Annotated in this window: 107 protein-coding genes, 1 tRNA gene and 2 riboswitches (2 of these 110 running past the window's edge); of the genes, 64 read left to right on the top strand and 44 right to left on the bottom strand. The window is 31.6% G+C overall.

The window, feature by feature from the left end:
* The 3 genes from queA to BTO06_RS13510 all read left to right on the top strand — a co-directional run.
* Positions 1–36, top strand: the end of a protein-coding gene (gene queA, locus BTO06_RS13520; protein ID WP_100925816.1) for a tRNA preQ1(34) S-adenosylmethionine ribosyltransferase-isomerase QueA. Its footprint begins 1,014 nt before the window's first position; only the last 36 of its 1,050 coding nucleotides appear in the window; its start codon lies beyond the left edge, outside the window; its stop codon occupies positions 34–36.
* Positions 37–120: 84 nt separating this feature from the next.
* Complete coding sequence (locus BTO06_RS13515) at positions 121–687, top strand: Crp/Fnr family transcriptional regulator (RefSeq protein ID WP_100925815.1); 567 nt, start codon at positions 121–123, stop codon at positions 685–687.
* Positions 688–746: 59 nt separating this feature from the next.
* Positions 747–1,322 carry an NAD(P)H-dependent oxidoreductase gene (locus BTO06_RS13510; RefSeq protein WP_100925814.1) on the top strand — a complete coding sequence of 192 codons (576 nt, stop codon included), beginning with the start codon at positions 747–749 and terminating at the stop codon, positions 1,320–1,322.
* 8 nt (positions 1,323–1,330) lie between these two features.
* Here the strand turns inward: BTO06_RS13510 and BTO06_RS13505 are convergent, their stop codons facing one another.
* On the bottom strand, positions 1,331–1,855 hold the full coding sequence (locus BTO06_RS13505; protein ID WP_100925813.1) for a glutathione peroxidase: 525 nt from the start codon (positions 1,853–1,855) through the stop codon (positions 1,331–1,333).
* 167 nt (positions 1,856–2,022) lie between these two features.
* Between BTO06_RS13505 and rlmN the strand changes: the two genes are divergently transcribed.
* Positions 2,023–3,063: a 23S rRNA (adenine(2503)-C(2))-methyltransferase RlmN gene (gene rlmN, locus BTO06_RS13500; RefSeq protein WP_100925812.1), complete on the top strand. Its 1,041-nt coding sequence runs from the start codon at positions 2,023–2,025 to the stop codon at positions 3,061–3,063.
* A complete protein-coding gene (locus BTO06_RS13495) occupies positions 3,064–3,819 on the top strand; it encodes a hypothetical protein (RefSeq protein ID WP_100925811.1) in 756 nt (251 codons plus the stop codon).
* Here BTO06_RS13495 and BTO06_RS13490 read toward each other — a convergent pair.
* Positions 3,800–4,315: a hypothetical protein gene (locus BTO06_RS13490; RefSeq protein WP_100925810.1), complete on the bottom strand. Its 516-nt coding sequence runs from the start codon at positions 4,313–4,315 to the stop codon at positions 3,800–3,802. The two genes, BTO06_RS13495 and BTO06_RS13490, sit on opposite strands and share 20 nt — an antisense overlap.
* An 82-nt stretch (positions 4,316–4,397) precedes the next feature.
* Between BTO06_RS13490 and BTO06_RS13485 the strand changes: the two genes are divergently transcribed.
* The 4 genes from BTO06_RS13485 (at position 4,398) to BTO06_RS13470 (ending at position 8,577) form a co-directional block, all read left to right on the top strand.
* A complete protein-coding gene (locus tag BTO06_RS13485) occupies positions 4,398–5,375 on the top strand; it encodes a polyprenyl synthetase family protein (RefSeq protein ID WP_100925809.1) in 978 nt (325 codons plus the stop codon).
* A gap of 43 nt (positions 5,376–5,418) precedes the next feature.
* Positions 5,419–5,892: an HYC_CC_PP family protein gene (locus tag BTO06_RS13480; RefSeq protein ID WP_100925808.1), complete on the top strand. Its 474-nt coding sequence runs from the start codon at positions 5,419–5,421 to the stop codon at positions 5,890–5,892.
* 63 nt (positions 5,893–5,955) lie between these two features.
* The gene (locus BTO06_RS13475; RefSeq protein ID WP_232731464.1) at positions 5,956–8,199 is read left to right on the top strand and encodes a TonB-dependent receptor; all 2,244 of its coding nucleotides are present in this window, start codon (positions 5,956–5,958) and stop codon (positions 8,197–8,199) included.
* A gap of 18 nt (positions 8,200–8,217) precedes the next feature.
* Complete coding sequence (locus tag BTO06_RS13470; protein ID WP_100925807.1) at positions 8,218–8,577, top strand: heavy-metal-associated domain-containing protein; 360 nt, start codon at positions 8,218–8,220, stop codon at positions 8,575–8,577.
* A 40-nt stretch (positions 8,578–8,617) separates the two neighbouring features.
* Here BTO06_RS13470 and BTO06_RS13465 read toward each other — a convergent pair whose 3' ends face one another.
* The 10 genes from BTO06_RS13465 to miaB all read right to left on the bottom strand — a co-directional run bounded on the left by BTO06_RS13465 (position 8,618) and on the right by miaB (position 20,703).
* Positions 8,618–10,894, bottom strand: coding sequence for a hypothetical protein (locus tag BTO06_RS13465; RefSeq protein WP_157811865.1), 2,277 nt, complete (start codon positions 10,892–10,894; stop codon positions 8,618–8,620).
* A 30-nt stretch (positions 10,895–10,924) separates the two neighbouring features.
* Positions 10,925–13,354 (bottom strand): hypothetical protein, encoded by a 2,430-nt coding sequence (locus BTO06_RS13460; RefSeq protein WP_100925805.1) that lies wholly within the window; start codon positions 13,352–13,354, stop codon positions 10,925–10,927.
* A gap of 62 nt (positions 13,355–13,416) precedes the next feature.
* The gene (locus BTO06_RS13455; protein ID WP_100925804.1) at positions 13,417–14,145 is read right to left on the bottom strand and encodes a hypothetical protein; all 729 of its coding nucleotides are present in this window, start codon (positions 14,143–14,145) and stop codon (positions 13,417–13,419) included.
* A 156-nt stretch (positions 14,146–14,301) separates the two neighbouring features.
* On the bottom strand, positions 14,302–15,936 hold the full coding sequence (gene groL, locus BTO06_RS13450; RefSeq protein WP_100925803.1) for a chaperonin GroEL: 1,635 nt from the start codon (positions 15,934–15,936) through the stop codon (positions 14,302–14,304).
* Between the two features lie 29 nt (positions 15,937–15,965).
* On the bottom strand, positions 15,966–16,241 hold the full coding sequence (locus BTO06_RS13445; protein ID WP_100925802.1) for a co-chaperone GroES: 276 nt from the start codon (positions 16,239–16,241) through the stop codon (positions 15,966–15,968).
* 183 nt (positions 16,242–16,424) lie between these two features.
* The gene (gene secG / locus BTO06_RS13440) at positions 16,425–16,760 is read right to left on the bottom strand and encodes a preprotein translocase subunit SecG (protein ID WP_100925801.1); all 336 of its coding nucleotides are present in this window, start codon (positions 16,758–16,760) and stop codon (positions 16,425–16,427) included.
* A gap of 7 nt (positions 16,761–16,767) precedes the next feature.
* Complete coding sequence (locus BTO06_RS13435; RefSeq protein WP_100925800.1) at positions 16,768–17,466, bottom strand: hypothetical protein; 699 nt, start codon at positions 17,464–17,466, stop codon at positions 16,768–16,770.
* Positions 17,460–17,963 carry an LptE family protein gene (locus BTO06_RS13430; protein WP_100925799.1) on the bottom strand — a complete coding sequence of 168 codons (504 nt, stop codon included), beginning with the start codon at positions 17,961–17,963 and terminating at the stop codon, positions 17,460–17,462. Before BTO06_RS13430 ends, BTO06_RS13435 begins: the two co-directional genes overlap by 7 nt.
* A 34-nt stretch (positions 17,964–17,997) precedes the next feature.
* On the bottom strand, positions 17,998–19,227 hold the full coding sequence (locus BTO06_RS13425) for a sigma-54 interaction domain-containing protein (protein WP_100926792.1): 1,230 nt from the start codon (positions 19,225–19,227) through the stop codon (positions 17,998–18,000).
* A gap of 21 nt (positions 19,228–19,248) precedes the next feature.
* Positions 19,249–20,703 carry a tRNA (N6-isopentenyl adenosine(37)-C2)-methylthiotransferase MiaB gene (miaB, locus tag BTO06_RS13420; RefSeq protein WP_100925798.1) on the bottom strand — a complete coding sequence of 485 codons (1,455 nt, stop codon included), beginning with the start codon at positions 20,701–20,703 and terminating at the stop codon, positions 19,249–19,251.
* A 198-nt stretch (positions 20,704–20,901) separates the two neighbouring features.
* Here miaB and topA point away from each other — a divergent pair, with 198 nt between their 5' ends.
* The 7 genes from topA to BTO06_RS13385 all read left to right on the top strand — a co-directional run bounded on the left by topA (position 20,902) and on the right by BTO06_RS13385 (position 30,321).
* A complete protein-coding gene (gene topA, locus BTO06_RS13415) occupies positions 20,902–23,385 on the top strand; it encodes a type I DNA topoisomerase (protein WP_100925797.1) in 2,484 nt (827 codons plus the stop codon).
* A gap of 38 nt (positions 23,386–23,423) precedes the next feature.
* Positions 23,424–24,584 carry a formimidoylglutamase gene (locus BTO06_RS13410; protein ID WP_100925796.1) on the top strand — a complete coding sequence of 387 codons (1,161 nt, stop codon included), beginning with the start codon at positions 23,424–23,426 and terminating at the stop codon, positions 24,582–24,584.
* Between the two features lie 92 nt (positions 24,585–24,676).
* Entirely contained in the window at positions 24,677–26,047 is a 1,371-nt protein-coding gene (gene gldK, locus BTO06_RS13405) for a type IX secretion system lipoprotein PorK/GldK (protein ID WP_100925795.1), read from the top strand.
* 37 nt (positions 26,048–26,084) lie between these two features.
* The gene (gldL, locus tag BTO06_RS13400; protein ID WP_100925794.1) at positions 26,085–26,738 is read left to right on the top strand and encodes a type IX secretion system motor protein PorL/GldL; all 654 of its coding nucleotides are present in this window, start codon (positions 26,085–26,087) and stop codon (positions 26,736–26,738) included.
* A 33-nt stretch (positions 26,739–26,771) separates the two neighbouring features.
* Positions 26,772–28,304, top strand: coding sequence for a type IX secretion system motor protein PorM/GldM (gldM, locus tag BTO06_RS13395; protein ID WP_100925793.1), 1,533 nt, complete (start codon positions 26,772–26,774; stop codon positions 28,302–28,304).
* Positions 28,305–28,330: 26 nt separating this feature from the next.
* Positions 28,331–29,206, top strand: coding sequence for a type IX secretion system ring protein PorN/GldN (gene gldN / locus BTO06_RS13390; RefSeq protein ID WP_100925792.1), 876 nt, complete (start codon positions 28,331–28,333; stop codon positions 29,204–29,206).
* Positions 29,207–29,277: 71 nt separating this feature from the next.
* Complete coding sequence (locus BTO06_RS13385) at positions 29,278–30,321, top strand: NAD(P)/FAD-dependent oxidoreductase (RefSeq protein WP_100925791.1); 1,044 nt, start codon at positions 29,278–29,280, stop codon at positions 30,319–30,321.
* Here the strand turns inward: BTO06_RS13385 and BTO06_RS19015 are convergent.
* A complete protein-coding gene (locus BTO06_RS19015) occupies positions 30,318–30,572 on the bottom strand; it encodes a hypothetical protein (protein ID WP_232731463.1) in 255 nt (84 codons plus the stop codon). The genes BTO06_RS13385 and BTO06_RS19015 overlap by 4 nt on opposite strands.
* Positions 30,573–30,853: 281 nt before the next feature.
* Between BTO06_RS19015 and BTO06_RS13375 the strand changes: the two genes are divergently transcribed.
* A complete protein-coding gene (locus BTO06_RS13375) occupies positions 30,854–32,770 on the top strand; it encodes an ABC-F family ATP-binding cassette domain-containing protein (RefSeq protein ID WP_100925789.1) in 1,917 nt (638 codons plus the stop codon).
* 48 nt (positions 32,771–32,818) lie between these two features.
* Here the strand turns inward: BTO06_RS13375 and BTO06_RS13370 are convergent, their stop codons facing one another.
* Entirely contained in the window at positions 32,819–33,349 is a 531-nt protein-coding gene (locus BTO06_RS13370; protein ID WP_100925788.1) for a hypothetical protein, read from the bottom strand.
* 130 nt (positions 33,350–33,479) lie between these two features.
* On the opposite strand from BTO06_RS13370, the gene BTO06_RS13365 reads away from it, so the two are divergent.
* From BTO06_RS13365 to BTO06_RS13335, 7 genes are all read left to right on the top strand, one after another.
* Positions 33,480–34,319: a winged helix-turn-helix domain-containing protein gene (locus tag BTO06_RS13365; protein ID WP_100925787.1), complete on the top strand. Its 840-nt coding sequence runs from the start codon at positions 33,480–33,482 to the stop codon at positions 34,317–34,319.
* Positions 34,320–34,336: 17 nt separating this feature from the next.
* Positions 34,337–35,275 carry a 1-aminocyclopropane-1-carboxylate deaminase/D-cysteine desulfhydrase gene (locus tag BTO06_RS13360; RefSeq protein WP_443081493.1) on the top strand — a complete coding sequence of 313 codons (939 nt, stop codon included), beginning with the start codon at positions 34,337–34,339 and terminating at the stop codon, positions 35,273–35,275.
* A complete protein-coding gene (locus tag BTO06_RS13355; RefSeq protein WP_100925786.1) occupies positions 35,276–36,106 on the top strand; it encodes a glucosaminidase domain-containing protein in 831 nt (276 codons plus the stop codon).
* Between the two features lie 389 nt (positions 36,107–36,495).
* Positions 36,496–38,634: a tetratricopeptide repeat-containing sensor histidine kinase gene (locus tag BTO06_RS13350; RefSeq protein ID WP_157811864.1), complete on the top strand. Its 2,139-nt coding sequence runs from the start codon at positions 36,496–36,498 to the stop codon at positions 38,632–38,634.
* A gap of 3 nt (positions 38,635–38,637) precedes the next feature.
* Positions 38,638–39,369, top strand: a complete 732-nt coding sequence (locus BTO06_RS13345; protein ID WP_100925784.1) for a LytR/AlgR family response regulator transcription factor — start codon at positions 38,638–38,640, stop codon at positions 39,367–39,369.
* 6 nt (positions 39,370–39,375) lie between these two features.
* The gene (locus BTO06_RS13340; RefSeq protein WP_100925783.1) at positions 39,376–39,888 is read left to right on the top strand and encodes a gamma carbonic anhydrase family protein; all 513 of its coding nucleotides are present in this window, start codon (positions 39,376–39,378) and stop codon (positions 39,886–39,888) included.
* Between the two features lie 164 nt (positions 39,889–40,052).
* Positions 40,053–40,619 (top strand): hypothetical protein, encoded by a 567-nt coding sequence (locus tag BTO06_RS13335; protein WP_100925782.1) that lies wholly within the window; start codon positions 40,053–40,055, stop codon positions 40,617–40,619.
* Between the two features lie 472 nt (positions 40,620–41,091).
* On the opposite strand, the gene BTO06_RS13330 is transcribed toward BTO06_RS13335, so the two are convergent.
* On the bottom strand, positions 41,092–41,544 hold the full coding sequence (locus BTO06_RS13330) for a hypothetical protein (RefSeq protein ID WP_100925781.1): 453 nt from the start codon (positions 41,542–41,544) through the stop codon (positions 41,092–41,094).
* Between the two features lie 124 nt (positions 41,545–41,668).
* Here BTO06_RS13330 and BTO06_RS13325 point away from each other — a divergent pair, with 124 nt between their 5' ends.
* The 22 genes from BTO06_RS13325 (at position 41,669) to BTO06_RS13220 (ending at position 67,544) form a co-directional block, all read left to right on the top strand.
* On the top strand, positions 41,669–42,649 hold the full coding sequence (locus tag BTO06_RS13325) for an endonuclease/exonuclease/phosphatase family protein (protein WP_100925780.1): 981 nt from the start codon (positions 41,669–41,671) through the stop codon (positions 42,647–42,649).
* A gap of 90 nt (positions 42,650–42,739) precedes the next feature.
* A riboswitch (SAM riboswitch) is annotated at positions 42,740–42,867 on the top strand.
* A 130-nt stretch (positions 42,868–42,997) separates the two neighbouring features.
* A complete protein-coding gene (locus BTO06_RS13320) occupies positions 42,998–44,290 on the top strand; it encodes an O-acetylhomoserine aminocarboxypropyltransferase/cysteine synthase family protein (protein ID WP_100925779.1) in 1,293 nt (430 codons plus the stop codon).
* A 4-nt stretch (positions 44,291–44,294) separates the two neighbouring features.
* Positions 44,295–47,684 (top strand): bifunctional aspartate kinase/homoserine dehydrogenase I, encoded by a 3,390-nt coding sequence (gene thrA / locus BTO06_RS13315; RefSeq protein ID WP_100925778.1) that lies wholly within the window; start codon positions 44,295–44,297, stop codon positions 47,682–47,684.
* Between the two features lie 4 nt (positions 47,685–47,688).
* A complete protein-coding gene (locus BTO06_RS13310) occupies positions 47,689–48,111 on the top strand; it encodes an OsmC family protein (protein ID WP_100925777.1) in 423 nt (140 codons plus the stop codon).
* Positions 48,108–49,274 carry a trans-sulfuration enzyme family protein gene (locus BTO06_RS13305; protein ID WP_100925776.1) on the top strand — a complete coding sequence of 389 codons (1,167 nt, stop codon included), beginning with the start codon at positions 48,108–48,110 and terminating at the stop codon, positions 49,272–49,274. The genes BTO06_RS13310 and BTO06_RS13305 overlap by 4 nt, the downstream gene beginning before the upstream one ends.
* 28 nt (positions 49,275–49,302) lie before the next feature.
* On the top strand, positions 49,303–49,710 hold the full coding sequence (locus BTO06_RS13300) for an RrF2 family transcriptional regulator (RefSeq protein WP_100925775.1): 408 nt from the start codon (positions 49,303–49,305) through the stop codon (positions 49,708–49,710).
* Positions 49,711–49,831: 121 nt separating this feature from the next.
* Positions 49,832–50,086 (top strand): DUF2061 domain-containing protein, encoded by a 255-nt coding sequence (locus BTO06_RS13295; RefSeq protein WP_100926790.1) that lies wholly within the window; start codon positions 49,832–49,834, stop codon positions 50,084–50,086.
* Positions 50,083–50,706 carry a phosphoadenosine phosphosulfate reductase domain-containing protein gene (locus BTO06_RS13290; RefSeq protein WP_100925774.1) on the top strand — a complete coding sequence of 208 codons (624 nt, stop codon included), beginning with the start codon at positions 50,083–50,085 and terminating at the stop codon, positions 50,704–50,706. The genes BTO06_RS13295 and BTO06_RS13290 overlap by 4 nt, the downstream gene beginning before the upstream one ends.
* Positions 50,707–50,717: 11 nt before the next feature.
* Positions 50,718–51,623 (top strand): sulfate adenylyltransferase subunit CysD, encoded by a 906-nt coding sequence (gene cysD / locus BTO06_RS13285; RefSeq protein ID WP_232731462.1) that lies wholly within the window; start codon positions 50,718–50,720, stop codon positions 51,621–51,623.
* 100 nt (positions 51,624–51,723) lie between these two features.
* Positions 51,724–52,971: a sulfate adenylyltransferase subunit 1 gene (locus BTO06_RS13280; RefSeq protein ID WP_100925772.1), complete on the top strand. Its 1,248-nt coding sequence runs from the start codon at positions 51,724–51,726 to the stop codon at positions 52,969–52,971.
* A 7-nt stretch (positions 52,972–52,978) separates the two neighbouring features.
* Positions 52,979–53,326, top strand: coding sequence for a 4Fe-4S dicluster domain-containing protein (locus BTO06_RS13275; RefSeq protein ID WP_100925771.1), 348 nt, complete (start codon positions 52,979–52,981; stop codon positions 53,324–53,326).
* Between the two features lie 11 nt (positions 53,327–53,337).
* A complete protein-coding gene (locus BTO06_RS13270; protein WP_100925770.1) occupies positions 53,338–55,440 on the top strand; it encodes a HEPN domain-containing protein in 2,103 nt (700 codons plus the stop codon).
* Between the two features lie 6 nt (positions 55,441–55,446).
* Complete coding sequence (cobA, locus tag BTO06_RS13265) at positions 55,447–56,214, top strand: uroporphyrinogen-III C-methyltransferase (protein WP_100925769.1); 768 nt, start codon at positions 55,447–55,449, stop codon at positions 56,212–56,214.
* 1 nt (position 56,215) lies between these two features.
* Complete coding sequence (locus BTO06_RS13260) at positions 56,216–56,803, top strand: precorrin-2 dehydrogenase/sirohydrochlorin ferrochelatase family protein (protein WP_100925768.1); 588 nt, start codon at positions 56,216–56,218, stop codon at positions 56,801–56,803.
* Entirely contained in the window at positions 56,803–57,858 is a 1,056-nt protein-coding gene (locus BTO06_RS13255; RefSeq protein WP_100925767.1) for an NAD(P)/FAD-dependent oxidoreductase, read from the top strand. Before BTO06_RS13260 ends, BTO06_RS13255 begins: the two co-directional genes overlap by 1 nt.
* Positions 57,858–58,190: a 2Fe-2S iron-sulfur cluster-binding protein gene (locus BTO06_RS13250; protein ID WP_100925766.1), complete on the top strand. Its 333-nt coding sequence runs from the start codon at positions 57,858–57,860 to the stop codon at positions 58,188–58,190. Before BTO06_RS13255 ends, BTO06_RS13250 begins: the two co-directional genes overlap by 1 nt.
* A 62-nt stretch (positions 58,191–58,252) precedes the next feature.
* Positions 58,253–58,975 carry a serine O-acetyltransferase EpsC gene (gene epsC / locus BTO06_RS13245; RefSeq protein ID WP_100925765.1) on the top strand — a complete coding sequence of 241 codons (723 nt, stop codon included), beginning with the start codon at positions 58,253–58,255 and terminating at the stop codon, positions 58,973–58,975.
* Between the two features lie 10 nt (positions 58,976–58,985).
* The gene (gene cysM / locus BTO06_RS13240; protein ID WP_100925764.1) at positions 58,986–59,873 is read left to right on the top strand and encodes a cysteine synthase CysM; all 888 of its coding nucleotides are present in this window, start codon (positions 58,986–58,988) and stop codon (positions 59,871–59,873) included.
* A 170-nt stretch (positions 59,874–60,043) separates the two neighbouring features.
* A riboswitch (SAM riboswitch) is annotated at positions 60,044–60,190 on the top strand.
* A 54-nt stretch (positions 60,191–60,244) separates the two neighbouring features.
* Entirely contained in the window at positions 60,245–61,249 is a 1,005-nt protein-coding gene (locus tag BTO06_RS13235) for a homocysteine S-methyltransferase family protein (RefSeq protein ID WP_100925763.1), read from the top strand.
* 30 nt (positions 61,250–61,279) lie between these two features.
* Positions 61,280–63,937, top strand: a complete 2,658-nt coding sequence (metH, locus tag BTO06_RS13230; protein ID WP_100925762.1) for a methionine synthase — start codon at positions 61,280–61,282, stop codon at positions 63,935–63,937.
* A gap of 259 nt (positions 63,938–64,196) precedes the next feature.
* The gene (metF, locus tag BTO06_RS13225; protein WP_100925761.1) at positions 64,197–65,153 is read left to right on the top strand and encodes a methylenetetrahydrofolate reductase [NAD(P)H]; all 957 of its coding nucleotides are present in this window, start codon (positions 64,197–64,199) and stop codon (positions 65,151–65,153) included.
* 84 nt (positions 65,154–65,237) lie between these two features.
* Positions 65,238–67,544 (top strand): S9 family peptidase, encoded by a 2,307-nt coding sequence (locus tag BTO06_RS13220; RefSeq protein WP_100925760.1) that lies wholly within the window; start codon positions 65,238–65,240, stop codon positions 67,542–67,544.
* Between the two features lie 141 nt (positions 67,545–67,685).
* Here BTO06_RS13220 and BTO06_RS13215 read toward each other — a convergent pair.
* Positions 67,686–67,758: transfer RNA gene (locus BTO06_RS13215), tRNA-Phe, on the bottom strand.
* Positions 67,759–67,858: 100 nt separating this feature from the next.
* On the opposite strand from BTO06_RS13215, the gene BTO06_RS13210 reads away from it, so the two are divergent.
* The 7 genes from BTO06_RS13210 to BTO06_RS13180 all read left to right on the top strand — a co-directional run bounded on the left by BTO06_RS13210 (position 67,859) and on the right by BTO06_RS13180 (position 75,513).
* Positions 67,859–68,587 (top strand): type III pantothenate kinase, encoded by a 729-nt coding sequence (locus BTO06_RS13210; protein ID WP_100925759.1) that lies wholly within the window; start codon positions 67,859–67,861, stop codon positions 68,585–68,587.
* A complete protein-coding gene (locus BTO06_RS13205) occupies positions 68,580–69,872 on the top strand; it encodes a hypothetical protein (RefSeq protein WP_100925758.1) in 1,293 nt (430 codons plus the stop codon). Before BTO06_RS13210 ends, BTO06_RS13205 begins: the two co-directional genes overlap by 8 nt.
* Before the next feature lie 14 nt (positions 69,873–69,886).
* The gene (locus tag BTO06_RS13200; RefSeq protein ID WP_100925757.1) at positions 69,887–71,206 is read left to right on the top strand and encodes a hypothetical protein; all 1,320 of its coding nucleotides are present in this window, start codon (positions 69,887–69,889) and stop codon (positions 71,204–71,206) included.
* A complete protein-coding gene (gene lptC, locus BTO06_RS13195) occupies positions 71,206–71,778 on the top strand; it encodes an LPS export ABC transporter periplasmic protein LptC (protein ID WP_232731461.1) in 573 nt (190 codons plus the stop codon). The genes BTO06_RS13200 and lptC overlap by 1 nt, the downstream gene beginning before the upstream one ends.
* On the top strand, positions 71,778–71,972 hold the full coding sequence (locus tag BTO06_RS13190) for a hypothetical protein (protein ID WP_100925756.1): 195 nt from the start codon (positions 71,778–71,780) through the stop codon (positions 71,970–71,972). The genes lptC and BTO06_RS13190 overlap by 1 nt, the downstream gene beginning before the upstream one ends.
* Entirely contained in the window at positions 71,972–73,264 is a 1,293-nt protein-coding gene (locus BTO06_RS13185; protein WP_100925755.1) for a hemolysin family protein, read from the top strand. The genes BTO06_RS13190 and BTO06_RS13185 overlap by 1 nt, the downstream gene beginning before the upstream one ends.
* 113 nt (positions 73,265–73,377) lie before the next feature.
* Positions 73,378–75,513 (top strand): peptidylprolyl isomerase, encoded by a 2,136-nt coding sequence (locus BTO06_RS13180; RefSeq protein ID WP_100925754.1) that lies wholly within the window; start codon positions 73,378–73,380, stop codon positions 75,511–75,513.
* Between the two features lie 140 nt (positions 75,514–75,653).
* Here BTO06_RS13180 and lpdA read toward each other — a convergent pair whose 3' ends face one another.
* Positions 75,654–77,054, bottom strand: coding sequence for a dihydrolipoyl dehydrogenase (gene lpdA / locus BTO06_RS13175; protein ID WP_100925753.1), 1,401 nt, complete (start codon positions 77,052–77,054; stop codon positions 75,654–75,656).
* A gap of 99 nt (positions 77,055–77,153) precedes the next feature.
* Here lpdA and BTO06_RS18720 point away from each other — a divergent pair, with 99 nt between their 5' ends.
* Both BTO06_RS18720 and BTO06_RS13170 read left to right on the top strand, forming a co-directional pair.
* Positions 77,154–77,624, top strand: coding sequence for a heme-binding domain-containing protein (locus BTO06_RS18720; RefSeq protein ID WP_198517084.1), 471 nt, complete (start codon positions 77,154–77,156; stop codon positions 77,622–77,624).
* Positions 77,625–77,693: 69 nt separating this feature from the next.
* Complete coding sequence (locus BTO06_RS13170; protein WP_198517171.1) at positions 77,694–78,869, top strand: glycosyltransferase; 1,176 nt, start codon at positions 77,694–77,696, stop codon at positions 78,867–78,869.
* On the opposite strand, the gene BTO06_RS13165 is transcribed toward BTO06_RS13170, so the two are convergent.
* The 9 genes from BTO06_RS13165 to BTO06_RS13125 all read right to left on the bottom strand — a co-directional run bounded on the left by BTO06_RS13165 (position 78,866) and on the right by BTO06_RS13125 (position 87,735).
* The gene (locus BTO06_RS13165; protein ID WP_100925752.1) at positions 78,866–79,627 is read right to left on the bottom strand and encodes a cyclase family protein; all 762 of its coding nucleotides are present in this window, start codon (positions 79,625–79,627) and stop codon (positions 78,866–78,868) included. The genes BTO06_RS13170 and BTO06_RS13165 overlap by 4 nt on opposite strands.
* Positions 79,628–79,668: 41 nt before the next feature.
* A complete protein-coding gene (locus tag BTO06_RS13160) occupies positions 79,669–80,733 on the bottom strand; it encodes a carboxypeptidase-like regulatory domain-containing protein (RefSeq protein WP_157811863.1) in 1,065 nt (354 codons plus the stop codon).
* Positions 80,734–80,796: 63 nt separating this feature from the next.
* Positions 80,797–82,014: a carboxypeptidase-like regulatory domain-containing protein gene (locus tag BTO06_RS13155; protein ID WP_100925750.1), complete on the bottom strand. Its 1,218-nt coding sequence runs from the start codon at positions 82,012–82,014 to the stop codon at positions 80,797–80,799.
* A gap of 47 nt (positions 82,015–82,061) precedes the next feature.
* Positions 82,062–82,685, bottom strand: a complete 624-nt coding sequence (locus BTO06_RS13150) for an MBL fold metallo-hydrolase (RefSeq protein ID WP_335755673.1) — start codon at positions 82,683–82,685, stop codon at positions 82,062–82,064.
* Between the two features lie 199 nt (positions 82,686–82,884).
* Entirely contained in the window at positions 82,885–83,454 is a 570-nt protein-coding gene (locus BTO06_RS13145; protein ID WP_100925749.1) for a Crp/Fnr family transcriptional regulator, read from the bottom strand.
* A 57-nt stretch (positions 83,455–83,511) separates the two neighbouring features.
* Complete coding sequence (locus BTO06_RS13140) at positions 83,512–85,539, bottom strand: M3 family metallopeptidase (protein WP_100925748.1); 2,028 nt, start codon at positions 85,537–85,539, stop codon at positions 83,512–83,514.
* Between the two features lie 81 nt (positions 85,540–85,620).
* Positions 85,621–86,100, bottom strand: coding sequence for a 5-(carboxyamino)imidazole ribonucleotide mutase (gene purE / locus BTO06_RS13135; protein ID WP_100925747.1), 480 nt, complete (start codon positions 86,098–86,100; stop codon positions 85,621–85,623).
* Between the two features lie 6 nt (positions 86,101–86,106).
* On the bottom strand, positions 86,107–87,264 hold the full coding sequence (locus BTO06_RS13130) for a 5-(carboxyamino)imidazole ribonucleotide synthase (protein ID WP_100925746.1): 1,158 nt from the start codon (positions 87,262–87,264) through the stop codon (positions 86,107–86,109).
* A 63-nt stretch (positions 87,265–87,327) separates the two neighbouring features.
* Positions 87,328–87,735 carry a hypothetical protein gene (locus BTO06_RS13125; RefSeq protein ID WP_100925745.1) on the bottom strand — a complete coding sequence of 136 codons (408 nt, stop codon included), beginning with the start codon at positions 87,733–87,735 and terminating at the stop codon, positions 87,328–87,330.
* A gap of 195 nt (positions 87,736–87,930) precedes the next feature.
* Between BTO06_RS13125 and greA the strand changes: the two genes are divergently transcribed.
* The 3 genes from greA (at position 87,931) to BTO06_RS13110 (ending at position 89,047) form a co-directional block, all read left to right on the top strand.
* Complete coding sequence (gene greA / locus BTO06_RS13120) at positions 87,931–88,404, top strand: transcription elongation factor GreA (RefSeq protein ID WP_100925744.1); 474 nt, start codon at positions 87,931–87,933, stop codon at positions 88,402–88,404.
* Between the two features lie 67 nt (positions 88,405–88,471).
* Positions 88,472–88,864: an HIT family protein gene (locus tag BTO06_RS13115; protein ID WP_100925743.1), complete on the top strand. Its 393-nt coding sequence runs from the start codon at positions 88,472–88,474 to the stop codon at positions 88,862–88,864.
* Entirely contained in the window at positions 88,865–89,047 is a 183-nt protein-coding gene (locus BTO06_RS13110) for a hypothetical protein (RefSeq protein ID WP_100925742.1), read from the top strand.
* Position 89,048: 1 nt separating this feature from the next.
* Here BTO06_RS13110 and BTO06_RS13105 read toward each other — a convergent pair whose 3' ends face one another.
* Positions 89,049–90,197, bottom strand: coding sequence for a sensor histidine kinase (locus BTO06_RS13105; RefSeq protein WP_100925741.1), 1,149 nt, complete (start codon positions 90,195–90,197; stop codon positions 89,049–89,051).
* Between the two features lie 86 nt (positions 90,198–90,283).
* Between BTO06_RS13105 and BTO06_RS13100 the strand changes: the two genes are divergently transcribed.
* Both BTO06_RS13100 and BTO06_RS13095 read left to right on the top strand, forming a co-directional pair.
* Positions 90,284–91,144, top strand: coding sequence for a flavin reductase family protein (locus tag BTO06_RS13100; protein WP_100925740.1), 861 nt, complete (start codon positions 90,284–90,286; stop codon positions 91,142–91,144).
* Positions 91,145–91,151: 7 nt separating this feature from the next.
* Positions 91,152–91,520: a DUF3127 domain-containing protein gene (locus BTO06_RS13095; protein WP_100925739.1), complete on the top strand. Its 369-nt coding sequence runs from the start codon at positions 91,152–91,154 to the stop codon at positions 91,518–91,520.
* Positions 91,521–91,577: 57 nt separating this feature from the next.
* Here BTO06_RS13095 and BTO06_RS13090 read toward each other — a convergent pair whose 3' ends face one another.
* Complete coding sequence (locus BTO06_RS13090) at positions 91,578–91,811, bottom strand: DUF1456 family protein (protein ID WP_100925738.1); 234 nt, start codon at positions 91,809–91,811, stop codon at positions 91,578–91,580.
* Between the two features lie 25 nt (positions 91,812–91,836).
* Entirely contained in the window at positions 91,837–92,460 is a 624-nt protein-coding gene (locus BTO06_RS13085) for a YqaA family protein (RefSeq protein ID WP_100925737.1), read from the bottom strand.
* Between the two features lie 96 nt (positions 92,461–92,556).
* Between BTO06_RS13085 and BTO06_RS13080 the strand changes: the two genes are divergently transcribed.
* The gene (locus BTO06_RS13080) at positions 92,557–93,939 is read left to right on the top strand and encodes a short-chain fatty acid transporter (RefSeq protein WP_100925736.1); all 1,383 of its coding nucleotides are present in this window, start codon (positions 92,557–92,559) and stop codon (positions 93,937–93,939) included.
* Positions 93,939–94,574 carry a leucyl/phenylalanyl-tRNA--protein transferase gene (gene aat, locus BTO06_RS13075; protein ID WP_100925735.1) on the top strand — a complete coding sequence of 212 codons (636 nt, stop codon included), beginning with the start codon at positions 93,939–93,941 and terminating at the stop codon, positions 94,572–94,574. Before BTO06_RS13080 ends, aat begins: the two co-directional genes overlap by 1 nt.
* 66 nt (positions 94,575–94,640) lie before the next feature.
* Here the strand turns inward: aat and BTO06_RS13070 are convergent, their stop codons facing one another.
* Positions 94,641–97,154, bottom strand: a complete 2,514-nt coding sequence (locus BTO06_RS13070) for a zinc-dependent metalloprotease (RefSeq protein ID WP_100925734.1) — start codon at positions 97,152–97,154, stop codon at positions 94,641–94,643.
* A gap of 140 nt (positions 97,155–97,294) precedes the next feature.
* On the opposite strand from BTO06_RS13070, the gene BTO06_RS13065 reads away from it, so the two are divergent.
* Entirely contained in the window at positions 97,295–98,053 is a 759-nt protein-coding gene (locus BTO06_RS13065; protein WP_100925733.1) for a DJ-1/PfpI family protein, read from the top strand.
* A 37-nt stretch (positions 98,054–98,090) separates the two neighbouring features.
* On the top strand, positions 98,091–100,040 hold the full coding sequence (locus BTO06_RS13060; RefSeq protein WP_100925732.1) for a YgiQ family radical SAM protein: 1,950 nt from the start codon (positions 98,091–98,093) through the stop codon (positions 100,038–100,040).
* A 70-nt stretch (positions 100,041–100,110) separates the two neighbouring features.
* On the opposite strand, the gene BTO06_RS13055 is transcribed toward BTO06_RS13060, so the two are convergent.
* From BTO06_RS13055 to BTO06_RS12990, 14 genes are all read right to left on the bottom strand, one after another.
* On the bottom strand, positions 100,111–100,692 hold the full coding sequence (locus BTO06_RS13055; protein ID WP_100925731.1) for a YceI family protein: 582 nt from the start codon (positions 100,690–100,692) through the stop codon (positions 100,111–100,113).
* A gap of 94 nt (positions 100,693–100,786) precedes the next feature.
* Entirely contained in the window at positions 100,787–101,377 is a 591-nt protein-coding gene (locus tag BTO06_RS13050; RefSeq protein ID WP_100925730.1) for a Crp/Fnr family transcriptional regulator, read from the bottom strand.
* A 25-nt stretch (positions 101,378–101,402) separates the two neighbouring features.
* Positions 101,403–101,852, bottom strand: a complete 450-nt coding sequence (locus BTO06_RS13045) for a DUF4231 domain-containing protein (RefSeq protein WP_100925729.1) — start codon at positions 101,850–101,852, stop codon at positions 101,403–101,405.
* A gap of 156 nt (positions 101,853–102,008) precedes the next feature.
* Positions 102,009–102,686, bottom strand: a complete 678-nt coding sequence (locus tag BTO06_RS13040; RefSeq protein WP_100925728.1) for a type 1 glutamine amidotransferase domain-containing protein — start codon at positions 102,684–102,686, stop codon at positions 102,009–102,011.
* Between the two features lie 66 nt (positions 102,687–102,752).
* On the bottom strand, positions 102,753–103,349 hold the full coding sequence (locus BTO06_RS13035) for a Crp/Fnr family transcriptional regulator (protein ID WP_232731459.1): 597 nt from the start codon (positions 103,347–103,349) through the stop codon (positions 102,753–102,755).
* A 6-nt stretch (positions 103,350–103,355) separates the two neighbouring features.
* Positions 103,356–103,895, bottom strand: a complete 540-nt coding sequence (locus BTO06_RS13030; protein ID WP_100925727.1) for a sigma-70 family RNA polymerase sigma factor — start codon at positions 103,893–103,895, stop codon at positions 103,356–103,358.
* A gap of 235 nt (positions 103,896–104,130) precedes the next feature.
* Positions 104,131–104,610, bottom strand: coding sequence for a hypothetical protein (locus tag BTO06_RS13025; RefSeq protein ID WP_100925726.1), 480 nt, complete (start codon positions 104,608–104,610; stop codon positions 104,131–104,133).
* A gap of 2 nt (positions 104,611–104,612) precedes the next feature.
* Positions 104,613–106,226, bottom strand: a complete 1,614-nt coding sequence (locus BTO06_RS13020; RefSeq protein ID WP_100925725.1) for an amidohydrolase — start codon at positions 106,224–106,226, stop codon at positions 104,613–104,615.
* Positions 106,227–106,595 carry a DoxX family protein gene (locus tag BTO06_RS13015; RefSeq protein WP_100925724.1) on the bottom strand — a complete coding sequence of 123 codons (369 nt, stop codon included), beginning with the start codon at positions 106,593–106,595 and terminating at the stop codon, positions 106,227–106,229.
* Positions 106,596–106,604: 9 nt separating this feature from the next.
* On the bottom strand, positions 106,605–108,056 hold the full coding sequence (locus BTO06_RS13010) for a M20/M25/M40 family metallo-hydrolase (RefSeq protein WP_100925723.1): 1,452 nt from the start codon (positions 108,054–108,056) through the stop codon (positions 106,605–106,607).
* A gap of 85 nt (positions 108,057–108,141) precedes the next feature.
* Positions 108,142–109,656, bottom strand: coding sequence for an alanine/glycine:cation symporter family protein (locus tag BTO06_RS13005; protein ID WP_100925722.1), 1,515 nt, complete (start codon positions 109,654–109,656; stop codon positions 108,142–108,144).
* A gap of 102 nt (positions 109,657–109,758) precedes the next feature.
* Positions 109,759–110,904: a helix-turn-helix transcriptional regulator gene (locus BTO06_RS13000; protein ID WP_100925721.1), complete on the bottom strand. Its 1,146-nt coding sequence runs from the start codon at positions 110,902–110,904 to the stop codon at positions 109,759–109,761.
* A gap of 21 nt (positions 110,905–110,925) precedes the next feature.
* Positions 110,926–112,701 (bottom strand): hypothetical protein, encoded by a 1,776-nt coding sequence (locus tag BTO06_RS12995; RefSeq protein ID WP_100925720.1) that lies wholly within the window; start codon positions 112,699–112,701, stop codon positions 110,926–110,928.
* 5 nt (positions 112,702–112,706) lie between these two features.
* Positions 112,707–115,343 carry the 3' portion of a tetratricopeptide repeat protein gene (locus tag BTO06_RS12990; protein ID WP_100925719.1) on the bottom strand. Its footprint extends 363 nt past the window's final position, so only the last 2,637 of its 3,000 coding nucleotides appear in the window; its start codon lies beyond the right edge, outside the window — the gene reads right to left on this strand; it ends in the stop codon at positions 112,707–112,709.

Raw genomic sequence — 115,343 nt, 5'->3', positions numbered from 1 at the left:
TTTTACTCTTATGGAGACGCAATGTTAATAATCTAAGAGCTACTAATATAAATTTAATGAGAACTGGAAAGTAATTGCTTTCCAGTTTTTTTATTTTTAGGGATAACAAACAGAAACCAAATGACAGTTGAGAACTATTTACGAAGCTTTCAAGTATTAACTGAAGAAGAAATTCTTAAATTCAGAAGTTTAGCTTCAACTCAAAATTTAAATAAAGGAGATTTTTTTGCAGAAAGTGGAAAGGTAAATCGATTGGTTGGGTTTCTCAATTCTGGGATATTAAGATCTTTTTATATGTCTTCTACAGATGAAGACATCACTTATTGTTTTCGATTCACAGGTGGTTTTTGTTCGGCGTATTCCTCTTTTATAACTGGAAACCCTTCAGTTGAAACTTTACAAGCGATAACTGATGTTGAATTGTTGTGTTGGACTAAAGATCAGTTGGTTCAGTTGGAACAAGAAAGCCCAAATTGGACAATGATTTTAAAATTATTAACTGAATATGAGTATCTTGAGTTGGAAAAAAGAGTTTTTATGCTTCAAAAAGAACCTGCGGAGAAAAAGTATTTAGATTTAATGAAATATCAACCAGAACTCATTAAACAAATTCCTTTAAATTATTTAGCTTCTTATTTAGGAATTACGCAAAGACATTTAAGTAGAATTAGAAAAACTGTTTATTAGACAAATGTCCTTTTGTAAGATTATCATTTGCTGTTACTTTGACATAAAAATAAACAGCGATGAATGTATTAATAATAAATGGACATCCAGATGAAGAAAGTTTTAATAGTGCACTTTCTGAATCCTATTATCAAGGCGCGAAATTATCCAATACTCAAGTTGAAGTAATAAACCTAAGAGATCTTAAATTTAATCCTAGTTTACAATTTGGGTATAGAAAACGAACTGAATTAGAACCTGATTTAAAAGTAGCTGTAGAGCAAATAAAAAATACTGATCATTTAGTGTGGGTTTTCCCAATTTGGTGGGGAGGAATGCCAGCAATTTTAAAAGGCTTTATTGATAGAACTTTTTTACCAGGAATTACATTTGAAATTAAAGAAGGAAAATTTCAACCTAAAAAGTTACTTAAGAGGAAAACAGCAAGATTAATCATTACTTCGGATAGCCCAAGGTGGTATTATAGAGTATTCATCAACAGACCTGTAATTAATCAATTTAAAAAAGCGATTTTGGGTTTTTGCGGGGTTAAACCAACCAAAGTAACCTATATATCAGTAATTAAACATTCAAATATAAAACAAAGAGAAGCTTGGCTTCAAAAGGTGTTTTTACTTGGTAAAAAATTGTTATAGTTAGTAAATTATAGTTTAGATGTTATTTTTGAACTAAGAGGTTTAGTTGATGAGTAAAAATAATCAATAAGGTTTCCATGCTCATCAATTAAATATTTTTGAAAGTTCCATTTAACTTTAGAATCTTTTACGCCATTTAACTTTTTAGAGGTTAACCAAGTGTAAAGAGGATGTTGTTTGTAACCTTTTACCTTTATTTTTTCTGTCAGTAAAAATGTTACTCCAAAATTAATTGAGCAAAACTCTTGTATTTCATCTTCATTTCCAGGTTCTTGACTACCAAATTGATTACAAGGTAATCCGATAACAACTAAGCGATCATTGTAAGTTTCACTTAACTTTTGTAATTCTTCGTACTGTTTTGTAAATCCACATTTCGATGCGACATTAACAAATAGTATTTTTTTGTTTTTAAAATCTGAGAGTGAAATAGGATCGTTTCCAATGTCATTTATTGAAATATCGTAGATTGATGTTTGACTTTTTTTCTTAGCGACTGATGAAAATAGTTTTGCTTTCGGTATAAGTTTCATATTTAAAAAATTTAACAATAAGAGATGAAGTTTACCAATTCTAAATTAACCATTCATTATTGGTTTAAGGCAGTTTAGTTAGTTTTTCTATTTATTTTGAATTATTCTAATTTTTAGTTTTTGTAAAAAGATTTTCGCTTTTGAATCAATACCTTATTTTTGCAGTAATGAAACCCCAGAAGAAAGACATCCGTGCACTAACTAAAGATCAACTGAGAGATTTCTTTGTTGAGAATGGAGATAAGGCATTTCGAGGAAATCAAGTTTATGAATGGTTATGGAGCAAGGCAGCACATTCTTTTGACGATATGACGAACATATCAATATCTACAAGGGAAATGTTAGATGCGAACTTCGTGATTAATCACATTGAAGTTGACGCTATGCAACGTAGTAATGATGGAACAATTAAAAATGCCATTAAATTACACGATGGTAAAATTGTAGAATCGGTTTTAATTCCAACTGAAAAAAGAACAACAGCTTGTGTTTCAAGTCAAGTTGGTTGCAGTTTAGATTGTAAATTTTGTGCTACGGCTCGTTTAAAAAGAATGAGAAACTTAAATGCAGACGAAATTTATGATCAAGTGGTGGCAATTGATAAACAAAGTAGATTATACCATAATCATAAACTAACAAATATCGTTTTTATGGGAATGGGTGAACCTTTAATGAATTATAACAATGTTATCAAAGCAATTGATAAAATTACTTCACCCGAAGGGTTAGGAATGTCTGCAAAAAGAATAACTTTATCTACTTCTGGAGTTCCTAAAATGATTAAGAAAATGGCAGATGATGAAGTTAAATTTAATTTGGCCGTTTCTTTACATTCTGCTATAGACGAAGTAAGAACTTCAATAATGCCATTTAATAAAAATTTTCCTCTAAAAGATTTAAAGGAATCTCTTGAATATTGGTACGAAAAAACGAAAAGAAAAATTACATACGAATATGTAGTTTGGCAGGGAATTAATGATCGCAAAGAAGATATTGATGCATTAGTTCGTTTTTGTAAATATGTTCCTTCTAAGGTGAATTTAATTGAATATAATCCAATTGATGATGGAGAGTTTCAACAAGCTTCTGACAGAGCTTTGAATAGCTATATTTCACATTTAGAAATGAATGATATTGTTGTTAATGTTAGAAGATCTAGGGGAAAAGATATTGATGCCGCTTGTGGTCAACTTGCTAATAAATCATAAATGAATTTATCGAAAACACTTTTCGGACAAACTATTCAATCTATTGGATGGTTAATTTTTATTATTTTTTTAGGTCTGTTTTTAGATAGTAAGTTTTTTGCCGAAAATTATTTTGAGGATGGGCAATGGTTAAATAATACATTGGTAATATTCGTTTACTTTTACTTTTTCATTAAAGGAACTAAACGAGTAAGAGAACAATTAATATATGCCTTAATTATAGGTGTTATAGGTGAATATTTATTTTCATTGGTTTTAGGAATGTATGCTTATAGATTAGGAAATATACCACATTATGTTCCATTTGGTCATGCCGTTATCTTTATAGGTATTTATTTCTTTTCAAGGAAACAAAAAGTGAAGTTTTATAGAAAGCAAATAGAGCTTTTCATTTCGATTTGTATTATCATTTATTCCATTTTATTCTTACTATTTAGAAATGATATCTTCGGTTTTATTTTAACTCTATTGGTGTTTTATTCACTTCGAAAATATCCGAAAGAGCGTCTTTTTTATTTAAGTATGTACTTTATAGTGGCAGTTGTAGAAATTGTTGGAACTTCCTTAGACTGCTGGGTTTGGCCGAGTATCGCTTATGGGAAGTTTGAGTTTCTTCCAAGCGCCAATCCGCCATCTGGAATTTGCTTCTTTTATTATGGATTAGATAGAGGGACTCTTTCTATTTACAAAAGAAGAAATAAAGTAGTTTGGAACAGATTTAAAAAAGTAAGAACAGCTATTGCTTCCGTAAAATAGCTTTCTGAAATACAGTAATTGGATAGCCAAAAACTTCGGGAATCTCTTTTGAAATACCACCAGTTTTAGTTTTGTTTTGAAGTCTTGAAAATAAAATTTCAAAAGCTAAAGTGTTTTCAGAAGTAAAATCCAATCGAGTACTTAAAAAGTTCTCTTGGACTTCAAAAAAACTATGTAATACATTTTCATTGAAGAAAGTAGGCAGAACAATTCCATTATTTTCATCAATTTCAAACAGTCCTTTTTCCTTGTTTTTAACTACAAGAGTGTAATTTCTTACAGCTTTGTTGTAGACTAATTTATAATCAAATTTATTAATAGAATCAGTCGCAAACAAATGAAACTCCATCGGGATTTTTTGTTGCCCATTTTCAGTGGTAATATCTAATTCACCTTTATAAATTCCTAAAAAATCATCAGGGAAAATCTTTTCAATATGTTGGGAATAAGAAAAAGAAACGGATAGTAAAAAAAAGCCAATAATAATACTTTTCATTAGAGTTAAAGATTGCCAACGAAGATAACCAATTTAATTAATTTCTGTACTTTTGAACACTCATCGAGAAAGGAGGCCTTGAATGAAACCTGTTGAAGAAATAAAACTTCCGATAGCAAAAGAAATGGAACTATTTGAATCTAAATTTAAAGATTCAATGCTTTCCAAAGTTCCTTTATTAAATAGAATTACTTATTATATCGTAAGAAGAAAGGGAAAGCAAATGCGACCTATGTTTGTGTTTTTGGTTGCAAAAATGGTTTCTAATGGTGGTTTTGACGAAAGAACTTACAGAGGGGCTTCTGTGGTAGAATTAATTCACACGGCAACTTTAGTTCATGATGATGTTGTAGATGATAGTAATCGTCGTAGAGGTTTTTTTTCAATTAATGCACTTTGGAAAAACAAGATAGCAGTTTTAGTTGGTGATTTTCTTCTATCAAAGGGGTTGTTACTTTCAATTGATAATGAAGATTTCGATTTATTGAAACTGATTTCGATTGCAGTAAGAGAAATGAGCGAGGGAGAGTTATTACAGATTGAGAAAGCAAGAAAATTAGATATAACAGAGGATGTTTATTTTGAAATTATTCGTCAAAAAACAGCCACTTTAATTGCTGCTTGTTGCGCTATAGGTGCTGCATCTGTTGGTGGAAGCAACGATACGGTACAAAAAATGCGAAAGTTTGGAGAGTACATTGGTATTGCTTTTCAAATTAAAGATGACTTGTTTGATTATACCGAGGAAAAAATTGGAAAGCCCACTGGGATTGATATTAAGGAGCAAAAAATGACTTTGCCTTTAATTTATGCTTTAAATAACTGTTCTTATGAAAAAAAGAAATGGTTGATTAATTCGGTAAAAAATCACAACAAAAACAAGAAGCGAGTAAAAGAAGTAATCACTTTTGTAAAAGAAACAGGAGGCTTAGAATATACTATTGAGAAAATGCATAAGTATAAAAATAGAGCGCTTGCAATTTTAGAAAACTACCCAGATTCAGAATACAAAAGATCGCTTCATCAGATGATCGAGTATGTTGTGGAGAGAAAAATTTAATTCTATTCGTCGATTCATATGACCCATTTATCTAATTTTCGTTATGAAAAAGTTAAAAAGAAGAGTAATTGATTATTCGTTTTTTATCTTTGTTTCGATAATGAAAGTTATTTTGGTTAAAATATCATCGATTCTTTTAGCAGTATTATTGCTTTTTTCTACATTTTCTTTTACTGTAGAGAAGCATTATTGTGGTGACTTTTTAGTTGATGTATCATTTTTTGGAGATGCACAAGATTGCGCTGAAGAATTAGGTGAGGAAGATTGTGATAGTCCTCAAGTAATTCAAAAGAAAAAATGTTGTAAAGATGAAGTTGAAAAAATTGAAGGTCAGGATGACTTAAAAAATTCAATTGAAAAATTTGATCTTGAGAAGCAACAGTTTTTAGTTGCTTTTATTCAATCTTACAAGAATTTATTTCTTGCTGAGTCACAACAGAAAAAGGAGAATATACATCATATTCCTCCCAAACTTATTAAAGATTTACAAGTACTTCACGAAGTTTACATCATATGATTTAGAACGTTTTTTAGGCTATTAAGCAAACAAAAAATTTAAAACATAAATCATATTAAATACATGAAATTTAAATTTATCTTTTGTGCCTTATTTTTAGTAGGCGCACAATTGATAGCTCAAGAAACACTCAAAGGAATGATTATGGATAGAACAAATCCAAAAGATAATCTAGGAGTTTTCGGAGCTAACGTTTACTGGTTAAATACCACCATTGGAACCACTACAAATGAAAAAGGTTGGTTCGAAATACCGTATAAGAAAGAGTATAAGAAGTTAGTAATTAGTTTTGTAGGTTATAAAACAGATACCATAGATGTATATAATTTAAAGCCAATATATCATTTTCTTACAGAAGAAAATACACTGGACGAAATCGCAATTAACACGAAGAAACAAGCAACTTCAAGATCTTTCTTACAAACACAAAATGTGTTTACGGTAAATAGTGAAGAATTATTAAAAGCTGCTTGTTGTAATCTTGCTGAAAGTTTCGAAACAAACCCGTCAATTGATGTGAATTTTTCAGATGCTTTAACAGGAACTCGACAAATTCAAATGTTAGGATTAAATAGTCCTTACTTATTAATTGCACAAGAAAATATTCCTATGGTTCGTGGTGCTTCACAGGTTTATGGACTTACTTTTACACCAGGAACTTGGGTAGAAAGCATTCAAATAGGTAAAGGAGCAGGAAGCGTTGTTAATGGTTATGAAAGTATTTCTGGACAAATTAATGCCGAGTTAGTAAAACCGCTGACGGATAAGAAGTTTTTTGTTAATGGTTATGGAAACTTAAATGGTAGATTAGAATTAAATACTCATTATAATCAAAAAATTAGTGATAAATGGTACACAGGTTTATATGTACACGGAGATTTAAGGAGTCAGAAATTTGATAGTAATGGAGATAACTTCCTTGACGCGCCATTGGCTGAGCAAATAAATGTAATGAATCGTTGGCAATATGTAAACAACCAAACGGGCTGGGTTAGTTTTTTAAACTTTCGCTTTTTAGATGATCGTAAACAAACAGGAGAATTAGAATTTAATCCCGATGTAAATATAGGATCCAATACTATTTGGGGAAGTGAAATAAAAACGCAACGAATAGATTTTTCCGGAAAACTTGGTTATGTTTTTCCTGAATTACCTTTCCAAAGCATGGGATTACAGTTGGCATATAGTAATCACGATCAGGAATCGTATTTTGGTTTGAGAGATTACAATATAAAGCATGAAAGTATTTATGCGAATTATATTTTCAATTCTATTATTGGAGATACAAGAAACAAATTTAAAACTGGAATCAGCTTTACATACGACGATTATCAAGAATTAGTAGAATCAACTAATTTTTCAAGAGACGAAAACTCGGTAGGAGTGTTCTTTGAATATGGATATGATAATAGCGATAATTTCAGTTTAACTGCTGGACTTCGTTTGGATCATCATAATTTAATAGGTACGTTTTTAACACCAAGATTACACCTGCGTTATGTGCCTTGGGAAAAAGGAGTATTCAGAACTTCATTTGGAAGAGGAGTAAGAAGCGCCAATATTTTTGCTGAAAATCAGCAATTATTCGCTTCATCTCGTCAGATAAATATTCTTAACAATGGAGGAAATATTTATGGTTTAAATCCAGAAAAAGCATGGAATTATGGAGTGTCTTTTTTACAAGGATTCAGATTATTTGAAAGAAAAGGAGATATAACTTTCGATTTCTATCAAACAAATTTTGAAAACCAAGTTGTTGTAGACTGGGAAAATCCGCAACAAATATCTTTTTATAACTTAGATGGAAGTAGTGTAGCGAACAGTTTTCAGGTAGAAACTAATTATTCTCCATTTGATAATTTTAACGTTAGAACAGCCTACAAGTTTTTTGATGTTAGTACAGACTATAATTCAGGAAATTTAACCAAGCCAATTCAACCACAGCATCGTTTCTTTATGAATGCATCATATGAAACTAATAAGAATGAGAATGGTGGTTTATGGAAGTTTGATAGTACTTATAATTTTATTGGAGAACAGAGACTGCCAAATACATCAACAAATCCAGTGACATTGCAATTGCCAGAATATTCAAATGGATATAATTTATTAAATGCTCAAATTACAAAAGTGTTTTCTGATAAGTTTGAAGTATATATTGGAGGAGAAAACATAACAAATGTAAAACAAGATAATCCTATTTTAGGAAGTGACGATCCATTTGGAGCAAATTTTGATAGTACAATTGTATATGCTCCTATTTTTGGAAGTGCTTATTATGCAGGATTTAGATTTAAAATAGATTAACCCTTAATTTAAAATATTATGAAGAAAATTATCACAATTATTTGTTTAGTGTTGGTAGCATTTGCTGGACAAGCACAAAAAAAGAAGAAAAATGCAAAATACACTTTAGAAGTGGACGGAGTTTGTATGATGTGTAAAAAGCGAATAGAAAAAGCCGCTTTAAATACAAAAGGAGTGAAGTTTGCAAGTTGGAATTTAGAAAATCATCAATTAACAGTTATTATTGATGAGCGTAAAACAAATAAGAAGGCCGTTTGTCAAAGTATGGCTAAAGCAGGTCATGATACTAAAGAAATAAAAGCGACTGACGAAGATTATGGGAAGTTAGATCCGTGTTGTAAATATCGTGATGAAGAAGTAGTGAAAAATCATCACTAAGAATCAAAAACTCCCAACATTTTTTGTTGGGAGTTTTTGTTTAATCAGTTTTTAAAATAACTTTCTGTGATATTAATTTCCCAGAAGAAGTAATACCTTCTATGTAAGTTGTAACATTTCTTTGAATTGAAATTGGAATGGTTATACTAGAAATTGTTTCCGAGCCCAATTCAATTTTAGGTTTCCAAAATATTGCTCCATATTGTTTGAATGTATCATTTGATAGTGAAGGATATTTAGGTGAATAATATTCTTTTTCAGTTGCAAAACCAACCGGCATTTTAATTTTACTAGTAGAAGAATTTTTGCGAACCATCTCTATATTGGAGTAGGTGAAAATAAAAAAAGCATAAGCAGGTTGACCTAGAACAACTTGTATATCGGTTCCATAATGAACACTTTTAACTTGATCTAAATATACTCCCTTTAAGAGCCAAGGTTCACGTATCACATTTCTGCCGTTTAATTCTACTCTTGATATTGGCTTAAATGGTGGCGTTTTTGAAATTATAAATTCTATTAAATCCATTCCAGAGTTAGTTATAGCTTTTTCCATGTCTATTTTTCTGTATACACCAATTTCTGGATCTTCTTTAACGTTTTTATCTTTTATTCCTCGAACTTCAACTTCATTTAAAGTTTCATATTCACCTTTCAAAGGTTTGAAATTAGAGGTTTCAAATTCGTTTACAAAAACTTCGTTTGATACTTGTTCTTTGTTTAACCTGTCTAATAAAGTGCCTCCTGAAAATGATAGAGCAGGAGCAATTCTAGTGATTCTATCGTCTTTGTTCACACCAAACTCAATAGTTGATTTTTTCTTTATAAAGCTATTTTTAAAAGTCCAAGGATTTTCATTGGGTTGAATTGTATGTAATAAGTTATTTTCTTTTGAAAATAAAAGTATAGATTGTTTACTCGAAATTGAGGAATTAAATTTAGCCGTTAAATCGATTCCATTTTCGAAAGGAAAAATTGTTTTAGATGGATTATTAAAAATATTATTCCATTTGTATTTACTCCAACCTTGAGTAAGAAGTAGGAGATCTAGTCTTCTTAGTTTGGAATCCTTTTTTTGATCAAATAATGAGTGTACATCTTCTATTTCACCCTTTATGTAAGGCTTTAGAATAAAAGCGCTCATAATATTATTTTGAGGATTGTATGCTTTTGTTGTTGAAGGAAGAAAGGAAGCGCTTGAGTAGATTACATCTTTGGTAGGATTAGTAAATGTTATCTTTAGTGAATCTGGAGAAGCCTTTTTTACTATAGGTTTGAGTTCATGAAACAATTCCTCAGAATGTAAGTAAGTTAATCTTTCCGTAATAGGTTGGTCTTCTTCATTAAAAACGGTCACAATATTAATTCCAGGAAAAAGCTCTTCTTTTGGAATTGGTAAGAAATAATTTTGTTTTGTGTGATTAAAAGAAAAGTAAAAGTTTCTAAATTTTCTTGTGTTATGAATCATGATACGATAACGCTTTCCATGCAATTCGCGAACAGTGTTTTTATTGCTTATAACATGAAGTGCTACTTTATCTGAATTTTTATTTACAACATTTAATGTGATTCCTTTCGAATCTGGTTTAGGTGTGTAAGCGTTCAATTCTTTCCCGTTGGATAGAAGGATAGAAAAACGATAGATTTCATTTTCTTTTACAAAAAGCCGAACGCTGTTCATGCCTAATTCATTTGTAGTGAATTGTCTTATAACGTTGTCTTGTTGATCTCTAATAATTCCTTTCTCTATTTTGAGTCCTTTGTTATTCTTGTCTTTTATTAGAATTCCAATAGAGTTAATGGCATTTGCAATTAGATGTCCACCTTCAGGAAATAGTTTGTATTCAAAAGCATCTTTTTCATTTTGTACAACTGAATACTTTTTATCGTTTTTAGATATGATCTTTATTTTTTGATAAAAAGCATTGTCTTCATTAAAGTTCTTCATCCATCGCGTAGATGCTTTGATGTGATAATATTGTTCTGTGTAAGTTGAATCCAGTAATACACTTCCATGTCCAAGTCCGTTTTTAATATGGATTAATTGCTGATCTTTTAAGGTGCCGTTTTTATTAAATATTGACACATACAAATTTGAAGTTGTTGGGTGCAACTTTTGAGTGTTTTGCTCTTGTATATAAGCTTTGAACCAAATTTCTTCACCTCGCAAGAAACTAGTTTTATTAAAATGTAAAAATGGAACTTCTCGAGTATTTTCGAAATACTTAACATAGCTACTGTCAATTTTTATCTGTGCAAAAATCGAATAAGGAATTATGAGTGTTCCGAACAGAATAATTAAAATATTTTTTGTCATGTGCATATTTAGTTGTTAGTAGGTGAATAATTATTTTGATAAATTCACTTTCTTCGAAATTAGTTTTCCAGATTCTGTGATTCCTTCTATATAAACGTTTAATTCTTTTTGTGAGTTTAAAGGAACTTTTATGGTTTTATCTGAATTGGCTTTAATAGTTAGAGTTGGTTCCCAAAAAACACAACCATATTTTTGGTAGGTTTCATTGGTAAAAGATGGATAAATAGGATTATAATATTCTTTTTCAGTAGCGAATCCAACAGGTATTTGAATGTTTGAGAAATTTGCCCGTTTATCTAGGTATTCTGTAGGATTTAATCTGTAAATATGAATTTGTTCACCTAGCCTTGACGGATCTCTACCGTAAAATATCTCTTTAACAGTATTTAAATAAATGATTTCTAGCATCCATAGAGATTGCGATATTTCTTGTCCGTCTAAAAATACCCGAACAGCTGGTCGTCCAAATCTTTCACTGAAGTTATCAAAACTTTCACTTTCTACTGGTTGACTTTCTTCATCTCCTCCTTCAGGTGTTGGATTTAATCCTGTAATCTGCATTCCAGTTAAAGAGTTTAATCCACGAGGAACAATAGTCAAGTCTCCTATTTCATTATCTACTACTGCGTAATTTTTAGATCTTAAAAAGTCAACTACTGTTTCACCGGAAGCAACGATAATATTATCCATTTTTACGCTTGTTAGCATTGTTACCCCACCATAAATATTATCTTGATTTTTTGTTTTTCTTCTATTTCTTACAGCAGTGACTTCTACTTCATCTAGTGCTTCAAATTCACTTTTTAATGATTTAAAGTTACTTACTTCTAGTTTTAAGTTTTTATTTGTTGGAAACCGCGAGATGTCAATATTTTCATTTAAAGTGTTACCAGAGTAAGAGATGGCAGGAAAAACTTTGAAATAGTTTCCATTACTACTTAATCCAAGGTTTAGGGTAGAATTTTTTTTGATAAAAGAGTTTTTTAGAACCCATGGAGTTTCTGTTGGAGTAATTATTCGAACAAGATTATTTTCCTTTGAAGTTAAAACAATCGATTGTTTTGAAGTCAAACGTTTGTTTATATTTAAAGTAACGTCAATTCCATTTTCAAAAGTATGATTTGTTTTTGGTGGATTATTAAAAATTGAATTCCAGTTGTATTTACTCCAACCTTGAGTAAGCAGAAGAAGATCTAAATCTCGTTGTTGTCCTTTATACGATTTTCCTAAAAGTTTTACAGCATTTTCGATACGACCTTTTACATAAGGTTTAAGAAGAAATGAAGAAATTATATTGTTTTCAGGTTGATATGCTTCTGTATTTATTGGAAGAAAAGATGCACTCGCAGTAATACTTTCATTAGTTGGATTTGAAAATTTAATTGCTATTGAATCATTCCTTTGTGATTTTATTGAGTTTAATTTTACATCTTGGAATAAATCATCTGATTTAATAAAGAATATACGTTCTAATATAGGTTTATTCTGATCATTAAAAATGGTAATAATATTTATACCTGGATTTACTTCATGTTCTTTTAAAATTAAACCATAATTGATTTGCTTAGCATCTAATGTAAACAAGAAATTTCGGTAACTACGCGTATTATGAACTAAAATTCTAAATTCCTTTCCTGCAAAATCTTTTAATGTTTCTTTATTTGTAATAATGTTTAAACTTACATTTTTTGAGTTGCTATTATTTAGTAAAAGCGAGAACCCTTTATTTTCTGGTTTTGGTAGTACAGCTTTTATTTCTGATCCATTATCTAAAGTAGCATAGAAAGTATAAATATCATTCTCTTTCAGAAACAATCGGATACTATTCATTCCTAAAGAGTTTGTGTTGAAATGACGAATTGTATTTCCGTTTGAATCTTTGATTGTACCTTTTTGAATCTTAACTCCTTTATTCTTATAATCTTTAATTAATAAACCGATATTATTTAAAGTATTAGCAACATAATGACCACCCTCTGGAAATAATTTAAACTCATAAAAATCTTGCTCAAGAGCAGTGGTGTTATCTTTATTTTCAACTTGTTTAATAAGTTTTATTTTTTGGTAGAAAGCATTATCTTCTGTGAAGTTTTTCATCCATTTTGTAGATGCTTTTAAGTAGTATTTACTATCTGTATATGTAGAGTCAAGTAGAAAACTTCCACTTCCAACACCATTAGTAATTTGAATCAGTTTTTGTTTAATTAGCAAGGCTTTATCATTAAATATGGAAACATAAAGATTCGTGGTGGTTGAATGTAACTTATTTGAGTTTTGTTCTTGTATATATGCTTTAAACCAAATTTCTTCACCTTGTAAAAAGCTAGTTTTATTTAAGTGCAGATAAGGTATTTCTCGGGTATTTGAAAAATAATCAATGTAATTTTTATCAATTTCATTTTGAGAGAATAAGAATCCATTTAAGGTAATCAATATTAGTAATAGTAATTTTTTGTTCATAACGTTTTGTTTTTGGTTAGTATATTTTTTTACTTAAAGTGTTAGTTTTTTGAAATTAATATTTATGATTTCATTATCCCTTTAATGCAGACCTGAATGTTATCTTGTAAATGAGCGGGAATTACAATTGTCTTGTTTAAAGATGGTTCAATTTGTAAATCAGATTCCCAAAATACATCTCCATATTTTTTGTAAGTATTATTGGTAAAAAAGGAGTAAAAAGGTTTGTAATATTGTTTCTTCGAGACAAAATCTAAAGATGTTTTTACTTGAGTATATAGTGTTCTTTTATACTCATAACTTGAAGGATATAAAGAGTAAAGGTGTATTTCTTTACTCAGTTTATCAAAATTACGTCCACAGAAAGTTTCGCTTCTAGTATATAAATATAATTGCTCTAAAATTCGATGATTTTGTGAAACATGATATTCATCAAGGAATATTCTGAATGCAGGTCTGCCAAATCGATCAGTTTTTCCAACAGCTTCCATAATTTTTGTTGATTTAGAATCAGATCCATGTAGAGCAATTTTTTGTTTTAAGCTTGTTTTTTCATTGAATAATGTAATATGATTGGTTATTGTTAGATGAGGGTTTTGAGAGTTTAGTTCTTGAATATAATTTTTAAACCCAAATTCTTCTCCTTTTAAGAAGCTAGTTTTGTTTAAATATAAAAAGGGAAATTGACGAGTGTTTTCAAAGTATGTAGTATCTTTTTCATTGTTTATTTCCTCTTCAGGGAATACTGAATAAATACCTAATAATCTAAATAGAAAGGGAAGTTTTTTCATCTATAGTTTTCATGGTCAACTACTTAAAATTAGTAAATAATTGTTGAAAACCTGACTTGAATGAGTAAACGGGTCGTTTCGTTGAGTAAACGATAATTAGTCAAAAAAAAAGCAATCTCAAATGAGATTGCTTTTTTAAATATATTGATTTTTGGATTACATCATACCTGGCATTCCACCACCCATTGGAGGCATTCCACTAGCTGGTGCATCTTCTTTAATATCAACTAATGCACATTCAGTTGTTAAAATCATTCCAGCAACAGAAGCAGCATTTTCTAATGCAACACGTGTTACTTTCTTAGGGTCAATAATCCCAGCTTCAAGCATGTCAACATACTCTTCAGTCTTAGCATCATATCCGAAGTTACTTTCACCTTCTAATACTTTATTGATTACTACAGAACCTTCTCCACCAGCGTTTTCTACGATTGTGCGTAAAGGAGCTTCAATTGCACGATTTACAATTTGAATTCCAGTAGTTTCATCAAGGTTTTCAGTAGTCAATGTTTCTAATACTTTTTTAGCTCTAACTAAAGCAACTCCACCTCCAGCAACAATTCCTTCTTCGACAGCAGCACGAGTAGCATGTAAAGCATCATCAACACGATCTTTCTTTTCTTTCATTTCAACTTCAGAAGCAGCTCCAACGTACAATACAGCAACTCCTCCAGCTAATTTAGCTAAACGCTCTTGTAATTTTTCTCGATCGTAGTCAGAAGTTGTAGTTTCAATTTGAGCTTTAATTTGGTTTACACGAGCTTTAATTTGAGTTTCATCTCCTGCACCATTAACAACAGTAGTATTGTCTTTATCAATGGTTACTGTTTCGGCTGTTCCTAATAAATCTAAAGTTGCATTTTCTAAAGAGAATCCTCTTTCTTCAGAAATTACAGTTCCTCCTGTTAAGATAGCGATGTCTTCTAACATTGCTTTTCTTCTATCTCCAAATCCTGGAGCTTTTACAGCAGCAATTTTTAATCCACCTCTTAATTTATTTACTACTAAAGTAGCTAATGCTTGTCCATCTACATCTTCAGCTATAATTAATAAAGGACGGCCTGATTGTGCAACTGGTTCTAAGATTGGTAAAATCTCTTGTAAGTTAGAAATCTTCTTATCAAATAATAAGATATACGGATTTTCTAATTCAGCGATCATTTTATCAGCATTCGTTACGAAGTAAGGAGATAAATATCCTCTGTCAAATTGCATTCCTTCAACAACATCAACATAAGTATCTGTTCCTTTAGCTTCTTCTACAGTGATAACTCCTTCTTTACCAACTTTACCGAAAGCAGTAGCAATTAAATCACCAATAACAGAATCGTTATTTGCAGAAATAGAAGCAACTTGTTGAATTTTCTCTGAAGAGTCTCCGACTTCTTTAGATTGCTTTGCTAAATCTTCTGTTAAAGCAGTTACAGCTTTATCAATACCTCTTTTTAAATCCATTGGATTTGCTCCCGCAGCAACATTCTTTAATCCTTCTTTTACAATTGCTTGAGCTAAAACAGTTGCAGTTGTTGTTCCGTCTCCAGCTAAATCATTTGTTTTAGAGGCAACTTCTTTTACCATTTGTGCTCCCATGTTTTCTAGAGCATCTTCCAACTCAACTTCTTTTGCTACCGAAACACCATCTTTTGTTACATTAGGAGATCCGAATGATTTTGAAATAATTACGTTACGTCCTTTTGGCCCTAAAGTAACTTTTACAGCGTTTGCTAATGCATCTACACCACGCTTTAGCCCGTCACGAGCTTCTATATCAAATTTAATATCTTTTGCCATTTTGATTCTTTTTTAAAGTTAGTTTGAAATTAAATGATAGCCATGATGTCTGACTCTCTCATCATTAGATAATCTTTTCCTTCAAATTTAAGTTCAGTGCCTGAATATTTACCATATAATACTGTATCGCCAACTTTCACTGTTAAAGGTTCCTCTTTTTTACCAGTACCTATGGCAACAATAGTTCCTTTTTGAGGTTTTTCTTTTGCGTTATCAGGTATTATAATTCCTGATGCTGTAGTAGTTTCAGCTGCAGCTGGTTCTACTAGAACTCTATCTGCTAAAGGTTTGATGTTTAATCCCATTTTATTTAAAAATTTTGATTAATCTGTATTTAAAATTTCAGTTTTCAAAAGGTCAGAAACTATGCCAATACTTTAAAACTGACAATTTTTCTTTGGAAGACATTTCTTTAGAATTTTTACATAAAAAAATGCCAACGTGTCATCGATGGCATTCTGTACATTATATTTTATTAATTACTTTGATTACTGAACAGTATCTTTTGTTGTTGCATCAGGAGTAGTGGTTGCAGCCGGAGCAGTAGTTTCAACTCCTTCTAATGTGTTTTTTAAATCTGGAGCACTGTTTGCATTTCCTCTATCAATTGTAAAGTTAGATAATAAGATTAAAGCAAACATAGCGATAGCTAAAGTCCAAGTAGCTTTATCTAAAAAGCTGTTTGTGTTTTTAACACCACCAATATTTGATCCACCACCACCAAACGTAGAAGATAATCCTCCTCCTTTAGGGTTTTGTACCATAACGATTAATATTAAAAAAATCGCAACAATGATTATTAAAAATAAAATTGGTAAATACATGTCTTTATTATGATTTTTGTAAAATTCTTATCTTCTTAATACGGTCTGCAAAGAAAGTACTTTTTTCTGGATATTTCAAACTTAATATTTCGTATGCTTTTATTGCGTTATCATATTTCTTTTGTTCCAAATAAATTTTAGCTAAAGTTTCTGTCATTAACAGAGGTTCTTTTACTGTTTCAATAGCTTTGCTACTTGGTAAACTGTTCTTGTTAATTCGTGAAATTTTAGGATTATTAGCAATAAATTTATCAATAATGTTGTCTTGAAGTGACTTTTCCTCAATTGGAATAATTTTTTTTATGGTTCCACTTGAAATTTGTAACCATTGATTAAATGAATGTGTTTCGCTCTTAGTGAAAGCTATCGGTTCTCCAATTCCGAGATCTGATTTTGCTCTTTCTAATTCATTTACTGATGAATACTCATTTTTCGTTTCTTTTTTCGCGTCTGATTTTTCATTTTCTTTAAAAAGTTCAGATGTTATAAAGTTGAAAAGAATAGACCTATCTGTGGTATAAGCAGCAGTTAGTTTTAGCTCGTTGTTATATTTGAAACTCTCTTGTTCTTTTAAAGCTTTTAAAAATAGAGCTCGAGCTGATTGAAAGTATGGATACTTGTCAATTACGGCTTTTATTTCTCCTGCATCTTGTTTCTCTATAAAAGAAGGATTGTTTAAGATGTATATGTAGCTATCTTTTACCATTTAGCTACTGAGGCATTAAAAATATCTTGTGTAATTCTGGGTAAAATTTCGTCATAAGCAGCTTCTAATACACTTCCAGCTAATTGTTCTCCTGCATTATAATCATGATAAAATGAGAACTGTTGTTCGAAGTCATCTTCTTCTTTCAAGACATTCGTAAATCGAACATTTACCGATATGGTCAATCTGTTCTGTGCGGCAGTTTGATTAGCTGTTGCTGTAGTAGGTGAGATTCTATATCCAACTATTTCTCCCTCAAAACGTAAGTCACCTCCAGCATTAACTAAGGTTAAGTTAGTTTGTCTTGTGAATAAATCTTGCAGGTCTTGCGTGAATCTTTGGCTTAAAGATGGCTCTACTAAAGGGGCTTGGTTCGGGAAGAAGTTTACTTGAATAGTTTTTGCATTTCCTGTGCTTCCTCCAGTGAATGAATAAGATCCGCATCCTAAGGATATTAACAAAATTAATGACGCAAAAAGTGAGAATTTTTTTTTCATTTTTTAGTTTTAGTAAACAAGTTTACAAAATCTCTTATAAATCGTATTGTTTGATTTTTCTATATAATGTTCTCTCAGAAATACCTAATTCTTTAGCAGCTAGCTTTCTTTTGCCTTTATTTCTTTCGAGTGACTTTCTAATCATTTCAACTTCTTTTTCTTGTAAAGATAAGTTTTCATGTTCTTCTATTGTCTCAATAAAATCATAATTATTGTCTGAGGCAGATTCTGGTATTTGTACAACTTCTATATTACTTTCCGAAACGTCGTCATCATTATAAATACGTTGAATAATACCTCGGTTTTCTTCTTGAACTTCCTGAATATTTCCACTTTGCATTAAGTCTAATGTTAATTTTTTCAGATCATTAATATCACTACGCATATCAAACAAAATCTTATACATAATATCTCTTTCATTTGCAAAATCACTCGAAGAAGAAGAGTTATTCCCAACTAAAACAGGTAAATTATTCGTTGAGTTATTAGGAAGATATTGAGATAATATTTCTGGAGAAATTGTTCTGTTTTCTTCCATAATAGAAACTTGTTCTGCTATATTTTTTAATTGTCGAATATTTCCTGGGAAACGATAATTCAGCAATAAATTACTAGCGCTTTCATCTAGTCTTATAACAGGTATTCTGTTTTTTTGAGCAAAATCTGAAGCAAATTTTCTGAATAATAAATGGATGTCATTTCCGCGATCTCTTAATGGAGGAAGTGAAATTTCTATTGTGCTTAACCTGTAATATAAATCTTCTCTGAATTTACCTTTACTAATTGCTTCTTGCATTTTTACATTGGTTGCAGCAACAATTCGAACATTAGTCTTTTGAACTTGCGAGGATCCAACTTTGATAAATTCGCCATTCTCAAGAACACGAAGCAATCTTACTTGTGTTGTTAGAGGTAGTTCACCAACTTCATCTAAAAAAATAGTTCCTCCATCAGCAACTTCAAAATAACCTTTTCTTGTTTGAGTTGCTCCTGTAAATGCACCTTTTTCGTGACCAAATAATTCACTGTCAATTGTTCCCTCAGGAATGGCTCCACAGTTAACAGCAATATATTTAGCGTGCTTTCTATGGGATAATTGATGAATTATTTTAGGTATATTTTCTTTTCCCACTCCACTTTCACCGGTTACTAAAACAGAAATATCCGTAGGAGCTACTCGAATAGCTTTTTCGATAGCTCTGTTAAGTTGAATATCGTTTCCGATAATTCCGAATCGTTGTTTTACGGCTTGAAGGTTTTCCATTCTTTTTCTTTCTATTTTCAATTAGTTATTATGAGAATACCCAACAGCTGTTCCTTTTAATGTTGTTGAAGTGCAATCTTCAATACGTACATTTACAAAATCGCCTAATTCGTAATTTTCTTTAGGAAAAACTACAACTGTATTCTGAGTATTTCTTCCTTTCCATTCATTTTCACTTTTCTTAGACGTTCCTTCAATCAAAACTTCTTGAATCTTTCCAATATGCTCTTTTGCTCGATATAGGCTATGTCTTTGTTGTAAGTTTATGATTTCTTGTAAACGACGTTTTTTAGTTGCTAAAGGAATATCATCTTCCATTTTCTTCGCGGCTAAAGTTCCTGGTCTTTCAGAATAAGCAAACATAAACCCGAAACTATATTTTACCTTTTCCATTAAATCAAGAGTATCTTTATGATCTTCTTCAGTTTCTCCACAGAAACCAGCAATCATATCTTGACTTAAATTCATTTCAGGAATGATTTTGTAGATATTTTCAACAAGTTCTAAATATTCCTCGCGTGTATGTAAACGATTCATTGCTTTTAACATTTGGTTACTTCCACTCTGAATAGGTAAATGAATGTATTTGCAAATATTATTGTGTTTAGCCATTACATGAATTACATCTAGCGTCATGTCTTGTGGATTCGATGTAGAAAAACGGAAACGCATTTTAGGAAACTCAGTCGCGCACATATCTAAAAGTTGAGCGAAATCAACTGCTGTTGCTTGTGCCATTTCAGAAGCTTTCTTGAAATCTTTTTTCAGTCCACCTCCATACCATAAATAAGAATCAACATTTTGACCTAAAAGAGTTATTTCCTTGAAATTTTGCTTATGCATTGAACGAATTTCTTCGATAATACTTTTAGGATCTCTACTACGTTCTCTACCTCTAGTAAAAGGAACGACGCAAAACGTACACATGTTATCACATCCTCTGGTGATAGAGACAAATGCAGACACGCCATTAGAATTTAATCTTACAGGAGATACATCAGCATAGGTTTCTTCTTTTGATAAAATTACATTTACTGCATCTCTTCCGGCTTCAACTTCTTCTACCAGATTTGGCAAGTCTCTGTATGCGTCTGGCCCAACCACTAAATCAACAATCTTTTCTTCTTCTAAAAATTTTGCTTTTAGTCTTTCCGCCATACAACCTAAAACTCCAACTTTCATTTTTGGATTACGCTTTTTGGCGTGATTATATTTTTGCAGTCTATTACGTACTGTTTGCTCTGCTTTTTCACGAATTGAACAAGTATTGACCAAAACCAAATCTGCTTCTTCAATGTTTCCTGTGGTATTGAAACCTTCTTCTGCGAGAATAGCAGCAACAATTTCACTATCATTCATATTCATTTGGCAACCATAACTTTCAATGAAAAGTTTTTTAGCATTGCCTTCTTTCTGCTCAGTTAACAAAGGTTTACCTTGTATTTTTTCGTCTATTAGTTTTTCTATCTGATTCATGATCTATAAACTCCGTCTAAATGGATGGCAAAGATACAACCAATTTTATGATTATGTGACAAATTGTCATTAAATAATTGTTTGTTGTCAATTAAAATTAGGGTTAATTCTGCTAAAAGAATTTTTAATAAGAAAAATCTATATATTTTTGCAGTTTTAAAGACATTGTATAATGGTGTAAAAACCTAATAAAAAAATATGGCAAAAAATTTAGTAATTGTCGAGTCGCCTGCTAAGGCTAAAACAATTGAAAAGTTTTTAGGAAAAGATTTTCAAGTTGAATCAAGTTTTGGACATATAGCAGATTTACCATCTAAAGAGTTAGGAGTGGATGTTGAAGGAGATTTTAAGCCAAAATATATTGTTTCCTCTGATAAGAAGTCGGTAGTTAAGAAATTAAAGGATTTGGCTAAGAAGGCAGAAATGGTTTGGTTAGCTTCCGATGAAGATCGTGAGGGAGAAGCAATTGCATGGCATTTAGCTGAGCAACTCAAACTAACAAAAGAAAACACGAAACGTATTGTATTTAATTCAATTACAAAAAATGCCATTTTAAGAGCAATTGAAAACCCTAGAACAATTAATTATAATTTAGTTGATGCTCAACAGGCTAGAAGGGTTTTAGATAGAATAGTAGGATACGAACTTTCTCCAGTATTATGGAGAAAAGTAAAAGCAGGATTATCTGCAGGTAGAGTGCAGTCAGTGGCAGTTAGGTTAATTGTGGAGCGTGAAAGAGAAATAGAAAAATTTAAACCTGAAGCTTCCTATAGGGTTGATGCAGAGTTTGTAAATTTAGAAGGAAAGAAGTTTAAGGCCAAAATACCTAAAAACTTCGGAACTAAAGAAGAAGCAAAAGAATTTTTAGATTCTTGTTTAAATGCTGAGTTTTCTGTTTCGGATTTGCAAAAGAAACCAGCTAAAAAATCACCTGCTGCACCTTTTACAACTTCTACATTACAGCAAGAAGCGTCGAGAAAACTTGGTTTCCCTGTAGCAAAAACAATGTTGATGGCTCAGCGTTTATATGAAGCTGGACTTATAACATATATGAGAACTGATAGTGTGAACTTATCTTCTGAAGCAATAAATGCTGCTGCTGCAGAAATAGAAAGTTCGTACGGTAAAGAATATAGTAATCCGAGGAATTTTTCAACTAAAGCAAAAGGAGCTCAAGAAGCGCACGAGGCAATTCGTCCTACAAATATGGCTCAACATACGGTTTCAGTCGATTATGATCAAGATAGATTGTATAGCCTTATTTGGAAAAGAACTTTAGCTTCTCAAATGAGTGATGCTCAGTTAGAAAGAACAAATGTTAAAATTTCTAATGATAAAAACGATAAAGTATTCTCTGCAAATGGAGAGGTAATTACTTTTGAAGGGTTTTTAAAGGTTTACCTTGAAGGAACAGATAATGAAGAGGAAGAGCAAGCAGGAATGTTGCCTAAAATGAAAGTAGGTGAGTCTTTAGAAAATGAATACATAACATCAACTCAAAGATACACACGTCCACCAGCAAGATATTCAGAAGCTGCTTTGGTTAAGCATCTTGAAGAATTAGGAATTGGTAGGCCATCTACTTACGCACCGACAATTTCAACTGTTCAAAGAAGAGGTTATGTAGAGAAAGGAACAGCGGAAGGAGTTGAAAGAAATTATATTCAACTGCAATTGAAAAGTGGAGAGATTTCTGAAAATATTCTAACGGAAAAAGTCGGATCAGATAAAGGGAAAATGATGCCTACTGATATCGGTAACATTGTAAATGACTTTTTGGTGGAGAATTTTGATTCGATTTTAGATTACGGATTTACGGCTAAGGTTGAATCTGACTTTGATGATATTGCGGAAGGTAAAGAAGATTGGACTGCAGTCATTAAAGATTTTTATAAAGACTTTCATCATACGGTAAAAGATGTAGCTGAAAATGCAGAAAGAGCAAGTGGTCAGCGTTTGTTAGGAGTGGATCCGGATTCTGGAAAAAATGTTTATGTACGTCTTGGTAGATTTGGAGCAATGATTCAAATTGGTGAGGCTACAGATGAAGAAAAGCCAAAGTTTGCTAGTTTACAAGGAGATCAAACCATGAGTTCGATTACCTATGAAGAGGCAATGGACTTATTCAAATTACCTAAAACTTTAGGTGATTATGAAGAGAAAGAAGTTGTGGTAGCTAATGGTAGATTTGGTCCATATATTAAATTTGATGGAAAGTATGTTTCCTTAGATAAGAATGAAAATCCAATGTCTGTTGATATGGATAGAGCAATTGAACTTATTGAGGCAAAAAGAAAAGCTGATGCTCCAATTGGTGAGTACGAAGGATTTCCTATTCAAAAAGGTGTTGGTAGATTTGGTCCTTTTATTAAATGGAATTCTATTTTTATCAATGTAAACAAGAAATACGATTTCGATAATTTATCACAGTCAGATTTAGAGGAACTAATTGAAGATAAGAAGAAGAAAGAGCGTGAAAAACTAATTTACAATTGGGAAGATATTGGAGTTAGAGTTGAAAAAGCGCGTTGGGGTAGGTTTAATGTGATTAAAGGAAAGTCGAAAGTAGAATTGCCAAAAACAACCGAGATTGATAAGTTTACTAAGGAAGAAGCAGTTAAGTTGTTTGATGCGAAAAAAACAACTAAAAAGGCTACTAAAAGAACCACAAAAAAGAAATAAATTTATATCTTGCTCTGGTTCAATAATCCCCTAAGTGAATGAATAGTGATTTTTTATCACCCATAGATGAAAAGGTGTTTGCACATACAATTTTGCAGTCTCCAAATTCTATTGGAAGAAATATAGAGATTCATACAGTTCTAAACGGTTTTCCTGATTTGGAGGATGTTTCGGTAGCTATTATTGGTGTAAAGGAAGGTAGGAAATCAATAAATAATAATGGTTGTGGTGAAGACCTTTCAGAAATTCGTAAAAGTTTGTATGAGCTCTTTCCTGGAAATTGGACGCTAAAAATTGCTGACTTAGGTAATATTGAAGAAGGTAATAGAGTGGGAGACACCTATTTTGCTGTATCCCATGTAGTTTCTTCGTTAGTTAAAAAAAATATAACAATAGTTTTAATAGGAGGCAGTCAAGATATTACATATGCAAATTATAGAGCTTATGATGGCTTGGAGCAAACAATTAATCTCTCTGTAATAGATAGTCGTTTTGATTTAGGTACAATTGAAGAAGATTTGAATTCAAAATCATATTTGAGTAAAATCATTATGGAAGAACCAAACAATCTTTTCAACTATAGTAATATAGGATATCAAACATACTTTAATGATCAAGAAGAAATAAATTTACTTCAAAGCCTCTATTTTGATGCCTTTAGATTGGGAGCTGTGCGACCAATTGAACTTATTGAGCCAATTTTAAGAGATTCAGATATTGTAAGTGTTGATATTGGCGCTGTTCGTTCAAGTGATGCTCCTGCAAACAAAAATGCTATTCCAAACGGATTTTATGGTGAAGAGCTTTGTGCAATAGCCAGATATGCGGGTATAAGTGATAAAGTTACCTCATTCGGTATTTATGAGTTTAACGGAAGATATGATAATAATAACCAAACATCTTGTCTAATCGCCCAAACAGTTTGGTATTTCATCGAAGGAGTAAATTTTAGAGCCAAGGATTATCCGTATTCTTGCAAGGAAAGTTATCAAAAGTTCAGTGTTATCCTAGAAGATGATGATCCTATTAACTTTTATAAAAGCGATAAAAGTGGTAGATGGTGGATGGAGATTAATATAATATCAGATAATAAATACAAAAGACATGCGTTAATACCATGTGCATATCAAGATTATGTCCAGGCATTAGAGCAAAAAATTCCTGAAAGATGGTTCAAGGCACAGCAAAAACTAACATAAAAAAAGTTATATTTGCATCCCTTGATAGTAAATGTTGATAAAATAATAATTCATTAATAATAAAGTTACGAACTCTTTAATAAGTTTAAAGCATGAAGAAAGTAGCACTATTTGCCCTAACACTAATTTTTTTCTATAGTTGTGGATCGAGTAATGATAGAGGAGAATTAGTTGGAGTTAAGTCTAAAAGAAAATGGTTCGCCGAAAAGCCTTTCGGTATGGTATATATAAAGGGAGGTTCGTTTACTATGGGTAAACAAGACGAAGATCCTTTAGGGGCAATGAATGCTCCAACAAGAACGGTTACTGTTCAGCCATTTTATATGGATGAAACCGAAATTACAAATAGTGAATACAAGCAATTTGTATTTTGGGTGAGAGATTCTATCGTAAGAACTAAATTAGCTTATCAAGCAGAGTTTGCTTCAGGTGATGAAACAGCTGATGGTGCAAAACCTACTGGAATTCAATTATACGCTTTCGCTTCGAAAGATACTGTTGGTGAATCTCCATATGATAAATATATGAGAGAAAATTATTACGAAATAGGTGAAGGATTAGATTCTATTAAGCCATTAAACTGGGAAGAGGAAATAATTTGGAATAAAGAAGATTTTCCTGATGTCGACTATGTCGAGGTTATGGATTCATTGTTTTTGAATAAAGATGAAGCGTTAAATGGAATTCCAACGTTCAATACTAAATTATTAGAGTACAGGTATTATTGGTTTGATAATGAGGAAGCCGCTAGAACTGGTGGTAATAGAAAGGCTTTCTTAAAAGATAAAGTTTTAAACGTTTATCCTGATACAACTGTTTGGATTAAAGATTTTAATTATTCTTATAATGATCCTATGCACCAAGAATATTTTGCGCACAAGGCATTTGAAGATTATCCAGTAGTGGGTGTTGATTGGTTGCAAGCCAGAGCATTTTGTCACTGGAGAACAAAAACAAAAAATGCTTATCAAAGATCAAAAAAGAATTTAGGATTAGTTCCTTCATTCAGGTTACCAACTGAGGCTGAATGGGAATATGCAGCACGTGGAGGTTTAGATTATGCTAAGTATCCATGGGGAGGTCCAAGTACAACAAGTGATAGAGGTTGTTTCTTAGCAAACTTTAAACCAGTACGTGGAGATTACGCAGCCGATGGAGCCTTATATACGGTAGAAGCGTTATCATACAATCCAAATGGTTTTGGATTGTATAATATGGCAGGTAATGTTGCTGAGTGGACACATACAGCTTATAACCAAATGTCATATTACATGGGATCAACTATGAACCCAAATGTTGAGAATATTAAAAATAGACGTAAAATTGTACGTGGAGGTTCTTGGAAAGATGTAGCTTATTTTTTAGAAGTGGGTTCTCGTGATTGGGAATATGCCGATACTTCAAGAAGTTATATCGGATTCAGAACTGTGCAAGATTACCTTGGAACAAGAAAGAACAATTAACAAGTAATAAATATCCCTAATTAAAAAAACAATTATTATGGCACAATCAAAATCAACTAAGAGATTATTTAACATGGCTTATGGTTTAGGAGCAGCAGTTGTAATCCTAGGTGCATTATTTAAAATCATGCACTTTAAGATTGGACCTTTAACAGGAGGTGTAATGTTAACTATAGGTATGGCAGTGGAGGCTATCGTATTCGCTTTATCTGCATTTGAACCAGTAGAAGATGAGTTAGATTGGACGAAAGTTTATCCAGAATTAGCAGATGGAACATCATCTGGAAGAGGCGGAAAGAAAGAAGCTACTCCAGAAGAAGCCCAATCACTTTTATCTCAAAAGTTAGATAATATTTTAAAAGAGGCAAAATTAGATGCTCAATTAGTATCGAGATTAGGTACTAGTATTAAGGATTTCCAGGGAGCTGTGGAGCCATTAGCTTCTGCATCTGAATCTATTTCTGCAACTAATACTTATAATGAACAGATGTCTAAAGCGGCAGCACAAATGGCTTCTCTAAACACACTATATCAAACTCAAGTAGAGAATGCTTCTAAGCAAGCAGACTTAAATACAGCTATGGTTGAAAATTCTCAACGTTTACAAGAGCAAATGCAATCATTAGCGACTAATTTATCTTCGTTGAACGGAGTATATGGTGGAATGTTATCTGCAATGAGCAGCAAGTAATTTATTATTAACAAAACAAACTAATTGTAAATTATGGCAGGCGGAAAACAATCTCCTAGGCAAAAGATGATTAACCTGATGTATCTTATCTTCATTGCGATGTTAGCAATGAACATGAGTAAGGAGGTATTATCAGCTTTTGGTTTGATGAATGAAAAGTTATCAGTTGCAAATGAAAAAGCAACAGAACAAAATGATAAAGCATATGAAAGTTTAGCAAAAAAGGCTGTTGAACAAGCTAAACAATACGGAGAGGCGAAAGAAAAAACAGATGCTTTAAAAGCTGAGGCAGATGAATTTTACGGATATCTTGAAGATTTGAAGGGAAAGATGACTTCGGATGTAAAAGATAAGAAGGATTATGAAACAATGGATAAGTCCAAGTTTTTGGATGAATATTTCTTTGTAAATGGAACGATTACTCCAAAAGGAAAAGAGTTTGTTTCTAAGATGGATGAATTTAGAAAAACGGCAATAGAAGTTTTAGGAGAAACTGATCTTGCAGGTACTGTTAATGAGCGTTTTAATACAAATCCGGTTACAAACAAAGATAAAATTAAAATTAGCTGGTTAAACTATCACTACGAAGGGTTTCCTTTAATTGCTTCCTTAACAAAATTAACTCAAATTCAGGCGGATGTAAAAGCTACAGAATCTGACGCTTTGTCAACTTTATTAAAAGGAGAATTAGAAAGTGCAGTTTCTATGACTAACTATGATGCAATGGTGGTTTTTGATAAAAATGCCTATTATCCTGGTGAAAAATTATCTGGTAAAATTGTTTTAGGTAAAAATGATCCAAATTTAACAGCAGAAAAAGTAATCATTAACGGTAAAGATTGGCCAGAAGATAAAATTAAAGCTGGACAGGTTATTTTAGATGGTCCTGCTGGATCTGTAGGAGACAGAGATATAAAAGGATCTTTCTTTTTTAAGGAAAACGATTCATTAATTGAAATTCCAATTACAGGAGGTTATTCTGTCATTCCAAGACCTAATGAAGCGGTTATCTCTGCGGATAAAATGAATGCTGTATATCGTGGCTTAGCGAACCCGATGACAATCTCTATGCCAGGCGTTCCTTCAAATAAGGTAAGTGCTTCTGCAACTGGATTAAGAAAAATTAAAGGAGACAGTTATATTATGACTCCTGGAAAAGGAAATGAAGTTACTATTCGTGTAACTGGTAAATTGCCTAGTGGTAAGCCGGTAACATCGAATAAGAAATTTAGAATTAAGGATATCCCACCAGCAGTAGGTGCAGTAAGAGGCCAATACGGAACCGTTTCTATGCCAAAAGGAAGCGTAGGTAATGTTTCGGTTGGAGCTTTATTACCTGATTTTTTATTCGACTTAAAATTAAAAGTATCTAGTTTTAAAATTAAAGTTCCTGGGCAACCTGCGGTTCCAGTAACAGGAACAAGAATGTCTTCTAGAGCTAAAGCAGCTATTGCTAAGGCAAGAAGAGGAGATGTTATTAATATTTTTGATATCAAAGCTACAGTAGTAGGGTCAGGTGCTCCTGTGAAAAGAGTAGTTGGTGTTGGTATCAAAATTACTAACTAAAAAAGTAAATTTAAAAACAATATAGTATGAATTGGAAGCGTTTTTATACGATTATCATGGTTTTGGCCGCGTCTTATGTAGGTACGGCTCAGGCCAATCTATTAAATGCTGGTAAAGTAGAGGAGATCGGTGTTAAAAATCAGAATGAAATTGATGCTGATGATGACAAGCCATTACCTTACGGGTACATTAGTGACAGAGATGTTCTTTGGTCAAAGGTTGTTTGGGAGTTTGTTGATTTAAATCAAAAGATCAACTTACCTTATTATTACCCAATTGATACAACAAATACTTCTAATACAAGACGTTCTTTGTTTGATACTTTAATGAAAGGAATCAAAACGGGTAAAATTACCGAGGTTTATGATGATTCATATTTCACTACAAAAATCGGAATGAAGGAAATTAAGGAGAAAACCTTCAACTTAAGAGAAGTAGATGGAGGTGAAGCTAACGGTGGTTACTCAGATCCTTATTATGTACAATCTCAAGATATCAAGGGATACTTAATAAAAGGTATTTGGTATTTTGACAAGCGCCAAGGAGAATTAAAATACAGAATGTTAGCAATCGCTCCAATGGGGCCTGATGTTCAAGTAATGGGAGTTGAAGAAATTGAGGATAATGACATTTATGAGTTGTTTTGGGTTTTTTTCCCGGATGCAAGAGAGGTTTTACATGCTTCAAAAGTATTCAATCCAAAGAATTCTGCCCTACCAATTTCTTATGATAACTTGTTAAATGCACGTCGTTTTAATGCAACAGTAGTCAAGGAAGAGAACTTGTATGGAGATAGAAAGATTGCTGATTATATTAGAGGTAATTCGTTATTCCAATTATTAGAAGCAGATAGAATTAAAGAAGGTATACGTAACCGTGAAATGGATATGTGGAATTATTAATTCTTCTAGAAATAATTTAAAAGCGCTCTTTTTTGAGCGCTTTTTTTATGCATTATAATTATTTTTGAAGTATGAAAGTTGATTATATAGTAGTAGGTTTAGGATTAGCTGGATTGGCCTTTATTGAGCAATTAGCAAAGAATAACAAATCCTATGTTGTATTTGAGGATAATTCTCAAAACTCTTCAAGTGTGGCAGCAGGAACTTATAATCCAGTTATCTTAAAAAGATTTACGCCAGTTTGGAATGGGCATGAGCAATTAGAATTTGCTATGCCGTTTTACGATCAAATTTCGTGTAAACTTAAGTATGAGTTTGACACTAAATTCAGTACCAAGAAAGTTTTTAATTCAATCGGAGATGAAAATAATTGGTTTGCTGCATTAGATAAACCTATGCTTTCCATATATATGAGTCCTTATATTTCAAAGGAAAGAATTCCTGGAGTAATTGGTAACTTTGGTTTTGGTGAACTTAAAGGAACGGGAAGAATAGATACTAAAGAGTTAATAGAATCCTATAGATCACATCTAAAAACAAAAGGCTTATTAATTGAAAGAAAATTCATATATGAAAATCTTGATCTTTTTGAGGACAGACTTATTTATGATAATTTAGAATCGAAGAGAATAGTTTTTTCTGAAGGTTTCGGATTAAAATTAAATCCATTTTTCAATTATTTACCTTTAAATGGAACAAAAGGTGAAATTATTACTATTCATGCACCTGAGTTGAAAATTGACTTCTTATTAAAATCATCAGTTTTTGTGCTTCCACTTGGAAATGATTTATATAAAGTTGGTGCTACCTTCAATTGGAAAGATAAAACACTTGTTCCAACCGAACAAGGTAGAGAAGAGTTAGTAGAGAAATTAAAAAAGACTATTTCAGTACCGTTTGAAATCGTTCATCAAACTGCGGGTATTCGACCCACAGTTAAAGATAGAAGACCTCTAGTTGGTAAACATCCAAAATATCCATTATTAAGCGTTTTAAATGGATTAGGCACACGTGGAGTTATGATTGCTCCAACCATCGCTCGAAACCTTTTTAATCATTTAGAAAAAGGAGAAGATTTAGATAGAGATATCGACATTAAAAGATTTGAATCTTAACTTTTAATAGAGGAATCTTTCTTTTTTTCGATTTCTTTTCTATAGCTCACAAATATATTTATCCAAATGCTTCTGGATAAACGTAATGTTAAAGGGGTCAATAGAAAAGAGACAACGACAACAGCAATAAAACTTGTTAAAATAGCTTGTCCTAATAAAACTTTAGAAATGATAAAAACAATAACGAAAAGAGCTACTGCTAAAGCATAATTCACATACATGGCTCCAAAGAAGAAAGATGGTTCCATCATATATTTTAACTTACAATGTGGACAATTTTCGTGTAACTCAGTTATTTTATTAAAATTAAACGAGGTTTTATATTTGAAAAATTCTCCTTCGTGACAACGAGGACATTTGTTAAATAGAATGCTGTACAATTTATTTCCTTTACTCAACATATATTCTTTTGTTTTTTATCGTTGAAGATGTTCAGTTTTGTAAGTTTGTACAAATTTCCGAAAAATTAAAAGGATTCGATAGGCAATTGGATAAAATGTGGCTATTAAACAATCGTATTTAACAATTAATTATGCTAAACGTACATAACCTTACGGTGTCTTTTATGGGGACGGATTTGTTCTCAGGTATAACTTTTAAATTAATAAAAGGTGATCGAGTTGGATTGATAGGTAAAAATGGAGCAGGTAAATCTACTTTATTGAAGGTGTTATCTAAAGATATTGAAAGTAGCGGAGGAACTTTAGCATTTGATAAGGATATTAAAATTGGTTTCTTGCGTCAGGATATTGATTTTGTTCAAGGAAGAACAATTTTAGAAGAAGCTTATCAGGCTTTCGAAGAAATTATAGAGATTGAAGGAAAGTTAGAAGTAATCAATCAACATCTGGCGGAAAGAACAGATTATGAAAGCGAAAGTTATAATCAATTAATAATTGATTTGAATGAACATACAGAAAGATATGAGTTATTAGGAGGTTATAACTATCAAGGAGATACAGAGAAAATTCTCCAAGGTTTAGGTTTTCAACGGGAAGATTTTGATAAGCTGACAGATACTTTTTCTGGAGGATGGAGAATGCGTATTGAGTTAGCGAAATTGTTACTTCAAAATAACGATATTCTTTTACTCGATGAGCCTACTAACCACTTGGATATTGAATCGATTATTTGGTTAGAAAATTTCTTGAAGAACTATACAGGAGCTATTGTTTTAGTATCTCACGATAAAATGTTTCTGGATAATGTAACGAATAGAACCATTGAAATTTCTTTAGGTCAGATTTATGATTATAAAAAGCCATACTCTAAATACTTAGAACAACGAGCAGATATAAAGGAAAAGCAACTACAAGCTCAAAAGAATCAGGAGAAGGAGATTAAAAGAACTGAACAACTAATTGAGAAATTTAGAGCAAAGGCAAGTAAAGCTTCGATGGCACAATCCCTAATCAAGAAATTAGATAAAGTTGAAAGAATTGAAGTTGATCAGGATGAAAACGCAGTAATGAACGTTCGATTTGAAATCTCAAAAGAACCAGGAAAAATTATTGCAGAGGCTGAAAAGGTGTCAAAAAGTTATGGAACGAAAGAGGTTTTAAGAGATGTTAATTTAATAATTGAACGAAATGCAAAGGTCGCTTTTGTTGGTCAAAACGGACAAGGTAAATCTACTTTAGCAAAAATGATGGTTGGTGAAATTCCTTTTGAAGGAAATTTAAAGTTAGGTCATAATGTTGAAGTGGGTTATTTCGCGCAAAATCAATCAGAATATTTGCCTCAAGAGAAAACAGTATTAGAAATCGTTGAAGAAGCAGCGAATGATTCGAATAGAGTGCGAGCGAGAGATATGCTAGGAGCATTTTTATTCAGTGGAGATGCTGTTGAAAAGAAGGCGAAAGTACTATCAGGTGGAGAAAGAAATCGATTAGCACTTTGTAAGCTATTAATGACGCCATTTAACGTTTTAATAATGGACGAGCCTACCAATCATTTGGATATCGTATCTAAAAATGTTTTGAAAAAAGCGTTACAAAACTTCAACGGAACATTAATTCTAGTATCTCACGATCGTGAGTTTTTACAAGGATTAGCGAATAAAGTATATGGATTTAAGGATAAAATTATCAAAGAATATTTAGGGGATATCGATTATTTCTTAGAACAACATCAAATTGATAATTTAAGAGAAGCTGAAAAGCGAACTGTTTTAAAAGCGGAAAAAGATACAAGTAAAAAAGAGGCATATAAACTTTCGAAAGAACAGGAAAAAGAGCTTAAAAAATTAAGAAACAGGTCTTCAAAAATTGAAAACTTAATTGCTAATCTTGAGCAGGAAATTGAAAATATAGATTTAGAACTAGCTCAAAATTATGATGAAGTTTCTTCTCAACCTAATTTCTTTGAGGAATATAAAGCCAAGAAAGCGAAGCTAGATGATTTAATGTTTGAATGGGAAGAAGTTGAAGAAAAAATATCAGGTTTTTAAAAAAATAAGATAAACTTACTAGTAATTTACCTAGTAAGTTTTCTATTTTCAACACCCAGTCCCAAAAACTTGGATGTTTCCATAATGTCGTGCAATGGTAAATGGTACCTTTTCCGTGTTAGAATTGGAACCGATTTCAAAGCTAACTTCTCCAGATAATTCAAAATCCTTTTTATTATTGATTATAATTTGTTGTTCATACATAGTTTTTACTTTCATAGTATTTAAAAAGCTTGTTGTATAAGTTTTATGTTCTCTGAAAATTTCCTTGTTTTGATTTGTTGATATAAATGTATTTATAGGAAAAGATATGTTAAAGTTTCTAGTATAATCTTCATGAGTATCTAGCGGTATAAAATCTTCTGTATTGTTCGATTCTATAAAGGTTTTAAGACGATACCTATTATTTTCAACTTGTTGCAGTTCAAACCAAATGGAATATGGTTTTGTTATCATTTCTGATTGATTCATACTTTCATATTTATCAACTGTAGTAATTTTTGCAATCTTTTCTTTCTCCTTTCTTTGACTACATGAGAAAATAAGAAATAACGAAAAGTAGATTAGTAACTTATTCATATTATATTGTTTATGATTCTTTTTTGTTTTGTAAAATTAAGTTCAGGGCTTTTAAAAAGTGTCAAAAAAGTGTAAAACAAGTGTCAATTACTGTAAAATTTATAGAAAAAGTAGGTTATTTGTAATACATATGAATAAATTAGTTGTTAAAGTACTTCTTGGTACGTTGTTTCTTTTTTCTTGTAACTCAAGAGAGTCTGATATTTCAAATAAGGTTAAAGTGTCACTTAGAAATGTTGGACATCAATTATTACTTACTCAGAATGATTCTACTTCGTTAGTTTTACCTGTAAAACAAATTCAGGAACACAAGTATGAACTTTCTTTTGAAAATGGATTACAAATAGAACCAGATAAACTTGCAAGTTTAATAAATCAAAATTTCAAAAAATCTGAACTTCCTTCTAGTTATTTGGTAGAAGTAGAAAACTGTGTAAATAATGAAATTGCTTATAGTTTTGAAATGATATTAAACGAGGAAAATTCCATTATTCCATGTTCAGGACGAAACTTGCCAAATGGTTGCTATATTATTTCGGTTAGTTTTTTGCAAGATCAAAATGAAAGTAGGAGCTTGTTATATTTACTTATTTCATTGCTATTTTCAGTAACTGTTTTTTTCATTGTATTCTACAAAGGAAAATTGAATTCAAAAGTTCTTGAAGAACCCAATGATACTCAAAAGCTAGGAAGTTTTATTTTTTATCCAGAGCAAAATAAATTGGTAAAACAGGCTGTGGAAATTCCATTATCCAAAAAGGAATGTGAATTAGTAGCAATATTTATTGAAAAACCAAATCAGATAATAAAAAGAGAAGAATTAACAAAGAAAGTTTGGGAAGATAATGGTGTTTTCGTTGGAAGAAGCTTGGACACCTATATTTCTAAAATCAGAAAAAAAATAAAAGAAGATACTTCCATTCGATTGGTAAATATTCATGGAGTGGGGTATAAATTAGAAGTTGATTAATAAGGAGAATTGTGAGTATTTCAAATGAGTTCAATTTAAATATTGAAAATCAACAAATCCATTTAACTGAATTACATCAATATGGTGTAGAATTATGGATAAAAAGGGAAGATAAAATTCATCTTCAAATTTCAGGTAATAAGTTTCGTAAATTAAAGTACAATGTAATTGAAGCTCAACATCAAGAGAAAAATACGTTACTAACTTTTGGTGGTGCTTATTCTAACCATATTTTGGCGGTCGCGGCAGCAGGGAGACTAAATACCCTAAGAACAATAGGTGTTATTCGAGGTGATGAGTTAGCTTTTAATTTAGACAAAGTTTTAAAGGAAAATCAAACATTAGCAAAAGCTAAAGAGTTTGGAATGGAGTTTGAATTTGTTGCAAGAGAAACTTATAAAAATAAAACATCTGATAAATTTGTCCGCGAATTAGAAAATAAATATGGAGATTTCTATTTAATTCCAGAAGGAGGAACTAATCAATTGGCTATTAAAGGTTGTGAGGAGATATTAACAGAAGAAGATGAAAAATTCGATTATATTTGCTTGGCTCTTGGAACAGGGGGAACAATTTCAGGGATAATTAATTCAACAAAAGATTATCAGAAAGTATTAGGATTTCCTGCTTTAAAAGGTGATTTTCTGCAAAAGGAAGTAGAGAATTTTACAAATGCAAAGCAAAACTGGAAATTGTATAATGATTATCATTTTGGAGGATATGGAAAGGTTAAGTCTGAATTAATTTGTTTTATTAATGATTTTAAACGAGAAACGAATGTCTTATTAGACCCTATTTATACAGGGAAAATGATGTTTGGTGTAATTGATTTAATCAAGAAGAATAAATTTCCAAAAGGAGCTAAAATTTTAACAATTCATACGGGAGGAATTCAAGGGATTTCGGGAGTCAATAAAAAATTAAGAAGTAAAAACTTAGAGGAAATACAGTTATAAATGAAGTTGAGAATAATAATTTTTAGTGTTTTAGTAGCTTTTTTGTCAAGCTGTGGTTCTAAAAAGCAAGTAGTAACACAACCAAAATCCAAAACGATTGTTGTTACAGCTCCTAAAAAAGAAAAGAAAGTTGTTATTCCGGAAGTAAAACCGAAAGTAACAAAGAACAAGAGAGATAATAGTATTACCAAAACTACGGAAGATTATATTACAAAATTTGCTCCAATTGCCGTGAGAGAAATGCATCGATATAAAATCCCAGCGAGTATTACCTTGGCTCAAGGTATTTTGGAGTCTGGAAGTGGTAGAAGTCCTTTAGCGCTTAGGTCGAATAATCATTTTGGAATTAAATGTCACAAAGGTTGGGACGGTAAAAGTGTAACTCATGATGATGATGAAATTGGAGAGTGTTTTAGAAAGTATGAACATCCGGAAACTTCATATGAAGATCACTCACAATTTTTAACATCAAGAAAAAGATATGCGGGTTTATTCCGACTAAAACTAACAGATTATAAAGGTTGGGCTTATGGATTAAAAAGAGCAGGGTATGCAACGGATAAAAAGTATCCAGTGAAATTGATAGGTTTGATTAAAAAATATAATCTAAATAAATATGATAGAGCAGCTAAATCAAAAGTTGTAAATAAATCAAAGGGTTACAACGAGTCTAACAACAATACAAAAACAAATTTTTATTATAAGGTTGTAAAAGGAGATACTTTATATTCTATTTCCAGAAAGTTTAATACTTCAGTTTCACAACTTAAGAAGTTAAATAAGCTTAGCAATAATCATATAAGTATTGGTCAAGAATTAATATTAAAATAAAAAAAAGAGTAGTTTTCCACTCTTTTTTTAAATTAACTTTCCTTCTTCAATTTTGATTTCTAATTTAACATAGCTAAGAAATCCTTATAATATTGAACTATTCTTCTTTCTTTATACTCAAATCTACTTTGAACTTTTTTAGTAAAAAAACAGGTATGAGTTACTGCTTCTGTCTAGTTAGTAAAATGTGATTTTTAATGAGTAAAGTGGTCTTTATCGTCTTTTTTTTAAGCTGAATTGATAAATCACTATTTTTTTTATTGATTTTTTGGTGATAATTTTACTCTATATTATAATGATTTAGAAAGTTGCAGTACAAGAAATACATATACATTATCTTTTTGTTATCATGCTTAGTTTTTGAAGCACAAACTGAACCCGATTGGTCAATGAATAAACCCTTCGAGTTGGAAGTTAAAGTTTTCGATGAAAATAACAGAAGATATATTGAAGATGCGCAAATAAGTGTAAATTCATTTATAACTTACAAGTCGGATAGTCGCGGAATTTATACCGTTAAAGCAAGATTGCATGATGAATTAGTTGTTAGACATCCAGATTTTAAAACAGTATATCATATAATTAATTCACAACAGTCAATTCAAGTAAGAATAAAAAAAATAGATAAAAAGAAAGAAAGCTTTTTCAAAAATTCTAGTAAAAAAGAAGCTAATTATCTTCAATTTATTGATTCCGCCAAGTTTTATTCAGAGAAGAATATAGATAAAAGTCTTAGTTTTATTGAAGAACTATTGAAGTCCGAGCAATCTAAAAGCAGACATGCTAATACGTATAAAGTTTTAGCGGATATATATGTACACTGGAAACAGTATGATATTGCAATTACTAATTTTAAAACATCACTAAGGATTTATGAAAAGGTAGAAACTAGGTTGCAATTAGCTAAAGCTCAATATTTAGCTAAAGCATATGATGATAGTGAGCAAACCTATATAGAGTTAAAAACAAATGAATTAAGTAATTATGAAAGAGTTCAAGTTTTCCATGGTTTAGCAGATGTATATTATGCTAAAAATGAATTTGATAAAGCCAAAAGTAATTATGAAAAAGGTTTGGAAATTGCAGAGAAACACGGTATTCGAGAAGAAATCCCCGATTTAAATACAGAAATTGCAAATATTTATGCCAGAGAAGGGAATCTTAGCATGGCGAACTCTAGAATAAGTAAAACTTTAGAACAGGTTTCTGAATTAGATGCAGAACCGTCTCTTAAAATACAACAAGAAGTGGCGGATTTCTATAATAAAACAGAGCAGTATGATAATGAAATTCAATTAAGAAAAGAGATTCTTGAAAATGTAGATAAAAGTTCTAGAAATAATTCGAAAAGGAAGAAGCAATACATTAGTACAGATGAAGATAAAATAGATGAATCAAAGGATTCATTAACATCTCAAAAGTTGAATTATAAAATTGGTAATGCATACGTTTTAAAAGAGAATTATGATGAAGCAATTAATTATCTTAAAAAAAGTATAATAGAAGCTAATAGAAAAGAAGATTTTGAGGTAAAGAAACATGCAACTAGAAAGTTGTCAGAGGTCTATGATGCTGTTGGGTCTAAAATGAAGGCGTTAAAAACTTATAAAGACTTTGTGGAAGTAGTAGATGCTTTGTATATAAAGAAAGAGCAAGAGATTTATCAAAGTCAGAGATTAAGTAAAAAAATAGCGGAAAACCAAAGCAGAATTGCTATTTTAATTAAAGAAAAAGAATTAACTGAAAGTAGGTTAAGCTTGGCTTACAAAGAAAATGAATTATCAAATGAAAAAGATATACTGCAACAGGTAATTATTTATTCACTTTTATTGGGCTTGGTTTTGATGAGTTTATTGAGTTATTATTCTTACAGAGCCAATCAAAAGCAAAAGTTAGCTAATAATTTATTAGCATTAAAATCAATGAGATCCCAAATGAATCCACATTTCATTTTTAATGCTCTAAATTCTGTAAATAGTTTTATTGCAGTAAATGATGAAAGAAATGCGAATAGATATTTGTCAGAGTTTTCTGTTTTAATGAGATCTGTTTTAGAAAATTCTGATGAAGATTTTATACCATTTACAAAAGAAATTGAATTGCTTGAGCTTTATGTAAAATTAGAACATAATCGTTTTCAAGATAAATTTGATTATACAATTGATGTAGATTCATCGATTAATTTGGAAGAGTATAAAATTCCGCCAATGCTATTGCAGCCATATATTGAAAATGCTATTTGGCATGGGTTACGGTATAAAAAAGATAAAGGAGTTTTAAAAATCGCTGTTAAACAAGAGGAAAATGATGCTATAAATATAACCATCGAAGATAATGGGATAGGAAGAAAGAAATCGATGGAAATGAAAACGAAAAATCAATTGAAACAAAAGTCGAAAGGTATGAGTACAATTAAAAATAGGATTGCCATTTTAAATGATATGTATCAAGATAAAGTAGCAGTTTTAATTTCTGATTGTTTACCTGACGGTTCGGGAACGAAAGTTGAACTAACACTTAAAAAATAACTTATGAAATTGAAAACAATTATTGTAGAGGACGAGCAAATTAGTAGAGATATATTAAGGAATTATATTGGTAAGTATTGTCCGGATCTTGAATTGGTAGGAGAAGCAAGTAATATCCAGGAAGCCTATGAACTAATTCAACAACATGAACTTGATTTGGTATTTTTAGATGTAGAAATGCCTTTTGGTAACGGTTTTGACTTGTTAGAAAAGGTTGATAATAGAACTTTTGAAACAATATTCGTGACAGCATACGACCATTATGCAATTGAAGCTTTAAACAATCAAGCTACATATTATCTATTAAAACCTATTTCTATTGATGAATTGATTAAATCTGTTGGTCTAGTAAAGGAAATTAAAGACAAGGAAAATCAACTTCAGAATTCAATTCTTCAGCCTAAAACCCCAACAATTACAGGTAAAATAACCATTCCATTACAAGATGGTTTTGAAGTTGTTAATGTTGAAGAGATCGTTTATTGTAAAGCTGATGACAACTATACCGAAATTCACTTAACAAACTCAAAGAAAGTCGTAAGTAAAACACTGAAACATTTTGAGGAAGTTTTAAAGGAATATCCATTTGCAAGGATTCACAAATCTTTCTTAGTGAATATTAATGAAATTACTAAATACAAGAAAGGAAAAGGAGGAAGTGTAGAGTTGACTAGCGGAAAAGAAATATTAGTATCAGCATCAAAAAAAGGAAATTTATTAGCTTTTTTTAAATAAAAATTTATGCCAATCATTAAATCAGTTCGAGGAAAATCACCTCAAATATCAGCAGATTGCTTTATTGCCGAAAACGCAACAATTATAGGAGAAGTAACAATAGGAAAAGAATGTAGTGTTTGGTTTAATGCTGTTATACGAGGTGATGTGCATTTTATTAAAATGGGAGATAAGGTGAATGTACAAGATGGAGCTGTAATACACGCAACCTTCGAGAAATCACCAACTACTATTGGTAATAATGTATCTATTGGACATAATGCGATAGTTCATGGTTGCACAATTCACGATAATGTTTTGGTTGGAATGGGAAGTATCATAATGGATGATTGTATCGTTGAAAGCAACACAATTATAGCAGCTGGAGCTGTGGTTACTAAAAATACTCGAATCGAAAGTGGTAGTATTTATGCAGGAGTTCCTGCTAAAAAAGTTAAAGATATTTCACCAGAGTTGACTTCAGGCGAAGTTAATAGAATAGCAGACAATTATGTAAAATATGCTAGTTGGTTTAAATAGATTATATTTTATCTGATTTAGAGGATGAGATTAATAAAATTGAATTAAAAAATGCAGAACCAGAATGGAAAGGTAACCATATGTTTTTTTAGGGAGTGAGTCCGTACTATCAAAGAGAAAGCTTTCAACGTTTTCAATATGATCCTCTTAAAACGTTTTCAAAAATGTTTGCCAAAGAAAGAGGAAACCTTTTCGGAATTACATTGTCATTAAATTATAGTTATGAAAAAGGGGAAGGCTCTTCCAATAAATTAGCTGCTGAACGTTTTTTTGCAAGAATATCAACAAAATTAAGTAGAGCTTCTACTATTTATAATTTTAGAAGCAGTGTACTTGACGCTACAGGATTTTTAGGGAATGATGTTAATGGTAATCCTATTGAATTTTCACAATCAAATAATGCATTTATTGGAGATTCTTTATACGAATATGGTTTCGGTAGTTCGTTCAACTTCGAAATGTATTATTATCCGTTTAAAATACCACTAGGGTTTTTCGGAAGTTTCACCTACCACCACATAAAGTTCAGCAAAGTTGGTTTACTAGAAAATTTAGAGAGGTTACCGATGAGATTGGGGATGTTATTTAATTTGAAAGGGAAAAAAGATTCAAAACCAATAGTAACAATTCAAGCGTTTGTAGACAGAACAGATCTTAATTTAGAACCAAACGGAGATGATAAAGACTTAAGGTTCGGATTAGGGTTTGGATTACCTATAAATATTAGATAAAGTTTGTTCATGTTTTTCGTTTCAACTATAATGTAAACAAAAAAAATCACTCATTTTTTTCTATTCGAAGGATAAAGCTTTCTAACTTATACTAAGTATCAAAATCTAGTTCTTTTTATGAATTAGATTTGGTGAAAGAGAACAGCAATTTATTAATATATTTCGCTTAAAGTATTAGGATTTAGATAGTTTTTTCGACTAGATAAAATAGCGTAAATATGCTTAATTTGGGTCTTGACTTTTCTATTAATATTATTAGTTGATCTTATAAATTATGCCGCAAAATGTAAATAAGATAAGCTTATATTAAGTGCTATTTGAAGAAAGAAATGATTATAAAATTTGTTTTAAAAGCGACTATTTGGCAATAGAGTTTTAGGTTAATGATAATAGAGAGCTTGTGTAGAAGAGTAAAACCCGATTCAATAAAGAACCGGGTTTATTTCTAGAAACCAATTAAATTACGCAGCAATTATCCTCTGTCATCATCCATTTCTCTTCTGTCGTGTTTCATTTTTCTATGTTTTCCTCTTCTCTTCATTTTATGCTTTTTGCGAGCAGCTACTTTTTCAAAACGTTCATATTGTTTATCATTTAAAATATCTTTCATGTTTGCTTTAAAAGCAATCATTTTATCTAAACGAGCCATTTCTCTCTTATATCGTTCATCAGAACTTAATTTTTTATGTTCTCCTTTTTTTGCCTCTCTATTTTTTCTATGGGAATCTCTATGATTAATTTTCTCTGCTAATAAAGGCCTTATTTTATTTACTTGACGATTAGAAAGATCATAGTTTAAGGTCATTTTTTTTAAGACTAACTCAGTTTCTTGTTCAACTGTAAAATCTTTGTTTTTTTTTCTTTTTTGTGCTGAAACTGTTAATGATAATGTCAGCGCCATTAATGCTAATGCTATTTTTTTCATGTTATATTGTTTAAATATATAGTACAACTTTAAGACAATCGAATTGAGAAAAGGTTTAATCTCTTACAAAAAACTTTTTGAATCTGTATTTTAGCGGTTCAATCAACTATTGAAACTTAATAAGATGATTAAAAGAATTGTATCGTATTTTTTGAAACTTGTTTTAATATTAGCTGCTATTGTTGTTCTGTTCTATTTCTGGGGTTCTAGTGCAACTATGGAAAAAAGTGAATACAAGAAGGTTATTGTTAATAATTATGAAGTTGAAAAGATGAGTGATTCTATTTTTTCAATTGTTACTTATAATATCGGTTATTTAAGTGGAATGACTAACAATACTGCTCAGGATAGACCAAAAGAGTTAGTTGATAGCAATTTAGTTCATGTAAAAAAACTTTTCAAAAAGTTGAATGTCGATTTTATTGCTTTTCAAGAAATTGATTATAATTCGAAGCGTTCTTTTCAAGTAAATCAAGAAGATGAAATATCAAAACTTGGATATAATCATGTGGCTAGAACTGTAAATTGGGATAAAAAATATGTCCCTTTTCCATATTTCCCACCATCTGCACATTTTGGACAAGTAGTGTCGGGACAGTCAATTTTAAGTAAATATGAGATAATTAAGCATGATAGAATTGTTTTAGATAGAGTTGAGAATACTCCCTTTTTCAAAAATGCTTTTTATTTAGATAGATTATTACAGATCACAAAAATTAATGTGAACGGGAAAGAATTAATTTTGATGAATGTTCATTTAGAAGCTTTTGATAAAGAAACTAGAGTGAAACAATTAAAAAATGTGGTGGAAATATTTAAACAATATTCACAATCGAAACCAACTATTTTATTGGGAGATTTTAATAGTGATCCAAACTTTGAAGATCCTGCGATTGCTCAAGTTCTAAACCTTGACAACATTGGAAATGCTGCATTTTTAAAAGATAATTTTGCAAATACTTTTGATGCCGAAAATCCTTATAAAAGACTAGATTATATCTTCTATTCAGAGCAATTTATAGAGTATGTAAATGGAGATGTTCTTGAAGAGTTTGGTCAGGCTTCAGATCATTTGCCAGTACTGATGAAATTCAAGTTCAAATAACTTTTTTTCAAAAAAAAAGGTTAAAAATTTGGATTTTAAATTTTTATAAACAAATATTTGCACTGTAAAGTTCAAACACTTATCGATTTAATGTTATCAAGAAAGGTGGAGGGAATAGACCCTTTGAAACCTTAGCAACCCTTGGTTAAACTGAATTCTTTTCAGTATTTCAAAGAAGGTGCTAAATTCTACCCTAAAAGTTTTGGGATAGATAACAAAGAAGTTTTTCGTATTTCTTACGAAATATAAATTTCTATAAATTCTTAATAACATTTTTCTGTAAGCATCATCGTAAAAGATGTGTTTTGACTTTTGGTTTAATTATTAATTATTTCAAAAAGAAGAAAAATGAGTACACAAAAATTTGAAACTTTAGCATTGCATGCAGGACACGATGTTCAACAAACCTTAGGAACAAGAGCAGTTCCAATTTATCAATCTAGCTCTTATGTATTCAACAATTCAGACCATGCTGCAAATCTATTTTCATTAAAAGAATTAGGATTTATTTATACCCGTCTGAATAATCCAACAAACCAGATATTACAAGATCGCTTAGCTGCTTTAGAAGGTGGTGTGGGAGCAGTAGTATTTGCTTCAGGAACTGCTGCAATTTCAACAGGATTATTAACATTGTTAAAGGCTGGAGATCATATTGTCGCATCGAGTAGCTTGTACGGGGGAACATATAATTTATTAAAAGTTACTTTACCAAGATTAGGAATTACAACCACATTTGTAGATGCATCAAATCCAGAGAACTTTAAGGAAGCTGTTCAGGAAAATACGAGAGCATTCTTTGTTGAATCGTTAGGAAACCCAAAACTTGATGTATTAGATTTAGAGGAAATTGCTGAAGTTTCTAAAGTAGCAAAAGTTCCTTTTATTGTTGATAATACGGTAGCAACACCATCCTTATTAAATCCATTAAAACACGGAGCGAATATTGTAATTCATTCACTTACAAAATATATTGGCGGACAAGGAAACTCTTTGGGAGGAGTAATTATCGATGGAGGAAATTTCGATTGGGATAATGGAAAGTTTCCTGAATTTACAGAACCATCTGCAGGATATCACGGATTACAATACTATGAAACGCTTGGGCAGTTATCATTCACTTTTAAATTAATTCTAGAAGGATTAAGAGATTTCGGAGGAGCGTTAAGTCCAACAAATGCATTCCAAATTATTCAAGGTTTAGAAACACTAGGTGTTCGAATCAAACAGCACAGCGAAAACGCTTTGGCTATAGCAAAATGGTTAGAGCAGCAAGAAGAAGTTGCTTGGGTAAATTATCCTGGATTAGAAAGCAGTCCATATAAAAAATTAGCAGATAAATATTTGCCGAAAGGTCAAAGTGGAATTGTAACCTTTGGTGTAAAAGGAGGATACGAAAGCGCGAAAACAGTGGCAGATAATACGGAGTTATTCTCATTACTTGCCAATATTGGAGACACAAAATCTTTAATTATTCATCCAGCGAGTACAACTCATCAGCAATTAACAGATGAAGAACAAGAAGCTTCTGGAGTTACTAAAGATCTAATTCGATTATCAGTTGGTATTGAAAATCTTGAAGATTTAAAACAAGATTTACAAGAAGCATTTTCGAAAATTCCAAAATCAGTTTTAGCGTAGTACGGTGAAAAACAATTTATCTCATATAAATATTCTTAGTTATGTTACTGAGAGTGGTACTCAGTTCTCTGATATACGATTAAGTTATCAATTGTTTGGAAGAGAATTGGGTACTGCACCAGTAATTCTAGTAAATCATGCGCTAACAGGAAATAGTAATGTTGCTGGAGATTCTGGATGGTGGAAAGATATTATTGGAGTCGATAAAGTTATTGATATCAATTCATATTCTATTCTTTGTTTTAATATTCCAGGAAACGGTTATGACGATTTTTTAATCGACGATTATAAAAGTTTTGTAGCTAGAGATATTGCAAAAATTTTCCTTTTAGGATTAAAAGAGTTAGGAATTGAGCAATTATTTGCTTTAGTTGGTGGGTCACTTGGTGGAGGAATTGCTTGGGAAATGGCAGTTTTACATCCAAATATAACCAAGCATCTAATTCCGATTGCTACAGACTGGAAATCGACAGATTGGTTAATCGCAAATTGTCAAATTCAGGAGTTATTTCTTACAAATTCAAATAATCCAGTACATGACGCTAGAATGCATGCAATGTTGTGTTATCGAACTCCGGAGTCATTTAAACAACGTTTTCATAGAAGTAAAAATGAAGAATCAACTTTATTTAATGTAGAAAGTTGGTTGTTACATCATGGAAAAAAACTACAAGAAAGATATCAGTTAGCTTCTTATAAATTGATGAATCAATTATTGAAAACGATTGATGTTACGGATGTAAATAACGACGAGGATAAACTAGTAAATATCAATGCAGAAATTCACATCATAGGAGTAGATTCTGACTTGTTTTTTACCGCAGAAGAGAATAGAGAAACTTTTAAAGAATTAGCGCAAAATAATGCTAATGTAACGTACAATGAGATTAATTCGGTACACGGACACGATGCGTTTTTAATCGAATACAATCAATTAGAAAACATATTTACACCAATATTTAACAAGAACGAAAAGACTAAAAAAATGAAAGTTTTAAAGTTTGGAGGGAAATCATTATCAAACGAAGGAATATTAAAAGTTATAGATATTATTGAAAGTAAAATTGATAGTGGTGATAATATTACAGTAGTCGTTTCTGCTAGAGGAAACGCTACTAATGAATTAGAATCAATATTAAAAAAAGCTTCTTCAAGTGAAGTATACCAAGAACAATTAGAGGCGTTTAAATTAAGTCAAAGACAAATTACTCCGTTATTAGATTTTAGTGCAGAGTTTAACAAACTAGAGAAGTTGTTAGAAGGAGTTAGCTTGTTGGAAGATTTTAGTACAAAAGTAAAAGATGAAGTATTAGCCCAAGGTGAATTAATTGCTATAAAGACGGTAACTGAATTATTACAACAACGAGGCATAAATGCAAATGCTACCGATGCTCGCTTATTGTTAAAAACAGATGAGAGTTTTGGAAATGCACAACCTATAGAAGGAGTTTCTAAAGAGAATATTGTCAACTATTATAAAAAACATAATGGTACAACGGTAAACGTAGTTTCTGGATTTATAGGTTCTAACTTAAAAAATGAAACAACAACTTTAGGTCGAAATGGTAGTAATTATACAGCATCATTATTGGCAAATTATTTAGACGCAGATGAATTACAAAACTATACACATGTAGATGGAATATTTACTGCGAATCCTGATTTGGTTTCAGATGCAAAGAAAATAGAAGAATTATCATTTTCTGAAGCGAATGAATTAGCAAATTTTGGTGCGAATATTTTACATGCAAAAACCATTATACCGTTAATTGAGAAGAATATCAATTTAAGAATCTTAAATACATTCAATCAAAAAGATGAAGGAACTTTAATAACTGCAAAGTCTTCAGCAAAAGGAATTAAATCAATTTCTATTTTAGATAATGTAGCCTTATTAAATTTTGAAGGAAGAGGTTTGTTAGGAAAAGTTGGTGTTGATGCAAGGATATTTAAATCTTTAGGAAGTCATGATATTAGTGTAAGTATTATTTCTCAAGGATCTTCTGAAAGAGGAATTGGATTGGTAGTAGACAAAGAAAAAGCGGAATTAGCTGTCAAAGCATTGAAGCATGAGTTTGAGTATGATTTACAAACCAAAGATGTAAACCATATTAGTATTGTAAATGATGTGGCAGTAATTTCAATAATCGGTCAAGATTTAAGCGAGTTTCATTTACCATACAATGCGCTAATTCAAAATCAAATAGTTCCTTTATTATTCAACAATACCATTACTGGTAAAAATGTAAGTTTAGTTGTAAAGAAAGAAGAACTTCATAAAGCTGTAAATGTAATACACGGACAAATATTCGGCGTAGCAAAAAAAATAAATATTGCTGTTTTTGGTAAAGGATTAGTTGGAGGAACATTAATTGAGCAAATCATAAAAAGTACTCCTGCAATTTTAGATAGAAGAAAAGTTCAACTGAATATTTTCGCAGTTGCAAATTCTAAAAAGGTATTACTTTCTAAATATGGAATAGATGATAATTGGCAAACGAAATTAAATGAAAGTTCGATTGAAAGTTCTGTAGATGAAGTTATTGATTTTGCAAAAGCTCATCATTTAGAAAATCTAATTGCTGTAGATAATACTGCAAATCAAAATTTTATAGAGAATTATATCCCATTAGTTGAAAACGGGTTCGATTTAGTTTCGTCAAACAAAATAGCCAATACTGTTTCTCATTCTTTTTATAAAAAACTAAGACAAGTATTAGAGAATAACAAGAAAACATATCTCTATGAAACCAATGTTGGCGCTGGATTACCTTTAATCGATACGATTAAATTATTACATGATTCTGGAGAAAATATTACCCGAATTAGAGGTGTGTTCTCGGGTTCTTTAAGTTTTATTTTCAATAAATACTCAGAAGAAAATATACCATTTGATACTGTACTAAAAGAAGCAATAAATAATGGATATACCGAGCCAGATCCTAGAGAAGATTTATGTGGTAATGATGTAGCAAGAAAACTTTTGATTTTAGCGAGAGAACTCGATTTAGAAAACGAATTTGAAGACATCCATATTGAGAATTTAATTCCAGAAGAGTTCAGAGATTCTAGTGCAGTTGAGTTTATTGATAATTGCGACAAACTAAATGATTATTTCAATGAAATTAAACTTAGTCAGGATGAAAATCATGTCTTACGATATATTGGAGATTTACATGGAGATCTTCAACAAACTAAGGGAATTTTAGATGTCAAATTAGTTTCTGTAGCAGAAAATACTCCATTAGGCAGTTTAAAAGGATCGGATGCTATTTTTGAAATATATACAGAATCTTATGGAGACCAACCGATAGTTATTCAAGGTGCAGGAGCAGGAGCAGAAGTAACGGCAAGAGGTGTTTTCGGAGATATTTTAAGATTAACCAAAAAATAATAAAATGAATATTGAATTATCTAACTATAACAAACATTTAGTTTTTGAAGCTAAAAACCAAACCGGTTATTCATTACTAGTTGGACAAACTGTTGATTATACTCAAGTGAATGCCATTCGTCCAATGGAATTGATGTTAGTGAGTTTAGCCAGTTGTAGTAGTATTGATGTTGTAAAGATTTTAAACAAACAAAAGGTTGTTGATTTTGATTATAAAGTCTCTATTGATGCCTCTAGAGTAGAAGATCAAATTCCATCAATATTTAAGGAAATAACAATTACGTATAGTTTTGATGGAGAAATAAGCAGTCATAAAGTAAAAAAAGCAACAAATCTAGCGCTAGAAAAGTATTGTTCAGTAGCAAAAATTATAGAGCAAACTGCTAAAATTAATTATAAGGTAGTTTTAAACAAGGAGGAAATATGAGCCATAATTTCGAAACACAGGCGGTAAGAATTCAAACAGAAAGATCTCAGTTTTCTGAGCATTCGACACCATTATACATTACGTCGAGTTTTATTTTTGATGATGCTGAAGATATGAGAGCTTCTTTTGCAGAGGAAAAGCAGCGTAACCTATATAGTCGATTTTCAAATCCAAATACAACTGAGTTTGTGGATAAAATTGTTGCTATGGAAGGAGCAGAGGCTGGTTATGCTTTCGCAACAGGAATGTCTGCTGTATTTTCAACTTTTGGGGCGTTGCTAAATTCTGGAGATCATATTGTTTCATCTCGCTCTGTGTTTGGATCTACTCATAGTTTGTTTACAAAGTATTTACCAAAATGGAATATTGAAACTAGTTATTTCAAAGTAAATGAGGTGGATAAAGTAGAATCATTGATTCAACCGAATACAAAAATATTATATGCGGAATCACCAACAAATCCTGCTGTTGATATTTTAGATTTAGAGTTATTATCAGCCATTGCTAAAAAGCATAAGTTGTTATTAGTTGTCGATAATTGTTTTGCTACACCATACCTTCAAAATCCTATTAAGTTCGGTGCCGATTTGGTAATTCATTCAGCAACTAAGTTAATTGATGGTCAAGGACGTGTTTTAGGTGGAGTTACAGTTGGAAAGGCTGATTTGGTTAGAGAAATCTATTTGTTTTCTAGAAATACTGGACCTGCAATGTCACCATTCAATGCTTGGGTTCTTTCAAAAAGTTTAGAAACTCTAGCAGTTAGAGCGGACAAACATTGTCAGAATGCATTAAAAGTTGCCCAGTTTTTAGAGAGTCATTCAGAAGTGAATTTTGTAAAATACCCATTTCTGAAATCTCATCCACAATATAAGGTTGCGAAAAAACAAATGCGTTTGGGTGGTAATATTGTTGTATTTGAAATTAAAGGCGGAGTAGAGGCAGGAAGAAGGTTTTTAGATCGTATAAAGTTATGTTCTTTATCGGCTAATTTAGGAGATAGTAGAACAATTGTTACGCATCCTTCATCTACAACCCACAGTAAATTAAGTACAGAAGATCGATTAGAGGTTGGAATTACAGATGGTTTAGTTAGATGTTCTGTTGGGTTGGAATTTGTAGATGATGTAATAAAAGATTTGGATCAAGCTCTGAATAATTAAATAAAAGAAGAAAGTATATATTTGTAATATGCTTTCTAAAAAGACAAAATATGGTATAAAAGCACTTACTTTTATTGCTAGGCAAGAAAAAGGAGTTAAGGTTCAGATAGCTACAATATCTGAAAGTGAAAATATATCACATAAATTTTTAGAAAGTATCTTACTTACCTTAAGAAAATCGGGCGTTTTGGGAGCCAAAAAAGGAAAAGGAGGCGGATATTATTTATTACAAGAAGCTTCCGAAGTTAAAATGACAAAAGTGATTAGAACACTTGAAGGTCCTATTGCGATGGTTCCTTGTGTGAGTCTAAATTTTTATGAAAAGTGTGCTGATTGTCCAGATGAAGACAAATGTTCTGTTCATAAATTAATGATTCAAGTTCGTGATAACACCCTTGATATCCTAAGAAATACAACACTTGCCGATTTAGTATAGATTTTACAAATATTATCATAGTGTTAATTTTTGAACTTTAATTTTGATATTAGATTTAGGAATGTATATTTGTTGAATATTAAAACCTACTAACCCGATAGGGTAAATGTATTTTAATGATATGATTGTAGAACAAGTACTAGAAAGTAAAACGAATTATAATGAAGATAAGGATTCTGAGAAACCTATTAGAAGTATCGTAAAGTCCATTAGCTGGCGTGCTGTAGGAACTTTAGATACGGTGCTGATTTCTTGGATGATTACAGGAAAAATAGATACGGCCTTATCAATAGGAGCGATTGAATTAATAACAAAAATGATATTATACTTTTTTCACGAAAGAGTTTGGAATACCATTAAATGGGGTAAAAGATGAGTTTAGAAAAAATAGATATAGTAGAAATCAATAAACAACTGGAAGGAAAATCTCCAGAGGAAATCATAAAATGGAGTTTGAGTGTTGCTAAAAATCCCGTAATCACTACAAATTTTAGACCTTATGAAAGTGCAATTTTACATCTTGTAGTTTCTCAAAATAAAGATATTCCTGTGGTTTGGTGTGATACAGGTTATAACACGCCTCAAACTTATCAGCATGCTGAGGAACTAATTCATAATTTACAGTTGAATGTTCATTTATATGTTCCAAAGCAAACGAGTGCTCATAGAGATGTCGTGTTGGGATTGCCGACTATTGATGATCCGAATCATGCAATCTTTACTACGCAGGTAAAATTAGAGCCTTTTAAAAGAGCCATGAATGAACATAAACCAGATGTCTGGTTCACAAATTTAAGAAGAGGCCAAACAGCATTTAGAAATAGTATAGATATTGTATCGGTAAGTAAAGATGGAATTATTAAAGTTAGTCCGTTTTACAATTTTTCAGATGAAGAATTGGATGCATATCTTGAAAAGTATAACTTACCAAATGAGTTTAAATATTTCGATCCTACAAAGGTTGAAAACAATAGAGAATGTGGTTTACATATTTAAAAAATACCGTAATGAGTACAAATATATTAAGTGTCGGAGCATTAGAAAGTGAAGCAATATATATTCTTCGAGAAGTAGTAGCACAGTTTGAAAAGCCTGTGTTATTATTTTCAGGGGGAAAAGATAGTATTACCCTAGTAAGATTAGCACAAAAAGCATTCTATCCTGCAAAAATACCTTTTCCATTACTACATATAGATACAGGTCATAATTTCCCTGAAACAATTGAATTTAGGGATAGGTTGGTCAAAGAATTGGGTTTGGAATTAATTGTTCGAAATGTACAGGATAATATCGATGCTGGTAAGGTAAAGGAAGAAACTGGGAAATATTCAAGTAGAAATATTTTACAAACAGAAACTTTATTGGATACGATTGCAGAATTCGGATTCGATGCATGTATTGGAGGTGCAAGAAGAGATGAAGAAAAGGCAAGAGCTAAAGAAAGGATTTTTTCTGTAAGAGATGATTTCGGACAATGGGATGAGAAAAATCAACGGCCAGAATTATTCGACATGTTAAACGGAAGAATTGATTTAGGTCAAAATGTCCGTGTGTTTCCGATTTCCAATTGGACAGAATTAGATGTGTGGATATATATTCAGAAAGAAGCAATTGAAATTCCGTCAATTTATTTCGCTCATAAACGTGAAACATTTGTTCGTGACGGCTTTATTTGGTCAGCAAATGACGAGGTTGTGTATAGAGATGAAGATGAATTAATTGAAGAGCGTACTGTTCGATTTAGAACAGTTGGAGATATGAGCTGCACCGCAGCTGTTATATCAGATGCGAGTAATATTGATAAAGTTGTTGAAGAAATTAGAGCTTCGAAAATTTCGGAAAGAGGTGCAAGAATTGATGATAAAAGGTCGGAAGCCGCAATGGAAAAAAGAAAGCAACAGGGATATTTTTAATAAAAAAAATAATTATAGGAGCGAAAGACTGTAAGGAAAAATATTTTGGGGATTATATTAATAATTACTTACAGTCCCAGCTCGCCTAAAAAAATACAAAATGAATGTACTTAAATTAGCAACAGCAGGTAGTGTAGATGATGGAAAAAGTACTCTGATAGGTAGAATTTTATACGATACAAACTCACTAACCGAAGATAAATTGCAGGCAATAGAAGAAAAAAGTCAACAACGTGGATTTGACTATTTAGACTTTTCTTTGGCCACAGATGGTTTAGTTGCGGAGCGTGAACAAGGAATTACAATTGATGTCGCACATATTTACTTTTCTACACCCAAAACCAGCTTTATTATAGCAGATACTCCTGGTCATATTGAATATACTAGAAATATGGTGACTGGTGCTTCAAACTCGCAAGCATCCATCATTTTAGTAGATGCTAGAAATGGAGTTGTAGAACAAACGTATCGTCATTTCTTTATCAATAATTTATTACAAGTTAAAGAAGTTGTAGTTGCAGTAAATAAAATGGATTTGGTTGATTATTCAGAAGAAAAGTTCAATCAAGTTAAAGGAGAAATTAAATATTTAGCTGAAAAAAGCGATTATAAAATTCAGAGGATTACATTCATTCCCATTTCTGCACTACATGGAGATAATGTTGTCAATTCTTCATCTAATATCGATTGGTACTCTGGTCCAAGTATTTTAGAATACTTGGAAGGTTTAAATCTTGAAGAAAAGGAGAACTACGCTCAAGCTCGTTTTCCAGTTCAATCTGTAATCAGACCAAAAACAGATGAGTTTCATGATTATAGAGGATATGCAGGAAAATTATACGGAGGCAATTTTGCTGTTGGTGATAGAGTAACTGTGTTACCATCAGCCATTGAATCTACTATAAAAAGTATCAATTTTTTTGATCAAGAATTCAATGAAGTAAAGAGTGGAAGTTCGTTTACATTAACTCTTGAGGACGATGTAAATGTGAGTAGAGGAGATATGATCGTAAAATCAGGAGAAATACCTCATATGACAAAGCAGTTAGAGGCAACCATTTGTTGGATGGATAAATCACCATTAAAAGCTTCAGATAAATATTATATCAAGCATGGTGTAAATGATGCTCAAGTAAAGATCATAAGTCTAGACAATATTATAAATACCGATTTTTCAGGAAGGGATGAAAATCCTTCAAAATTATCCATCAATGAAATAGGAAAGGTCCAACTAAAACTAAGTAAACCATTACTCGTTGATAGGTATAAAGAGAATAAATCTAATGGAGCTTTTATTCTTATCGATCCAAAAACTAATAATACATCTGGAGTAGGTTTTATAAACTAATCAAATTATGGCAATTATTATAACAGACGAATGCATCAATTGTGGAGCATGTGAGCCTGAATGCCCAAATACTGCTATTTATGAAGGAGCGGAAGACTGGAAATATAGTCAAGGTACATCTTTGGAAGGAGATATTGAGCTTTTAGATGGAGTGAAGTTAAATGCGGATGACGAACAAGAGCCAATTTCTGATGATTATTATTTCATAGTACCAGATAAATGTACAGAGTGTAAAGGATTTCATGAAGAACCACAGTGTGCAGCTGTTTGTCCAGTTGATTGTTGTGTTCCAGATGATAATCATACTGAAACCGAGGAAGAATTATTAAAAAAGCAACATTTTTTGCATAAATAAAGTAGGAAGTCATGCAAAGTTTTAGAAGTGAAATAGAAAACCCACTTGTAGAAAAAGATATTCTAGAGTTGGAAAGAAAAATACGTCTTTTCAAAGATGGACAAATAGATGAAGAGCGATTTAGAAGTTTACGTTTAGCGCGTGGAGTTTATGGGCAAAGACAATTAGGCGTTCAAATGATTCGTATAAAACTACCTTATGGTAAAGTTACTAGTGAACAGTTACATCGAATTGCAAATGTTTCTGATGAGTTTTCTAGAGGAAGATTACACATCACAACCCGTCAAGATATTCAAATTCATCATGTAAGTTTAGATCGTACCCCTGAATTATGGGCACAGTTAGAAAAAGACGATATCACTTTACGTGAAGCGTGTGGAAATGCAGTACGAAATGTTACAGCATCGGAAACTGCTGGGATTGATGTAAACGAACCTTTTGATGTGACACCTTACGCACATGCTACATTTCAATTTTTCTTAAGAAATCCTATTTGTCAGGAAATGGGAAGAAAATTTAAAATGTCTTTTTCTGCGACAGAAGCAGATACTGCCTTAAGTTTTATGCACGATTTAGGTTTTATTGCAAAATTGAAGAAGATTGGAAATACAGAAGTTAAAGGTTTTAAAGTATTATTAGCAGGAGGTTTGGGTTCTCAACCAAGGCATGCAGACGTAATGTATGAATTCCTAGAAACTGATTTGTTAATTCCAACTATTGAAGGTGTTTTAAGAGTTTTTGATCGTTATGGTGAACGTTCGAAAAGAGCAAAAGCAAGATTAAAGTTTTTAGTTAAAGACTTAGGTTTAGACGGGTTTTTAACGTTGGTTGAAAATGAGAAAAGAGCATTAGAGTATCAAACTTATACAATTGACACTTCAGATTTTGAAACCGAAATCACTTTTAAGTCAGAGGAAGTTCCTTCCGTAACTATTGAAAATGAATCGGAGTATGATGAATGGAAAAAATCAAATGTGATTCCTCAAAAACAAGAAGGACTATTTGCGATTGGTATTAAGGTTCATTTAGGGGATTTTTATACGGATAAAGCTAGACTCCTAGCAGATTTAATTAAGAATTATGCTGCAAATGAATTGCGTTTTACATTACGTCAAAATATTTTAATCCGTCATGTTAGAGAAGAGTTTTTACCTTTCTTTTTTACAGAACTTAAAAAACTAGGATTTGCTGATGCGGGATATGATAGTTTGATTGATATAACAGCGTGTCCTGGAACTGATACCTGTAATTTAGGAATTGCAAGTAGCACAGGAATTGCAGTGGAACTTGAAAGAGTTTTGAAAGCTGAATATCCTCAATATATCAATAATAAAGAAGTCACTATTAAAATTAGCGGTTGTATGAATGCTTGTGGTCAACATAATATGGCGCATATTGGTTTCCAAGGAATGTCAATTAAATCGGGTCCATTGGTAGCTCCAGCATTGCAAATTTTGTTAGGAGGAGGAGTTTTAGGAAATGGTCAAGGTCGATTTTCAGACAAAGTAATTAAAGTTCCAAGTAAAAGAGGACCAAAAGCTTTGAGAATATTGCTAAATGACTTTGAAAATAATTGTACTGAAAATGAAGATTTCTTAGCATACTATGATCGTCAAGGTAAGACTTATTTTTATGACATTTTGAAACATTTATCAAATACGACAAATTTAACTGAAGATGATTTTATCGACTGGGGACATGATAAAAATTATGTAAAGGCAATAGGAGTTGGTGAGTGTGCTGGCGTCGTAATTGATTTGGTAACTACCTTGTTATTTGAAAGTGAGGAGAAATTAGAAAATGCAACAGAAGCTTTTGAGAAGGAGCAATGGTCAGATAGTATTTATTACGCGTATTCAGCGTTTGTTAATACAGCAAAAGCCTTATTAACTTCTGAAGGATTAAAAACCAATACGCATAGTGGTATTATTCAGAGTTTTCAGGAAGAGTTTATCGAGAAAAATAAGATTGTATTATCCGAAAATTTCCCTAGTCTAATTTATCAGATTAATAAAAAAAAGCCGTCTAAAGATTTTGCTTACAATTACTTAAGTCAAGCAAAAGACTTTTGTCAAAAGATAGATATTTTTAGAAAACTAGTGGTAGAAAATTAAAATAGAATGATGATGGTAACACCAAAACTTACAGTTGTAGGAGCAGGTCCTGGAGATGTCGATTTAATAACGTTGAAAGCAATTAAAGCTTTAAAAAATGCAGATGTTGTTTTGTATGATGCTTTAGTTAATATTGATTTACTGGAATATGTGAATCCGAATGCAGAATTAATTTTTGTAGGAAAAAGGAGAGGTTGCTATCGATATCAACAAGAACAAATTAATGAGCTAATTGTAGAGCGTGGTAAATCACATGGTCATGTAGTTCGTTTAAAAGGAGGAGACCCGTTTGTTTTTGGTAGAGGAGCAGAAGAAATGGAATATGCAGCAAAAAATGGATTAGAAGTTGCAATGGTCCCTGGAATTTCTTCATCTCTTGCTGTGCCCGCTTATCAAAATATTCCATTAACAAAAAGAGGAAGTTCAGAAAGTTTTTGGGTAATCACAGGAACTACTAAACAACATAAATTATCAAGTGATGTAATATTGGCGGCGAAATCTAGAGCTACTGTTGTAATTTTAATGGGTATGGGAAAATTATCTGAGATACTAGAGCTTTTTCAGAAAGAAGGTAAACATAATTTACCAGTAGCGATTATTCAAAACGGAACCACTCCAGAAGAAAAAATAGGAATTGGGACCGTTAATACAATTGAAAATGTAGTAAAAGAAAAACAATTAAGTAATCCCGCCATTATTATACTTGGAAAAGTTGTAAAACACCGAAAGGGAATATTAGATATTCAACACAATATTTTAACAGAAACAGCATAATATGAGCGAAGAAAGAAATAATTTGTATCCTGTTTTTTTAAAAGTAGAAAAGCTCGAAATTCTTATTGTTGGAGGTGGTTTTGTAGCAGAGGAAAAACTTACATTTTTATTAAAATCAAGTCCAGCCACAAAAGTAACAATGGTATCTCCAATGTTTAGAGAAGGAACTGTTGAATTAGCTAAAAAAGGAGCAGTTACCTTGATAGAAGATTCTTACAAAACATCTTATTTGAAGGGCAAGCATATGGTAATTGTTACAACAGATAAGCCTGCAGTAAATATTCAGGTATATATGGATTGTAGAGAGCAGCAGAAGTTAGTAAATGTAGCTGATAATCCTCCTTATTGTGATTTTTACATGGGCGGAATTGTAACTAAAGGAAATGTAAAAATAGCAATTTCAACAAATGGAAAATCACCAACAACAGCAAAAAGATTACGTCAGTTTTTTGAAGAAGTAATTCCAGATAAAATTGATGATTTGGTCAAAAATCTAAACGATTATAGAAATATTATCAAAGGAAACTTTGAACAAAAAGTAGAACAATTAAACGAGTTCACAAAGAGCTTAGTAGAAAAGCAAGAGTAATGATTGAAACAGATGTACTTATTATTGGAGCAGGTCCAACAGGTTTATTTACAGTTTTTGAAGCAGGTTTATTAAAATTACATTGTCATTTAATTGACGCATTGCCTCAGCCAGGTGGACAATGTTCGGAGATTTATCCTAAAAAACCAATTTATGACATTCCAGCATATCCAGAGATTTTAGCAGGAGATTTAACTGAGAAATTATTGGAACAAGGAAAACAGTTTCAACCTGGATTTACCTTAGGAGAGCGAGCAGAAACGATTAAAAAACAAGAAGATGGTAGTTTCATTATAACGACGAATAAAGGAACAAAACATAAAGCTCCAGTTGTAGCAATAGCAGGAGGATTAGGAAGTTTTGAACCTCGAAAACCAAAAATTGAGAATTTATCAAAATTCGAAGATTGCGGAGTTGAATATATGATCAAAGAGCCTGAATTATATAGAAATAAAGATGTAGTAATTGCAGGTGGAGGTGATTCGGCTTTGGATTGGTCGATTTTCTTAACTGATGTGGCAAAATCGGTTACCTTAATTCATAGACGAAATGAATTTAGAGGTGCTTTAGATTCTGTAGAAAAAGTTCAAGAACTAAAAAACTTAGGTAAGATTAATTTAATTACTCCAGCTGAGGTGAAAGGAATTCTTGGAGATGATCATGTTACAGGAGTTGTGGTTGAACAAAAAGATAAAGAACCGTTTATTTTAGACACCGATCATTTTATTCCGCTATTCGGTTTGGCACCAAAATTAGGTCCAATAGGAAAGTGGGGATTAGAGATAGAGAAGAATGCTATTAAAGTGGATAATGCATTAGACTATCAAACAAATATTCCTGGAATTTATGCCATTGGAGATGTAAATACGTATCCAGGTAAATTAAAATTAATTTTATGTGGATTCCATGAGGCTACTTTAATGTGTCAAAGTGCATATAAAAGAATTTTTCCAGACAAGAAGTATGTAATGAAATATACAACTGTTGGAGGAGTTCAAGGATTTGATGGGACAAAAAAAGAAGCACCAAAAGCAGTGGTTAAAGCTATTGAGTAATGGAGCAAGATGTTACTATAAAAATTAAAGATCGTGATGGTGTAATTCATGAGGTAGTTGCCCCGACAGATATGGCAATGAATCTAATGGAAGTTGTTCGTTCTTACGAATTAGCTCCAGAAGGAACTATTGGTATTTGTGGTGGAATGGCAATGTGCGCATCTTGTCAATGTTATGTAAATTCTAGTCACGAGTTATCAGAAATGACTGATGATGAAGATGCGATGTTAGCGGAAGCATTTGATGTGCAAGAGAATAGTAGACTTGGTTGTCAAATTCAAATAACATCGGCATTAGAAGGTTTAGAGGTTGAATTAGCACCTGAGAGTTAATACTACTGAATTTATTTCAGTATCTTTTATAATAGATTAAAATAGAGGATAATAAAGTAAAAATGGAATTTAGTAATTACAACTTATCGCTTAAAGAGGATGTAGAACTTTTTACCAAGCAGCTGTTTTATGCTTTGTTCGAGGATGTTTGTCGAGAAAAGGCAAATCATTTAAAAAAACAATTCGTGAAGATTCTAAATGGTTTATCAGTCAAGAAAGCTAATGAAATTTGGATGTACTATCAAACATCGTTTTGTAATATCCGAGAAAAGTTAGATTTAGATGCGAAAGCATTTGAAAGTACTGATCCGGCTTGCAAAAGTTTAGGTGAAGTTTATTTAGCTTATCCTGGGTTTCATGCTATTGCAATTTATAGATTAAGTCATGAGTTATATAAAATTAATGTCCCAATTCTACCAAGAATGATGAGTGAGTATGCTCACAGTCTTACAGGCGTTGATATTCATCCTGGTGCAACAATTGGAAATTCATTCTTTATTGATCATGCAACTGGCGTTGTTATCGGAGAAACAACTGTAATCGAAAATAACGTCAGTATTTATCAAGGAGTAACATTAGGAGGAATTCAAGTTAAAAAAGAATTAGCTGAAGTCAAAAGGCATCCAACAATTGAAAGTAATGTTACTATTTATGCTAACGCAACTATTTTAGGAAATATCACAGTTGGTCGGAATACAGTTATTGGTGCAAACGTTTGCATTACTAAGTCAGTAGGAGCAAATTCAACCGTTATTTATAAATCACAAAACAGTATTTATACTTAAAAAGAAGTATATGATTTCAAAAAATATAACAGATTTTGTAGGGAATACACCTTTAGTTGAAGCTACAAATATTATTAATAAAGAAAATGTTCGTCTGTTTTTCAAATTAGAAGGACATAATCCTGGCGGTAGTGTAAAAGATAGAGCTGCCTATTTTATGATTTCTGAAGCACTAAAAAAGAAGAACATAAAAAAAGGAGACACTCTTGTTGAAGCAACAAGTGGAAACACTGGTATTGCTTTAGCCCTAATGGCAAAAGTTTTAGGTGTGAATATGGTTTTAGTAATGCCAGAACACGCAACAATCGAAAGAGTAAAAACGATGCGTGCTTACGGAGCAGAAGTTATTTTAACTCCAAGTGAAGTTGGAATGGAAGGAGCAATTGATCATGCATTGGAATTAAAATATAAGAAAGGTTATTTCAGATTAAATCAGTTTGATAATTTCGATAATCCAAAAGCACATTACAGTACAACTGGTCCAGAAATATGGAGAGACACTAATGGTAAGGTTACACATTTTGTTTCTGCAATGGGAACAACGGGAACCATTACTGGGGTTTCAGATTATTTGAAGGAACAAAATAAAGATATTCAAATTGTAGGAGTTCAACCTAAAGAAGGTGCTCGTATTCCAGGAATTAGAAAATGGCCGGAGGAATATTTACCGGCAATTTTTAAAAGAGAGAAAATCGATAAAGTTTTAGAAGTAAGTCAAGAAGAAGCTAAGGCAATGACAGTTCGTTTGGCTCGGGAAGAAGGGATTTTCTCAGGAATGAGTAGCGGTGGAGCAACAGCTTCAGCTTTAAAACTTGCTGAAACTATTGATGAAGGTGTAATCGTATCTATTATATGTGATAGAGGAGATCGATATTTATCGTCCGATATTTTTCATTAAAATTTAAGTTTAGGAAAAAAATTCTCATTTTATAATCGTGTTTGAATACGCGAGAATTGATATTGTCGTTGAATTTTAACACTATACCATCTAAATTAATGTAAATGTTAAGTTTATTATTTAAAATAAGTTATTTACATTTGTACATTATTAGTTCATAAACATTATTGTCGTTATTAAGAAAGGTGGAGGGAATAGACCCTGCGAAACCTTAGCAACCCTTTGTTCATGCTGAATTTGTTTCAGTATCGCACAAAGAAGGTGCTAAATTCTACTGTTCACACTGAACTTGTTTCAGTATAACAGAGAGATAACTCAAAAGAATATTACTTCTTCTTTTCCTGATAACACATCATAATATTTTATCAGGAATGTCAAAAATTTATTCAGAAATTCAAAAAAGAATCCTTGTGCTTGATGGCGCAATGGGAACAATGCTTCAAGAATATAACTTCTCAGAAGAAGATTTTCGCGGAGAACGTTTTAAAGATCATCCTTCACCATTAAAAGGAAATAATGATTTATTATCTATAACTCAGCCGGAAGCGATAAAAGAAGTCCATCGTAAATATTTAGAAGTTGGAGCTGATATCATAGAAACTAACACCTTTTCAGGAACCTCTATAGCTATGGAAGATTATTCTTTAGAACATTTAGCATATGAGTTAAATTATGAATCTGCGAAAATTGCCAAAGAGGTCGCAAATGAGTTTACAGTTAAACAACCAAACAAACCAAGATTTGTTGCAGGAGCAATAGGTCCAACAAATAGAACTGCTAGTTTATCTCCAGATGTAAATAAACCAGAATACAGAGCTGTAACTTTTGAAGATTTAAGAAAAGCGTATAAAGAACAGGTCGAAGGTTTAGTTGCTGGTGGAGTAGATATATTACTAGTGGAAACCATATTTGATACTTTGAATGCTAAAGCCGCACTTTTCGCTATCGATGAAGTTAAAGATGAGAGAAATATAGATATACCGATCATGGTTTCTGGAACCATAACAGATGCTAGTGGAAGAACTCTATCTGGTCAAACTGTAGAGGCTTTTTTAATTTCAATGTCACACATTCCATTATTAAGCGTTGGTTTTAATTGTGCATTAGGAGCAGAACAGTTACAACCGTACTTAAAAAGATTGTCAAACAATACCAGTTTTTATACTTCGGCATATCCAAATGCCGGATTACCCAATGCTTTTGGGGAGTACGATCAGTCGCCAGAAGAAATGAAAACATTAATAGAAGATTATCTAAAGGATGGGATTCTAAATATTATTGGAGGTTGTTGTGGAACTACTCCTGAACATATTAAAGGTATTGTAGAAATAGCTGAAAAGTATCAACCAAGACAATTAAAGGTAGCGAATCTATAATATAATAGGACTTTAAAAGGATAAGTAGGTATGAAGAGATATTTAAAATTATCAGGATTAGAACCATTAATCATAACACCTGAAAGTAATTTTATAAATGTCGGAGAAAGAACAAACGTTACAGGATCACGTAGATTTCTTCGTTTAATTAAAGAAGAAAAATATGGAGAGGCACTCGCAGTTGCAAGAGATCAAGTAGAAGGTGGTGCACAGATTTTAGATGTAAATATGGATGAAGGAATGTTAGATGGTGTTCATGCCATGGTAACATTCTTAAATTTAATAGCATCTGAACCAGATATTGCTAGAATTCCAATAATGATCGATAGTTCTAAATGGGAAATTATTGAATCAGGATTGCAAGTTGCGCAAGGAAAATGTGTGGTAAATTCTATTTCTCTAAAAGAAGGTGAAGAAGCTTTTATTCGCCAGGCTAAGTTGATTAAAAGATATGGAGCTGCAACTATTGTTATGGCATTTGATGAGGTTGGACAGGCTGATAATTACGAACGTAGAATAGAAATTTGCGAACGCTCCTATCGAATTTTAGTGGATGTGGTGAAATTTCCCCCAGAGGATATCATTTTCGATCCTAATATTTTCCCTGTGGCAACAGGTATGGAAGAGCATAGAAAGAATGCAATTGATTTCTTTAAAGCTACCAAATGGATTCGAACAAACCTTCCATATGCAAGTGTTTCTGGAGGTGTAAGTAATGTTTCTTTTTCATTTAGAGGAAATAATGTTGTTCGAGAAGCAATGCACTCAGCTTTCTTATATCACGCCATTCAACATGGAATGAATATGGGAATTGTGAATCCTACAATGTTAGAAGTTTATGACGAAATTCCTAAAGATTTATTAGAACATGTCGAAGATGTACTATTAGATAGAAGAGATGACGCCACAGAACGATTATTAGATTTTGCGGAAACTGTAAAAGGAATTAAAAAAGAGGATAGTTCTAAACAATTAGTTTGGAGGGAAAATTCCTTACAAGATCGAATTACCCATAGTTTAGTAAAAGGAATTGATGCCTTTATTGTTGAAGATGTAGAAGAGGCTCGTCAAAGTGTAGAAAGACCAATTGAAGTTATTGAAGGTCATTTAATGTCTGGAATGAACGTCGTTGGAGATTTATTTGGTAGTGGGAAAATGTTCTTGCCTCAGGTAGTAAAATCTGCCCGAGTAATGAAAAGAGCTGTGGCATATTTACAGCCATTCATTGAAGAATCGAAAGATAGTAATGCAAGTTCAGCGGGGAAAATATTAATGGCAACCGTAAAAGGAGATGTTCATGATATTGGTAAAAATATTGTGAGTGTTGTACTTGGGTGTAATAATTATGAGATCGTTGATCTTGGGGTTATGGTTCCGCCAGAAAAAATTATTGAAGTAGCTCAAAAGGAACAAGTTGATGTAATTGGTTTAAGTGGATTAATTACCCCTTCTTTAGATGAAATGGTGTATTTGGCAAATGAAATGGAAAAGAAAGAAATGAATATTCCATTGTTAATTGGAGGTGCAACTACATCTAAAGCACATACAGCTGTTAAAATTGCTCCGAAATACACAAATTCTGTGGTGCATGTAAATGATGCGTCAAGAGCGGTAACGGTAGTAGGAAATTTATTACAGGAGAATAATAAAATCTATAAAGAGGAAATACGTAGTGAGTATGTGAAGTTTAGAGATCAGTTTTTAAATAGAACTAAACAAAAGAATTATGTAACCATTGAGGAAGCAAGAAATAACAAGTTTCAAATTAATTGGGAAGAATCAGAAATTACAAAACCTGATTTTTTAGGGTCTTATGTTATTGAAAACTTGGACTTAAACCTTCTTGTAGATTATATCGATTGGAGTCCATTTTTTAGATCATGGGATTTACATGGAAAATTTCCAGACATACTAACCGATGATGTTGTAGGTAAACAAGCAACTGAATTATATGAAGATGCCAAAGTATTATTAAACCAAGTTATAGAGGAAAAACTATTAAAAGCTAAAGCAGTTTTTGGTTTGTTTGAAGCGAATTCTGTCGAAGATGACATCATTGTAAATGCAGATGGCAAAGAATTTACATTCCTTACGCTTCGTCAGCAATTAAAGAAAAGGGAAGGAGTGCCAAACATTGCGTTGTCTGATTTTATTGCTCCAAAGGATTCAGGAATTCAAGATTATTTAGGAACATTTTGTGTAACAGCTGGTTTCGGAACGGCTGAGCTTGCAGCAGAATATGAGAAGAATAATGATGATTATAACTCTATAATGATTAAAGCAATTGCTGATCGTTTTGCAGAGGCTTTTGCGGAATATCTCCACGAGGAAGTTCGTAAAAAATACTGGGGTTACGCGGCTGCAGAAAACTTATCGAATGAAGAATTAATAAAGGAGAGTTACAAAGGAATTCGTCCTGCTCCTGGTTATCCTGCATGTCCCGATCATTTAGAGAAAAATACGATTTGGGATGTACTAAAGGTTGAAGAAAAAATAGGAGTTCAACTTACTGAAAGTTTAGCAATGTGGCCTGCAGCTAGTGTTTCTGGTTATTATTTCGGAAATGCAGAAGCTAAATATTTTGGACTTGGAAAAATAAAAGAAGATCAATTAAAAGATTATACCGAACGAAGAGGAATTAGTGATGATTTAACCAGAAAATGGTTAAGTCCAATTATTGCCGATTAATGAGTAGCGTGAGCACAAAGACTATAGTATAAAGTTAGAAAGTCGTCAAATTGTTCATGGATTAGATGAACCATATAAATAGATAATAGTAGAAATTAAAGTAGAAGGCTACAATAAAAAGCTAGTCAATAATAAAAGCGTAAAATCGTAAGTGAAAAATTCATATTACCATATTATAACCACGGAAGGTGATGTGTTGGGAATATGAAGTCGATTTTGAAACCATTAAAAATAAAGTTCTTTAAGAAAGATCAAAAAAATGAAAGTTACAGAACACATAGAAAAATCCAATGGAAAAACTAGGTTTTCTTTTGAAATTTTACCTCCATTAAAAGGTCAAAATATAGATTCAATTTTTAATAATATTGATTCTTTAATGGAATTTAATCCCCCTTTTATTGATGTCACATATCATAGAGAAGAGTATGTTTATAAAGAATTGGAAAACGGATTATTACAAAAACAAGTTGTAAAAAAACGACCAGGAACTGTTGGTATTTGTGCTGCAATTCAAAATAAATACAATGTAGATGCAATTCCTCACGTATTGTGTGGTGGATTTACTAAAGAGGATACTGAAAACTTTTTAATCGATTTGGATTTTCTGGGAATTGATAATGTCATGGCACTACGTGGTGATGCCGTTAAAAGTGAAATCTATTTCAAGCCAGAAAAAGAAGGTCACCAATATGCTAGTGATCTAGTAGATCAAATTGAGTGTTTAAATCATGGAAAATACTTAGATGAAGAATTGCAAAATTCGGCACCAACAGATTTTTGTGTAGGAGTTGCAGGTTATCCTGAGAAACACATGGAAGCTCCAAGTTTAGATTCAGATATTCATTTCTTGAAAAAGAAAATTAAAAAAGGAGCGGATTATATTGTAACTCAGATGTTTTTTGACAATCAAAAATATTTTGAATTTGTAGATAAATGTCGTGCGGAAGGAATTACAGTACCAATTATTCCAGGACTGAAACCTATCTCAACAAAAAAGCAATTAAATATGATACCCCATCGCTTTAAAGTTGATCTTCCTGATGATTTAATTATGGCTGTTGTAAATTGTAAAAACAATCAACAAGTGCGCGAAGTAGGTGTGGAATGGTGTATCAACCAAAGTAAAGAATTAATTATTAAAGGTGTTCCGTTTTTACATTATTATTCAATGGGGAAATCAGATAATATTAAAAATATAGCCAAAGAAATTTTCTAAAATTTAAATCGTTGTTTGTAACAATTTGCGATTAGGTTGCACTAATGTTTATAAATATTAACAATAACCATAAGCAAAAATAAAATGAAAATAAACAGCAAATTACTAACAATTCTATTTTTTGTAGTTAGTGTTTCTGTAACAAATGCCCAAAAAATTGTTGGGAGTTGGAAAGGAACGCTAAAAGTACAAGGCATGGAAATGCCACTGATATTTAATATTTCTGAAAAAGATGGTGCTTTTTCGTCTACTATGGATAGTCCTTCTCAAGGAGCAACAGGAATCCCAATGGATGAAACAAAATTTGAAGGAAATACCCTTTCAATGACATTTAAAAAAGCAGGGATTACATATTCAGGAAATTTAGAAGACAACACAATTAAAGGAACTTTTAAACAAGGAGGAATGGAGATTCCATTATCGTTACAAAAAACAGAGAAAACAGTTCCAGGTAATCCGGAGTTGGTTTCATCTGAAGCAGATTTGAATAATTTATCAAGTATAGAGAAAGGAAACTATAAGTATTCTGTAGAAGATTATTTCTCAAATCCAAAGGGAGTTTCATTCCGATTTTCTCCAGATGGTAAATATTTATCTTACAAAGAGAGTGATGAGAATGGAAAGCAGCATGTTTATGTAAAGAATATTCAAACAGGCAAAGCAGAAAGAGTTATTGAGCAAAAAAAGGAATTAATCCGTGGATATGGTTGGTTAAATTCAAACCGTTTATACTATACTATGGATAAAGGAGGGAATGAAAATTACCACATTTATGCCATAAACTTAGACGGAAGTAATGATAAGGATTTAACTCCTTTCGAAGGAGTAAGAGCAAATTTCGAGTCATTATTAAAAGAAGATAAAGATCATATCATTGTTCAGTTAAATAAGAACAATCCTCAAATTTTCGAACCATACAAGCTAAATGTTGTCACTGGTGAAATCAAGCAATTATTCGAAAATAAGGATGCTAGTAATCCAATTTCAGGATATCAATTCGATAAAGATGGTAACTTAAGAGGTTATACTAAGTTGAAAGATGGCGTAAATATGGAGGTGTATTATGAAGATGGAAAAGGAGGATATGAATTATGGAAGCAATTGAATTGGAAAGATAGTTTTGGAGTTATTTCGTTCAACTATGCTACTGATTACCCTCACGATGCTTATGTGTTGAGTAATTTAGAAACTGATAAAGCAGAAATCTTATTATATGATTTAAAGAAGAAAAAAACGATCAAGAAGATTTTCTCAAATGAAAAATATGATGTTGGAGGTCTAGGATTATCTAAAAAGAATAATTATGCGATTGATTATTTATCATATGAAGGAGAGAAAAACATCCTTATTCCAGTAAGTAAGGCTTATAGAAAAATAGATAAAGCTGTAAAGAAAAAGCTTCCAGGAATGCAGTATTACGTTACAGGAAGAACAGATGACGAATCTAAATATATGTTATATATCACTAGTGATAAAGTATACGGAATCTACTATGTTTATGATTTAAAGAAAAACGAATTAAAAGAGATTTATAATACAATGCCACAACTTCGTTCAGAAGATATGGCAGAAATGAGACCAATTACATTCAAAAGTAGAGATGGTGTAACAATTCACGGATATATTACATTACCAAAAGAAGCGTTAAACGGTGAAAAAGTTCCTGTTATTGTTAATCCACATGGTGGTCCACAAGGAATTAGAGATTCTTGGGGATTCAATCCAGAGTCACAATTGTTTGCAAGTAGAGGATATGCTACATTACAGGTGAATTTCAGAATTTCTGGTGGATATGGACGTAAATTTTTAGAGTCTGGATTTAAAGAAATTGGTAGAAAAGCAATGGACGATGTAGAAGACGGATTAAAATACGTTGTTGACAAAGGATGGGTAGACGGAGATAAAGCTGCTATATATGGAGGAAGCCACGGTGGATATGCTGTATTAAGAGGTTTAACAAAAACTCCTGATTTATATGCATGTGGTGTAGATTATGTTGGAGTTTCGAATTTATTTACATTTATGAAAACAATTCCACCATATTGGAAACCTTATTTAAAAATTATCAAAGAAATATGGTATGATGAAGATGTAGCAGAAGAAAAAGAAATAATGAATGAAGTTTCACCTGTATTTCATATTGATAAAATAAAGAAGCCTTTATTTGTAGTTCAAGGAGCGAATGATCCAAGAGTAAATATCGATGAGTCGGATCAAATTGTAGAAGGATTAAGAGCGAAAGGAGTTGACGTTCCGTATATGGTTAGATATGACGAAGGTCATGGATTTGGAAAAGAAGAAAATAGAATTGCTTTATATAAATCGATGATGGGGTTTTATGCGAAACATTTAAAAGAAGCTAATAAAGATAAAGAGCCGATAAAATATTAAATAAACTCTTTTAGCTGTAATTAAAAAGAAACCGAATCTGCTGATTTCGGTTTTTTTGTTTGGTATGATTATGGGATTAAAAATTATGGTTTCTTTATTTCCTAAAAGAAAAAAAGCCCTGAATTATCAGGGCTTCTTAAGTGGTACCTCCAGGAATCGAACCAGGGACACAAGGATTTTCAGTCCTTTGCTCTACCAACTGAGCTAAGGTACCAGCTTGTTAGCGGATGCAAATATATAATAGTTTTTTGAATTGAACCAAATAAAAATGTGAAAAATCTATTATAAATTTGCTAGCCTCATAAATCGAACAAATGAATTTAATAATTGATGTTGGAAATACTCGTGTGAAAGCTGCTCTTTATGAAAAAGATAGCTTAAAAGAGTTAGTTGTTTTTCAGAAAAATGAAATAGTTTCTGAACTGAAAAAAATTTTGAAAAAAAGTAAAATTTCTTCCTCAATCGTATCTTCGGTAGCTACTTTATCAGATGAAAATCTAAAAGAGCTGCATAAATTTTTAAATTTGATGGAGCTTAATTATGAAACAAAAGTTCCTTTTATAAATAGATATAAATCTCCGACTACTTTAGGAGTTGATAGAATTGCTTTAGCAGCATATGCTGCTTTGCAGTATCCAAAAAGGAATGTCTTGGTTATTGATGCAGGTACTTGTATAACTTTTGACTTTATTAATAAGGGAATATATGTAGGAGGAGCTATTTCACCTGGATTAAAAATGAGATATAGATCATTAAATAATTATACTTCGAAATTACCTTTATTAGAGACAAAAGAGCCTGATGATTTTGTTGGCGACAATACGAATAATTGTATTCATTCAGGTGTTGTAAACGGAGTTGTAAATGAAATTGATGGGGTAATAAACCAGTACAAAACTAAATATCAAGATTTAACAGTTGTTTTAACAGGAGGAGACACGAATTTTTTGGCTAAACAATTAAAAAATCACATATTTGCCAATCCAAATTTGGTTTTGGAAGGTTTACACAAAATTTTGATTTATAACAGAGCGGATGATTAAGAGATTTTTAGTTGTAGTTTTAGTAACGATATCGGCATATTTAGGCGCGCAAAGGAATAGTTCTTCACCCTATTCTTTTTTTGGTATCGGAGAAGATGTGAGTAGAACTACAGTTGAACAAGCTTCGATGGGAGGTATAGGTGTAGCAATGAAAGATATTAATCACCTAAACTTTATAAATCCCGCAGCAAATGCTGACCTAATTGTAGCAACTTATGCCTTAGGGGGCGAATTATCATTATTAAATATTCAAAGTAGTATATCCGAAGATTCAGGTAATACAACTAGTTTAAGATATGTAGCTCTTGGATTTCCAATTGGAAAAAATGCTGGTTTTTCTGCAGGGTTACAACCTGTCTCAAATGTAGGTTACGCTCTTTTGAATAGTATTAACGATGCGAATGGAGATTTTCAAGAAGCTACAAGATTCAATGGTAATGGTGGAACATCAAGATTATTCGGAGCATTCGGATTAAATATTTTTAAAAATTTAGCCTTAGGTTTTGAGGCAGGTTTTATTTTTGGATCAATCGATAATGAAATTTCTAATCAAAGAGCAAATGTTAGTCTCTTAACCAGATACGAAAAACAAACACGTGTAAGAGGAGGACAATTTAAGTTAGGAGCACAGTATAAGAGAAAACTAAAAAATGAATTAGAATTAAATGTAGGTTTAGCAGTTCAATTAGAAAATAGGTTAAATATAACTGGTTCTGAAAGATTGTATAGTTATAACTTTTCTTCAATTAATGGTTTAGAAGAACCAAGAGATACTTTGTATGATAGAGGGGTTTCGGGTGAGTTAGTAAATCCTGTGAAAACCATTATGGGGATTGGTATAGGAAAAGAAAATAAGTGGTATGCTGGAGTAGATTATGAATTCCAAGATGCTTTTCAAAATGAAGGAAACATTGTACAAGGATCAACTTATAAATTTGATTCATCAAATAGATTGTCTTTAGGAGGATATTATATCCCTAAAGTGAATTCTATTGGAAGTTACTGGGAAAGAGTTACTTATCGGGCAGGATTACGTTTTCAAAAGACAGGATTATTAGTTGATGGAACAAATTCTGGAACAAATTTTACTTCAATTGATGATTTTGGCATAAATCTTGGTTTCGGTTTACCAATGCCACGACAAATATCAAGTTTAAATCTTGGTTTAGAGTATGGTCAAAAAGGTACCATCGAGAATAATTTAATAAAAGAGAACTACTTTAATATAAGATTAAGCTTATCTTTAAACAGTACAAACTGGTTTAAGAAAAGGCGAATAGACTAATAAAAACTGAAATAATGAAAACAATAACAAAGCATTTCCTTAAAGGTGTATTTTTGTTTGTAGCAGTAGGATTGAATGCTCAGGCAAGTCAAGAGTGTAACATTAAGTATAATTTATTCAAAGGAGATGTTACAACTAAAAAATATGAGCAATCAAAAGAAAATTTGAATTACTTATTAGAGAATTGTTCAAAATTATCAGTTAATATATATAAATACGGTGCGAAAGTAGCAGATCAGACCAAAGATGCTGATTTATATAAAAAGGTGTATGAAGCACGTTTAGTTAATTTCCCAGATAAAGGGGCTGCCAAAGCACACAGTGATTATGCTACTTTTTTAAGTAAGAATAAATTAGCTTCTGAAGATGAGATTTTTAATATTTTAGAGAAAGCTTACAAGGCTTCTCCGAAAGATATGGGAGTGAAAAATATATTCAAATATTTCAAAGGAATTGTTGGCAAGTATAAAGATGCTAATCCACAAAAAGTATTTGATACGTATGATGATGTAATGGAATCTGTTGGGGAGAAACTAGATGATTATAATGTTAAGATTAGTAAATTATTAGTTAAGGATTCATTAGGGACAATTGATTCTAAAGAAAAGAAAAGATTAAAAATTTATTCAATTAATTCTAAAGCTTTAGGTTTAGTAGAAGGTGGTTTGGATGCTGATATCTCTGCAATTGCTACCTGTGAAAGATTAATTCCAATTTACAGTAGAGACTACGAAGCTAACAAAACAAATGGTGTTTGGTTAAAAAGAGCCGTATCAAGAATGTATAATAAAGAGTGTCAAGGTGATCCTTTGTTCGAAAAGTTAGCTAAATCTTATGCTGATGTAACTCAATCGGCTGATGCATTTAATTTTGTTGCGGGTGTATTAGATAATAATGGAGACTCTAAAGGAGCTGTGGCAATGAGAAAAAAGGCTTTCGATTTAGAAACAGATCCACTTAAGAAGGCAAGACTTAAGTTGAGAGCCGCTCAGGGAACAAAAAGTAAATCAAGAGCAAGAGCTTTAGCTTATGAAGCTTTAAAGTACAATCCGAATATGGGTAAAGCATATTTATTTATTGCTAGTTTATATGCAAAGAGTGCTAACTCATGTGGAAATAATGAATTTGAAAAGAGAATGGTGTATGTTGCTGCTTTAAATAAAGCGCAAAGAGCACAAAGAGTTGATCCAGGTAGTGGAGCTGGAAGATATATTAAAAGTTACAAAAGTAACATACCTTCAAAGAAGTTAATCTTTACAACAGGTGTTGCTGCTGGAAGTCCACATAAGATTGGATGTTGGATTGGTGAAACTGTTCGTGTTCCAAAATATTAATGAGCATATCGATTAAACATATTTTAAAGAACATTGCTTTCATTTATTTGATAGCAATGTTTTTTTCTTGTACTAATGATGTGAAAAAGGTACGAGATTTTCTTAAAGATAAAAATTTACCGATTGGAGTTGCGAAGAATACGTATCATGTTTACAAAGATTCTGGTAAAGTAACATCTAAATTGATTACTCCACTGTTAAGAGATTTTTCGAATCGAAATGAACATCCTTACAACGAGTTTCCTGAGGGAATTAAAATCATTACCTTTGAGAATGAAGGACAAGACTCAACAACTATTACAGGAAATTATGCCTTATCTTACGCAAAAACCCAGGTTTCTGAAATAAAAGGAAACGTAGTAGTTTTCAATCATACTGATAGTATTAAGTTGGAAACGAATCAACTGTTCTGGGATCAGCGTGAAAAGTATTTTTTTACGGAAGATGGGTTTAGATTAACAACTCCGAGTAGTACTATCGATGGATTTGGTTTTGAATCAAAACAAGATTTATCGAAGTGGATTTTAAAAGATATAACTGGGGAAGTAGAAACAAAACAAGGAGATTTATAATGAATAAAATTTGGAAATATACACAGTACGGATACATTGCTGTTGCAGTAGTACTTCTTATTGACGCTGTAACAAGGTGGAGTTCGGATAGAAATCAAGCTTATTTAAGTATTGCTTTTGCTGTATTTATGTTGTTAATATTTCTTTTTAAGCGTAACTTTAGAAAAAAAATAGAGCGCCGAAATAATCAATAATGAGTTACGAAATTGTAATTATACTTATTTCTATTCTTTTTTCTGCTTTCTTTTCGGGGATGGAAATTGCTTTCATTTCGTCAAACAGGTTATATTTAGAACTAGAAAAGAAAAAAGGGGATTATATTTCTAAAATCCTAACAAAAATAACAGAGAAATCTTCCAGGTTTATTACAACTATGTTGGTTGGTAATAATATTTCATTAGTAGTATACAGTTACTTTATGGGAGAGTTGTTAATGAATTGGTTTCAAAGTTTTTTACCTACTGATTATACCATAATTCATTATTTATTAATTGATTTACAATTATTAACTCAAACTTTAATATCGACTATATTAATTCTAGTTACTGCTGAATTTCTACCGAAGGCTTTATTTAGAATTTACGCCAATGAAGCTGTGAAAATTTTTGCTGTTCCGGCGTACATATTTTTTGTGTTGTTTTATTTTCTCTCAAGCTTTATTTCAACTATTTCAGATTTTTTCCTTAGAGTATTTTTCAAGACTAAAGGGGATGAAGTACAAACTGAATTTAGTAAGGAAGAATTAGGGAACTATATAACAGAACAACTGGAAACTAATAAGGAAGATGAGGAGGTTGATTCGGAAATTCAAATCTTTCAAAATGCCTTGGTTTTTCATAAAGTAAAAGCTAGAGAAATCATGGTTCCAAGGATAGAAATTGCAGCTGTAGATTTACACGAAACAGTTACGAATCTTAGAAAAGCCTTTATAGAAAGTGGTTTTTCAAAAATTATTGTATATAAAAATTCGTTAGATGATATCATAGGTTATGTGAATTCTTATGAGTTATTCAAGAGACCGCGAACAATAAAATCCATTTTATTGCCTGTTGAAATTGTTCCAGAATCTATGATAATCAATGATGTTTTGAATGTTCTGATGAAAAAAAGGAAAAGTATTGCTTTAGTTGTTGATGAATATGGCGGGACGTCAGGAATAATTACAGTAGAAGATATTGTTGAGGAATTATTTGGAGAGATCGAAGATGAGCATGATAATTTAGAATTACTAGAGGAAAAAGTAAACGACAATGAATTCAATTTTTCCGCGCGTTTAGAAGTTGATTATCTGAATGAAGAATACGGCTTAAATATTCCAAAAGAAGACGCTTATGAAACTTTAGGTGGTTTCATAATCAATCATACTGAAAGTATTCCAGAACAGGATGAAGAGATTCAAGTTGATAACTTTAAAATAAAAATTATCAAAGTTGGATCAACGAAAATCGACTCAATTCACTTAGAAGTTCTTCCGCAAGAAGCCTAATTTTTTCACCATTTGAGACTTCAATTATTTACTGATAGTAAAACTGTCAAAAACATTGCATTATTAAATGCGAAATTGTATTTTCGCACACTGTTAATAAAATAAATGTAGAAATGGCAATTTTATCGAAAATTAGAGAACGCTCTTGGTTATTAATTCTTATCGTAGGTTTAGCATTATTTTCTTTTGTATTAGATCCATCAACGTTATCAGATTTTTTTAATTCTACAAAGATGAACGAGGTAGGTGAGGTGAATGGTGAAACGATCTCTCGTCAGGAATTTGCAGAAGCATTAGACAATTATAAAGCTCAAACAGGAAACCGTGTTAGTGAAATGCAAGCGGCAAAAACAGTTTGGAATAATTTATTACGTCAAAAAATTTATGAAAGCCAATTAGAAGAGGCAGGGATTACTGTTGGAGAGGCTGATATCTTAAATGCATTATACGATACAGAATTTATTAAAAATGATCCAAGGTTTTTAACAACAAATGTTTTCGATAAAGCAAAGTTCAAAGAGTTTTTAGCAACGATTAGTGCTGAGCAAGGAGAAGAATGGAAAAACTGGAGAAATTATATGGCTTCAGTAAAAGCAAATCTTCAAAAAACTACTTATGATAAATTAGTAGCTGCTGGTTTAGGAGCTTCTTTAACAGAAGGTGAAAATGAATATTACACAGATAATACAAAAATTAATGCGAATTTAGTTTTTTTATCTTATACTTCAGTTCCAGATAGTACAATTACAGTTACAAGGTCAGAAATTAAAAATTATATTGATCAGCATCCATCAGAGTATGAAGTTGAGGCTTCGAGAGATATTAGGTACGTAAAGTTTAATATTAATGCTACTCCAGAAGATGAGGCTGAGATCAAAGCAAGTGTTGCTAAATTAATCGAGGATTCTACGAACAAACAAGGAACTGTTGTTCAAGGATTAAAATCTGCTACTAATTACAAATACTTTTTGGAGGAAACAAATTCTGATTTAACTTTAAATGAGTCGGCCCAGTTTAAAGGACAAGTTCCACAAGTAATTGCTGAAGATTTATTTAATGGGAATATTGGAGATGTTTTCGGTCCTTATAAGGATCAAGGATATTATAAGTTATCAAAAATTACAGAAGTTTTAAATGTGCCAGATTCTGTTAAGTCTAGTCATATTTTAGTTCCTTTTGTAGGAGGAATGAGAGCAGATGCTTCGGTAACTAAAACCGAAGAACAAGCTAAGAAAACAGCAGATAGTATTTATGCTTTAGTAAAGAATAATTCGGCTAAGTTCAAAGCTATTGCAGATGAAATTAATACAGATGGTACAAAAGGTAAAGGTGGAGATATTGGTTGGACAACTTATAATGTTGGATTCTCTCAAAGTTTTGATGAAGATTTCGCAAAGTTTATTTTCAATAATAATAAAGGAGATATACAAGTTGTAAAAACTAAGTTTGGATATCATGTCATTAAAATTGATGATCAAAAGAAAGAGCAAAAAGCTTTAAAATTAGCAACATTTGGTCGTAAGATTGAGGCATCTGAAGTAACTGAAAATAATATTTTTCAAGATGCTGAGACTTTTGCTTTAGAACTTTCTAAAGGAACGAGTATCGATGAAGCAGCTAAGCAAAAGGATATAATTACTCTACCAGCAGTAGGTTTAAAGGCTTTGGATGAGAATGTGCCTGGTTTAGGAAATGAAAGAGAAATTATTACTTGGGCGTTCGGAAAAGATGTACAGATTGGGTCTTATAAGCGTTTTGATGTAACTGGAGGTTATGTTGTAGCAACTTTAACTAATGTTACAGAAAAAGGGTTAATGCCAGTGAATAAGGCAATATCTAAGGTTCGTCCTATTTTAGTGAATGAAAAGAAGGCAAAGATATTGGCAGGTAAATTAAACGGAGCTACTTTAGAAGAAATGGCATCTGCGAATAAGCAAACTGTAAGAGCTGTAACATCTGTTAATTTAAAATCACCAACTTTAACAGGAATTGGTTTTGAACCAAAAGTTGTAGGAGCGATGTTAAATGCTCAAGAGAATAAAGTTTACGATCCGATCGAAGGTGATAGAGGAGTTTATGCATTCGTAGTTACAGGAAAAGAGGCACCAACGGCTTTACCAAACTACGATACATACCGTAAGAGACTAGCAAACCAAAGAAAAAATCAATCTTTCAATATGTTTGAGGCAATTAAGAAAGCTTCTGATATCGAAGATGGAGTAAGTTCTTTTTATGGTATTGATCAATAAAGTGAAAACTATAAGATAAATTAAAAGCTGAGTTTAACAACTCGGCTTTTTTATTTTTAATAAGTAAAGATAGATTTGGTTCAAATAAAAAAAAGCAATCTCGTTGAGATTGCTTTTTAAATATATTTTAAAACGTTTTATTATGCGTTTAGTGGTTTCCCATCCCAAGCAGCTTTAGCAGCTTCTTTAACTGCTTCAGAGTATGTTGGGTGACCATGACAGATACGAGCAATATCTTCTGCAGACGCTCTGAATTCCATAGCAACAGCCATTTCCATGATTAAATCAGCTACACGAGCACCTACCATGTGAACTCCTAAAACTTCATCAGTATTTTTATCAGCTAAAACTTTTACAAAGCCATCAATATCACCACTAGCTCTAGATCTTCCTAAAGCCCGCATTGAAAATTTACCTGATTTGTATTCAACGTTAGCAGCTTTTAATTCATCTTCTGTTTTTCCAACAGCAGCAACTTCTGGCCAAGTGTAAATAATTCCAGGAATTAAGTTGTAATCAATATGTGGCTTTTCTCCAGCTAAATATTCAGCAACAACAACTCCTTCTTCTTCAGCTTTATGTGCTAACATTGCACCACGTACAACATCTCCAATTGCATAAATGTTAGAAACGTTAGTTTGTAAATGATCATTTACATCTATTTGTCCTCTTTCAGTAACTTTAACACCAGCTTTATCTAATGCTAAACCTTCAATATATGGTCGACGTCCAACAGCAACTAAGCAATAATCACCAGTAAAAGTTATTTCTTCACCTTTTTTATTTGTTGCTTTTACAATTACTTCATCTCCATTTCTTTCAACAGCAGTAACACCGTGGCTTACATTGAACTTTACACCTTGTTTCTTTAAAACTTTAGTTAATTCCTTAGAAACATCTTTGTCCATTGTAGGTGTAATTGTTGGTGCATATTCTACAACAGAAACATCAGCACCTAAACGTTTGTATACTGATCCTAATTCTAAGCCAATAACTCCTCCACCAATTACAATCAAGTGCTTTGGAACTTCTTTTAGTTTTAAAGCTTCAGTAGAAGTAATAATTCTTTCTTTATCAATTGAGATAAAAGGTAATGTTGAAGGTTTAGAACCTGTAGCGATGATAATATCAGTTCCTTCAATTACTTCTGAACTTCCATCAGTTTTTGTTACCTTAACATGAGTAGCGTCTTCAAAAGAACCTAATCCTTCGTAAACATCAATGTTATTTTTATCCATTAAATATTTGATACCACCAGTTGTAGTTTCTACAACTTTAGCTTTACGATCAATCATTTTTCCAAAATCAAAAGTTGGATTTTCAACTGAAATTCCATGCTCTTCAAAATGGTGAACAGCATCATAATAATGATGAGAAGAATCTAATAAAGCCTTAGATGGAATACATCCAACATTCAAACAGGTACCTCCTAATGTTGAATATTTTTCTATGATGGCAACTTTCTTACCTAGTTGAGACGCTCTTACCGCAGCAATATATCCTCCTGGGCCAGAACCTATAACGATAATATCGTATTTCATGAGATATTTTAATTTTGGATACAAAATTACAATTATTTACCAATAAAAACTCAGTATTACTTATTATTGCTATTTTTAAATGAATAAGTTAACTACTGTATGAAATTATTGAAGAAAATTGGATGGATAGCTTTAGTTTTATTACTGGTTATTCAGTTCATCCCAACGGAAAAAAATAATGGAGAATTAAGTTCTCTAGATACTTTTGTGAGTGAAACAAAACCTACGGATGAAGTTCAAAAAATATTAAAGAATGCCTGTTACGATTGTCATAGTGATCAAACAATCTATCCTTGGTATCATTCTGTAGCTCCTTTAAAGTTTTGGATTAATCATCATGTAGAAGAAGGAAAAGAGCATTTGAATTTTTCAAACTGGGCAGATTATTCTTTAAAAAGAAAAGAGCATAAAATGGAAGAGTTCTGGGAAGAGGTAGAAGAGAAACATATGCCATTAGATTCTTACACATGGACACACTCTGATGCTAAATTATCTAATGAACAGATTGCGAAAGTTGTTAATTGGGCAAAAACTGTTCAAACGAATTATGAAGCTCAAATTCAAAAATAATTGAGTAATAAAGTTCTAATCATAGGATACGTATGGGTTGAACCAAATTCTTCTGCTGCCGGTGGAAGAATGTTACAGCTCATTCATTCTTTTAGAGATAGAAATTATGAAGTAATATTTGCAAGTCCTGCTCAAAAGGGAGACAAAGGAATCAATTTAGTAAAGTTAGGAGTTAAAGAAGTTCAAATTGAATTAAATTCTCCTAGCTTTAATGATTTTATAAAGGAACTTCAGCCGCAAATTGTGATGTTCGATCGCTTTATGATGGAAGAACAATTTGGTTGGAGAGTTACGGAAAACTGTCCAAATGCTCTACGAATATTAGATACTGAAGATCTTCATTTTTTAAGGAAAGTCAGGCATCAGCAATTAAAAAAAGGTGTTGCATTTTCAACAGAGGAATTATTAAGATCAGTTGATACCAAAAGAGAAATTGCTTCAATTTTGCGATGTGATTTAAGTTTGATTATTTCTTCTTTCGAATTAAAATTATTGAAAGAAATATTTAATACAGACGAGTTATTATTAATGCATTTGCCATTTATGTTAGATGGTATTTCAGAGAAAGTTACATCAAATTGGTTGTCATTTTCAGAAAGAGAGCATTTTGTTTTTATTGGTAATTTTTTTCACAAACCTAATATTGATGCAGTTTTAGAGTTACAGAAATTATGGCCAAAAATTAGAAAACAATTGCCAAAAGCGGAAGTTCATATTTATGGAGCTTATGTGAATCAACAAATTCAACAATTACATAAACCAGAGCAAGGTTTTATAGTAAAAGGATTTGCAGAGAGCGCCAATGAGGTTGTTTCAAAAGCTAAAGTGGTTTTAGCACCAATACGATTTGGAGCTGGTATAAAAGGTAAATTAACCGAAGCAATGTACTGTGGTACTCCAAGTGTAACGACAGCTATTGGAGCAGAAGGAATGCATGAAGATTTACCATGGAATGGGTTTATTGCCAAATTAGAGGATGATTTTGTTGATAAAGCGGTAACTCTTTATACTGATAAAAATACTTGGGAAACTGCTCAACAAAACGGAATAACTATAATTAATTCAATTTATGATAAGCAGATTTTAGAATCTAATTTTATGGATAAAATTGATGAGTTAATTTTAAATTTAGAAAAACATAGAACGAAAAACTTCTTAGGATCTTTATTACAACACCAAACACTACAGTCCACAAAATATATGAGTAAGTGGATTGAAGAGAAAAATAAAAAAGAGACCGATTAATTCATCATTGCTACAACTCTTGCCGGAGCAGCCGAAGCACCAACAATTTTCAAAGGAAATACAGCAACCTTAAATCCAGAATAAGGTAATGCATCTAAATTTACTAATTGTTCCATATGCCAATATTCCTTGTCTTGTCCCACTAAATGAGCTTCCCAAAATAACTCTGAGTTATTCGTTTCTTTAGCTTTTTGTAACATGTGAGGAAGTGGTAAATCCCAGCCCCAAGAATCAATTCCCATCACTTTTATTCCTTTATCAATTAACCAAGAAGTAGCTGCGGCACTCATTCCAGTGCCAACTTTATGGAAATCTTTTGTGCCGTTAAATTTATCACGACCAGTTTTAATCAATACAATCATTCCTGATCTAATCTCTAAATTGTTTTCTGAAAGAAACTTTTCAATATCGTTAACCGTGATAGGATCAAAATCAACTTTGTGTTTCATGTCGATAACAATCCCGTCTGCGTAACAAATATCTAACGGAATTTCATCAATTGTTTTTGATTTTTCACCATTTGTTGTAGGAGAATAATGCCAAGGCGCATCGATATGTGTAGTGGAGTGAACTCCCATTTTTTGAATTATATCATCCGCCCATCCATCAAAGTTCTTTGGGAAAAGTTTAAAAGGAAGTCCTAAAAAACGAATTAACCACTTCGCTTTTTTATGAGATTTGTGCTTAATTTTCACTTTCATAAACCAAGGATCGTTTTTGTTATAACGAATTGGTTTAGATAAATCGATGATTTTCATAATGGAGGTTATTTAGATTTTGATGGCTCTAAAATAACTTTTTATTTTATCGGTTGATAATCGGTAGGTAATAAATCGGCAATTTTCTCATACGCCCAATATTGTTCAGTAAAAGTTCCTAAAGGATTAGCGAGTTTTCCAGAAGGGAAGATTTCAATAGGTTTTTCTAGCATTTGAATAATAGACTCTTGTTGGTTTAACCTTTTTCCAAATTTTCTATAATTCAATTCTTCTTTCTCTTTCGTATAAATTACTTCAAGCCAAAAATTAAAATTTAAATATGTTTTACCATTCGTTCTGAACACTAAATCATCATAATTCAAATTATCTTTTAACGGAACTTCTTTAACTTTTTCTCCTTTTTTTAAAATAATTTTTTGCCTTTTAAATTGATTAATTACAAATCCTTCCTCTTGTACATTTGCCATGTATAAACTTCTAAAGAAATGTAATAAAGATCCGTTGTAGGCTTTCAGTCTGTTTTTTATCCAACGTTTTTCTTGCCTTTTTTTACCTTTTAATTTCTCATATCTGGCATAACCGTGAAAAGAAGTCGATCTATGATCAATGGTAAGTTTAACTAAATCGTAATAAACTTTATATCCTAATTTTTTATTTAGAATTTGAATTGGTTTTTTCGCTCGAACAGTTAGTTTTCCTGTTCTTGAATTTAAGTAGTATTGTAAAACATCTGGATTTAAAATTATACAGCCTTTGGCTAAATCTGTGTTTCCAATAAAAGCTTGTTTGAATCTTTTAAAATCTTTGAAATTGTTTTTCGGACTAATATCTAATTCTACTTCATCTAATAGTTCATTATTTTCTTCTAATTGAATTGTCAAATACTCTTTTTCTTCTGAAAGAATTAATTTTTCAACTGTTTTAAATCCTAGAAAATAAACGACCAAAGTATAATTATCAGAAGGAGCTTTTAATTCAAATTCTCCATTTTCATCGGATATTGTACCAATTGTGGTATTGTTTAAAAAAACTGAAGCACCTTCTAAAACTGAATTATTGTGATCTGTAATTTTTCCTTTGATCGTTTTCTGGGCAATCAAAGAATGTGTAACGAGAAAAACTAAAGTGATAATAAATGATTTCATAATGCAAATTTTGAATTTAAAAATAAGCATTTCAGAAATTTAGGAAAAGTTTTCTTTCTAGTTTTATTTTGTAGTTGGCTGATAATCTAGTGGTAACATAGTTGCGAAAGCTTCAAAACCCCAATATTCTTCTTGATAAAAAGAGGAAGGGTCTAATAGAATTCCAGTTGGGTCTATTTGTGATTTTCCTTTTAACAGTACAAGATGAGAAGTTTGTACTTTCAATGGTTGCGATCTACTCTTTCTAAATACTCCTTTGATAAAGTTTTCATCTTCACGTTCTTTTGTATAAACTATAATTAAATAGTCTTTAAAATCGAGAAAAGGAACGTTGTTTTCAAATGAAATCATTTCTTCGTACGGAACATTTCTCTTATACAAGTAATCACGGAATTTTGGAAGTTCTCTAGCTTTCTTTAACGTAACTAAGGCGTTATCTAATTTGGTTTTTGGTTCTGTAATAGATTTTGTGAAATTTACTTTTTTTCCTTGAAGTTGAATTAATTCTCTCGCGAATTGTATGTCTTCTTCAGTTGGTCTTTCTTCATTACGAACTCTTCTGAATTGATTAATTACAAATCCATCTTCTTTGAGTTGTTTGGTTAATAAACTTCGTAGAAAATGCATTTGTGAACCATTATATGCAGTTAGTCTATTTTCCTTCCATTTTTTACGAACCGATTTTCGAAGATTTTTGTATTGAGCATATCCGCTAAAATAAACTTGATGGCTGTCTAAGGTAAAATCAACTAAATCATATGTTATTAAATACCCTAAACCAGAGTGTTTTATCCGCAAAGGTTTTCTTGAAATGGCTGTTAAAGTATTTGTTTTTCTGTCATAATCGAAGTGTAAATCTTTCTCATTTAAAATTTTACATTCATCGGCTAATTTTGAACGACCCAAAAAGGCTTTTTTAAATCTAATTAAATTGTATTTCCAGTCATCGTCGTAGATTGTTTTTACAATTTCTACTTCATTCAGCATTTCATTGTCTTCTGAAAGTTGAATTGACAATGTTTTCGTTTCTTCAGTATTTATTTGTTTTTGATAAGTTTTGTAACCTAAATAAGAAACTACTATGGTATAAGTCCCTTTATTAATTCTTAGTTCGAATTCACCATTTGAGTCAGTCAATGTTCCGATAGTTGTATTGTTAAAATAAACAGAAGCTCCTTCTAAAGGTGCATTTTGAGTGGAAGTTATTTTTCCTTTAATTATTTGTTGAGCGAAAATATTGGTTCCAAGAAGAATGAATATAATTAAAAGTCCCTTTTTCATGTTAAGTTGATTTCCATAAAAATAGGGACTTCCAAAAAATTAGTTTCTTAAAAATGTATTAATTCTCCGTCCTCCGGAATATAGGTTTTGTGAAGTATGTTTTTCTCTTGAAGTATTGAACGCAATTTTTCTCTTGTAGTAGGACAATGATTTACAGCTTCCATATGATTTGCAATCACTTTATTTGGAGCATTTTCAACGAACTTTACAATATCATCTACAGTCATTAATAATGGTTTAAAAATATCGAATTGAGCAGAGCCGGCAGCTACCACACTTATGTCTGGTTTATATTCTCTTAAAACTTTATCTACGTCTACGGTATAAATTGTATCGGAACTTATATACACTGAAGGTTGATTAGGAAGTTGAATGAAAAATCCCATTACATTGCCAGCGGGTTTTGCAACAAATCCATAACCGTGCCTTGCAGGAATTCCTTCGATTGTACCATTTAAAAATGAAGTTTTATTCCAGTATTCTAATTTGTTTACAACATTTAAACCTTTTTTACGAAATGTTTTTTCATCCAATAAACTACAAGTTACTGGTATGTTTGTCGATTTTAAATACTTTTCAGCAGCAATATCCAAATGATCAGGATGATTGTGAGTAATTATACAATGAGTAACCTTTTCCAGAATAGATTTTGTGTTATCTGGAAGTTCCACAGTTGGATTTCTTTTTGATTTAAATCGTATAAATGAGAATGGAGGTAAAGAACCTTTTTTTACCTAACATTGGATCAAGTAAAATCACTTCTGTTTCAGTTTCTATTACTAAAGTTGCATTTCTAATATGTTGAATTTTCATGGGTATTATTTTTTATACAAAGTAAGAGGCTCTATAAATTAATCCCATTGATTCAAATCAAGAAATGCGTTTTCTGATTCTGCTTAAGGTTTCTGGAGTAATATTTAAATAAGAAGCAATATGGTATTGTGGTATTTTTTCTAACCAATGAGTTTTATAAATGAATAATTCTTGATATAATTCATCAGCAGATTTTGTAATTCTGTTATACTCAAATAATTCTTTCTGTTTTAGCAATCTCTGAAAAGATAAATCGATAAAACTTTTACCACATTCATACTTTTCTAAAAGTTTAGTGAATGGTTCTTTCTCGATTGTTAATAATTCAATGTCACTTAAAGCTTCTTGGTTTTTATTTGTAGAACTATTGTTGTTGAAAGAAAATAGATCAGAAATAAATTGTGGTTTTGTATAGAAATTTATGTTTGTTTCTTTTTCAGGAGTTGCATAAAATTCTCTGACAATTCCTGAATTAAGAAAACGTAATTCTTTCTCCGTTGTTTTAGCTTTTAAAAGAATCTCTCCCTTTTTTAAGTATTTCTTTTTGAAAAGCGATAGAAGTTCATCAATTCCATGTTGATTTAAAGGATATTCAGTTTCAAAGAATTTAGAAACTTTATCATACATACAAATGAAATTAAAAAGAGTTGCAAGTAATTTATAAACTTGCAACTCAAATTTATTTTAGGCAGTTAAAAGTCCTGCTCTTTTTAATAAAGCTTCTGGTTTTGGTTCTTGTCCACGGAATCGTTTATACAATTCCATTGGCTTTTCAGTTCCTCCTTTAGACAGCACATGGTCTTTAAATTTAGAGGCAATCTTTTTATTAAATATTCCTTCTTCTTGGAAATATTCAAAAGCATCAGCATCTAAAACTTCCGCCCATTTATATGAATAATAACCAGCTGAATATCCGCCTTGGAAAATGTGAGAAAATGCTGTGCTCATACAATTTTCAGCAACATCTGGATATAATTTCGTGTTGCTAAAAGCTTCCTTTTCGAAATCTTTAACAGAAGTAATATTTTTTGGATTTCCAGAATGCCAACTCATGTCTAATAATCCGAAGCTTAATTGACGTAAGGTTTGCATTCCTTCATGGAAAGTAGCAGATTCTTTAATTTTCTGAATAAACTCCATTGGAATAGTTTCGCCAGTTTCATAATGCTTAGCAAATAACTCTAAAGCTTCTTTTTCGTAACACCAGTTTTCTAAAACCTGACTTGGTAATTCAACAAAATCCCAAGAAACGGATGTCCCTGATAAGCTTTTATAAGTTGTATTAGCTAGCATTCCATGTAACGCATGACCAAATTCATGGAAAAGTGTGGTTACTTCATTAAAAGTTAGTAATGAAGGTTTAGTTGCTGTTGGTTTGGTAAAATTACAAACAATCGAAACTTGCGGACGATCATTTACATCGTTTTTAATTTGTTGTGACTTATAGGAAGTCATCCAAGCTCCATTTCGCTTTCCAGGTCTAGGGTGGAAATCTGCATAAAAATGTGAAACGAAGTTTCCGTTTGCATCGGTAACATTATATGTTTTTACATCTTCATGATATTTGTCGATAGAGTCGATTTCTTCAAAGTTTAAATCGAAAAGTTTATTGGCAATTTCAAAAACACCGTCGATTACATTTTCTAATTTGAAATAAGGTTTTAATGCTTCTTGATCTAGATCGAATAACTCCTTCTTTAATTTTTCAGAGTAATAAGAGCCGTCCCATTTTTCTAATCGATCAATATTATCAAGGTTTTTAGCGTAATTCTCTAAGTTTTCGAATTCACTTTCCGCAGCAGGTTTCGCTTTTTCAAGTAAATCATTTAAAAATGAAAGAACTTTCTCTGGAGTTTCTGCCATTCGTTCTTCTAATACGAAATGAGCGTGGGAATTATAACCTAAAAGATTTGCTCTTTGATAACGAAGTTTTACAATTTGAAGGACAATTTCTTCATTGTTATGATCGTTTTTTTGAAATCCTTTTTTCCCCATAGCAATAGATAATTTTTTTCTTAATTCTCTATTTTCTGCATAGGTCATAAAAGGAATATAGCTAGGATAATCTAATGTGATTAACCATCCATTTTTATCTTTTTGTTGTGCTAATAGTTTAGCAGCTTCTTTTGCTCCGTCTGGTAATCCTTTTAAATCATCTTCATTTGTAAGCAATAATTCGAAGGCGTTCGTGTCAGCTAGTACATTTTCTCCAAATTGAAGCGATAATTTAGAAAGTTCTGCATCTAATTTTCTTAACTCAGATTTTTTGTCATCATCTAAATTTGCTCCATTTCTTGAAAACCCTTTGTATTGTTTTTCAAGTAACATTTCTTGTTCTGGAGTTAATGTCAACGAATCTTTTTGATTATAAACTGCTTTTACTCTCTTAAATAAATCTGCGTTTAAAATCATATCGTTTTTAAACTCACTTAACCAAGGAGAAATATCTTTAGCTATTTTTTGAATTTCTTCATTTGTTTCAGCAGAGTTTAAATTAAAAAAAATAGAAGTGATTCTATCTAGTTTTTCTCCCGTGTCATCTAATGCAACAATAGTGTTTTCAAATGTTGGATCATCAGTATTCACAACAATGTCATTAATTTCTTCTTTGGCAATCGCAATTGCTTTTTCAATTGCATTTTTATAATGTTCCTCTTTAATCGTACCAAAAGGAGGTGTGTCAAATCTTTCTAATAATGGATTTTTAGTCATTTTTATTTGATTTTTAACGAGTAAAACCTCACAAATGAATAATGATCTGTGAGGTTTTATGTTTGTCTTTTACTAAAATACTTATTTCTTTACTCTTTCTGAAGCTTTTTCTACTTTTAATTTAAGCCCTTCTTTGTAGGCGATAATTTTATCTAAAACACACTTATCAGAAGCACCAATAATTTGCGCCGCTAAAATCCCAGCGTTTTTAGCTCCATCTAACGCTACAGTTGCTACAGGAACTCCACCTGGCATTTGTAAAATAGATAAAACAGAATCCCATCCATCAATTGAGTTTCTGCTCTTTACAGGAACTCCAATAACGGGAAGTGGACTCATACTAGCCACCATTCCTGGGAGATGAGCTGCTCCACCAGCACCTGCAATAATAACTTTTATGCCTCTTTTGTGTGCATTTGTTGAATAGTCAAATAATTTTTCAGGTGTTCTATGTGCAGAAACAATATCCACTTCAATTTGAATATCCATACTTTCTAAAACATCAATTGCTTCTTGCATAATTGGAAGATCTGAATCACTTCCCATAATAATTCCTACCATACTATTTTACTTTGCGATAACCTTTACGGTTTCTTTTACTTTTTGTGCTAATTCTCTAGCCTTGTTAATATCTTCATTTACGATGGTGACATGTCCCATCTTTCTAAAAGGTTTCGTGTGAGTTTTTCCATAAATATGCGGAGTAACTCCATCTATTTCTAAGATGTTTTCCATATTCTTATAAAAAACTTCTCCAGTATAACCTTCCGCACCAACTAAATTCACCATAATTCCGGCAACTTTACTCTCGGTATTTCCCAAAGGAAGGTTCAAAATACTACGAACGTGTTGTTCGAATTGGTTAGTGTAACTCGCTTCGATGCTGTAATGACCAGAATTATGAGTTCTTGGAGCAACTTCATTCACTAGAATTTCATCGTTTTCAGTTTGAAACATTTCAACGGCTAATAATCCAATAAAATCAAATTTGTCTGCAACTTTTAAAGCGACTTCCCTCGCCTTTGTTGCTACAGAATTATCAATTCTTGCTGGACAAATAACATATTCTACTTGATTTGCTTCAGGATGAAATTCCATCTCTACAACAGGATATGTTTTTATTTCTCCCTTTCGATTTCTAGCAACGATAACCGCTAACTCATTTTTAAAAGGAACTAGTTTTTCAGCAATACATTCTCCTTCAGGTAATCCTTCAAAGTCTGTGTAGCTTTTGATAACTTTAACTCCATTGCCATCATAACCAAATCTTGCAGATTTCCATACAAAAGGGAATTCTAGAATTCTATTTTCACAAGAATGTTTTAACTCTTCTAAATAAGCATAATGCGCAAAGTCTGCTGTTGGAATATCATGTTGAGTATAAAACTTTTTCTGCTGCGCTTTATTCTGAATAATTCTTAGATTACTTGGTTTTGGATAAATAGGTAACCCTTCTTTTTCTAATTGATCTAATGCATCTATATTTACATTTTCAATTTCAATTGTTAGCAAGTCTACTTGTTTTCCGAAATTATAAACGGTGTCATAATCTAATAAATCACCTTGATGAAATTCATTACAGATTTGCGCACACGGCGCATCCTCAGCTTTGTCTAAAATAACGGTATAAATATCTAGTTTCTGTGTTTCAGTAAGCAACATTCTTCCAAGTTGTCCTCCTCCCAAAACACCTAATCTAAAGTTTGAAGAGAAATAGTGTTTCACTTTAATAATTCAGTTTGTGTTGTTCACACAAAAGTAATAATCTTATTGATGTAGAAGAATTATTTATCGGCTAATTTGCAGTGCGGTACTACTAATTTGTAGTGCGGTATATTCTAAAGCAAAGCATCCTTGACCATCTACAGGCGAACCATTTAGAGAATTATACTCTTTTTGAGAACAAGGACAAATCATTTTCAAACCATCAAATGTCATAGCTGAATTACAATCGCCTTCTGGACATTCCATATCATATGCTTTGAAAGATGAAGTTGTTCTGCGAATAATTAACACTCTTCTTCCTCCCAAATTAATGATTGTGTGCCCACCAGGAACTTGAATATCTATAAATTGTGGATTTGATAAATTTATGGTTTCATTTAAAGTTACTCCGAAAAAACAGTCATTAGTATTAGTGTCATTAGTACAACTAACTAATAGGAAACCAATAAGTACGATTATAATGTTTTTCATTTTAAGAAACCTTTATACATTTTGTGAGAAGGCTAATTTACAAATATTTTGTACATTTGTAGTACTATCTCATTCCTAACGGACTGGGATTTTTGGATTTTATGACCCTAGTTAAATGATGTCATAAATACGTTTTTAAGTTTATAATACTAAGAAACGTGAACAGATCAAATTAATTATTTACATCTAGAAGAAATGAGTCAAGTATCATATTATACAGAAGAAGGATTAAAAAAGCTTAAGGATGAGTTAGCTCATTTGGAGCAGGTTGAAAGACCTAGAGTTTCTCAGGAAATTGCTGATGCGAGAGATAAAGGAGATTTAAGTGAGAATGCAGAATATCACGCAGCCAAAGAAGAGCAATCTTTGTTAGAAACAAAAATAGCAAAGCTCAAAAATGTTGTAGCAAATGCTAGAATTATTGACGAAAGTCAGTTAGATAATTCAAAAATATTAATTCACTCGATAGTGAAGTTGAAAAATGCAACAAATGGAATGGAATTTACCTATACACTAGTTGCTGATAGTGAGAGTGATGTGAGAAATGGTAAACTATCAGTAAACTCACCAATAGGTAAAGGATTATTGGGGAAAACAGTAGGAGATGTCGCTGAAATTCAAGTGCCGAATGGTTTAATGAAATTCGAAATCCTAGAAATTTCAAGATAAAAAAGAATTTAACGCATTGTTTTTACAATGCGTTTTTTATTTACATTTACTTCAAAAAATATAAGTAATGGCAAGTATTTTTACTAAGATTGTTAATGGAGAGATTCCTTCATATAAAGTAGCAGAGAATGATGACTTTTTTGCGTTTTTAGATATAAATCCGAATGCAGCAGGACATACCTTGGTAATACCTAAAAAAGAAGAAAATAAAATCTTTGATTTATCTAAGGAAGAATATGCGGGATTAATGGATTTTAGTTATCGTGTTGCTAAAGCTCTAGAAAAAACCGTTGCTTGCGAGAGAATTGGAATGAGCGTTATTGGCTTAGAAGTGCCTCATGTTCATGTTCATTTAATTCCAATTAGTACCATGGCCGATATGCAGTTTATGAAAAAACAGCAATTATCAAATGAAGAATTTATTGATTTAGCTTCGAGAATTGCTGCAAATTTTATTTAAATGAAAAAGTGGATTAAGTCTGGTCTTGTTTGGGGAATGATAATGTTTATAATAATGACACTTATGTATCCGTATTTTAATGATGAAGAAATAACCACTAAAAAAATATTAATAGGATTTATATTGTGGACCATTGGAGGTGTTTTATTTGGATTAACCTTAAAAAGGAATTACGAGGAGTAATCTAATTTTTATTCAATTGAATTTCAAACGTAGTTCCTTTATTTAATTCAGATTTTTTGACAAAAATTTTTCCTTTATGGTAATCTTCAATTATTCTTTTTGAAAGCGATAAACCTAATCCCCAACCACGTTTTTTAGTAGTAAATCCTGGTTTGAATATTTGTGTAAATTTTGATTTTGGTATTCCTTTACCAGTATCTGAAATTAAGATTATAGTTTGGGAGTCATTTTCTTTAATATTAACTGTAATAGCTCCTTTGCCTTGCATTGCATCAATAGCATTTTTAATTAAATTTTCAATTACCCAGCCGTAAAGTTCTGTATTTAAATTTACAGTAACTTCTTCTTTTGAAGTTTGAAGTGAAAACTCTATTTGTTTTGAACTTCTTGACTTTAGATAGTTGAAAATATTTGAAGTTATGTCAACTATGTTATTTTCCGTTAAATTTGGAGCAGAGCCAATTTTAGAAAACCGATTCGCGATAATACTCAAACGATCAACATCTTTTTCAATTTCGTTAACATACTCTTCGCTTATATTTTCAGATTTTAATATAGTTACCCAGCCCAATAAAGATGATAAAGGAGTTCCGATTTGATGAGCTGTTTCTTTGGCCATTCCAGTCCATAATTTATTCTGATCGGCAATTTTACTTGAATTAAAAAATAAGTAAATTACACCTAGAAATAATCCTAAAATTAAAATTAGGGCAATTGGGTAGTAAGTTAGTTTCTGTAAAAGATCAGAGTCACGATAATAAATAAATTCTTTATTTCCCAAATAATTAATTTCAATCGGACTGTTTTGTCGTTTCATAATGGCCAGTTGTTCCTGCAAATAAAAAGGATCACTTGTTCTTTTTTCGTCTAAATTATGAACTTCTCCAATAGTTCCATTGGTACTGGTAAGAATACAGGGAATATCATTGTTTTCAAGAACCTTTAATTCTAAATTCATATCTGCATCGAGGTTTGGAGTATTACCAACTCTTTCGAGTGCAAATGCAAATTGCTCCATTTTCTCTCTTTCCTCCTGCTTAAACTTTATGAAGAAAGAATAGGTATTCCATAAAATCAAGGAAACAATTACGAAAGAGATTAAAATGATCAATCTTTTTCCAGAAAATAAATATTTAAAAAAGTTCAACATGATTCAAATATAAACTATTCTTAAAGTATAACTTTATTGTTAAATCCATAGTATATTTACAGTAAATAAAATCTAAACAACAACTCATGTTAACAATCGATCCTAAAGAAGTATCAACAGGGAAGTTACATCAATATTTATTAGGTGCAATTGCACCAAGACCTATAGCTTTTGCAAGTACCATTGACAAGGAAGGTAATCCGAATTTATCGCCTTTTAGTTTTTTTAATGTATTCGGAGCAAATCCTCCAATTATGATTTTTTCACCAGCTAGAAGTGTTAGAAATAATACAACCAAACATACTTTAGATAATGCTGAAGTTATAAAAGAGGTGGTTATTAATGTTGTGAATTATGATATTGTTCAGCAAATGTCATTAAGTAGCACTATGTATCCGAAAGGAGTAAATGAGTTTGAAAAATCTGGGTTAACAATGTTACCTTCGGAAATAGTAAAACCGTTTAGAGTAGCAGAGTCTCCTGTTCAATTTGAATGTAAAGTTATTGATATTATTTATACAGGAAAAGAAGGAGGAGCAGGAAATTTAATTATGTGTGAAGTAGTTAAAGTTCATGTGAAAGAAGAGGTTTTAGGAGAAGATGGTTTAATTGATCAACATAAAATTGATTTAGTTGCCAGAGCAGGAGGAAGTTATTATTCTAGAGCAAGAGATGGTTTCTTTGAAATACCAAAACCATTATCAAGTTTAGGAATGGGAGTAGACCAAATTCCAAGTGAAATTAAAAATAGCTCAGTACTAACTGGGAATAATTTGGGTGTTTTAGGAAATGTAGAAGAGTTACCAAATGAAGCCGATGTTAATAACTTTGCTAAAGAACATCCAGAGTTCGTTGGTGTTACAGAAGAAAAAAAACATACATTTGCACAAGAATATTTATTAAAAAATGACGTTGAAAGTGCATGGAAAGTACTTTTAATTAAATAAGAAGATTATGGAAGTTATAGGGAAGATTAAAATTATTAACGAAACACAAACTTTTGGAAGTAACGGTTTTAGAAAGAGAGAGTTAGTGTTAACTACTGATGAGCAGTATCCTCAAATGTTGATGATTGAATTCGTTCAAGATAAGTGTGACTTATTAAACAGTTTCCAAGTAGGGCAAGACGTTAAAATTTCAATCAACTTAAGAGGTAGAGAATGGATTAATCCTGAAGGAAAAGCAATGTATTTTAATTCTATCCAAGGATGGAGAATTGAGAATTTACAACAAGCTTCTGCACCTTCAAATATGCCGCCAGTTGATCAATTTCAACCAGCTCCGGATTTAACAGATAACGAACCAGATGATTTACCATTCTAATTTAGAATGGTAAAAAAAGTACATAAAAAAGAGTACAATGGAAATTGTACTCTTTTTTTATTTTGGAGGCATAGGACCTCTTAAATGTATTATTAATCCGTTAAGGAAGTTACGAAGTATTTGATCGCCGCATTCCATGTATTTCGGATGACCTTCTTTTCTGAAAAAAGCTCCTAGTTCTGCCTTTGAAATTCGAAAATCTACAAGAGCACATATTTCAATAATATCAGTGTCTCTTAATTTATGAGCAACACGTAGTTTCTTTAAAATATCGTTATTTGTTAATGCCATAATGTAAAGATAAAATTCTTGTGGTTTAGTCTACTACTGAGAAAATTGCCCAAGCGTAAATTGCAAAACGTAGAAATCGAAATAAACCAAAAATAAATACATTTCTGGCGGGGTATTTTATCATTCCTGCTGTTAAACAACTGATAGCAAAAGGTAATGGTAATAAAGCTCCTACTAAAATTAAAAAACTCCCCCATTTTTTCGTGTTTTTTAAGTGCTTTGCCATTTTCACCTCTAAATATTCTTTAACAGTGGCTATTCTTAAAGATGCTTGTCCTAAATAATAAGCTAAAATCCCTCCAAGATAAGATAAGGTAGCTAATATCGAAAGGTTTAAAAATGGTTCAGAGGTTTTCTTAGTCCAGGCAATAAAAATTTCTGGTGGAATTAGACCTAAAATAGTTTCAGAAGTGAAAAATGTAACAAAAAGACTAGTTTTAGAGAAAGTCTCAGTCATCTTTTGTAGTCCGTCATTAATATTATAAACGTATTTATTGAATAATATTAAGGCTACTATGACAATAACTAGAGGCAGAAAAGCTTTTTTTAAACTTTCCCATATAAACATATAAAAACCTGTACGTTGGTAATAGTTGTGAAGACGCTTTACGTGCGCCTCTTTATTTTTCTTTTTACTTTTTTTTGTCATTATCGTCGCCATCAAACAATTAATAGACAAAAATAGAGAGGTTTTTAGTATTACGAAAGTTAAATCTTATTATTTTTAGGTGCTAATTAAACAATTATGAAGATTACAAAAATTGTAGAAAATCTTTTTAAAAAATACATTCCATCACCTTTTACTATAGCCATAATTTTGACATTGTTTACAATGTTACTTGCCATTGGATGTACAAAGCCTTCAGAAAAGAATCTAATAGAATATTCCATGGATATTTTAGGTTTTTGGGAGCAAGGTATTTGGAATAATAATTTATTGGTTTTTGCATATCAAATGATGCTTATTTTGGTGTTAGGACATGTACTAGTTTTGAGTAGACCAATGAGTAAATTGATATTGAGATTAACAAAGTATTGTACTAATACAGCAAATAGTGCAATGATTGTTAGTATTACAACAATGGTAGTTGCATTTTTTAATTGGGGATTAGGTTTAATTTTTGGAGCATTATTGGCAAGAAAGGTTGCTGAAGACGCTCAAAGTAGAGGTTTTAAATTAAATTATCCAATTATTGGTGCTGCGGGTTATGTTGGGTTAATGGTTTGGCATGGTGGTATTTCAGGGTCTGCACCGATTAAAATCAATGAAAAAGGACATATAAAATCAATTATGAATGATGTGTCATCGGAAGAGACTGTAGCGAAAATTCCGGAAATAATTAATTACGGACAAACAGTTTTTAGTTGGTGGAATATTTTAATTTTTATCGCAGTATTAATCACGGTTTCTACTACCTTTTATTTCATGGGAAAAAGATCGGAAGCTACTCCTATTAACTTAACAACCTACGATATGGATTCTGAAGAGATTGAGGTAACTGATAAATCAGAAAGATTGGATACGTCGTCTATTCTAGGTTATATCATTGGATCTATAATTTTAATTGCTTTTTTTATTCAATATTTTAATGATTTAACGGCATTAAAGATTACACCAAATTTGATAAACTTTTTCATGTTTGGGTTGGCAATTATTTTACACAAGAATGTGAAGAATTTTACTAATGCAGTAGGCCAATCAATTTCTGATGTTTCAGGGATTTTAATTCAGTTCCCCTTGTACTTTGGCATTATGGGTATTATGAAATCAACAGGAATGGTTGCTTTAATATCAGGTTTTTTCGTATCTATTTCCTCGGCTACAACATTACCAATTTTTACTTTTTTTAGTGCTGGTTTGGTCAATATATTTGTTCCAAGCGGAGGAGGGCAATGGGTTGTTCAAGGACCAGTAGTTGTTGAGTCGGCTTTACAATTAGGAGTTCCTTTGCCAAAAGCCATTATGGCATTGGCTTACGGAGATCAAATAACAAATATGTTACAACCATTTTGGGCATTACCGTTATTAGGAATTACAAAACTTAAAGCGAAAGAAATTCTACCGTATACTTTAATAGCAATGGTAGTAGGAAGTGCAGTATATTTATTAGGCTTACTTATTTTTTAATGTATTATTGGTTAGGTGAAAGTTTGGAGTTTCCTTCGCATGAATTTAGTTCTAAAGAAGGAATAATAGCATTAGGTGGTGATTTGTCTGTAGAAAGATTAATTGAAGCTTATAAAAACGGAATTTTTCCGTGGTTTAATGAAGGAGAACCGATTGTGTGGTATTCTCCAGAAGAACGAATGGTTTTGTTTCCGAATGAAATACGAATCTCAAAATCTATGAGGCAAGTACTTCGTAAAAGTGATTTTGTTATTACGGAAAATAAAGCTTTTAAGGAAGTAATAATAGCTTGCCAACAAATAGAAAGAATTGATCAAGATGGTACTTGGATAACAGATGATATGTTAAATGCATATTTGCATTTACATCAAGTAGGTTTGGCAAAATCTATCGAAGTTTGGTGTAATGATCAATTGGTTGGTGGTTTATATGGTGTAGATTTAAATAATGGAGTATTTTGTGGTGAAAGTATGTTCAGTAAAAAGAGTAATATGAGCAAAGTTGCATTTATACACCTTGCCCAAAAAGGAAATTACAAACTTATTGATTGTCAAGTACACAATAGTCATTTAGAAAGTTTGGGAGCAAGAGAAATTGATCGATCTGAATTTTTGAAATTTTTGAACTCTGTATAAAAAAAGTCTTGTTTAACAAACAAGACTTTTTAGATTGAAATTTTTGAACTGAACTCAAATTATTTATTACTTAGGATCAAGAATTGTATTAATTCGATCAACAGCATCTTGGAAATGATAACGAGTTATCGTGTTTCTTGATGCAGCAATATTTCTTTGAATATCAAGCTTTAATCGTTTTAATTCTCCTCTAACTACGGGTTTAATATCAGATTGATTAATATTTACACCTGTTTGTTTAAAGTAGCCTCCGTTGTTTGTTCCTCTTTGATTTTTAGCTTTATTTAATAAGAAATCCATTCGGTCTAAATATGCTCTTTGCAAATTTCTTTTGTAAGGGTCTACAGATTTATTTGCAGTATATAATTCTTTCCAAACACCACGACGTAAGTCGTTCATCATTTCTAATAAAGTATATGCTTTACGTGAATTTAAGGTTTCATTTTCGACTAAACGAACCATTCTACCTGGCTTTAGAATTCTATTCAAAGTACGAACTTGAAGTGTACGGATTCTTTCTCCAGTTCCTGAAAATTGAGTTTTATCCGAAATGTTCTTATCAATTAACCAGGTTGGAGTGGAAAATAATTCCTTATTGATAAAACGTAATGCATTTTTTTGATGTGTTTTAGAAACAGGAGTATATACTGCTCCTTCTTGCCCAACAGCTTTGTAATGTTCGTAAACACCACCAATATTAGAGCTAACATGTCCCATATATCTGTTGAACTGACCTAATAATTGACCATACATGGTGTTTAATTCTTCATAAGTCTCACCATCTTCAGTTGTCCATTCTTCTAATCTAGGAAGAATTCTTTTTAAGTTTTTAATACCATAAGTACTTGCTTTAATAGCATCATCCCCAATATCTTCAGTCTGTGAGCTAGGATCAATAATGTTGGCAACTTGTTGATGTCCAAATCTGTAAACTGGGTTGCCTGCTCTTTTTGCAATCCATGAATTTAAAATTGGTTTTTCCTCTTTTGCTGTTTTGTCCAAAATTGGTCTGTATCCCCAATTGATTGAGTATTTATCATATGGACCAATATTTGGCATCATCGCGACACCTTTATCTTCTGGCTGAGCAACATAATTAAAACGAGCATAGTCCATGATAGAGGGTGCAGTACTAAATTTTTTAGTAAATGTGGCTGAACGTAAAGAGTCCACAGGATAAGCAACTGAACTTCCCATGTTATGAGGTAAACCTAATGTATGACCAACTTCGTGCGATGATACAAAACGAATTAATCTACCCATAATTTCATCTTTAAATTTGTTAGAACGAGCTTCTGGATTAACGGCGGCTGTTTGAATAAAATACCAATTATGAAGTAAAGTCATAACATTATGGTACCAGTTAATATCAGATTCTAAAATTTCTCCTGATCTTGGATCACTTACATGAGGTCCATTTGCATTTGGAATTGGTGAAGCTAAATATCTTACAACTGAATAACGAACGTCTTCCGGACTCCATTCTGGATCTTCTTCTTTTGTTGGAGGATCTTTCGCTATTATTGCGTTTTTGAATCCAGCTTCCTCAAAAGCAACTTGCCAATCTTCAATTCCTTGTTTAATATACTTACGCCAAACTTTTGGAGTCGCTCTGTCAATATAATATACAATTGGTTTCTTAGGTTCTACTAATTCACCACGCTTGAATTTTTCAATATCTTCATCTTTTACTTCTAATCTCCAACGATCTAAATAGGTTAAAGATTTACTTTTTTGTGCATCTAAACCATAATCTGTTTGAGATCTGGCAAACCAACCTACACGACGATCAAAATATCTACGTTTCATAGGTTTTTCAGGAAGTAAAATCATCGAGTTACTTAACTCAATGGAAATAGATCCAACACTTCTGTTTGAAGGTGGTTGATTTGATAAATATGTTTTTACATGACGGATTTCTATGTTTTTAGGGTAACTGCTAATTCTATCAATGTAAGAACGTTCTTTATCCATACGTGTAACTTTGTACTGTCTTCTTCTGAATTGAGGAAAACCGATGGCCTTTACGTCTTTTGAAAATAATGGAGTTGCGTCAATTACCGTAGCTGTAGAATCTTTACTGAAAGCTTTAATTGGAAAAGAGAATAAAATTGGTTCAAAATTAGAATTCACAACAGCCTCGTGAACAGGTAAAATACTGTCTGCAACAATTGAGTGAGAGACTACACGTAATAATACTTTCTTATGTTTCTTTTCCCATCTTAAAACTTGGGTATTTTGCTTTCCACCACCAAAACCAATGCCAGTTGCAGTTTTAGCAATTCTTGTAACCATCAACATTTCCTTTCCTAGTAGTGTGTCAGGAATTTCAAAAAGATAATTTTGATCTTTAGTATGAACCTTGAAAAGTCCATCATCTGTTTTATATTTTTTAGTAACAACCTTTTCGTAAGGTTGAATAGCTCCTTTTTTAGGTTTTGCTTTTGGAACTTTTGCCGTAACCTCTTTATCTTTTTTGTCATTTTTCTTGTTTCTCTTTCTTCTTTGAGCTTCAATATCTAAAGTCGTTCCAAAGATGAAAAGTAAGGCCAAGAACCTTGTAAGTAATTTTGTATTCATGGTTTTCAAATTGAAAAATTAATCGAAATTAAGAAACCCTATATCAGATAATCTTAATAATATGTTAAAGAGATTTAAGATTTCTTAATAAAAACAGAAAAAAAGATTTCTTTATTTTTAAACATTATAAGAATGAATTAATGAAAAAATATATTGTACTTAATCTTTTCCTGATAGCAATCACCAGTTGTATTGTGAGCCATTCTAAAGATAAAAATGAAAAAGAAGTTGAGATTAAAAAGGAGTCTTTGAAGTATGTTCCAGATTTAAAACCTAATAGGTATAATGTTGCATTTTTGATAATGGACGGAACCTACAATACCGAACTAACCGCTCCTTTTGATATTTTCCAACATACTGTATTTAGAAAAGGGATTAAAGCAATGAACGTTTTTACTGTTGCAGATACAGATGAAACCATAACAACCTTTGAAGGGATAAGAATTCTTCCTGATTTTAATTATAAAAAAGACAGTTTACCCAAGATTGATATTTTAGTTGTTCCTAGTGCAGAACATCATTTAGATTCTGATTTAGATAATCAAGAAATGATTGAATTTGTACAAAAAGTTGATAAAGAAGCTAAATTTATTACATCACATTGTGATGGCGCATTTGTTTTGGCAAAAGCTGGATTATTAAATGGTAAAATATCGACAACTTTTCCTTCAGATATTGATAAAATGAGAGAAACGTTTCCTGATTTAGATATTAGAAAAGACGTTTTATTTGTGCACGATGGTAAGTATATTACTTCCGCTGGAGGAGCAAAATCTTTTGAAGCCGCATTATATTTATGCGAGTATTTATATGGTAGAGAAATTGCACATTCGATTGCGGGAGGTTTAGTAATTGATTGGAAAAACACTAAGGTACCTCATTTAGTTGTAAATAAATAACAGCTCATTTAGAAGAAATGCCGTATTTTTGCACTCTATGAGAATAAGACGATTATCTGATTGGTTACCAACTACAAATAAGGAAGTTAAGTTGAGAGGTTGGGAAGAACTAGATGTAATTTTGTTCAGTGGAGATGCTTATGTTGATCATCCATCGTTTGGCCCTGCAGTGATAGGTCGTATCTTAGAAAGTTACGGCTTACGTGTAGCAATCGTACCGCAGCCAAATGTTAACGATAATTTACAAGATTTTACAAAGTTAGGAACACCTAACTTATTCTTTGCTGTTACTGGTGGATGTATGGATCCAATGGTAAGTAATTATACCGCTAGTAAAAGAAAGAGAGATAAAGATGCCTATACTCCAAATGGAGATATTGGTTTTAGACCAGATTATGCCACATCTGCATATACTAAGATTTTAAAGGAAAAGTTTCCAGATGTTCCTGTATTAATTGGAGGAATTGAAGCTTCTTTGCGAAGAGTAACGCATTATGATTATTGGTCAGATAAACTTTTACCTACTATTTTAGAAACTTCCAAAGCTGATATGTTAGTGTACGGAATGGGGGAACAACCCTTGCGTGAAATTGTAGAATTACTACAAAAAGGAGTTCCGTTTTCAAGTTTAAGAACAATCAAGCAGACTGCTTTTTTGGTTGATAAAGATGAAAAAACACCAAAGAACAAGAATTGGGAAGATGTAGAAATAGCTTCTCATAAAGATTGTTTAGCAGATAAGAAAACTTTTGCTTCTAACTTTAAAATTATTGAGCAAGAATCAAATAAATTAATTGCTCGACGAATTTTTCAGAAAGTAGGGAATAAGCAATTAGTTATCAATCCACCTTATCCAACTATGACGGAAAAAGAGATTGATGCTTCATTCGATTTACCCTACACAAGATTGCCTCATCCTAAGTATAATAAGCGTGGACCAATTCCAGCTTTTGAGATGATTAAATTCTCTATTAATATTCATAGAGGTTGTTTTGGAGGTTGTAGTTTTTGTACGATTTCTGCCCATCAAGGAAAATTCATTGCAAGTAGAAGTCAAGAGTCAGTATTGAAAGAAGTTGATAAGGTTGCTCAAATGGATGATTTTAAAGGGTATTTATCTGATATCGGTGGTCCTTCAGCGAACATGTATAAAATGAAAGGAAAAGTACAATCTATTTGTGATAAGTGTGTTGCTCCGTCTTGTATTTCCCCTGTAATTTGTAGTAATCTTGATACGTCTCATAAACCTTTAACGGAATTATATAAAGCGGTAGACAAGCATCCAAAAGTAAAGAAATCATTTATTGGAAGTGGAATTAGACATGATATGTTGGTTCCTGAATTCAATAAGAATGCCGATCCAGAAGAGCTAGATGCATATACGGAAGAGGTTATGACAAATCACGTTTCTGGACGATTAAAAGTTGCACCAGAACATACTTCTGATCCTGTTTTAAAATTAATGAGAAAACCATCTTTCAAATACTTCCATAAGTTTAAAGATCGTTTTGATAAAATCAATAAAAAGAGTAAGTTAAATTTACAGTTGATTCCATACTTTATTTCGAGTCACCCAGCTTGTGAACCAGAGGACATGGCAAACTTAGCAGCAGAGACAAAAGATATGGGATTCCAGTTAGAACAAGTTCAGGGATTTACACCGACTCCGATGACTGTGGCTACCGTAATTTATTATAGCGGTTACCATCCATATACGTTAAAACCAGTAAAAACAGCTAAAACTCGACAAGAAAAGTTGGATCAACACAAGTTTTTCTTTTGGTACAAAAAGGAAAATAGAAAGTGGATTAAAGATACTTTAGGTAAAGTTGGTAGAAACGATTTGGTTCAAAAATTACTTCCTAATGATAGTTCTTGGAGAAAGAATAAACCAGGAAAAACTAAGAATACATTTGATGATACCGTAACTTCAGTAAAGGAATCACGAAGAAAAAATAAAGGATTTAAGAAGAAACGTAGAAGATAACGTTACATCTAATGAATAAAAAAAGGCACACTTCAAAAGTGCGCCTTTGCCAATTTTATAAGAAGAAGTATTAGTTTAATTCCAATTCGGTAACTAAATCAAATTCGTCATAAATAGCTTTGTCTTTTAAATTATCAAAAAAGCTAGAAGACCCATATTTAATACCAAATTTCGTTCTGTCAACTTTCAATGAAGCAGTAGCTTTGTTTCCGTTGATTGAGATTATAAAGTTTACCTTTTTTGTAATGCCTTTAATAGTAAGGTTAGCGGTAACTTCATAAGCATTATTTCCTGTTGCTTTAACTTTGGTAAAGTTTAATGCAGAGGTTTTATGTTTTTCAACCCCAAAGAAATCAGCAGATTTTAAATGTCCGTCTAAGCCTTTTTTTGCTTTTCCAGATAAGTCGGTTGTATTAATAGTTGTCATGTCTATTGTAATTGAACCTCCTGATAATTTGTTATCGTCAAAATTTAAGTAACCAGACTTAATAGTTACTGTTCCATTGTGAGAACCTGTAACTTTATATGCTTTCCATTCGATTTTACTTTTGCTCGCACTAATTTGTTTAGTTTCTCTTTTAATCGTTGTAAAAGAGAGCGTGAATAAAGAGATGAGTGCTAAACCTAATCCTTTTTTTATTGAATTTCTCATTGTACTAATTTTTGTATTAAAATTTATTCAACAAAATTCATGAAGATTAATGGATTGGAAAATGATCTATTTTATAAAATAATGTTAAACTAGTTTAACTTTTACCTTCTTTGGCAATCTGACTTTTAATTCTACTAAGAAATTCTTTGGTAATTCCTAAATATGAAGCGAGCATATATTGCGGAATTCTATTTTCAATAGTAGGGTAGTTCTCTTTGAAAAATAAATATCTCTCTTTTGCTGTTTTGCTGAAGTTTCTGACGATTCTTTTTTGAGAGGCCACAAGTGCTCGTTCGGTAATTTTTCTGAAGCATCGTTCTAATTTGGGAATAGAAATAAATAGTTCTTCTACATGGGCATGATTTAATTGAATTAACTCGGTCTTTTCAATACACTGGACATTGTAATCGGCTGGAGTTTGTGTAATAAAACTTCCCATATCTGAGGCCCACCAATCTTCAATGGCGAACATTAGTATATGTTCTAAACCATCAGGACTTGCATAAAATTGTTTTACACAACCTTCAACAATAAAGTTAATATGTTTACATACATCACCTTGTTGCACCAAATATTGATCTTTTAAATATCTTCGATAGATAACTTTCTCGCGAATCATTTCTTCCTCTTCACTTGATAGAGAAACAATACGATTAAAATAATCTATAAGAGGTTTACTTTTCATTACATAAAAATAGGTTAGTTACTAATTAATCATTATCGTCCATTCGTAATTCTTTCCACTTGAAATTACCTTTACTTACAATAGATTGGTATTCTTTATGAAGTTTATTAATATACTCTGGATTGTTTTTGTCGCTTTCACTTGCTAATCTAGTCTTTAGATATAATTCTTTAAGATAGTGACGTGTTTCTCCATAGATAACCCAAAGTTCTTTATGGTTATAGAAGCCATCCCAAGCAGCCAATATGGTACTAAGAGCGCTAAAAAATAAAGTAGACATTTTTAATGTTTCTTTCCAAACAGGAAAATCGTCTCCAATAGCAACTAAAAAAGTAATTAACGCGGATGAAATAGCTACGGAAATATAAATATAAAATGATTTTCTTTTGTTTTTCGTACTTTTTTTAGAAGTGTAATTAATCATTTTTTGAATCTCATTCTGTAAGATTTCAAAGTTAGAATTATTCTGAATCATATTATTTGGTTGGTTATTTGGTCTAATCTAATAAAAAAGAAAAGATAAAAGTAAAATTACGTTTTGTAATAGTTGATTTAAAAAAATAAACCTTCTTTTCGAAAAAAGAAGGCTTATAAATATAGGTCTTAGTTGTTTGTTATGTAAATAACTTCATTAGAATAGTTGCTTGTACAATAAATCGGCAACTAATTCAGATGAAGCTGGGTTTTGACCAGTAATTAAATTTCCGTCTTCAATTGCATATGGATGCCAGTCTTCTTTTTTACTATAGTTTCCGCCGTTTTCTTGTAACATGTTTTCTACAAGGAAAGGAACTACATCAGTTAACTGAACGGCATCTTCTTCAGTATTACTAAATCCAGTTACGTTTTTACCATTTACCAAAGGTTTTCCTTCAGTTTTTGTGTTTTTAAAAATAGCAGGTGCGTGACAAACTGCTCCCACCGGTTTATTGTTATTGTAGAAAGATTCAATTAATTTAATTGAGTTTTTATCTTCTGCTAAATCCCATAAAGGTCCGTGTCCCCCAGGATAAAATACTGCATCAAATTCACTTTCTTTTATTTCTGATAATGGAATCGTTTTTGTCATTTTTTCCAATAGTTCAGAATCTTTATAATAACGTTCTGTTGCAGGAGTTTGAAAATCTGGTAATTCACTTTTTGGATCAATTGGAGGCTGACCTCCTTTTGGTGAAGCAATTGTAATATCAATATTTTTGTCAGCTAAAAGATAATATGGACTTGCAAATTCTTCTACCCAAAAACCTGTTTTTTCTCCTGTATTTCCAAGTTCATCATGACTGGTAACTACAAATAATACTTTTTTCATAAGAGATGATTGTTATTTTTTACAAAATTACAATCCAATGTTCTGATGAAAATTGATGTATGGTAATTAATGATCAGATGCAATTTCTTTTCTGATTCTACTTAAACTTTCGGTAGTTATTCCTAAATAAGAAGCAATATGATAATTTTTTATGCTCTTTTCAATAAGTGGATATTTTTTTAAAAATGCTAAATATCTTTCCTTAGCTGAATTTGTTAAGTTAGCAAGAATTCGCTTTTCGTTTCTAACTAAAGCTTTTTCTAATTTTTGACGAAAGAGCGCCTCAATTTTCGGACTGAATTGATAAATAGCTTCAAAATTTTCTTTGTTTATTTTAAATAGTTGAGCGTCTCTTATACATTCGACAAATAAAACCGATTTCTTATCTCCGAAGTAAGCAATGTAATCACTAATCCACCAATGTTTAATCGCAAATTGTAATGTATGTTCCTTGCCATTCTCATCTATGTGATAGGTTCTTAAACAGCCATCATAAACGTAATATTGATGGTCAATTATGTCACCTTGTTTAAAAAGAATGTCATCTTTTTTTACAATTACGGTTTCTATTTTTTGCTGAATAAACTCTTTTTCTTGGTTCGATAAATTGATGCCATGAAAGATTTCATTAAAAGGAATAGAAAGTTTATGTTTAATTTTCAATGGTTTTCAGTTACAAATTTTACATTCTGCTTTTTCTTGTATTTCGCCTACTAATTTACCGTTCTTATTTAATTTAAACCCACAGCAATCCATAAATCCTTGAACAATCATTTGTCGAGCTCGCTTAATTTGAGATTTTACTGTTGGTAGAGGTAGGTTAAGCTGACTCGCAATATCTTGTTGTTTCAAACCTTTTATATCGGCTAAAAACAAAGGAGTTCTGTACTTTTTGGGAAGATTTGTTACAATTCCTCTTAAACAGTCTTTTTCTGTATGAATGTGATCTTCAATTTCTACAGGAATATCGGAGTTGTCAAATGTGATACTTTTCCCTTGAGATTTAAAATGGTCGTAAATCGAATTTCTAGTAATCGTGAAAATCCATGACTTTAATTTTGAAGTATCTTTTAATGTATGGAGTTTATTGTGTATTCTGATAAAAGCATCTTGTAAAATGTCATCAGCAACAACTGCATCTTTGGTTTTACTGATGATAAAACGCTTTAAATCTTTATGGTATGTAGTCCAAACTTCTTGGGTAGTCATCTTAGTAAATTTACAAAAAATGTCGCTTTGAATATATAATGTATTCAGAGCGACATTTATTTAATTAACAATTGCAATTTGTACATGTACAGTTTTCACAAGTACAGTTTTTACAGTCTTCTGTTGAGCAGCTTGTGCAATTGCAAGCACATTGATTTTTATATTCCATGTCTATTATTTTTAAATTCACCTAATAGACTCAGGAATTTTAAAAAAGATGCATTTTATTTCAAGTTTATTTTTGTATTGGTTTTAAAATATCTTCAAAGTATTTTTTCCATTTTCCATCTTTAAGATTTTCACCAAATTCATGAAAGTAACCTTCTTTAGTTAACGTAAATGTTAGTCTTCTTTCTTTACTGAAATACACTCTAAAAACATTGTCTTCAAAATTACTTTTGTACTTATCTCTCAAACCTTTTTTTGAGAATGGATGATAATAGTAACACTGATCTTTTACACTATAACTTATGATCGTATGCAATTCAATCCATGGTGATTTAACATCGAGAATAACTAAACTTCCATTCATTTTATAATCTACATCTTCCGTAACTTCGGTAGATTTTGTTCCTTTTTCTGAAAAAGAAAATGAAGTTCCTTTCCAATTACCTATCATAAAAGATAATTTACTTAAAGCCTCTTTTTCGGTTTGTGCTTGTAAGGAAAAAGCTGTAATTAAAAAGCAAAGAATTAAGCTAAGTTTTAGTTTCATAATTAGTGCACTTTTTCTCCGTTTACGTAAGTCGATATAACTTTTGTATTCGGAACATTTTTAATATCAACTGTCATAATATCTTGATCAAGAATAACGAAATCAGCCATTTTACCAACTTCAATACTTCCTTTTTCATTTTCTTCGAAGTTTGCATAAGCATTCCAGATCGTCATTCCTTTTAAAGTTTCTTCTCGAGTTAATGCGTTTTCCATTTGGTATCCATTTTCTGGATAATTGTTTAAATCTTTTCTAGCAACTGCAGCATAGAAAGTTAAAAACGGACTTACTTTTTCAACAGGATAATCTGTTCCTAAGGCAACCTTTCCATAGGTGTTCAATAATGTCTTAAATGCATATCCACCTTTAATTCTTTCTTTTCCAACTCTATCTTCAGCCCAGTACATATCGGAAGTAGCGTGTGTAGGTTGAATTGAAGGAACTACATTTTTGAATAAATTAAAATCAGCTTTGTCTACAATTTGAGCATGTTCAATTCTCCAGCGTCTATTGGTTTGACCTTTTAAAACATCATGATAGGTTTTTAACATTAAATAATTTGCCGAATCACCAATGGCATGCGTATTCATTTGGTATTCTGAAGCTGCAATTTGTTTTGCAATTTCTCTGTAGCGTTCAGGAGAATATATTAAAGCTCCAAAATGATTGTGTCTGTCACTATATGGTTCTTTCATTGCAGCACCTCTCGAACCCAAGGCTCCATCTCCATAAACTTTAAATGATCGAATATTTAAACGATCTGTTTTAATAATACCTTTTTTGATGTAATAATCTAACTGTGGTTGTGTTGCAGAAACCATTGCGTAGATTTTTATTTTTAATGCTCCAGCTTGTTGTAAACTGTCAATCAATTCAATGTTTTCTTTCTCTAAACCAGCATCAACTACAGTTGTTAAACCATAAGAGAAATTAATTTTTTCCGCTTCTTTTAATGCTTCAATTTGTTCCTTTTTTGATGCAGCAGGAACTTTAACAAAATCCATTGCATTATCAATAAGCACTCCAGTTAGTTTCCCATTTTCGCGTATGAATTCTCCACCTTCTACAGTTGAGTTTTCTGTAATTCCTGAAATGTTAAGAGCTTTTTGATTTACCAACATTGCATGTCCATCAACACGAGTGATTGCAACTGGAGTGTCTGGAAAAAGTTCATCTAATTTTTCTTTAGTTGGAAATTTTTGCACTTCCCAATCATTTTGATCCCATCCACGTCCTGTAATAAAAGGAAGATTCTTTTCTTTTTGAAAAGCTACAATTTTTTCAAGGACTTCATCGTAACTGTTAGTTCCAGTAACATCTACTTTTTGAAGTTGTAAACCAAATCTAAAAAAGTGACAATGCCCGTCGATTAAACCAGGATAAACAGCTTTTTCATCTGCGTCTACAATGTTCGAAGAATTATATTTTTGATCAATTTCTTCATTTGTTCCAACCGCTAAAAACTTCCCATCTTTGATGGCAAAACTTTCTGCTGAAGCAAAGTCGTTATTTACGGTGTAAACTTTAGCGTTTTTTACAATAATATCAGCCTCTTGTTTCTGATTACAAGAGAATATGGTAACACTTAAAAGTGTTAATGTGATTAGTTTTTTCATTTAGGTTAATTCGTTTTGATATAAATACCAAGCCCAAGCAATAAGAAGGAATTGGATTAAAATTCTGATGTATGCGATTTTTTTAGTTTTCATCGCGGGTTTTTCTCTAGTTGCATCCCAAATATGAATGGGTAGAAAAACGAGCATAAGAATAAATATTCCCCAGGCTGAAATGCTTTCATAACCTTTTGTAAAAAGCCCAATTCCTAACACAAGTTCTACAAAACCAGAAATATACGTCACTAGTTTTTTAGGTAAGAAATCGGGGATTATTGGATTGTAAAAATTCGGTTTATAAAAGTGATAAAATCCAGCGAAAATCATCATTATAGCCATTAAAATTTTCAGTCCTAAGAATATGTATTCCATGCTAAATTATTAAGGTTTTACTTTGTCTTCTGTATACAAATATTTATCCATCAAATAGACTAAGCTTGCCATAGAAGCACTACCTAATTCTAGCTCACGTTTATTCACTTTATCAAAAGTATCAATACTCGTATGATGATAATCAAAATAACGCTGACTATCTGGTCTGTATCCAACTAAAGTAATTTCATCATTTTTTAAAGGACTAATGTCAGCACCGCTTCCACCTTTTAATAAATCATGTAATCCGTAAGGAGCTAATAATTTTTTCCAACTCTTTAAAAGTTGTGTGTTGTTTTCATTCGCGTCTATAGAAAAACCTCTAGGTGTATGTCCACCAGCATCACTTTCCAATCCAGCGACATGAATTTCATTGTTTTGTTTCGCTTGTTTAGCATATTCTTTAGCTCCACGAGTTCCGTTTTCCTCGTTCATAAAGAATACAATTCGAATCGTGTTTTTAGGTTTTATATTATTCTTTTTGAATAAGTATGCTACTTCTAAAGATTGAACGACACCTGTTCCATCATCATGAGCACCTTCACCTAAATCCCAAGAATCTAAATGACCACCAACAACAATAATTTTTTCAGGCTCTTCAGTTCCCTTAATTTCTCCAATTACATTATGAGATGGAGCATCTGGTAACGTTTTACAACTCTGCTTGAAATAGAATTTTAAATTAGGGTTGTCTTTTAAATCCTTACTTAAAATTTCGGCAGCTCTTGAACTAATTGCAGCTGCAGGAATGTATTGGTCTTGAGGAATATCTCCATATCCCATTGATCCAGTGTGCGGATAATCATCTATTCCGTTTGTCATAGATCTAACAATGACACCTTTTGCTCCAAATTCACTACAAACTCTTGCTCCAGAAAAACGTTGTCCAACACATCCTCCATAAGCATGAAAAGTATTAATTAAAGTGTTATCGAAAGCTCCATTGAAGAACACAATTTTATCTTTTAATTTATTTCCCATTTCTTTTGCCTCATCCAAGCTTTTTACTTCGATAACCTCGGCAGTTAAACCATTTGAAGGTGTTGCAATTGAAAATCCTAAAGCACAGATTGGAACATTTTTTTGTTTTCCATTTACGATGTAATTAGCTTCTTCTTTTTCTCCACGAACCCAGTGAGGAACCATCACAGGTTGTAGCCAAACAGAATCTAATCCGATATTTTTCATAAGCTTTTCTCCCCAAAGAACAGCTTTTGCGGCTTCTGGAGAACCAGATAAACGGCCTCCAATATTCTGAGTTAAATCGCGTAACCATTCGTATGATTTTCCTTCGGTTAACGCTGAATTAAAAAAGTGTTTAATGTTGGTACTGTCTTTTTTTTCATCAGTACTCAATACAGTTGAATTTACATTATCACTACTGTTTTTAGATTCTTTAGTATTAGAACAACTAAAGTTTACTATTGCAGACAATGATAAAAGAAGTATGGTTTTTTTCATTTTATTGATTGCATTATGAGGTACTAAAATTACGGTTTTATTTTTTCTTGCATTGAGTTTGACTGTATTATAAACACATTAGTTCCTATTGTTGATTTTGAATAATCTTACTTTTATATTTCTTCAGTTCTACAATAACTTTTGGAGCCAACACTACTAATCCAATCATATTTGGAACCATCATTGAAAATACCATAGCATCTGAAAAATCGGTTACTGCATTTAGTGTTGCAGCAGCTCCAACTACAGTAAACAAACAAAATATTATTTTGTAAATATTACCAGTTGCTTTATCTCGACCAAATAAAAATGTCCAAGCCTGATATCCGTAGTACGACCAAGAAATCATGGATGAAAATGCAAACAGAATAACAGCGATGGTTAAAAGATATGGAAACCAGGAAATACTGCTTTCTAGAGCTTTGGAAGTTAATATTGCGCCTTGCTCAAATGAAACAGCATTACCAGGAGTAATTTGTCCTGTTATTATCAAAGCTAGAGCTGTCATAGTACAAACAATTACAGTATCAATAAAAGGTTCTAGCAAAGCAACAAGTCCTTCGCTAGCGGGGTAATTTGTCTTTACAGCTGAGTGGGCAATTGATGATGAACCAATTCCAGCTTCATTTGAGAAAGCTCCTCTTCTAAACCCTTGAATCATAACTCCGATAAATCCGCCAGCAATTCCAGTTTGGTTGAATGCTCCTTCAATAATTTGAGAGAATGCATTCGGAAGTAAATTAAGGTTACTTATTAAAACTGTAATAACGGCAAGGACATAAACTACTACCATAATGGGAACAATTTTATCTGTAACGTTTGCAATTTTTTTGATTCCACCAATGATTACAATTCCAGCAAAAAGGGTCATGATTAATCCGAAAAGCCATCCTTTTCCGTAAATAAAACTTTGCGCTCCTCCAGTAACGTATTCAAACAGTTTAAAAGCTTGATTTACTTGAAACATGTTTCCACCTCCAAAAGATCCTCCAACACACATAATCGCAAAAAGTACAGCCATTATTTTTCCTATTTTTCCAAAACCAATTTCTGCGAAGCCTTTTGTCAAGTAATACATTGGTCCACCATAAACAGTTCCGTTATTGTCTATTTCGCGATACTTAACACCTAATGTACACTCGACAAATTTTGAAGCCATTCCGAGCAACCCGATTATAATCATCCAAAAAGTGGCTCCAGGTCCACCAATAGAAAGCGCAATAGCAACTCCCGCGATATTTCCTAAACCAACAGTCGCAGATAATGCCGCAGTTAAAGCTTGGAAATGAGAAACTTCACCATTACCTTCAACTTTAATTTTTTCTTTAATGTCTTCTTCATTCTGATTTGCTTCTAAAGCGTCATATTTACCTCTGATAATATTTATGGAGGTCATAAAACTGCGAATATTAATTCCGTTGAAATAAATAGTAAAATATAAAGCTCCAAAAGTTAGAATGATTAATACCCAAGGAATTTGAATCGAATCTGTTATTGGTATTTGATAAAGAATTGCATCTGTAAACCATGAAGTAGCATTATGAAAAGATTGATTAATTCGTTCATCTAAAGAATGATTTTGAAGTATAAGTAGTTTCATTTTTGTGTGTATTAAAATTGTTACACAAAAATGTTTTTAAACGGAAAGCGATAAAAGGTTGGCTTATGCTGTTTTTTAATTTAGCCTTGGTTAAGTATATAGTTAATCATGCTGAATCGTAGCAAATTCAAGGAGTTGATTATTTTTTGCGTAGGTAATTAATTGCCCTTTACCATCTGAACCTGATATATTGAGCACTTTTTTTATTTGATAAATATGAGTTTGAAATCCGTCTACACTTATATTCATAGCTTCTGCAATTTCTGTATAGGACTTTTGCTTTCCACAAATTCCTAGGTTAGCCAGTACTTCTTTTTGACGATCGGATAATTCTATTTTGGAAGAAGATTTAAGTTCGTCATGTTTCTTTTTAAGTGAGGTGATTTCCTTTTTTAAGAGCTTTATAGTATTCAGATGACTTTCATTTGCCACGATTAAGGTTTCGTTTTCTGATTCTAATTTATGATGTGCAAAAATACTTTCTTGGAGTTCTGATTGTTTTTCTTCTTTTTCTGCTAATAATTTCCAGCTGTATAGTAGAATTATAAACAACAGAACGAAAAGGAATTTGAATGAAATACTGGTAGTGATGCCTATTGCATTCCATATTTCAATGTTTATCCATTTAGAAGTAATTTCAATAGGAAAAATACGATGTGTTACCGCAACCACAATTAACAGGAATAAGGCAAATGTCGGTAAATACATAAATCGCATTTCACGATTGTTAAAAGCTTTGTTTAATTCTTGTAATAAAGCAAAGGCAACCACTAATGAAATAGGAATATCAATCAACCAAATAACATTGTTGCTTGCATTGCCATTTGTTCTTGTGAAAAAGGAAATTAAGAATACAGAGGCAATCATAACTAAAATTCCACCGAAAATTATAAATACCTCTTTATTCGAAAAGCGTTCTATGATTCTAATTACGATGTTTCTTTCTTCCTTGTGTTGAATTGAAGGAATAGATAAGAGTATGAATAAAGAATTCGCTAGAGAAAAGAAAACTCCAATACTGATAACTGTACTTGATGTTTGAGGGAAATTAAAAACCTGAGTTAATAAAATGTTCAAAGTAGCTCCAATGCCCCATGATAAAATAGCCAAAGCAAACCACATAATTCCTTCAACAGAATTAGATGCATAAATACTTTTTAATTTTTCTTTATGATAAATACGTTGGATTACGAAAAATGCAATCAAACAGACAATAGCGGTTATGAAATTGGAAATATTACTTAGCATACCTCCAAGTTACATTTTTTATTAAAACAATGCGTCAAACTTATAAATAATACCACCCAGTACTTGGATTCCTTGTGCATTGAAATTATTAAAAGTTTGATAATTGCTATTGGTTATATTATTGGCTCTAAGGAAAACAGAGAACAAATCATTAAAATGGTATCCCCCATCTAAATTTAAGTCTATGTACGCATCTAAATCTATTGCACTGGGAGATCCAGAAATATAAGTTGTTCCTTTTCGTGGTCCAACAAAATATAAGTTAGCACTTGCATACCAGTCTTTCTCTTTATAAGTAGCAAAAACATCACTTTTTAATTGAGGTAAATTCCAAGCTTCAGCCTGATTCCTCAAATCAAAATTGTTAAACTCTAAATTCATTCCCAAGTTTAAATGTCTAGAATAATCATAAGTAATTCCTCCTGAGAAGTAAATAGTATTCACATCGTCATACACAATACCAAATGAGTTTCCATAATCATATCCTCTAAAGAATACACCGCTAGGAAAAGAGTTTGTAGTACCATTTGAGTTAGATGGATTAGCAAGGAATAAAGCTTTGTCTTCTTCTTTTTTGAATCCAGCTTTTAGATCATAATTGATATTTCCGCTTAAAATTCCTCTAAAACCACCATAAGCATTGAATGCTTCACTACTTTGAGTAATGTTTAAAGTTGGAGATACATAAGGATTGCGAGAGGTGAAATTTTGATAAGAATTAACCTCTAAATCTCCAGTGATTCCTCCATAAATATTAGCAAATCTTTTGATGATTGGATAGTTGATTTCAATATCTGGATAAGCAAAGAATTTTCCTTCTGTATTTTCTAAATCAAAAGAGTAATAAGCTTTACCGCCTAATTTAATATCAAACTTTTTAAAAGAAAAGGAATAACTCGGATTAATGCCAGCTGTTGCAAAACCGTAGTTTGTTTCAACTAATGGGTCGTTGTAAGTTCTGGTAAATCCACCATTAATAAAGTTAATTGAAGTAGCAAGTTTTAAATCGTCAAGATTTAACCCAAATCTTCCTAAAGGAAATTCGAATAAAGCATCAATATCAGCATGCAGTTCATCAGACTCATATGTATCAGAGAAATAAGCAATAGAACCTTTTATTTCTTGTAAATCTCTGTCCGGAAAATGCACTGCTCCAAAAATATTATAGAATTTATGAGTTTGTGACGGATCAATAGAGTTTACAATTGGATCGATAAAATTGATGTTTTCAGGTAAACCATAGTAATTATATTTATTACGATAAGCCTTAAAACCTGCACTCCAATCATAATAGCGCATTTCTTGCTTTAAAAACAAATCAACACTTGCATTATAATAACTACTATTTAATCTGGTGTTTGCTACAGGTTCTGTTGAGGAAATGAAATTAATTTTTCCACCATATTCATATTCAAACCTACTGTTACTGTGAAAATATCCTTCGACGAAAGGAGTAGTATTATTCCCAAAACCTAAGGCCACGTAATTGTTAAATAATCGTTCTCGATCTCCTATGTCAATTCCTTTCAAAACACCACTTTTTGGAATATATGTTGAAATTACAGGGACTGATTTTATTTTATAGTCTAAAGGTTTTCTTTGAACCTTTTTAGATAATTCAATTACTGGTTTTCTTTTTATTTTAAATGCATCTGTTACTTTAGGAGCGTAAGATGTTACTACTTCTACTACTTCTGTTTTAATCGTATCTTTTGCCTTTTCAGTGTTGGGTTTGGTTTGAGCAAAAACGAAACCATAAGTCAACGTAAATACTGTTGTAACTATAAATCTTTTCATGAATTTTAATTTTGAGAATTGATAGATTCGTTTGTTTTTGCTTCTTTACTTTTTATTTTACTTAATTCGTTTTTAGCTTCTTCAACTAAATCTTTAAACTGAGAGAAGTTTTTTACAATATTATCTAAGATATATGTAGCTTGATAAGCATCTTTCAATTCGTAATAATTTTTAGCCATTACAATGTAGCTTTTTACTCCCCAGTATTTGTAAGTAGAATAATTAGCAATTAAGTTTTGAACTTCCTTATTCGAATCTTCAAAAGCATCTGCTTCATTTAAGAAGAAAGCTTTATAGTATAAAGTTTCTGCTTTCAATTCACCAGTTGCAGTATCATCTAACACGGAATAATATTCTTCTGCGGTAACAAAGTCTCCTGTTTTTATAGCCGATCTAGCAATATAAATTCTAGCGTCCTCAGCTACAATTTGGTCAATTTTCCCGTTCGTTAAAACTTTTTCTGCGTATTGAACAGTTTTTTCATATTCATTTTTGTTGTAGTAACCTTTCATTAAGTTACTTTGAGCAAAAATGACATTTTGACTAACGTTTGCTTCCTTTTCTAGTCTTTCTAACAGAGGAATGGCATCGTTCCATCTTTCTTTTGCTAGATAAATTAAACTTAATTTCGCTAAAGCTTCTTCTGAAAATTCGTTTTTTTCTTGGTTGGTGACGAATTGATAGTTTACAATCGCTTCATCCTTTTTACTATCATTGAATAGCAATTGACCTAAGTAAAAATGAGCCTTCAAAGCATGAATTCCTTTTGGGAAATCTCTTAAATAAGATTGAAATCCAGAAATAGCTCTACTAGTATCGTTTTCTAAATATTTATTCTCCGCGGCTTCATAACTAGTGTTGTCAATATCACTATTACTAACGTTTACAAAGTCAATATTTTTAACCCATTTCGCATATTCATTTACATTACCTTGATCAATATATACATTTCTCGCACTGGAAACTGCTTGTCGTGCTTCTCCTGAGTTTGGGTATTTTGAAACAACTTCCTTGAACCTTTGGAGAGCATTTTTATTGCTGCCTTCATTGTAGAATAATAATCCTTGACGTAATAAAACATTTGGAGTATAACTACTATTTGGATGTTCTTTCAGAATCTTATCATATGTTTTTTGCGCTTGATTCGATTCTCCTTTTGATGCGTAAATACTAGCCAATTCAAATAAGGCGTCATCTTTTAAATTAGAATCAGAAAAGTTTCCAATTAACTCATTAAGCGCTGTTATTTTTCCATTAGAATCTCCGGCTAAACCAGTACTCATTGCTCTTTGATATTGAGCATAATCTGAACCAACTCCACCTTCGTTAATTACTTTTTCATAAGCATTGATGGCTTCAGAATATCTTTTAGAAGCATAATATGAATCTCCTAAACGATTAGAAGCATCATCATTCAAGTCGTTATCATCTATACGTTGATTTAAAAAATCTTGAAAATACTTTGAAGAATTATCGTAATCTTTCATTTTAAAGTAAGTGTAACCAAGATTATAGTTTAAAGTCTTCGCATCTTTGAATTCTAAATTATCGATTGCGGTGAATGCTGATACTGCATTTTTGTAGTTTCCTAACTGGTAATTAGTTTCACCTAACCAATATTTGGCTTTGTTACTAATCGTGTCGTTTTTTGCATCTGTTGCAATTTCAAAACGAGGTAAAGCTTGACTTAATTTTTGTTCATTAAATAATTGAATACCTCTATAAAGAGAAACTTCGTTAGCAATATCACTATTTTTTGCGTTTTTGTTATTATTCAAATAATCGAGTGCACCTTGGTAATCTTGCTGATGTAAGTAAGAAGTAACCAATAAGCTTTCAATTTCTTGTCGATATTCTGAATCAGGATATTTTAAAATAAAAGCTTTTAAAACCTCAGGAACACTTTGGTATGGATTTCCTTCTTCATAACTCAATTTGGCATAGTTTAAATCAGCGTCAGAAGAAATTATCGGATCAAAATCCATTTCACTAGCATTCTTAAAAGCATTTAAAGCTTCATTTTTTTTGTCAACTTTTAAATAGCACACACCTAAGTGATAATAAGCATTTTGGGCAACGGTATTTTTCCCGTTAATGATTTTATTGAATTGACCAATTGCACTTTCATAATCTTCCAATTTGTAGTAAGAAAATCCTAAATAATAGTAATCAGTATTAGTCCATTTTCCGTTTTTACCCTCGTATTGATTTAAATAAGGAACTGCTTGTTCATATTTCTCAAGGTTGAAATAACTTTCGCCTATAATTTTACAAATGTCAGATTTTTGTTTTTCCTCAGCTTTAGGTAAAATCTTCTCACCGATTTGAACTGCTTTTTCAAATTTTCCTCCTTTAAAAGCCATATCCAATAGATAATAATTGGCTTTTGATTTATAAGTTTCGTTATCAGCTAGTTGTGCTAAGTTGTCTTCGGCTTCACCAAAGTTTTGTTGTTTGTAAGAAATAAATCCATAGAAATAACGAGCATCTGTACCATATCGTGGATCACCTAATAGTGGTGCAAAACGAGCTTTTGCATCTTTCAGATAATTTGAAACTAAAAGTGCATATCCCATTTTATAGTTCAGTTCTTTTTGCTCTTCTTTGTTGAGTAGTTTTTCATCAACTCGCTGATACCATTT

The organism is Tenacibaculum sp. SZ-18 (genome assembly GCF_002813915.1).
GTDB lineage: Bacteria > Bacteroidota > Bacteroidia > Flavobacteriales > Flavobacteriaceae > Polaribacter.
This window is presented reverse-complemented; position numbering and strand designations above follow the sequence as displayed.

What these genes read in the sequence shown, in the direction of transcription:
- BTO06_RS13190 (WP_100925756.1), top strand. Translation starts at nt 71,778, where the DNA reads ATGAATAAAATTTGGAAATATACACAGTACGGATACATTGCTGTTGCA.
- BTO06_RS13020 (WP_100925725.1), bottom strand. Translation starts at nt 106,226, where the DNA reads ATGAAAAAACTAATCACATTAACACTTTTAAGTGTTACCATATTCTCT.
- BTO06_RS13115 (WP_100925743.1), top strand. Translation starts at nt 88,472, where the DNA reads ATGGCAAGTATTTTTACTAAGATTGTTAATGGAGAGATTCCTTCATAT.
- BTO06_RS13015 (WP_100925724.1), bottom strand. Translation starts at nt 106,595, where the DNA reads ATGGAATACATATTCTTAGGACTGAAAATTTTAATGGCTATAATGATG.
- BTO06_RS13235 (WP_100925763.1), top strand. Translation starts at nt 60,245, where the DNA reads ATGTCAAAAATTTATTCAGAAATTCAAAAAAGAATCCTTGTGCTTGAT.
- BTO06_RS13445 (WP_100925802.1), bottom strand. Translation starts at nt 16,241, where the DNA reads ATGGGATTAAACATCAAACCTTTAGCAGATAGAGTTCTAGTAGAACCA.
- miaB (WP_100925798.1), bottom strand. Translation starts at nt 20,703, where the DNA reads ATGAATCAGATAGAAAAACTAATAGACGAAAAAATACAAGGTAAACCT.
- BTO06_RS13145 (WP_100925749.1), bottom strand. Translation starts at nt 83,454, where the DNA reads ATGTATGATAAAGTTTCTAAATTCTTTGAAACTGAATATCCTTTAAAT.
- BTO06_RS13475 (WP_232731464.1), top strand. Translation starts at nt 5,956, where the DNA reads ATGAAATTTAAATTTATCTTTTGTGCCTTATTTTTAGTAGGCGCACAA.
- lpdA (WP_100925753.1), bottom strand. Translation starts at nt 77,054, where the DNA reads ATGAAATACGATATTATCGTTATAGGTTCTGGCCCAGGAGGATATATT.
- BTO06_RS13110 (WP_100925742.1), top strand. Translation starts at nt 88,865, where the DNA reads ATGAAAAAGTGGATTAAGTCTGGTCTTGTTTGGGGAATGATAATGTTT.
- BTO06_RS13250 (WP_100925766.1), top strand. Translation starts at nt 57,858, where the DNA reads ATGGAGCAAGATGTTACTATAAAAATTAAAGATCGTGATGGTGTAATT.
- BTO06_RS13255 (WP_100925767.1), top strand. Translation starts at nt 56,803, where the DNA reads ATGATTGAAACAGATGTACTTATTATTGGAGCAGGTCCAACAGGTTTA.
- BTO06_RS13485 (WP_100925809.1), top strand. Translation starts at nt 4,398, where the DNA reads ATGAAACCTGTTGAAGAAATAAAACTTCCGATAGCAAAAGAAATGGAA.
- BTO06_RS13090 (WP_100925738.1), bottom strand. Translation starts at nt 91,811, where the DNA reads ATGGCATTAACAAATAACGATATTTTAAAGAAACTACGTGTTGCTCAT.
- BTO06_RS13050 (WP_100925730.1), bottom strand. Translation starts at nt 101,377, where the DNA reads ATGAAAAGTAAACCTCTTATAGATTATTTTAATCGTATTGTTTCTCTA.
- BTO06_RS13320 (WP_100925779.1), top strand. Translation starts at nt 42,998, where the DNA reads ATGAGTACACAAAAATTTGAAACTTTAGCATTGCATGCAGGACACGAT.
- BTO06_RS13470 (WP_100925807.1), top strand. Translation starts at nt 8,218, where the DNA reads ATGAAGAAAATTATCACAATTATTTGTTTAGTGTTGGTAGCATTTGCT.
- BTO06_RS13480 (WP_100925808.1), top strand. Translation starts at nt 5,419, where the DNA reads ATGAAAAAGTTAAAAAGAAGAGTAATTGATTATTCGTTTTTTATCTTT.
- BTO06_RS13100 (WP_100925740.1), top strand. Translation starts at nt 90,284, where the DNA reads ATGTTAACAATCGATCCTAAAGAAGTATCAACAGGGAAGTTACATCAA.
- BTO06_RS13070 (WP_100925734.1), bottom strand. Translation starts at nt 97,154, where the DNA reads ATGAATACAAAATTACTTACAAGGTTCTTGGCCTTACTTTTCATCTTT.
- BTO06_RS13310 (WP_100925777.1), top strand. Translation starts at nt 47,689, where the DNA reads ATGAATATTGAATTATCTAACTATAACAAACATTTAGTTTTTGAAGCT.
- aat (WP_100925735.1), top strand. Translation starts at nt 93,939, where the DNA reads ATGTATTATTGGTTAGGTGAAAGTTTGGAGTTTCCTTCGCATGAATTT.
- BTO06_RS13165 (WP_100925752.1), bottom strand. Translation starts at nt 79,627, where the DNA reads ATGAAAATCATCGATTTATCTAAACCAATTCGTTATAACAAAAACGAT.
- BTO06_RS13295 (WP_100926790.1), top strand. Translation starts at nt 49,832, where the DNA reads ATGATTGTAGAACAAGTACTAGAAAGTAAAACGAATTATAATGAAGAT.
- lptC (WP_232731461.1), top strand. Translation starts at nt 71,206, where the DNA reads ATGAGCATATCGATTAAACATATTTTAAAGAACATTGCTTTCATTTAT.
- metF (WP_100925761.1), top strand. Translation starts at nt 64,197, where the DNA reads ATGAAAGTTACAGAACACATAGAAAAATCCAATGGAAAAACTAGGTTT.
- BTO06_RS13350 (WP_157811864.1), top strand. Translation starts at nt 36,496, where the DNA reads ATGAATAAACCCTTCGAGTTGGAAGTTAAAGTTTTCGATGAAAATAAC.
- BTO06_RS19015 (WP_232731463.1), bottom strand. Translation starts at nt 30,572, where the DNA reads ATGATGGAACCATCTTTCTTCTTTGGAGCCATGTATGTGAATTATGCT.
- BTO06_RS13085 (WP_100925737.1), bottom strand. Translation starts at nt 92,460, where the DNA reads ATGACAAAAAAAAGTAAAAAGAAAAATAAAGAGGCGCACGTAAAGCGT.
- purE (WP_100925747.1), bottom strand. Translation starts at nt 86,100, where the DNA reads ATGGTAGGAATTATTATGGGAAGTGATTCAGATCTTCCAATTATGCAA.
- BTO06_RS13490 (WP_100925810.1), bottom strand. Translation starts at nt 4,315, where the DNA reads ATGAAAAGTATTATTATTGGCTTTTTTTTACTATCCGTTTCTTTTTCT.
- BTO06_RS13205 (WP_100925758.1), top strand. Translation starts at nt 68,580, where the DNA reads ATGATTAAGAGATTTTTAGTTGTAGTTTTAGTAACGATATCGGCATAT.
- BTO06_RS13340 (WP_100925783.1), top strand. Translation starts at nt 39,376, where the DNA reads ATGCCAATCATTAAATCAGTTCGAGGAAAATCACCTCAAATATCAGCA.
- gldM (WP_100925793.1), top strand. Translation starts at nt 26,772, where the DNA reads ATGGCAGGCGGAAAACAATCTCCTAGGCAAAAGATGATTAACCTGATG.
- BTO06_RS13170 (WP_198517171.1), top strand. Translation starts at nt 77,694, where the DNA reads ATGTTACAGCTCATTCATTCTTTTAGAGATAGAAATTATGAAGTAATA.
- groL (WP_100925803.1), bottom strand. Translation starts at nt 15,936, where the DNA reads ATGGCAAAAGATATTAAATTTGATATAGAAGCTCGTGACGGGCTAAAG.
- BTO06_RS13040 (WP_100925728.1), bottom strand. Translation starts at nt 102,686, where the DNA reads ATGAAAAAAGTATTATTTGTAGTTACCAGTCATGATGAACTTGGAAAT.
- BTO06_RS13080 (WP_100925736.1), top strand. Translation starts at nt 92,557, where the DNA reads ATGAAGATTACAAAAATTGTAGAAAATCTTTTTAAAAAATACATTCCA.
- BTO06_RS18720 (WP_198517084.1), top strand. Translation starts at nt 77,154, where the DNA reads ATGAAATTATTGAAGAAAATTGGATGGATAGCTTTAGTTTTATTACTG.
- BTO06_RS13410 (WP_100925796.1), top strand. Translation starts at nt 23,424, where the DNA reads ATGAATAGTGATTTTTTATCACCCATAGATGAAAAGGTGTTTGCACAT.
- rlmN (WP_100925812.1), top strand. Translation starts at nt 2,023, where the DNA reads ATGAAACCCCAGAAGAAAGACATCCGTGCACTAACTAAAGATCAACTG.
- BTO06_RS13270 (WP_100925770.1), top strand. Translation starts at nt 53,338, where the DNA reads ATGCAAAGTTTTAGAAGTGAAATAGAAAACCCACTTGTAGAAAAAGAT.
- BTO06_RS13220 (WP_100925760.1), top strand. Translation starts at nt 65,238, where the DNA reads ATGAAAATAAACAGCAAATTACTAACAATTCTATTTTTTGTAGTTAGT.
- cysD (WP_232731462.1), top strand. Translation starts at nt 50,718, where the DNA reads ATGAGTACAAATATATTAAGTGTCGGAGCATTAGAAAGTGAAGCAATA.
- BTO06_RS13005 (WP_100925722.1), bottom strand. Translation starts at nt 109,656, where the DNA reads ATGAAACTACTTATACTTCAAAATCATTCTTTAGATGAACGAATTAAT.
- BTO06_RS13185 (WP_100925755.1), top strand. Translation starts at nt 71,972, where the DNA reads ATGAGTTACGAAATTGTAATTATACTTATTTCTATTCTTTTTTCTGCT.
- BTO06_RS13465 (WP_157811865.1), bottom strand. Translation starts at nt 10,894, where the DNA reads ATGACAAAAAATATTTTAATTATTCTGTTCGGAACACTCATAATTCCT.
- BTO06_RS13275 (WP_100925771.1), top strand. Translation starts at nt 52,979, where the DNA reads ATGGCAATTATTATAACAGACGAATGCATCAATTGTGGAGCATGTGAG.
- BTO06_RS13430 (WP_100925799.1), bottom strand. Translation starts at nt 17,963, where the DNA reads ATGAAAAAAAAATTCTCACTTTTTGCGTCATTAATTTTGTTAATATCC.
- BTO06_RS13515 (WP_100925815.1), top strand. Translation starts at nt 121, where the DNA reads ATGACAGTTGAGAACTATTTACGAAGCTTTCAAGTATTAACTGAAGAA.
- BTO06_RS13125 (WP_100925745.1), bottom strand. Translation starts at nt 87,735, where the DNA reads ATGAAAAACATTATAATCGTACTTATTGGTTTCCTATTAGTTAGTTGT.
- metH (WP_100925762.1), top strand. Translation starts at nt 61,280, where the DNA reads ATGAAGAGATATTTAAAATTATCAGGATTAGAACCATTAATCATAACA.
- BTO06_RS13505 (WP_100925813.1), bottom strand. Translation starts at nt 1,855, where the DNA reads ATGAAACTTATACCGAAAGCAAAACTATTTTCATCAGTCGCTAAGAAA.
- BTO06_RS13140 (WP_100925748.1), bottom strand. Translation starts at nt 85,539, where the DNA reads ATGACTAAAAATCCATTATTAGAAAGATTTGACACACCTCCTTTTGGT.
- epsC (WP_100925765.1), top strand. Translation starts at nt 58,253, where the DNA reads ATGGAATTTAGTAATTACAACTTATCGCTTAAAGAGGATGTAGAACTT.
- BTO06_RS13160 (WP_157811863.1), bottom strand. Translation starts at nt 80,733, where the DNA reads ATGAAATCATTTATTATCACTTTAGTTTTTCTCGTTACACATTCTTTG.
- BTO06_RS13045 (WP_100925729.1), bottom strand. Translation starts at nt 101,852, where the DNA reads ATGATTCAGAATAATTCTAACTTTGAAATCTTACAGAATGAGATTCAA.
- cobA (WP_100925769.1), top strand. Translation starts at nt 55,447, where the DNA reads ATGATGATGGTAACACCAAAACTTACAGTTGTAGGAGCAGGTCCTGGA.
- BTO06_RS13375 (WP_100925789.1), top strand. Translation starts at nt 30,854, where the DNA reads ATGCTAAACGTACATAACCTTACGGTGTCTTTTATGGGGACGGATTTG.
- topA (WP_100925797.1), top strand. Translation starts at nt 20,902, where the DNA reads ATGGCAAAAAATTTAGTAATTGTCGAGTCGCCTGCTAAGGCTAAAACA.
- BTO06_RS13060 (WP_100925732.1), top strand. Translation starts at nt 98,091, where the DNA reads ATGAGAATAAGACGATTATCTGATTGGTTACCAACTACAAATAAGGAA.
- BTO06_RS13435 (WP_100925800.1), bottom strand. Translation starts at nt 17,466, where the DNA reads ATGGTAAAAGATAGCTACATATACATCTTAAACAATCCTTCTTTTATA.
- BTO06_RS13095 (WP_100925739.1), top strand. Translation starts at nt 91,152, where the DNA reads ATGGAAGTTATAGGGAAGATTAAAATTATTAACGAAACACAAACTTTT.
- greA (WP_100925744.1), top strand. Translation starts at nt 87,931, where the DNA reads ATGAGTCAAGTATCATATTATACAGAAGAAGGATTAAAAAAGCTTAAG.
- gldL (WP_100925794.1), top strand. Translation starts at nt 26,085, where the DNA reads ATGGCACAATCAAAATCAACTAAGAGATTATTTAACATGGCTTATGGT.
- BTO06_RS13210 (WP_100925759.1), top strand. Translation starts at nt 67,859, where the DNA reads ATGAATTTAATAATTGATGTTGGAAATACTCGTGTGAAAGCTGCTCTT.
- secG (WP_100925801.1), bottom strand. Translation starts at nt 16,760, where the DNA reads ATGTATTTACCAATTTTATTTTTAATAATCATTGTTGCGATTTTTTTA.
- BTO06_RS13495 (WP_100925811.1), top strand. Translation starts at nt 3,064, where the DNA reads ATGAATTTATCGAAAACACTTTTCGGACAAACTATTCAATCTATTGGA.
- BTO06_RS13025 (WP_100925726.1), bottom strand. Translation starts at nt 104,610, where the DNA reads ATGAAACTAAAACTTAGCTTAATTCTTTGCTTTTTAATTACAGCTTTT.
- BTO06_RS13355 (WP_100925786.1), top strand. Translation starts at nt 35,276, where the DNA reads ATGAAGTTGAGAATAATAATTTTTAGTGTTTTAGTAGCTTTTTTGTCA.
- BTO06_RS13300 (WP_100925775.1), top strand. Translation starts at nt 49,303, where the DNA reads ATGCTTTCTAAAAAGACAAAATATGGTATAAAAGCACTTACTTTTATT.
- BTO06_RS13065 (WP_100925733.1), top strand. Translation starts at nt 97,295, where the DNA reads ATGAAAAAATATATTGTACTTAATCTTTTCCTGATAGCAATCACCAGT.
- BTO06_RS13330 (WP_100925781.1), bottom strand. Translation starts at nt 41,544, where the DNA reads ATGAAAAAAATAGCATTAGCATTAATGGCGCTGACATTATCATTAACA.
- BTO06_RS12995 (WP_100925720.1), bottom strand. Translation starts at nt 112,701, where the DNA reads ATGAAAAGATTTATAGTTACAACAGTATTTACGTTGACTTATGGTTTC.
- BTO06_RS13030 (WP_100925727.1), bottom strand. Translation starts at nt 103,895, where the DNA reads ATGACTACCCAAGAAGTTTGGACTACATACCATAAAGATTTAAAGCGT.
- BTO06_RS13305 (WP_100925776.1), top strand. Translation starts at nt 48,108, where the DNA reads ATGAGCCATAATTTCGAAACACAGGCGGTAAGAATTCAAACAGAAAGA.
- BTO06_RS13460 (WP_100925805.1), bottom strand. Translation starts at nt 13,354, where the DNA reads ATGAACAAAAAATTACTATTACTAATATTGATTACCTTAAATGGATTC.
- BTO06_RS13365 (WP_100925787.1), top strand. Translation starts at nt 33,480, where the DNA reads ATGAATAAATTAGTTGTTAAAGTACTTCTTGGTACGTTGTTTCTTTTT.
- BTO06_RS13155 (WP_100925750.1), bottom strand. Translation starts at nt 82,014, where the DNA reads ATGAAAAAGGGACTTTTAATTATATTCATTCTTCTTGGAACCAATATT.
- BTO06_RS13325 (WP_100925780.1), top strand. Translation starts at nt 41,669, where the DNA reads ATGATTAAAAGAATTGTATCGTATTTTTTGAAACTTGTTTTAATATTA.
- BTO06_RS13010 (WP_100925723.1), bottom strand. Translation starts at nt 108,056, where the DNA reads ATGAAAAAAACCATACTTCTTTTATCATTGTCTGCAATAGTAAACTTT.
- BTO06_RS13260 (WP_100925768.1), top strand. Translation starts at nt 56,216, where the DNA reads ATGAGCGAAGAAAGAAATAATTTGTATCCTGTTTTTTTAAAAGTAGAA.
- BTO06_RS13280 (WP_100925772.1), top strand. Translation starts at nt 51,724, where the DNA reads ATGAATGTACTTAAATTAGCAACAGCAGGTAGTGTAGATGATGGAAAA.
- BTO06_RS13455 (WP_100925804.1), bottom strand. Translation starts at nt 14,145, where the DNA reads ATGAAAAAACTTCCCTTTCTATTTAGATTATTAGGTATTTATTCAGTA.
- BTO06_RS13200 (WP_100925757.1), top strand. Translation starts at nt 69,887, where the DNA reads ATGAAAACAATAACAAAGCATTTCCTTAAAGGTGTATTTTTGTTTGTA.
- gldK (WP_100925795.1), top strand. Translation starts at nt 24,677, where the DNA reads ATGAAGAAAGTAGCACTATTTGCCCTAACACTAATTTTTTTCTATAGT.
- BTO06_RS13055 (WP_100925731.1), bottom strand. Translation starts at nt 100,692, where the DNA reads ATGAGAAATTCAATAAAAAAAGGATTAGGTTTAGCACTCATCTCTTTA.
- BTO06_RS13105 (WP_100925741.1), bottom strand. Translation starts at nt 90,197, where the DNA reads ATGTTGAACTTTTTTAAATATTTATTTTCTGGAAAAAGATTGATCATT.
- gldN (WP_100925792.1), top strand. Translation starts at nt 28,331, where the DNA reads ATGAATTGGAAGCGTTTTTATACGATTATCATGGTTTTGGCCGCGTCT.
- BTO06_RS13510 (WP_100925814.1), top strand. Translation starts at nt 747, where the DNA reads ATGAATGTATTAATAATAAATGGACATCCAGATGAAGAAAGTTTTAAT.
- BTO06_RS13425 (WP_100926792.1), bottom strand. Translation starts at nt 19,227, where the DNA reads ATGGAAAACCTTCAAGCCGTAAAACAACGATTCGGAATTATCGGAAAC.
- BTO06_RS13290 (WP_100925774.1), top strand. Translation starts at nt 50,083, where the DNA reads ATGAGTTTAGAAAAAATAGATATAGTAGAAATCAATAAACAACTGGAA.
- cysM (WP_100925764.1), top strand. Translation starts at nt 58,986, where the DNA reads ATGATTTCAAAAAATATAACAGATTTTGTAGGGAATACACCTTTAGTT.
- BTO06_RS13370 (WP_100925788.1), bottom strand. Translation starts at nt 33,349, where the DNA reads ATGAATAAGTTACTAATCTACTTTTCGTTATTTCTTATTTTCTCATGT.
- BTO06_RS13385 (WP_100925791.1), top strand. Translation starts at nt 29,278, where the DNA reads ATGAAAGTTGATTATATAGTAGTAGGTTTAGGATTAGCTGGATTGGCC.
- BTO06_RS13000 (WP_100925721.1), bottom strand. Translation starts at nt 110,904, where the DNA reads ATGCTAAGTAATATTTCCAATTTCATAACCGCTATTGTCTGTTTGATT.
- BTO06_RS13180 (WP_100925754.1), top strand. Translation starts at nt 73,378, where the DNA reads ATGGCAATTTTATCGAAAATTAGAGAACGCTCTTGGTTATTAATTCTT.
- BTO06_RS13335 (WP_100925782.1), top strand. Translation starts at nt 40,053, where the DNA reads ATGTTTGCCAAAGAAAGAGGAAACCTTTTCGGAATTACATTGTCATTA.
- BTO06_RS13345 (WP_100925784.1), top strand. Translation starts at nt 38,638, where the DNA reads ATGAAATTGAAAACAATTATTGTAGAGGACGAGCAAATTAGTAGAGAT.